The organism is Amycolatopsis coloradensis, assembly GCF_037997115.1.
GTDB classification, from domain to species: domain Bacteria; phylum Actinomycetota; class Actinomycetes; order Mycobacteriales; family Pseudonocardiaceae; genus Amycolatopsis; species Amycolatopsis coloradensis_A.
Window position 1 is genome coordinate 1625004 of the sequence record NZ_CP150484.1, and the last position, 89395, is coordinate 1714398.

Below are 89395 nucleotides of genomic sequence, written 5' to 3' on the forward strand. Positions count from 1 at the left end.
CACCGTCCCAGATGCAGACGGAGCTGCTGGCGTTCCGGGCCGACCTCGTCGCCGCCTATCGGCAAGAGACGGACCAGGCCGAAGCGGAGGAGCTGCGGGAGGAGATCCAAGGAGTCGACGACGAACTTCGGCAACTCGGCATGCGGGGCCGTCTCCCCTCGATCGACCTGCCCATGAAGAAGGCGGTGAAGCGGTCAACGAAGCGGCGACAGGACGCGCCGAATCTGCCTCGGCGCAAGGTCGCGAAGACCACGGTCGGACGTGAGTACGCGGGGCGTTTCCGGCCGTCGATGTTCGTCACACTCACATGCGACACCTACGGCCCGGTCCGCTCCGACGGCGCACCGGTCGACCCGGCGACTTACGACTACCGGCGGGCCGCTCGGGACGCGGTCCACTTCTCCGCACTGGTGGACCGGTGGTGGCAGAACCTCCGGCGCGTGGTCGGCTGGGACGCGCAGTACTTCGCGACCGTCGAACCCCAACGGCGCGCGGCGCCCCATCTGCACGCGGCGATTCGGGGATCGGTCCCGCATGACGTGATCCGCCAGGTCACAGAAGCGACCTATCACCAGGTCTGGTGGCCCAACCATGACCAGGTCGTCTACGTCGACCGGATGCCGGTCTGGGACGGCGACACCAGAGTGTTCGTCGACCCGGACACCCGCGAACCGCTGACCGATTGGAACGACGCGATAGAGGCCGTGGAGCACCCGGCGTACGTGGTCACCTTCGGCCGTCAGGTTCACTCGAAGGGCATCCTCGGCGGCTCCGAAGAGGCTGGGCGGCACATCGGCTATCTGACCAAGTACCTCACCAAGTCCACGGGTGAGGTGGTCGAAGCCGACACGGCGAGACAGAAGGATCACCACGACCGGTTGCACGCTGAGCTGTCGGTGACACCCTGCTCGCCTCGGTGCGCGGTGTGGTTGCTCTACGGCATCAATCCCAGGGGCGCCAACGGGAAAACGACTCCGGGGCATTGCAAGGGGCGGGCTCACCGGCGGACCACGCTCGGCCTGCCGGGGCGTCGAGTGCTGGTGTCGCGCAAGTGGTCGGGCAAGACGCTCGTCGACCACAAGGCGGACCGGAAGGCGTTCGTCCTGCAAGCGCTGGCGGCGGTCGGGATCGAGAAACCGGCACCGGACCCGGCGCGGCTGGTCTGGCGCAAGGTCGATTCGAGCGACGCGAACGTGCCTCCTCGGGACCACCTGGTGATGCACGCGATCTCTGAACGGATCACCTGGAAAGCCGAGTACGACAGGGCGCTACTCGCTGCGCAGAGTCCGCCGGATCTTTCGGCAACTCAGGGTGTGGCTGCTTAGGAACTGGGGGAGGGAACACATGGAAGCCAAGTATCTGACGGTCGAAGAGGCGGCTGCCTACCTGAACACTGGTGTCCGGCTCGTGCGGCGGCTGATCGCGGAACGACGCATCGCCTTCCATAAGGCGGGGGTCCATGTCCGTGTCGCTCTCGGGGATCTGGAGAGCTTCATGCAGGCAGGGCGGGTAGAGCCGATCACGCGCGCATCGGTCCGCCGTGACCTGGGAAGGGCGGCCTGAGATGGCGAACAAGCGTGGGCATCGTGGGTTCGGGACCGTTCGGCAACTTCCGTCCAAGCGGTGGCAGGCTCGCTATCCCGGTCCAGACGGAATCATGCGACCGGCGCCGGACACGTTCGATACGAAGCGGGCCGCCGAACGCTGGCTGTCGTTGACGGAAACGCAGGTCACACAAGGCGAGTGGATCGACCCGGAGCGGGCAAAGCGCAAGCTCGGCGACTACGCGGACCAGTGGATCACCCAACGGCCGGGGTTTCGTCCGCGTACGGTCGAGCTGTACAAATGGTTGCTGCGTAAGCACATTGCGCCGGACCTCGGCGGGGTCGAGCTGGGCAAGCTGTCCACGGCGATCATTCGGCAGTGGCGTGCTGACCGGCTGACGGTTGGTGTTTCGGAGTCTGTGACGGCCAAGTCCTATCGGCTGTTGCGGGCGATCCTGAATACAGCAGTGGAGGAGGACAAGATCCTGCCTCGCAACCCGTGTCGGGTCCGTGGGGCCGATCGCGAGAATCCGGACGAACGACCGGTGATCACCGTGGCCCAAGTGTTCGACCTGGCTAGCCGGATGCCGGAGCGCTTCCGCGCCCTGGTGCTCCTCGCTGCGTTCGGGTCGCTGCGGTGGGGCGAGGTGACCGCATTGCGTCGGTGCGACGTCGCCGAAGATGCAGGCTGGGTTCGGGTGTCGCGCGCGATGGTCGAGGTTCCCGGTCGCGGGCTTGTAGTCGGGCCGCCCAAGTCGAGGGCGGGTGTCCGGACGCTGATCATTCCGGCGGCGGTCCGGCCTGACCTTCTGCGTCACCTGGAGACGTGGGTCAAGCCTGAGCAAGACGCGCTGCTCTTCACCGGTGAGCGAGGTGGGAACGCGGTACGTCGGCCGAATTTCAGTCAGCGGACGAAGTGGGTCGAGGTCGTGGAGAAGATGGGCCTCAAGGGCCTGCACTTCCACGACCTCCGGCACGCGGGGAACATCTGGGCGTCGAAGGCGGGCACGTCGACCAAGGACCTCATGGCGCGGATGGGGCATGACGACATGCGGGCGGCCCTCATCTACCAGCGAGCGACGAGTGAGGCCGACGCGCAGATCGCGGACCGACTGTCCAAGCTCGTCGACCGACACCGCAAGGGCACGACTCCGGACGACGACGAAGATCAGGACGGCCAACCGGTCCCGGTCGGCTAATGGCACGTTAATGGCACGCGAGCACCGGCGGCCAGGCAAAGCGAAAGCCCCAGGTCCTCAGTGGACATCCACTGACCTGGGGCTTTCGCATCTGAGCGGATGACGGGAATCGAACCCGCGTATTCAGCTTGGGAAGCTGATGTTCTACCATTGAACTACATCCGCAGTGCGTGGCAAGCATACATGGTCCGGATCTCCCCTTGCCAAGACCCACCCCATCCTTGACGTCGCCCGCGAAAGTGACAACACTTGTTGTCGAACTCGGAGGTGATCCGGATGGGCGAGCGGCTGCCTGATCCCGAACTGTTCCGTCAAGGCGGGTTCCGGGTCGCGTCGAGGTTGTTCATCGAGGGCGACATCAGGGGCGACGAGCGCCAGGTGGACCGGTTGCGGCGATTCGCGCAGCGGGAGGATCCGGCGGCCGACGTGCTGGTGCCGCTGTTGCGCGAGGGTGCTCAAGGCCAGTTCGAACAGGCGCTGCGGCAAGGCATCGACAGCGTCGAGAGTCCGCCGGAGGCGCTCGAAGCCTTCTTCCGCGACGTCGAGGCGACGCCGTACTGGGTCGATTCGGACCGGTTGGATCGCGGAGCCCGTGCGATCACGCGCGCCGGGTTGCTCGGTCTGTTCCCGCTCGGCGACGTTTCGCTGATGGGCGGCTACCTCGCGTCGCGCGCCACGAAGGCGCTCGTCGGCACCGGCGAGATCGAGTACAAGGCGGCGCGGCGCCTCGTCGAGACGGCGACGTGGTGGATCCACGTGACGACGCCCGGCGCGCTGGTGCCCGGCGGGCGCGGGTACGAGTCCGCGTTGCGGGTGCGGATCGTGCACGCGCACGTCCGCGCGGCCATGAACCGCCGCAAGGACTGGGATTACGCCGCTTGGGACAAGCCGGTCAACCAGGTCCAGACCGCGGGCACGCTCCTGCTCTTCTCGCTCGTCTACGTCTTCGGCACGCAACTACTCGGGCTCCGCTACAGCGCCCGCGAGCGCGCCGACATCCTGCACCTTTGGCGTTACGTCGGCTGGCTGATGGGCGTCGACGAGGAACTCCTGCCCGCCGGCGAGGACGACGCCTGGCGTCTGCTGTGGCTGCTCGCCACCACCGAGTTCATCCCCGACGACGATTCCAAACGGCTCGCCGCGGCGCTCATGAAGTCCCACGCCGCGATCGGCGAGGGCCGGGGCGCGGTCGGCAAGGTCCTTTCGCACGTTTCGGTCGCCGGGCACGGGGCGATCAGCAGGCTCCTGCTGGGCAAGACCAACGCCGACTTCCTGGAGCTGCCCGACGATCCGCTCGCGCAGGCGACCGTGGTCGCGGTGGCGGGCGTCAACTTCGCCGCCGAGACGGTCCGGCGGATGGTGCCGGGCGCGACGGCGCTCCAGGAGCTGATCGGGGCCGCCGGACGGCGCCATTATCTCCGGCAGGTCACCAAGGTGTTCGGGCTCGACCCGACCTACGGCAGGCACATGAAGGCCGCTTGACTACGCTGACCGCGTGCTCCTCAGCGACCGTGACCTCCGTAAAGAGCTCGACGCCGGCCGTCTCGGCGTCGACCCGTTCGACCCGACGATGGTCCAGCCGTCGAGCATCGACGTGCGACTCGACCGCTACTTCCGCGTGTTCGACAACAGCAAGTACACGCATATCGACCCGCAGCTCCAGCAGGACGAGCTGACCTCGCTGGTCGAGAAGGAGGGCGAAGACCCCTTCGTCCTCCACCCCGGCGAGTTCGTCCTCGGCTCCACCTACGAGACCGTCACGCTCGCCGACGACCTCGCCGGCCGTCTGGAGGGCAAGTCCTCCCTCGGCCGCCTCGGGCTGCTCACGCATTCCACCGCGGGCTTCATCGACCCGGGCTTCTCCGGCCACATCACCCTCGAGCTGTCGAACGTGGCGAACCTGCCGATCACGCTCTGGCCGGGGATGAAGATCGGTCAGCTCTGCATCTTCCGCCTGTCCAGCGCGGCGGAGTTCCCGTACGGCTCGAACGAGGCCGGTTCGCGCTACCAGGGGCAGCGGGGGCCGACCCCGAGCCGCGCGTACAAGAACTTCCACCGCGTCGACACCTGGCGCTAAGCCACCGGGGCTTCCCAGTCGATCCGATGCCGCCACATGAAGGCGTTCGGATCCTCCTCCGGCAGGTTCTTGAACGCCCGCGTGAGGAAGAAGTCCCGGATCACCCGTCCGATAGGCCCTGCCGCTTTCGAGTCGCCGTTGCGCTTGCCGCGCTCGACGACGGCTTCGACGCGCTCGCGTCGCAGTCCTTCGTAGACGGCGAGCGCCTTCGGGATCGAGGGCACGTCGCGCAGGCATCGCGCCAGCGTGACGGCGTCCTCGATGGCCATCGCGGCGCCTTGCCCCGCCGCCGGTGAGGTCGCGTGGGCGGCGTCGCCGAGGATGACCATCCGGTCCGTCCGCCAGGCCGGCACGCTCGGGAAGTCGTACGTCGCCCACGGCCGGTAGATCTCCCGCGTCGCGCGCACGATTTCGACGGCCGGGGTGCGGTCCACCGCCAATTGCCGGATCAGGTCCTCTCGCCAGGTGGTCGGCACGGCGAGGTCGGCCGGAGACGGCTCATGCTTCCGGGGCACGTTCGCGAACCACCAGACGCCGCCGTCCGGGTGGACGATGTGGGTGAAGAACAGCCGCTTGCCGAACGTCATGTGCATGACGCCGGGTTCGTCGTCCAGCCGCAGGCCCTCGGCCACCCCGCCGGTGTTCAGCAGCGGCACGTAGCGCGGTGACGGCGCCCGCGGGTCGATGATCGTCCGCACCCGCGAGCGGAGCCCGTCCGCGCCGATCAGCAGGTCGCCCTCGGCCGTCGAGCCGTCCTCGAAGGTCGCGAGTACATCCGAAGCGGTCTCGCGCGCGTCGGCCAGACGCTTGCCGTAGCGGATCTCGATGCCGCGTCTGACGGCTTCGTCGCGAAGCCCGATGTACAGGTCGGAGCGCAGCACGGTTTGGCTCACGGTGCCGTCCTCGAGCTTTCCGCCGAGCGCGAGGTCGGCCAGTTCGCGGCCGTCGCCCAGCCGCATCCTGATCCGTGGTGTGTCGAATCCCAGGCCCTTGACCAGGCCTTTCAATCCCAGTGGGCCCAACGCGTCGAGTCCGTTCACCGCGAGGGTCAGGAACGCGCCGACGCCCTCGGCGTTCCGGCCGTACGCCTCGTGGATCACCGGCTCGTGGCCCGTCTCGTGCAGTGCGATCGCCGTGATCGTGCCCGCGATACCCCCGCCGGCGATCAGTACCTTCGCCATGTTGTTCACCCCATCGAATATCTTAGAAACTAATTCGTTCTGTCGAACTAAAGACTCCGCTAGACTGGTCGACGTGTCAAGCGAGCGGGCGGAACTGATCGAACGAGTCCTCGGTGGAGCGCGAGCGCTGTCGACGGAGACGGTCATGTTCCACACCGCGATCGCCGAGCAGCGCGGTCTTTCCGCCGTCGAAAGCAAGGTGACCGACTACCTCGCCCGCTTCGGGCCCCAGACACCGAAGGCGCTTTCGCGACTCTCAGGGCTCGCGCCGGCCTCGATCACCGCGCTCATCGACAGGCTCGAGAGCAAGCGGATCGTCACCCGGAAACCGCATCCCGAGGACCGGCGAAAGGTCCTCATCGAGATCGACGGGGCGATGATGGCCTCGGTCGCGCCGCTGTGGGATCACCTGGTGAAGTCGGTCCGTGAGGCCTGCGAGAACTACGCGGACGGTGAGCTGGAGACCGTGATCAGGTTCCTCGCCGACGCGACGGCGATCACGCGCGACTCCACAGGCCGTCTCGGCCGCTGACCGTATTACTACTTTCGGGGGTATTGCCGTAACCAGTTCGTGATAGTTTTCGGCCCCGTGTCCCCCAATAGAACACGAAGCCGGTTACTGCTTGTCACGCTCAGTGTCCTGCTGGGCGGGGTGATCGCCAGCGCGAGCTACCTGATGGTGACCGATCGGTTCCAGGGCACCGCGCTGAGCAACCTCTCGTTGAGCGTGCCCGACACCAAGGGCAGGTCCGGTGACGCGCTCGCCAAGCCTCCCGCCTACTTCGGCCAGACGTCCGCTCCGGCCCCTGGCGGCCCCGTGTCCGGCTCGCCTGCCCCGACGTCGTCTTCGGCCGCCCCCACGTCTTCCTCCGCGCCGCCGAGTTCGTCCTCCGCCGCGGCCGAGCCCCCCGCTCAGACCTCCGAGGCTCCCAAGCCCACTCCGAGCAAGGCGCAGGAGACGCCTCGTTCGCAGGACAGCTCGCTCGCCGGGCAGGTCATCGACCTCGTCAACGCCGAGCGCGCCGACGCCGGTTGCTCACCGGTGAGCAACGAGTCGCATCTCGCCGCCGCCGCGCAGGGCCACAGCGACGACATGTCGGCCCGCAACTACTTCTCGCACACGACACCGGAAGGCGTCACGTTCGACCAGCGCATCCGCGCCGCCGGCTACGACAAGCCCGGTGCCGAGAACATCGCCAAGGGCCAGTCGAACGCCGCCAAGGTGATGGACGCCTGGATGAACTCCGAGGGGCACCGCGCGAACATCCTCAACTGCAAGCTGAAGAAGATCGGTGTCGGCGTCAACACCAAGGGCATGTACTGGACGCAGAACTTCGGCTACTGACCCTTGCCCCAGTCGCCGTAGCGGGCGAGCACGGCCGCGCGCAGCTCGGCGTCCGTGCGCGGGACGGGTTCGATGAACACCTCGGTGACGTCGCCGAAGGCCTCCGCCAGTTCGGCCGCCATCCGGACGCAGGCGCGTTCGACCTCCGCGGCGCCGAGTGAATCGTCGAAGTCGACGCGGGCGCAGACGAGCACCTGGTCGGTGCCCATCAGCATGGTCTGCAGGTCGACGACGGCCTCGATCTCGGGTGCGCCCATCAGGTGATCCCGCACCCCGCGCACCAGCCTCGGATCCGCCTGCCTGCCGATCAGCAGGCCGCGGTTGGTGCGCCCCAGCATGTAGGCGACCAGCGCGAGCAGGACACCGATCGCGATCGACGCCGCGCCGTCCCAGACATGCGAGCCGGTGAGCTGGTGCAGCCCGATGCCGGCGAACGCGAGCAGCAGGCCGATCAGCGCGGCCGAGTCCTCGAACAGCACGGTCTTCGGCGCCGGGTCGTCGATCATCCGCAGATAGACCGAGACCTTCTGACCCGACTCGGCGGCGTCGCGCCGCACCTGCCGCACGGCCTGGAACCACGAGACGGATTCGAGGGCGAACGCGATCGCGAGCACGACGTAGCCGACGATCGGGTCGGTCTGCTCGGTCGCTTCGCCGAAGACCGTCGAGAAGCCTTCGTAGAGCGCGAACATCGCGCCTGAGGCGAAGATCGACACCGCCGCGAGCAGCGACCAGAAGTACCGTTCCTTGCCGTAGCCGAACGGGTGAACGCGGTCGGCGGGCCGGTCCGACCGTTTCAGCGCGGTCAACAGGAGGACTTCGGTGATCGTGTCGGCCACCGAGTGCGCGGCTTCCGACAGCATCGCGCCGGAGCCGGTGATGATCCCGGCGATCAGTTTCAGCACGGCGATGGCGAGGTTGACCCCACCCGCCAGCACCACGGTCAGGGTGCTTTCGTCACCGGATTCTTCACTCACCTCGCGTAGCGTAGTGCGAGTGCGGTGATCTCACAGGCGACGCAATCCCTGCAGGACGCGTTCCATCAAGGCGAGTGCCGGATGACCGTCGAATTCAGCTTGCGTTTCATGAACGGTGACCAAACCGAGTTCGGCCATATCACCCAAAAGGACCTTTGCAACGCCGAGCGGAACGCTTAGTGACGCGGCTACTTCGGCGACCGAAGTAGGACGTCGGCAGAGCGATCTCACGGAATGGAATTCGACGCTGAACCCCGGCGCGTTCCACGGCGCGTCGTTCCGGACGGAAATCATCGCTTCGATCGCGAAGTTTCGTTTGGACTGGGTGCGTCCGCCCGTGCGGACGTACGGGCGGACGCGCGTGCGACGACGTTCCTGCCGCGGCGGCCGCCGGGCGGCCGGGATGCTGGGGATGGTCGCTTCCTGTGTCATCCTGGCGAATGCCGCGGACGAAGGGACGCGGGCCGGTGGGCGAACGGTCGGTGATCCCGGCATCGCGAGCCGGTGCTCCTTGATCGAGCGGAGTTCGTGCCGGTTGCCCATCGATTCCTCGCCCCCTTTTTTTGTATCCGCTGCAGCCTATCGCCACGGTGTACCGCCGAACGGGTAACGGGACCGAATGGTCCGTACGCCATAAAACAAGAGGGGGGGGGAGCGCTGGAGTCCTACATCGGGACGGCCTCCCATCGCGGTCTCGCCGGCGCGCAGCTGGCCNTCTCGCATTATGTGCGAGAGAATGTCCCCTCCGGTTGTGACGTTCTACTTGTCTTCCTCCGGAAGCGGGGTTCCGGTGGCCGTTTCGTCGGTGGGCACGTCGGCCTTTCCGTCGAGTTCGGCGTCCGAGACGGCGTCCAAAGAGGGCGCTCCCGCCGGAACCAGTTGCGGCTCCGGCTTCCGCTTGACGGCGGTCAGCAGCAACTGGGCGACGTCGACGACCTCGACCTTCTCGCTCGCCTGTCCGTCGCTCTGGCGCGCCGTGACGCCGTCGGTGAGCATCACGCGGCAGAACGGGCAACCGGTCGCGATCTTCGACGGGGCGGTGCCGAGCGCTTCGTCGACGCGCTCGACGTTGATCCGCTTGCCGATCTTCTCTTCCATCCACATCCGCGCGCCACCGGCACCACAGCACATCGAGCGGTCGCCGTGCCGCGGCATTTCGCGCAGCTGCGCGCCCGAAGCGCCGACGAGCTCACGAGGAGCGTCGTAGACCTTGTTGTGGCGGCCCAGGTAGCACGGGTCGTGGTAGGTGACGTCCTCGGCGACCGGGGCCACCGGGGTCAGATGCTTCTCCCGCACCAGGCGGTTGAGCAGCTGCGTGTGGTGCACGACGTCGAACTGGCCGCCCAGCTCCGGGTACTCGTTCGCGAGGGTGTTGAAGCAGTGGGCACAGGTGACGACCACCTTGCGCGCCTTGCGTTCGCGGCCCTCGAAGACCGAGTTCAGGATCTCGACGTTCTGCTGCGCCAGCATCTGGAACAGGAACTCGTTGCCCGCGCGGCGAGCCGGGTCACCCGTGCAGGACTCCTCGGAGCCGAGCACGGTGTACTTGACGCCGGCGATGTGCAGCAGCTCCGCGACGGCCCGCGTGGTCTTCTTAGCGCGGTCCTCGAACGCGCCGGCGCAGCCGACCCAGAAGAGGTACTCGGTGTCGCCGAGGTCGCCGTCGAACACCGGCACCTCGAAGTCCAGGTCCTCGGTCCAGGCGAGCCGGTCCTTGGCGTTCTGGCCCCACGGGTTGCCCTTGTTCTCCAGGTTCTTGAACATCCCGTTGAGCTCGCTGGGGAACGCGGACTCGATCATCACCTGGTAGCGGCGCATGTCGACGATGTGGTCGACGTGCTCGATGTCCACCGGGCACTGCTCGACACACGCTCCACAGGAAGTGCAGGACCACAGCACCTCGGGATCGATGACGCCACCGTCGTCGCCGATGAGGGCCTTCTGGGACTCCGCGATCGCGAGGACGTCGATACCGGCGTACATGTTGTCGCCGGACAAGCCGACCTCGTCACCGGCCATGTCGCGCTTGCCGCCCGCGAGCAGGTACGGCGCCTTCGCGTAGGCGTGGTCGCGAAGCTGTGTGATGAGCAGCTTCGGCGAAAGCGGCTTGCCGGTGTTCCACGCGGGACACTGCGACTGGCAGCGGCCGCATTCGGTGCAGGTGGAGAAGTCCAGCCAGCCCTTCCAGCTGAAGTCCTCGATCTTGCCGACGCCGAAGGTGTCCTCGTCCGGGTCCGCCTCTTCGAGGTCGAGCACCTTGCCGTTGCTCATCATCGGCTTGAGCGCGCCCAGCGCGACGCCGCCGTCGTCCTCGCGCTTGAAGTAGATGTTGAAGAAGGCGCTGAACCGGTGCCAGGCGATGCCCATGGTCATCGTGCGCGCGATGACGATCAGCCAGATCGTGGCGCTCATCAGCTTGACGAACGCGAACACCGACACCAGGTCCGGGCTGGCGGGCAGCAGCTCACCGATCGGGTGCGAGACGAACGCGGCCCAGATCGGGGTTTCGTGGACGTTCAGCGCGGACTTCGCGGCGCGGACGCCGATGATGCCGATGCCCTCGATGAGCACGACGGCCTCGATGAAGTACGCCCACTTGAAGTTGGAGCCCTGGAAACGGGACTGCCGGTCGGCGCGACGCGGGTGGTTCTTCTGCCGGATCCAGATCAGCACCAGGATGCCGACGATGGTGCCGACCCCGAGCAGCTCCATGAGCAGCTGGAACAGCGACCAGTCGTCGAGGATGGGCCAGCCCCACGTCGGGACGAAGACCTCGCCGTACGCCTCGAACAGGGCGAGCGACCCGATGAGGAAGCCCCACATGACCAGCCAGTGCGCCGGGCCGACGCTCTTGACCTTGTTCATGCGGGTGTGCGCGGCGAATTCCTTGATCAGGGTCTTCATGCGCGGGATGAACGGGCCGTTGCGGGTCGAGTCCGGCTGACCGAGGCGGATCACCCGCACGAAGCGGGCGATGGTCGCGAAGAACATTCCCCAGGCGACGACGCCGAGCAGGACCGCGATCCCGCCGAGCGTCAGCTGTACAGCGCCCATCTTCGGGTGCCTTTCGTCCGAGTGAAGCGTGTGGTGGTTCGGGCAGACTAATGCTTCTTACTGATGGGTAACCCACTGACCGCGCCCAAGTCCCACCGATGTGGTGTACGCCTCTCTTTGTTTTAAGACGATCGTCCAGGTAGTTTTTGTGACATGGGTGCGTACCTTCTCCTCGCTTTGGCCATCGCCGCGGAGGTGTCCGCGACGGTGTCGTTGAAACTTTCCGAAGGCTTCAGCAAGGTGGGCCCGTCGATCGTCGTGGTCGTGGGATACGCCGTCGCGTTCGTCGCGCTCGCCTACGTGCTGAAGGCGGGCGTGCCGGTGAGCATCGCCTACGCGATCTGGGCCGCGGCCGGGGTCGCGCTGGTGGCGGCCGTCGGCATCGTGTTCTTCAAGGAGCCGGTCAACCTGTCCGTGATCGCCGGGCTGGTGCTGGTGATCGGCGGTGTCGTGTTGATCGAGGCAGGAGGCGCACATTAAGTGAAGATCCAGGTCGACGGCCGGAAGGCCAGGGGCGAGAAGCGGCGCGAGGAGATCATCGCGGCCGCGCTGCGGGTGATCGAACGCGACGGCGTCGCCGGCGTCACCCACCGGACGGTCGCCGCCGAGGCGGGCGTGCCGACGGCTTCGACCACCTATCACTTCTCGAGTCTCGACGACCTGCTGATCGCCACCCTCATCTCCTGCGCGAGGGATATGGCGACCGAGGTCTACTGGATGATCGACCGCGCCCGCTCGCGCGGCAGCCGCGGCGCGGAAGAGGTCGCCGGCCTGCTCGCGGAGGCGCTGGGCCCGCGTCGCGGGCGGACGATGGCGGAGTACGAGCTGTACCTGCTGGCCGCGCGCAAACCCGAACTGCGGCCCGCCGCCCGGCGCTGGCTGGACGTGCTCACCTCGATGGTCCGGCACGACGACGAGGTCGCGTTCCGGGTGTTCCTCGCCGGGATCGACGGCCTGCTGATCCAGGGCCTCATCGACGATGAACCGCCGTCCGCGGAGGAGCTGCGGCCGGTGGTGGACTACCTGCTGAAACCTCGTTGACCTGCTGGGTAGCGTTCGGATCATGAGGACTGTCGGCGCATACGAACTGGACGACGACCCGGCACGGATGGACCTCGACGTGGTGTGGAAATGCCTGTCCACCGAGGTCTACTGGGGCAAGTGGCGAGACCGCGAGCTGGTCGAGAAGGTCTTCAGGAACGCGTGGCGGGTCGTCGGCGCGTACGAGACTTCGAGCGGCCGGCTGGTCGGGTTCACGCGGGCGTTCTCGGACACCATCGGCAGCGCGTACCTCGCGGACGTCTTCGTCGTCGACGAGGCGCNGCGGGCGTTCTCGGACACCATCGGCAGCGCGTACCTCGCGGACGTCTTCGTCGTCGACGAGGCGCGCGGCGCGGGGCTCGGCAAGGAACTGGTCCGGGAGATGATCGACAACGGACCGGGTGCGGAGTTCCGGTGGATGCTGCACACCGCCGACGCGCACGGTTTGTACCGGCGGTTCGGCTTCGGCGACCCGCCCGAGGGGCAGTACATGGAGCGGACGCGGGCGAACGGGCAGGTCTAGCGAGAGCGGCCAAAGTCCGTGAAGGCCTCCTTGCCTACCCTGAGAGTAGGGAAGGAGGCCTTCACGGAAAGCCGGTTCAGCCCTTGTTCTCGTGCAGGGCCGTGAGCGACGCCCGGGCGATGGCGTGGCTGAAGAGGTTGAAGCCAAGGAAAGCCGGCGTAGCGTCTTCGCCGACTTCCAGCTTTTCGACGTCGACGGCGTGCACCGTGAAGATGTACCGGTGCGGCCCGTGTCCGGGCGGCGGTGCGGCGCCGAGGAACCGCTTCACGCCACCGTCCCCCTTCAGGGTGACAGCGCCCGCCGGAAGGCCGGAGCCCGTCTCGTCGCCCGCGTTCGCGGCCAGCGCCGTCACCGACGCCGGGATGTCGAAAACCGCCCAGTGCCAGAACCCGCTCGCCGTCGGGGCGTCCGGGTCGTAGCAGGTCACGGCGAAGCTCTTGGTCCCCTCGGGAAAGCCCTCCCACGACAGCTGCGGCGAACGGTCCTCGCCGCCCGCGCCGAAGATCCCGGAAAGCTGGGGCGTCGGCAGGAAGCCGCCTTCCTCGATGTCGGTGCTGCTCAAGGTGAAGGCAGGCAGATCGGGCAGGAAATCGTACGGATCGGGTGCCTGCGGCATGCGTCCTCCTGATCGTCGAACAGATGACGGAGCCAGGTTATGACCCCGAGGACCCCGGCGCGGGATCAGGGACGAATCCGGGGGTTACCCCTATGTCCAACCCGCCGCGCTGCCCTTAGCGTCGAGCTACACGAAAACCTGCTCTGGAGGGACTCAAGACCATGGCGCGCCCACTCCTCGCGATCGGAGGCATCGCGTTGATCGGCGTCGGTGTCCTCACCGGCCTCGGCTGGTGGTGGCCGTCCGACGCGGAGGCCACCTCGGAGGTCACCCAGCCGATTCGCAGCGTGCGGATCGACAATGACGAGGGCGGGGTCAAGATCCGCACCGGCGAGGGGCCGGTCCGGATCCACCAGGAGTTCGAGTACCGCTGGAACAAGCCGGGCGACTCCTTCCGCGTGGAAGGCGACACGCTGGTCCTGGCCGGGTGCGGCACCACCTGCGAGGTCCGCTACGACGTGGTGGTCCCGGCCGGAATCCCGGTCTCGGGCAAGCTGGACTCGGGTGCGCTCGACATCGCCGGAGTGTCCACTGTGGACGTCACGGTCGATTCCGGCGCCGTGTCCGTCGCCGACGTGCCGGGCACCGTCAAGGTCCGGTCCGACGCGGGCCGCGTCGAACTGGCGAATATCGGGCAGGCCGTCACCGTGCGGGCGGCTTCCGGTGCCATCAAGGGGGAACGGCTCGGCGGCAACGTCGATGCCCACACCGACAGCGGCCGCATCGAACTCGAACTGGTCAAGGGCGCCGACGTCGCGGCGCGGACCGCCAGCGGTTCGGTGGAGGTGACCGTTCCGGCAGGCGACTACAACGTCACCGGCACCAGTGACAGCGGCAGCCGCGACATCGACGTGAACCAGTCCGGTTCCGCCCAGCACAAACTCGATCTCAACACCGACAGCGGAAGCGTCAAGGTCAAAGCGGCCTGACGGACTTATCGGGGGAAACACTTTCTCATGGGGAACAAAGAAAAGCGCGTCCTCGGCGCGCTCGCTCTCGGCGCGCTGACCGCCTTCGGGATCGTCGGCTGCACAGGGGAATTCCAGCAGAAACTGAGTGACGGCGCGCCCGTCACCGAGCAGGTCACCGCGATCCGGGTGGACGTCCCGGTCGGCGCGGTGACGCTGCGGGTCGAGGACGGCGCGCCCGTCTCGCTGCGCCGCGAAGTGACTTATAACGGCAAGAATCCCGGCAAGACGTACAGCGTCGAGAACGGCACGCTGGTCCTCGGCGGCTGCCAGCAGTGCGGCGTGGACTACGACGTCGTGGTGCCGCGCGAGCTGGCGATCTCCGGGTCCATCGGCACCGGCAAGATCACCCTCGCCCGCGCCGCCTCGGTCGATCTGAAGGGCGACGTCGGCGACTTCAAGGTGATGAACACGTCCGGGCCGGTCAACCTGCGCACCGGCACCGGGGACATCGAGGTCGGTCTCGCGAAGCCCGGCGCGGTCACCGCGAACGCGGAGGTCGGCAAGGTCGTCGTGTCCGTCCCGGACGGCGCGTACCAGGTCCGCGCGAAGGCGGAGGTCGGCAAGGTCGAGACCGGCGGTGTCCGGCAGGACCAGGGGTCGGCGAACGTCCTGGACCTCCAGGCCGGCACCGGCTCGATCACGGTGAAGCCCGTATGAAGACGCTCGCCGCGATCACCGCGCTGACCCTGCTGCCGCTTTCCGCGCTGCCTGCGTCCGCCGCGTCCGGGATCGACTGGAAGCCGTGCGCGACCGAGTACGCGCCGACGCTGGAATGCGCGAGTCTGCCGGTGAGCGACGGCTTTTCGATCGCGCTGGCGAAACTGCCGGCGGCCGATCCCGCGCGCCGCATCGGCTCGCTGCTGACGAATCCGGGCGGTCCCGGTGGCGCCGGGGTCACCGTGCTCAAGTACGGCGGCCGCGGTTTCGCGCTGGACCAGCCGGAAATGGCCGAAGTGCGGCAGCGGTTCGACGTCATCGGGTTCGACCCGCGCGGCGTCGGCGACAGCAGGCCCGCGATCACCTGCGGGCCGGGGCTGCACGATCCGGCGATCAGCCGCTTTCCGCGGAGCCGCGCGGACTACGACAAGCTTCTCGCGCACAACCGCGCTTCGGGCGGCGAATGTCTGAAGAGGACCGGGCCCGGATTGTCCTCTGTGGACACTTGGCGGGCCGCGGACGACATCGAAGCGATCCGGGTCGCCCTCGGTGAGCCGAAGGTGAACTGGCTCGGCGTCTCCTACGGTTCCGAACTCGGCGCCGTATACGCGGAGAAGTACCCGAAGCGCGTCCGGACGATGGTGCTCGACGGCGCCGTCGACCACTCGCGGCCAACCAGGCAGGCGGTCCTCGAAGAGGCCATCGCGACCGAAAGCGCGCTGAAGGACTTCGCGCGGTGGTGCACGACGTCGGCCGACTGCGCGCTTCGCGGCAAGGACGTCCTCGCCGCTTACGACGCACTGATGCGGACGCCCGGCGGCGTGCCGTCGAAACAGCTCGGGCGGAAGGTGACCGCCGAGGAGATGGCGTCCGGTGTCTACGGCAGCCTCATTCTTCCCGCGTTCTGGCCGGACCTCGCGAAGGCGATCGAGGCCGCGACGGCGGGGAACGCGGACGGACTGCTGCCGTACTCCCAGCTCGACCCGTCCTATGGCGCGTATCGCGCGATCGGCTGTCACGACTTCGGCTCGCCGTTCACCTCCTACGCCGACATGCTGGCGATGCAGGGACTGGTGAAGACCCTCTCGCCGCACGGCTGGCGGTACTCGGAGTTCTGGGACATGGCGAGCGGGTGCGCGGGGTGGCCGGTGCCTTCGGCGTACCTGCCGCGGCCGCAGCGCGTCCAGGGCGCGGCGCCGATCCTCGTGGTCGGCGGCGAACACGATCCGGCGACGCCGCTGGTGTGGGCGAAGGGGCTCGCGCGGAACATCGAGAACTCGACGTTGCTGGTCGACGCCGGGTACGGGCACACGGGGCTGCTCAACTCGGCCTGCGTGCGCACCGAAGAGGTGAAGTACCTGGTGAGTGGTGTCACACCCGCTCCCGGCACGGTCTGCCGGTAGATCCGGGAACAAGACGACCGTGCCGCACGTTGAGCCGGATGCAAGGTTGAGTGAGGGTGACTCAAGTCCGGCTTGACGGAAGCCCCATCATCCCGATACAACTTGCGTTGAGCCCACTCAAGGTGGGCCGAAACGTGCAGGTCACGAACTAGCAGGAGGATCACACCATGGCGCGAGCGGTCGGCATCGACCTCGGCACGACCAACTCGGTCGTCGCTGTCCTTGAGGGCGGCGAGCCGACGGTCATCGCCAACTCGGAAGGTTCCCGCACCACCCCGTCCATCGTCGCCTTCGCCAAGAACGGCGAAGTGCTGACCGGCCAGCCGGCGAAGAACCAGGCCGTGACGAACGTCGACCGGACCATCCGGTCGGTCAAGCGGCACATCGGTACCGACTGGAAGACCGAGATCGACGGCAAGGCCTACACCTCGCAGGAGATCAGCGCCCGCGTGCTGATGAAGCTCAAGCGCGACGCCGAGGCGTACCTGGGCGAGACCATCACCGACGCGGTCATCACCGTCCCCGCCTACTTCGAGGACGCGCAGCGGCAGGCCACCAAGGAGGCCGGGCAGATCGCCGGCCTGAACGTGCTCCGCATCGTCAACGAGCCCACCGCGGCGGCGCTGGCGTACGGCCTCGACAAGGGCGAGAAGGAACAGACCATCCTGGTCTTCGACCTCGGTGGCGGTACGTTCGACGTCTCGCTGCTGGAGATCGGCGAGGGTGTCGTCGAGGTCCGCGCGACCTCCGGTGACAACCACCTCGGCGGTGACGACTGGGACGAGCGCATCGTCACCTGGCTGGTCGACAAGTTCAAGTCGTCCAACGGCATCGACCTCACCAAGGACAAGATGGCGCTCCAGCGCATCCGTGAGGCCGCCGAGAAGGCGAAGATCGAGCTCTCCAGCTCGAACTCGGCCAGCATCAACCTGCCGTACATCACGGTGGACGCGGACAAGAACCCGCTGTTCCTCGACGAGCAGCTCTCCCGCGCCGAGTTCCAGAAGATCACCTCGGACCTGCTCGAGCGCACCCGCAAGCCGTTCAACAACGTCATCCGTGACGCGGGTGTCGCCGTCGGCGACATCGACCACGTCGTGCTCGTGGGTGGTTCCACCCGGATGCCCGCCGTGTCCGAGCTGGTCAAGGAGCTGACCGGCGGCCGCGAGCCGAACAAGGGCGTCAACCCGGACGAGGTCGTCGCCGTCGGCGCGGCGCTGCAGGCCGGTGTGCTCAAGGGTGAGGTCAAGGACGTCCTCCTGCTCGACGTGACCCCGCTTTCGCTGGGCATCGAGACCAAGGGCGGCGTGTTCACCAAGCTCATCGAGCGCAACACCACGATCCCGACCAAGCGTTCGGAGATCTTCTCCACCGCGGACGACAACCAGCCCTCGGTGCAGATCCAGGTGTTCCAGGGTGAGCGCGAGATCGCGGCGCACAACAAGAAGCTCGGCATGTTCGAGCTGACCGGTCTCCCGCCCGCCCCGCGTGGCGTGCCGCAGATCGAGGTCACCTTCGACATCGACGCCAACGGCATCGTGCACGTCCTCGCGAAGGACCTCGGCACGAACAAGGAGCAGTCGATGACGATCACCGGTGGCTCCGCGCTGCCGAAGGACGACATCGAGCGCATGGTCAAGGACGCCGAGGCGCACGCAGAGGAGGACAAGCAGCGCCGCGAGGAGGCGGAGACCCGCAACCAGGCGGAGACGCTGGTCTACCAGACCGAGAAGTTCGTCAAGGACAACGAGGACAAGCTGCCCGACGAGCTCAAGGGCAAGGTGAAGTCCGCGATCGACGAGGCCAACGAGGCGCTCAAGGGCACCGACTCGGCGAAGATCCGCGAGTCCATCGAGAAGCTGAACACGGCTTCGCAGGAGCTGGGCACCGCGCTCTACGCCAACGCCACCCCGGGCGCCGAAGGTGCCGCCGGTGATGGCGCCGCCGGTGCGGCGGGCTCGGGTGCCGGTTCGCAGGCCAAGGCGGACGACGTCGTCGACGCCGAGATCGTCGAAGAGGACGAGAAGGACAAGAAGTGACCGGACGCTACGACGAAACCGAGGGCCGGGGCCCGGACGAACCGGTGGTCGTGCGGGACCGTAGGCGGATCGATCCGCTGACCGGTGAGGTCCGATCGGCCGCCCCGGCGACCGAGCCCAAGGATGGTCCGAAGCACGCCGCTCCGACCGAGGACCCGGTGGCGCCTGCGGCGCAGACCGAGCCGGAGCCCGCGGTCCACGCGGGCCCCGGCCTCGGGGAGTCCATTGTGGACGACTCCGTGTCGGTGGCCACCGGACTGGAGAAGGAGCTGGCGGAACGCACCGCCGACCTCCAGCGTCTCCAGGCCGAGTACGCCAACTACCGGAAGCGCGTGGACCGCGACCGCGAACAGGTCGTCGCCGGCGCGAAGGCGTCGGTCGTCAACGATCTGCTCCCGCTGCTCGACGACCTCGAGCGCGCGGAGCAGCACGGCGATCTGACGGGCGCCTTCAAGGCGGTCGGCGAGAAGCTGGTCGGGAGTCTGCAGCGGTCGGGCCTCGAGCCGTTCGGTGCCGAGGGCGAGCCCTTCGACCCGAGCGTCCACGAGGCGGTCCAGCACAGCACGTCGCCGGACGTCACCGGGCCGACGGTCACCACGGTCATGCGCCGCGGATACCGCTTCGGCGAACGCGTGCTGCGCGCGGCGCTGGTCGGGGTCACCGACCACGAGCCGGGCGCGGCTCCCGCGCCGTCGGCGCAGGACGCCCCGGTGGACCCGCCCGTCGGCGGCGAGCTGCCGCTCGAGGGCGAACTTTTCGATGAGAACGACCGCTGATCGGCGATACGGCGTGAAAGGAGGAGACGTTCGGTGAGTGCACGGGAATGGATCGGTAAGGACTTCTACCGTGAGCTGGGCGTCTCCTCCGACGCCACCGCGGACGAGATCAAGAAGGCCTACCGCAAGCTGGCCAAGGAGAACCACCCCGACGCCAACGCGGGCAACGCGGAGGCCGAGAAGAAGTTCAAGGCGGTCTCCGAGGCGTACGGCGTTCTTTCCGACGCGTCCAAGCGCAAGGAGTACGACGAGGCTCGGCGCCTCTTCGGCTCCGGCGGTCCCGGCGGCTTCGGCTTCCCGGGGGCCGGCGGCGGTGGCGGCGGCGGTTTCGACGTCGGCGACATCTTCGGCCAGGCGGGTCAGCAGCAGGGCGGCTTCGGCGGTCTCGGCGACATCCTCGGCGGGCTCTTCGGCCGCCGAGGCGCGGCTGCCGGTGCCACCGCGAACCGGCCGCAGCGCGGCGCGGACGTGGAGACCGACGTCCGGATCGATTTCGCCGAGGCGGTCAAGGGCGCGACCCTGCCGCTGCGGCTGTCGAGCCCGGCGACCTGTTCCACCTGCGGCGGCAACGGCGCGAAGCCGGGGACTTCCCCGAGGACGTGCGCGACCTGCCAGGGCAGCGGGCTGGTCAGCCGGAGCCAGGGCGCGTTCGCGTTCTCGGAGCCGTGCCGTGACTGCCGTGGCCGCGGCACGATCATCGACGACCCCTGCCCGGAATGCGCGGGCGAGGGCATCAGCACCCGCACCCGCACGCTGACCGTGCGGATCCCGCCGGGCGTCGCCGACGACCAGCGGATCCGGCTGGCAGGCCAGGGTGAACCGGGCCGTGGCGGCGCGCAGCCGGGCGATCTGTACGTCCGCGTGCACGTCGCTCCGCACGCGGTGTTCGGGCGCAAGGACCTCGACCTGACGATCACCGTGCCGGTCTCCTTCACGGAGCTGGCCCTCGGTGGCACGATCACCGTGCCGACGCTTGAGGGCAAGGTCTCGCTGAAGGTGCCGCAGGGCACAGCGAGCGGTCGCGTGCTCCGGGTGCGTGGCAAGGGAATCGCGAAACGCGACGGCTCGCAGGGCGATCTGCTGGTCACCCTGCAGGCGGCCATCCCGGCCAAAGTGGACGACAAGGCTCGTGAAGCGCTGGAGGCCTACGCGGAGGCCATGGCCGATCACGATCCGCGACCGGAGATCACCGAACTTCTCGAAGGCAGGTGAGCACGATGTTCGGCGGGCTGCCGCACGGTGCGGACGAGGACACCCCGGTGTTCGTCATTTCGGTGGCGGCGCAGCTTTCCGGCCTGCACGCGCAGACCCTGCGGTCCTACGACCGCCAGGGTCTCGTGTCGCCGGGCCGGACCTCCGGCGGTGGACGGCGTTACTCGATGCGGGACATCGCGTTGCTGCGCGAAGTGCAGCGACTGTCCCAAGAGGACGGTGTCAACCTCGCGGGCATCAAGCGGATCATCGAGCTGGAGAACCAGGTCGACGCGCTCCGCGCGCGAATCGCCGAACTGACCGAAGAGCTCACGGCGGCGTACGTCGCCGCCGAACAGACGGCCGCGGCCGTGCACGCCTCCTACCGCAAGGATCTCGTTCCCTTGCGGCAGCAGACGGCGCTCGTGGTCTGGAAGCCCAGAAAACGCAATTAGTCCTCTGAATGCTCCGGGTCACCTTTGAGGTACCTGCTGCATGGGGTCCGGAACGCCACCGCGGCAGCACCTTGCCAAGTACATGAAGGCCCCCTTCCTCGCGCCTAGGTGCAGGAAGGGGGCCTTCATGTACTTCTCCGCAAGGCGGAGGTGGCGGAGCCTGAGCCCAGCGCGACGCGGTCGCCTTACCCCGCATTCAGAGGACTGAATGGCGTTATTGGCCGGGCACCAGGGTCCGGATCTGCTGGACCTCGCCGGTGCGCGAGTCCATGATCCGCTGGGCCAGCGCTTTCGCCTCCGGGTTCTTGCCGTCCTTCAGCTCGGTCCTCGCCAGGGCGACCCCGTTGTGCTGGTGCGCGACGAAGATGTCGGCGAAGTCGAGGCCGAACTCCGCACCATCCTTTTTGGACAGTGCTTCGAGGAGGCCCTTGTCGGTGAGTCCGTCGCCACCGTGATGGTGGTGCGCGTGCGGATCCGCCGAACCCGTCTCGGGTTTGCCCCAGGCCTTCAGCCAGTTCCGCATGTCGGTGGTCTCGGTCTGCTGCGTCGCCTCGATGGCGGCCGCGAGATTCGTCAGCTCCTGCTTCTGCCCCTGCTTGGCCTTCACCAGTTTGACGATCTCCACGCCCTGGTTGTTGTGGGCGATCATCATCTGCAGGAACATCACGTCGGCGTCGTTGTACTCCGCGGACGCCCCCGCCGACTGGGGGACCGGGGAGATCGGGGCGCCGGCGTTGGGCGGTGAGCCGTCGCCGGCCCCGCAGCCCGCGAGGGCCACGAGACCGGCGACGAGAACGAGGGCCAGCTTCACTGCCGTGTCCACAGCGCGGGCGTGTTCGGCGGCTCCCAGCCTTGGATCGCCGTATGTGCCATCTGGCACCGGTAAGTGACGCCGCCGTAGGTCACCGTGTTGCCGACCGCGTAGGACGTCCCGGCCGCCCAGGTGCCGCCGGTGGGCGGGTTGGTGGTGCTGGTCGGCGGGTTCGACGTCGTGGGCGGGTTGCTGGTGGTCGGCGGGTTGCTCGTCGTGGGCGGGTTGCCGCCGCCGATCTGCAGGTCGATGCAGCTGTAGAAGGCCATCGGCGTGTCCGCGATGTTCCAGATGGCGAGCACCTTCTGCCGGCCGCTGAAGCCGTTCAGGCTCACCGTGTGCGACGTCGGGTCCTTCGGCGCGGAGTTGTTCCCGCTGATGTCGGCGATCTTGGTGCCACCGATGTAGTACTCGTAGTTCGTGGTCCGGTGGTAGGCGGTGAACTTCCAGTTGAAGGTCACGCTGTTGCCGACCGACGCGGCGGGCCACGGCTTCGATTCGTCGTTGAGCTCGGCGAATCCGGGAACGCCGCCGTTGCAGCTGCGGAGCCCCTTGGGGCCTTCGACGCTCTGCGGTTCGTAGACGATGGCACCGCAGCCGGAAACCTTGCCTTGGGCGCAGTTCGCCTGGCGGCTGGGCGGGGACAGTACGTAGCCATGGGCGCTGGCCACCTGCGGGATGGCCACGATGGCGATCGGGGCGAGGATCGCACCGGCGGCGGCTGCCACGAGCTTGCGTTTGACGGTCATGCCGGCTCCTGGGGGATGGAACGACGGTGTTCCCGTGAGGGGGAGCAATGTGGTCTAGACCATAAATCCGCCGGTGACCGCGGTCAATGATTCACTGACCTACTGCTGCGTCGAGCCCAGAGGGAACAGCCGATCGGCCTAATACGAACGACGCGTCGGCTCAGTCCAGGGTGAAGGGGTCGTACTTGATCCGCTCCAGGTCGGTGCCCGCGGCGAGCAGTTTCGCGATCGTCGCCCGGATCATCGGCGGTGACCCGGCGACGTACACGTCGCGCTCCTTCCAAGCGCCGCGCTGGGTGACCGCCGTGGCCAGCGTGCCGCGGTCGCCGCCGGCGATGGTGCCTTCCTCGGTCACCGGGGTCACCGTCAGCCAAGGGCAGGTGACGGTGAGCCCGCGGAGTTCGTCGAGGGCGTAGAGGTCTTCCGGACGGCGGCCGCCGAAGAACAGGTGCACCGGCGGGTTGTTCGTCCAGCGCGACATGTCGTCGAGCAGGGCGAGCAGCGGCGCGATGCCGGTGCCGCCGCCGATCATCAGCAGCGGGCGGCGTTCCGTGTGGTTCACCGAAAGCGCGCCGAGCGACGGGCCGAGGCGCCAGACGTCGCCGAACCGGGTGTGGTGGACGATCGCGCGCGAGACCCAGCCGCCGCGCACGGCGTGCACGTGGAACTCCATCGTTCCGTCTTGGTGCGGCGCGGTGGCGGGCGAGAAGTATCGCCACATGCGCGGCCGCTGCGGGACTTCGACGCTGACGTAGCCGCCGGCCCGGTACGGGAGCGGCTGGTCGGTGCGCACCTTGACCACGGCGACGTCGCGGGAGGCGAGGCGGTGCTCGATGACGGTCGCCTTCCACCACGCGGGCCCGGTCTGCTTGTTCGCGGCCTCGCGCATGTGCTTCGAAATGACGCCGTACGCGGTGACCCAGGCGTCTTCCAGTTCCGGTGTCCAGTCGTCCTTCAGGAACCTTTTCAACGCGGCGATCAGCGCGACGCCGACGGCGTCGTAATGGCGGCCGACGACGTCGAACTTCCGGTGGTCACGGCCGAGCTGACCGAGGAACGTGGCCAGCTCGTCCGGCCGGTCCACCATCTGGACGACGTAGACGAGTGCGCGCAGCAAACGATTTCGCTGCGTGGCCATGTTGATCGGGAACAACGCCCTGGCATCCGGCGAAACGGAGAAGAGCACGCCGTAGAAGTACTGGGACAGCTCCTCGGCCTTCGTTTCGACGGCGGCGAAACTCTCCCTGATGAGCTTGGCCATCGCGACGGTCTTGTCCGCCGACGGTGTTTCGATCAAGGGTGGAACGGGAATCGGTGAAGATCTCGACGGACTCGGCGGATGCTCGTACTTCACTGTTTCGGCAGTCATGGGTGAACGATTTTCTCCAGTTGGATCGGGCATATTCTCCAGACCCGATGTCATCGTGCTCGTGTTCCCCCGAGGGGTCCCGACTGTATGCCCGAACGTCGCGAAAGCATCCACGAATGGTTGTTTCCCGCTCGAACGGAGCAAACGATATACGCGCCGTCAACACCGTCTGGCACTAAGTAAAGGTGATCAAGAAGACGGGATTTTCCTTGCTCACCAGGGTTTTTCGCCACGGGGGCCGGAAAGCGTGATCCGCCGATCGGGTGGGTTTTTCTCCGTGATTACCGGGTCACGTAACGGTATGCGTCCGGTGACTGATCCCCATTGTGGAATCGCATTCGGACAGCGCCTAGTCGATGGTGAAGGGGTCATACGCGATCTGGTCGAGCGCGCTGCCCGCGACCAGCATCCGGGACACCGTCGCGCGGATCATCGCGGGCGAGCCGGCGACGAGGATCCGGTGCCCCGGCCAGGATCCTTGCTGGGTAACGGCTTCCGCGAGCGTGCCCTGCACGCAGCCGGGGGCCTCTTCACCGTGTTCGACCACCGGCGTCACGGTGAGCCACGGGTTCGTGGCCGCGAGAGCGCGCAACTCGTCGAGGTCGTAAAGGTCCTCACGCGACGGTCCGCCGTAGAACAACTGGACCTTCGGGTTCTCGCCCCACTGCGCGAGGTCGTCCAGGATGGCGCGCAGCGGCGCGATGCCGGTGCCGCCGGCGATCATCAGGACGTCGCGGCCGTCGGTCCGGTCGATGGACAGCCTGCCGAGCGGCGGTCCCAGCCGCCAGACGTCGCCGGGCTGCGTGTGGCTGACGATGGCGCGCGACACCCAGCCGCCGTCGACGGCGCGCACGTGGAACTCGATGCCGCCGTCCTCGCGCGGCGCGTTCGCCGGCGACAGGTAGCGCCAGAGCCGTGGTCGCTGCGGTACTTCGACGCTCATGTACTGACCGGGCTGGTACGGCACCGGGAACTCGGGTTGGACGCGGACCAGGGCGAGATCCCAGGTGAGCCGCCGGTGTTCGAGCACGGTGGCCGACCACGACGCCGGGTTGACGTCGGCCGCGGCTGCCTCCTGCATCGCGCGGGCGACGATGGTGAACGCCTCCGCCCAGGCCCGTTCGACCTCCGGTGTCCAGTCCGGACCGAGGTGGTTCTTCAGCGAGGCGAGCAGCGCCGTGCCGACGGCCTCGTAGTGCCGCGGGATGACGCCGAACTTGCGGTGGTCGCGGCCGAGCTGGGTCAGGAACGGCACGAGGTCGTCGGGCCGGTCGACCATCTGCACGATGTGGACCAGCGCGCGGACCAGCCTGCCGCGCTGGACCTCCATGTTGATCGGGAAGAAGTCGCGGGTCGCCGGCGCGAGGGTGAACAGCATCCCGTAGAAGAACTGGGAGATCTCCGGGATGAAGGGCTCCGACTTCGCCCAGGTGTCCCGGATGAGCCGCACCATCGCGGTGACCGCGGGCGGGGCTTCGCGCGGCGCCGAGGACCGCGGGACCGGGCTGACCGCGTCGGCCGTCACGGGCTGGGAGTCGCTGATCGGGTAGCGCATGCCGGAAGACGGTTCCCCAGGTTCACGAACGAGGGTCCACTGGAGAAGAATTCACGGATCATTCACCTCTCCGGTCGGTGGCTGTCGGGCCGGTCGGCTGGTTCCGGCTCGCTCGCGAGACTAGCTGCCGAGAGGCCTTTTGCCCGCATCGTTGCTCCGGACGGGTGTACTCGAAACCGGTCGGCAGTGGGGGATCTCACGAGGTAAATAGTTGTCTTACGCAAGTGTCGCCGAATAAAGTTGTACCGTACAAGTAGCCAGGAGGCACCGATGAGCTCCGCCGACGACGCCAGGGTCGAACTGATGCGTGAGTTGAAGGCCGCCTCCCAGCTACAGCACGCCTGGACAATGCAGGCCTGGCAGGACGACCCCGGCCTGCACCCGGCGGCCGCGATGCTGCTGTCGGACCTGGCGAAGCACGGCGAGGCGCGCCCTTCGGAATTGGCCAAACGACGCTTTGTGGACCTTTCGGTCATAAGCCGTCAAATTTCCCAGCTGTCCGCGGCGGGGATGGTGGACCGCCGTCCCGCGCCCGAGGACGGCCGCGCGTCGATCATCAGCATCTCCGAGCGCGGGCGTGCGGAACTGGGCCGCAGGCGGGCCGGGTATCTGGAGTTCATGGAGCGCGCGCTCGGTGACTGGGACGACGAAAAGGTCCTCGAGCTGACCACGCGGCTGGCGGAGATGAACGCGGACGTCCGAGCGGCCCTGTCCGCCCGGACATGCGACGTTTGACGGCGGCCGTTCCTACCCGCCGGTCTTGACTGAACGGACCTTTCGCGACGCCGTCACGCCGGTAGCGTCGAAGGTGTGCGAAGCAGGGTCGCGTTGCTGGTCGCGTTGGGTATCGACAACTTCGGCTCGGGACTCTTCCTTCCGCTGGGCCTCGTCTTCGTCATTCGCGTGGTGGGTTTGCCGCTCGCCCAGGCGGGAGGTGCGGTCACGCTCGGTGCGTTGGCCGGTCTGCTCGTTCCCGTGCTCGCCGGCCGCCTCGTCGACCTGATCGGCCCGAGGACGGTGATGATCTGCTCCCACGTTCTCCAGGCCGCCGGAGCAAGCGCTTTCCTGCTGGCCGACGGGTTCGCCGGCGTCGTCGGCGCGTCCGTCATGCTCGCGGCCGGGCAGCAGCTGTTCTACAGCTCGCAGTTCTCGCTCATCGCCGACGTCGCGGGCGAAGGGCCGAAGGACCGGCCGTTCGCCGAAGCCGCGATGGTGCGCTCCGCGGGCTTCGGGCTGGGCGGGCTCGCGGCGGCCGGACTGCTGGTGTGGATCGGGCGTGAGGGTCTGTACGTCGCCGTGATGGTCGATGTCGCGACCTTCGTCATCGCCGCGGCCATCCTGTCGACACTGGTCACGCCCGCCCCGCGGCCTTCGCCGCGCTGCTCGGGGCCCGCGCGGGTCTGGCGGAACCGCCCGTACCTGGCGCTCATCGTGTTCAGCGGGCTGTTCGCGCTCACGATGGACTTCTTCCTCATCGGGATGCCCGTGTACGTGTTCAACGCCTTGCAAGGCCCTCGATGGCTTCCCGGGGCGATCATCGCGCTCCTCACCGTCGTCACCAGTCTGGGTGGAGTCGTCGCGTTGCGGCTCACCAGGAGGATGACCCGGATCGCCGCGATGCGTGCGGGTTCGGCGTTGTTCGCGGTGTGGTGCCTGGCGTGCCTCCTGGTGGTGTTCGTGCCGAAGGTCTTCCAGCCGGTTTACCTGCTCGGTGCGACCCTCGTGCTGGCCGCGGGCGATCTCGCGTTCGGCCCCCGGTCCGGGGCGCTGGCCGAAGCGGCGGCGCCGCCGGAGGCGCGAGGCCGGTATCTGGCGGCCTTCCAGTACGCGTTCACGCTCGCGGCGGTGATCGCTCCGGCCGTCGTGGCGTTGTTCTCCGTGGCAGTCTGGATCCCGTGGGTGCTCGTGGCCGCGTGCGCCTGTACGGCCGTCGTCGGCCTCGGCCGGGTGGGTCCCCGCCTGCCCGTGGAGGCCGTCTCCCCGACCGGAGGCTGAAACTTTTCAGGGTTGAGCGGAACAGACTCAACTTTGCTGACGTTGTACCTGTCGACAAGAACTTCGCAGGACCTAGTACGAGGTGAGGGATGGACGCTTTCAACCCGACCACGAAGACCCAGCAGGCGATCTCGTCGGCGGCGCAGGCGGCCACGATGGCGGGAAACCCGCACGTGGCGGCCGCGCACCTGCTCGGCGCCTTGCTGGCGCAGGGTGAGGGGCTCACCGCGCCGCTGCTGACCGCGGTCGGGGCCGATCCGGCGCAGGTGCACAAGGAGCTGGAGCCGCTGATCGCGGCGCTGCCGTCGGCGACGGGCGCCACCGTGTCGAGCCCGCAGTTCGACACGAACGCCGTCAAAGCGCTGACGCACGCGCAGAAGCTCGCGACCGAACTCGGCGACGAGTACGTCTCGACCGAGCACCTCCTCGTCGGCCTCGCCACCGAAGGCGGGCCGGTGGCCGAGCTGCTCAAGCGGCACGGCGCCACCCCGGACGCGCTGCGCGAGGCGTTCGCCAAGGTGCGCGGCTCCGCGCGGATCACCAGCGCCGATCCGGAAAGCACGTTCAAGGCGCTGGAGAAGTACGGCGTCGACCTGACCGAACGCGCCCGCGCCGGCGAGCTGGACCCGGTGATCGGCCGCGACACCGAGATCCGCCGCGTGGTGCAGGTGCTCTCGCGCCGCACCAAGAACAACCCGGTGCTGATCGGTGAACCCGGCGTCGGCAAGACGGCCATCGTCGAAGGGCTCGCCCAGCGCATCGTCGCCGGTGACGTGCCGGAGTCGCTGCGCGGCAAGCGCGTGGTGGCGCTGGACCTCGGCTCGATGGTCGCGGGTGCCAAGTTCCGCGGTGAGTTCGAGGAGCGGCTGAAGGCCGTGCTCAAGGAGATCACCGACTCCGCGGGCGAGGTCGTCACGTTCATCGACGAGCTGCACACCATCGTCGGCGCCGGCGCGACCGGCGAGGGAGCGATGGACGCGGGCAACATGATCAAGCCGATGCTCGCCCGCGGTGAGCTGCGGATGGTCGGCGCGACCACGCTCGACGAGTACCGGCAGCACATCGAGAAGGACGCCGCGCTGGAACGGCGCTTCCAGCAGGTGCTGGTCGGCGAACCGTCCACTGAGGACACCATCGGCATCCTGCGCGGGCTCAAGGAACGGTACGAGGTGCATCACGGTGTGCGCATCACCGACGCCGCGCTGGTCGCCGCCGCGACCCTGTCCGACCGCTACATCACCGCCCGGTTCCTGCCGGACAAGGCGATCGACCTGGTCGACGAGGCCGCGTCGAAGCTCCGCATGGAGATCGACTCGCGGCCCGTCGAGATCGACGAGGTCGAGCGCGCCGTGCGGCGGATGGAGATCGAGGAGATGGCTCTGTCCAAAGAGGACGACGCCGCCTCCAAGGAACGGCTCGCCGCGCTGCGCTCGGAGCTGGCCGAGAAGCGGGAGACGCTGACCGCGCTGACCGCGCGCTGGCAGAACGAGAAGGGCTCGATCGAACGCGTCCGCGAACTCAAGGAGCAGCTGGAGCAGCTGCGCGGCGAGTCCGAACGCGCCGAACGCGACGGCGACCTCGGCAAGGCCGCCGAGCTCCGCTACGGCCGGATTCCCGCGCTGGAGAAGGAGTTCGAGGCCGCGACCGCGGCCAGTGAGGTCAGCCAGCAGAACGTCATGCTCAAGGAAGAGGTCAGCGCGGACGACGTCGCCGACGTGGTCAGCGCGTGGACCGGCATCCCGGCCGGACGGCTGCTGGAGGGTGAGACGGGCAAGCTGCTCCGGATGGAGGAGGAGCTCGGCAAGCGCGTCATCGGGCAGAAGGAGGCCGTGCAGGTCGTCTCGGACGCGGTGCGCCGCACCAGGGCTGGCGTCGCCGACCCCGACCGGCCGACCGGTTCGTTCCTGTTCCTCGGCCCGACCGGTGTCGGCAAGACCGAGCTGGCGAAGGCCCTCGCCGAGTTCCTGTTCGACGACGAGCGCGCGATGCTGCGGATCGACATGAGCGAGTACGCCGAGAAGCATTCGGTGGCGCGCCTGGTCGGGGCGCCTCCGGGTTACGTCGGCTACGACCAGGGCGGCCAGCTGACCGAGTCGGTGCGCAGGCGGCCGTATTCGGTGGTGCTGCTCGACGAGGTCGAGAAGGCGCATCCGGACGTGTTCGACGTGCTCCTGCAGGTGCTCGACGACGGACGCCTCACCGACGGCCAGGGCCGCACGGTGGACTTCCGCAACACGATCCTGGTGCTGACGTCGAACCTCGGCTCGCAGGCCATCGCCGACCCGTCGCTCGACGAGCGTCAGCGCAACGACGCGGTGATGTCGGTGGTGCAGCGGCAGTTCAAACCGGAGTTCCTGAACCGGTTGGACGACATCGTGGTCTTCCACGCGCTGGGCACCGACGAGCTGACGTCCATTGTGGACATCCAGATCGGGCGGCTCGCCACGCGGCTGTCGCGGCGTCGCCTGACGCTGGAGGTCACCGACGGGGCGCGCGAGTGGCTCGCGCTGAACGGCTTCGACCCGATCTACGGCGCGCGGCCGCTGCGGCGGCTGGTGCAGTCGGCGATCGGCGACAAGCTGGCGAAACAGCTGCTGGCCGGTGAGATCCGGGACGGCGACACGGTGCGGGTGGACATCCCGGCCCAGGAGGCGTCGGAGGCGCTGACGGTCACCCGGGTGGACTGAGTCGGTCGGTCACCCGCCGAATGAGATGAAGGGGGCCTTTCATCGCAGAATTTGCGACGAAAGGCCCCTTCATCGCGTTGGCGACACGGCGATTTGTCGACCTTTCGTCGCGTCTTTCGTGGTCTTTCCCGGGCGCGGCACCGAAAGGGGTGGCGCGACACGGCGCCCGGCGGTCACATCCGGTGAGGGCAGGGGGATACCCTGACCGTCGTGGGTATTCCGGCGTGGATCTGGTTCGTCATCGCCGCCGTCGCCTTGGTGGCGGGGCTGGCGCTGCTCGCGGCCGACCGGGCGAAGGAGGGCTCGCGCAATCGCGAGCGCATGCGCTGGGCCGAGCTGCGCGGCTGGCAGTTCGTCGAAGAGGACGAACGGTTGCCGCGGCAGTGGTCCAACGGTGCGATCGGGTACTTCGGTGCCCAGCTGGCGGTCAACGTCGTCGCCGGGTCCACCTTCACCTCCGACGGTCGGCGTCCCGTCTTCATCTTCGACATCGAGACCGAGGGCCAGATCCCGGCGGTCGTGGTCGCCGTGCGGTGCAACCGCGTGCACGAGGTGCCGCTGGAGATGTGGCTGTCCAGTGTGCCGTTCCAGCGCCAGGACATGCCCGAGATGCTCGGCCCGATCGGTCAGCGCTACGCCTTCGCGGACGACGCTGAGGGAGCGCGCAAGGTGATCACGCAGGATCTCGTCGACGCGGCGGACTCGCTCGGCGGCGACGTCGGCGTGGCGTGGCTGGAGAACGAGTGGGTGCTGGCGAGCGTCGCCCCGAACGCCGGGCCGTCGCGGCTCGAGCGGCTGCTGCGCGACCTCGGCGAGATCGCCGACATCGTGGACCCGTTCGACGAGGAGTACGACAACGCGTCGACCCCTGGCCGTCACTGGCAGGCCGAGGCCGCCGAAGACATCGAGCCCCAGGCCTGATCAGGACGGCTTGAGCTCCAGCGGGAGCGCCCCGGCGATGAAGCCGGTGTGCGCCGGCTGACCGAGCAGGGTCAGGTCGAGTGTCCCGGACTGCGTCAGATGCCCTGCCTGTGCGGGATCTGTGGTCGGCAGGACCCCGCGCACGGACGACGTCGAGGTGCCTCGGACGGACGCGACTTCCCCGATGCCCAGGTCGCCGCTGATCGTGTGCGAACCGGATCCGGTGAGCCCGGCATCGTGCTGCGCCAGATTCACGTTCTGCCCGGTGGTGACCAGCCCGGACGACGGACCGATGGTGCCGCCGAGAGCGTGCTCCTGGCCGTAACCCGCGCCCGAGCCGACGTCGAGCGGCAGGACACCGCTGAACCGGCCGTTGCCGTGCTGCGCCGAGGTCGACCCGACGGCGGCGAGGTCGCCGACGTCGACCGCGTGCCCGGACGACCGCCCGGCCTCCAGCACACCGCCGAGGTCGCCGGAGAAACCACCGTCGAGCCGGAAGGCCCTGTCGAGGGTGCCGCCGGTGTGCTGTTCCGTCTCGTTGATGACGCCGACCCCGGGCAGCGGGCGGACGGCGTGATAGGTCCCCTCGACCACGCGAAGGGCGCGGCTGTCCTCGGAGACGAAGGTGGGGACGCCGGTGCGCGGGTCGAGCGCGACCTCGGTCAGCCGTGCGCCGGTCCGTTCGAGTTCGGTCTCGTTCCCGGCGACCACGCTGCCGTAGCGATCGACCTTCAGCGCTTCCCGCTGGCCCTGCTTGACGGCCTCGGAAGTCTTCGCCGCCGCGAGCGCGCCGACCTTGTCCGGACGGGCCGTGACACCGTCGCGGGTCTCGATGGTCTCGCTCACCGAGCGGCGGACGTCAGCGACGGCCTTCGCGTCGCCGATGTCCTTGCTGAAGACGTTGCGTTCGGTGTTGGTCAGGAAACCGCGAAAGACGGTCGTGTCGCCTTCGCTGGTGAAGCCGACTCCGCGATCGAGGCTGCCTTCGCGCTGGTGATCGAGAGGAAGCGGGATCGACGGGTCGGTCTGGGTGGCGAGCGCGGTGGCCGGGCCGGCGAGCAACAGCGCCAGCGGCGCCGCGCCGACCGCGACTTTGGGCAGGTAGCTCGGCTTGCGCCTGCTGTGCTTCCCCATGGGGCCGGACGATACTTCCCGACTTCCGTCGTTGCACGTCAAATCCCCACGGTGGGTGACCCCCACGCCTGCCCCATCCGAGCGTGTTCCCGGAACCCGACCGAGGAGTAGGTTCCCGATATGACACAGACCGCCCTGATCACCGGCGCCACCGCCGGCATCGGCGCGCAGTTCGCGCGCAGGCTCGCCGCCGAGGGGTATGACCTCGTGCTCGTCGCCCGCGACGTCGACAGGTTGGAGGGCTTCGCCGCGGAACTGGTCGAGGCGCACGGCGCCGACGTCGTGGCCCTGCCCGCCGATCTGTCCGAAGTGGACGGACGTGCGCTGGTCGAGGACCGCCTGGCCGAAGAGCCGGTGGATCTCCTCGTGAACAACGCGGGCTTCGGGCTCAACGGCGATTTCTGGACCATCCCGCCGGACGCGCTGCAGCGTCAGCTGGACGTCAACGTCACCGCCGTCCTGCGGCTGACCCGTGCGGCGCTGCCGGGGATGATCGACCGCGGCGAGGGGGCGATCATCAACGTCAGCTCGGTCGCCGGCTTCTTCAGCGGCCGCGGTTCGACGTACACGGCCAGCAAGAACTGGGTCACTTCGTTCACCGAGGGCATCGCCGCCTCGCTGCCGGAGAACATCCGCATGATGGCGCTCTGCCCCGGGTTCACCACCACGGAGTTCCACGAGCGGGCCGGTCTGGACAAGCCCGGTCCGAAGGCGTTCTGGCTCGGCGTCGAGCAGGTCGTGGACGAGGCCCTGGCGGATCTGCGCCGCGGCAAGGTGATCTCGGTGCCGAGCCTGCAGTACAAGGTGCTCGTCGCGGTCGGCGGGCTGCTTCCCAGGGCGGTGCTGCGGAAGCTCGGCGGCGGTTTCGGCGGCAAGGGCCGAACTTAATCGTCATCGGTGGTTTCGATCGAGCGCACGCCGTCGGTCGCGGCGAGCACGGTGGGCGCGGCGGCGTGATCGGGTCCGGTGAGGTCGAGTGAGACCGTCACCTCACCGTCACGGTCGCCGGTGATCCGCAGTGACGTGATCGACCATCGACGGCTTGTGCACAGCGCCAGCAGGTCGCGCAGGACACCTTGCCCGTCCACGTAACTCACGCGAAGCCTGGTCGTGCCCGTGCCGCCGGGCAGATGCGCGCTCAGCCAGGTGAAACCGAGGACCACCACGAAATGCAGGGCCGTCACCACGACCGCCAGCACCAGCAGACCGGCGCCCGCCGCCATGCCGATGGCCGCGGTCTCCCAGACGGCGGCGGCCGTGGTGAGCCCGTGGATCGCGCCCTGCCTGGTGATGATCAGCCCGGCGCCGAGGAAGCCGACACCGGAGACGATCTGTGCCGCGATCCGGGACGGGTCGAGCACGACCTGCCCGGTCGCGAGGATGTCGCCGAAACCGTACTTACTGACCAAAAGGATCAGTGCGGACGCCGTGCCCACGATGGTCTGGGTCCGCAGTCCGGCGCTCTTGCCCCTGAGCTGCCGTTCCAGCCCGATCGCCGCCGACAGCGCGAACGCCGTCGTCAGCTCACCGATCTGGAGCCAGCCCTGTCCGTTCGAGACCATCACCCCACAGTGCCATCGGCCGGACGACGGTTCGAGCCCGTGCGGGGCGGGTACGCGTGGATCATGAAGTCATCCCTTCTTGTCATCGCGGTAGTGCTGACGCTGGCCGCCTGTTCCACCGAACAGGCGCCCGCCCCGGCGGTACCGGGACCGGTCGAAGCCCAGCCGGTGAAGGCGATTCAAGCGGCGGCAGGCGCTTTGCCCGACGGGCGGGTGTTCGACGTGGAGCCCGCGAACGACGGGTGGGAGATCAAGGTCGCGTCACACGGGCAGGAACACAAGGTGCGCGTGAGCCCGGACGGCGGCCAGGTCCTCGGCGAGCAGCAGACCGCCAAGCCGAGCGACGACCTGGCGAAGGTCGAGCAGGCGGGTGTCGACGCGGTCAAGGCACTCCAGGCCGCGCAGCGACGCCAGCCGGGTGAGCTCGACGAGATGGAGGTCGACTACGCCGCCGACGGCACCCTCGTCTGGGAGGTCGGGCTCCGCGACGGCAAGGGGATCGAGCACGACGTCGACGTCGATGCCAGGACCGGCGCGGTGAGGTAGGGCCCGCCCTACCAAGGAGACGCACGCTCGCCCCAGGGTGCTTCCGACCTGGGATTCCTAGTGTTTTCCCCATGAACACTGGGTGGAACGGTGACGCGGTCCGGCTCGACGGCGTCCGCAAGGAATACGGCAAGGGCGTCGTCGCTCTGGACGGGGTGACGCTGGCGTTCCCGCGTGGCGGTTTCACCGCGGTGATGGGACCTTCGGGCTCGGGTAAGAGCACCTTCCTGCACTGCGCGGCCGGGCTGGACCGGCCGACGTCGGGGTCCGTCGTGCTCGACGGGCAGGAGCTGGCCGGGATGAGCGAGACGAAGCTGACGAAGCTGCGCCGCGACCGGGTCGGCTTCATCTTCCAGGCCTTCAACCTGCTTCCGGCGCTGACCGTCGAGCAGAACGTCACGCTCCCGCAGCAGCTCGCCGGCGCCAAGCCGGACCGCCGTGTGGTCGAAGAGATGCTGGGCCGCGTGGGGCTTTCCGGCCGTCGCAAGCACCTTCCCGGCGAACTGTCCGGCGGGCAGGCGCAGCGCGTCGCGATCGCGCGGGCGCTGGTCACCCGGCCCGCGGTGGTCTTCGCCGACGAGCCGACCGGCGCTCTCGACACCCGCACCGCCGCCGAGGTTCTCGCGCTGCTGCGCGATTCCGTCCGGACGACCGGCCAGACGGTGATCATGGTGACCCACGACCCGATGGCCGCCTCGTACGCGGACCGCGTCATCTTCCTCGCCGACGGCCGGATCGCGGACGAGCTGCACGCGCCGACGGCGGACGTCGTCGCCGAGCGCATGACCCACCTGGGTGCCTGGGGCAACTCGGTCAGGGCGGGTGCGTGATGCTGCGACTCGCCTTCCGGACCCTCCGCCTGCGCAAGGGCGGCTTCGTCGGCACCTTCATCGCCGTCTTCTTCGGCGCGCTGATCGTCGCCTCCTGCGGCGGCCTGATGGAGACGGGGATCCGCGGCAACGCGGAACCGCAACGGCTCGCGGCCGCCCCGATCCTCGTCACCGGCGGCCAGACCTTCGACCTGCCCAAGAAAGACCCGGCCACCCTGGAGCCGGACGACAAGCGCAAGTTCGAGGACGCGCGGCTTCCCGAACGCGTCCGGCTCGACAGCGGACTGGTGTCCCGGCTGCGGTCCGTCCCCGGCGTCTCGGACGTCGTCGGCGAAGTGAGCTTCCCGCTCGCGGCAGGCGGGAAGCCCGCGCTCGGCCACGCTTGGGACTCCGCCGTCCTGACCCCGTACGCGCTGGCCGCGGGTGCCGCGCCCGCGGCTGGCGAGGTGGTCGTCGAATCCACATCGGGAGCGAAGCCCGGTGACGTCGTCGAGGTCGCCGCGCGCGGCAAGACCGAATTGTTCCGCGTGGCCGGAGTGGCCGGAGCGCCGCGTTCGATCACGCAGGCCGCCGTGTTCTTCTCCGGCGCCGACGCCGCCCGGCTCTCCGGGCACCCCGGCAAGGCCGATGTCATCGGCGTCTTCACCGCGCCGGGTGCGGACGTCGAAGCGGTGCAGGCGAAAGTCGCCGAGGTCGCGGCCGGGGCGAACGTCCTGACCGGCATCGACCGCGGTGTCGCGGAATTCCCCGAGGCCGATTCGAGCGGCTCCGACCTGATCGTCATCGCCGCGGTGTCCGGCGGGCTCTCGGTGATGGTCGCGATGTTCGTCGTCGCCGGCACGCTGAGCCTGTCCACCCAGCAGCGTTCGCGGGAACTCGCGTTGCTGCGGGCGATCGGCACGACCCCGCGCCAGCTGCGGCGCATGGTGCTCGGCGAAGCGCTGGCCGTCGGCCTGCTCGCCACCGCGCTCGCCGCGGTACTCGGCCCGTTCCTTGGCGAGTGGCTGTTCGGGCAGCTCGTCGAGAACGGTGTGGTGCCCGCGGTGCTGCGGTTCTACCAGGGTTGGTTGCCCGCCGTCGTCGGCGCGGGGGCCGCGATGCTCGCGGTGTTCATCGCCGCCTTCGCCGCGGGCCGCCGCGCCGGGAAGATCCGGCCGGCCGAGGCGCTCGCCGAAGCCGCGGTCACGCGCCGCTGGCTGACCCCGACACGCGTCATCGTCGCCGCGCTCTGCTTCGGCGGCGGCACCGCGCTGGCCATCGTGACCGTCGCGGTGATGACCGGCCCGATCGCGGCCAGCACCGCCGGACCGGCGGTGATCCTCTGGGCGCTCGGCGTCGCGATGATCACCCCCGGGGTCGCCAAGGTGATGACGACGATCCTGCAGTGGCCGATGCGCCTGCTCGGCGGGATCGACGCCCGGCTCGCCGTGCTCAACACCCGGGCGGGCATCGTCCGGGCGGCGGGCGCGGTCACCCCGATCATGCTCGCCGTCGGGATCGCGACCGCGAACATCTACCTGCAGACCACCCAGCAGGAGCTGGCGAACCAGGCCTTCACCGAAGACGTCCGCGCCGACGCCGTGATCGCCTCCGCGGCGGGCGGGCTGTCCCCGGACCTCGTCCAGCGGATCCAGGCCGTGCCCGGGGTGGCCGGAGCGTCCGAGTACGTCACCAGCAGCGTGTTCCTCGAGAACCCGTACGACTCTTCCGACGAGGGCCGTCCGGCGGTCGGCCTCACCGCTTCCGGCGCGGGCGCGACGACCGATACCAAGGTGGTCCAGGGCGATCTGAAGGCGCTGACCGGCATGACCGTCGCACTCCCCGAGGCCTTCGCGAAGGACTTCGGCCGCGGCGTCGGCGACACGCTGGGACTCAGGCTCGGGGACGGCACCCCGGTCGACGTCGAGGTCGTCGCGGTGACCAGCCAGCGCCCCGGCTTCGAAAGTCTGCTGCTCCCGGCCGGCCTCCTCGCGCCGCACACCACCGCCGGGCTCGCCCCGCAGATGCTGGTCCGCGCCACTCCGGACGTCGATCCGTCGGCGCTCACCGAGCGGCTTCGCGAGGCGACGGCCGGGCTGCCGGTGTCCGTCGGCGACCGGGCGGCGCTCGTCGCGGCGCACGACAAGGACCAGGCCGTCGGCGCGTGGGTGAACTACCTGCTGGTCGGGATGATCATCGCCTACACGGTGATTTCGGTCGCGAACACGCTCGTGATGGCGACCGTCCGGCGGCGCCGCGAGTTCGGTCTCCAGCGGCTCACCGGTTCGACCAGGGCGCAGGTGCTGCGGATGGCCGGGTTCGAAGGCGGGCTCGTCGCGCTGGTCGGGATCGTGCTCGGCACCATCGTCGCGGCGGGTTCGATCGTCCCGTTCTGCCTGGTGGCGGCCGATTCCCTGCTGCCGATGGGCTCCCCGCTGATCTACCTGACCATCATCGGGCTCGCCGCGGCGCTCGCGCTGGCGGCGACCCTGGTCCCGGCCTGGGCGGCGACCCGGGGTCAGGCCGTCGACGCGGCGACGGCAGGCAATGACTAGAGCTACCGTCGAAGGACCCGGCGGGCCGTGTGTAAGACTCTCGGCCGTGGCGTACCCCGGTGTTGATCAAGCGGCGAAACTCGAACTGGCGAGACTGGTCGGCGAACTCGCCGTCGTGCACGGCAAGGTGACCTTGTCCTCGGGCAAGGAGGCCGATTACTACATCGACCTCCGGCGGGCGACGCTGCATCACGCGGCCGCTCCGCTCATCGGGAAGCTGCTTCGCCAGCTCACGCACGACTGGGACTACGTCGCCGCCGGCGGCCTGACCCTCGGTGCGGACCCGGTGGCGCTGGCGATGCTGCACTCCGCGGCGACCGACGGTGTCGTGCTCGACGCGTTCGTCGTCCGGAAGGCCGTCAAGGAACACGGCATGCAGCGCCGGATCGAGGGCGTCGAGGTGCTGGGACAGCGAGTGCTGGCCGTCGAGGACACCTCGACCACCGGCGGCAGCGTGCTCACCGCCGTCGAGGCGCTGCGCGAGGCCGGAGCGAACGTGGTCGGCGTCGCGACCGTCGTCGATCGGGACACCGGAGCGCGCGAGGCCATCGAGAAGGAAGGCCTCGAATACCGTTACATTCTGAACAAGGACGATCTCGGTCTGTCCTGAATAAAGCGTCCCGAACGGGGCGGCCTCGACGGTCAGCCGCTGGACCTCGGCCCGCGTCTCGGCGAGCGCCGANCCGAGCGTGCCCATCAGGACCAGCAGGCCGGCCAGCATGAACGGAGGATGCCCCGTTTTTTCGTGAGCGTTTCTCAATCGGAGAGGGGTAACGTCGCTGGTAGGGGAGTGAAAGGGGGCTTGAGGTGGCGGGTTTCCTGGCGAACGTGACAGTCGCGGTGCACATTTTCGCGCTGGTGTTCATCGGATTCGGTGGTTTCCTCGCGTGGCGGTGGCCGAGGGTGATCTTCGTGCATGTGTTCTTCGCCGCATGGGGTGTCCTCGTCAACGTCTTCCCCTGGCCGTGCCCGCTGACGGCTGCCGAGAACTACTTCCGGCATCAGCAGGGCCTCGGCGACCTTCCCGGCGGCTTCAACGCCTACTACCTCTACGACACCGTGTTCCCGCGCTCGTCGCTGCCGTTCGTCGTCGTGATCGCGATGGCGACGGTGATCATCTCCTACATCGGCGCGTACCAGCGCTGGCGTCACCGCCACCACGACGGGGACGCACCGGCGCACCGCGTCAGCATGGGCTGAGTGACAATCCTCGGGTGAACTCGGAAGAAGCCGGTCCCACCGAATGGGTGGCGAAGGAAGAGGTCGGCGTCGGTCCGTGGGAGGGCGAGTGGCCCTCGGACGAGCGCTACGACCCCGAACTCCTGGCCAACGGCGACCGCCGCAACGTCGTCGACCCGTACCGCTACTGGCGGCGCGAGGCCATCGTGTCCGATGTGGACCGCCGTCGGCACCCGTTCCACGTGGCGATCGAGAACTTCCAGCACGACCACAACATCGGCACCGTGGTCCGGACGGCGAACGCCTTCGCCGCCGCCGCGGTGCACATCGTCGGGCGGCGGCGCTGGAACCGGCGCGGCGCCATGGTGACCGACCGTTACCAGCACCTTCTCCATCACGAGGACGTCGACGGTCTGCTGACCTTCGCCGCGACGGAGGGGCTCGCCGTCGTCGCCGTCGACAACACTCCCGGCTCGCAGCCCGTCGAGACCGCCGAACTGCCGCGCGAGTGTGTCCTGCTGTTCGGCCAGGAAGGGCCGGGTCTTTCGGCCGAGGCGCAGAAGACGGCGGCGCTGGTCGTCTCGATCGCGCAGTTCGGCACGACCCGCTCGATCAACGCCGGCGTCGCCGCCGGGATCGTCATGCACGCCTGGATCCGGCAGCACGCCGACCTCGCTCAGGCCTGGTGACCCGCGGCTAGACGGGGGCTGAAGGACGCTTTCCCCGCATAAGTCGTGGTGAAAGCGTCCTTCACCGCGTGAGATGCAGGGGCCCGGCAAAGTCGCATAACTGCTGGTCGCGATGTGGCATTGGGGACACTGAGCGTCTCCGATGTCACATTGGGGGCACCGAATGAGCCGCCGGCGCACGATTTTTGCCTTGCTCTTCAAGAGAAGACGACTCGCACTCGACCTGGGTCGAAGGCTCCCTTCGTCGCATCAGACGCAGCGAAGGGAGCCTTCAGCCCACACCGGCCCGCCCACGAACACGCCAATCTGCGCGAAACACCTGAATCGGGCACGATCAGCCCGAAAGTGTCCCCTGTGGACAGTCGAGAAGGGGCCAAGGTCACCGTGACGAGTCCCTCGTCGCCCACTTGACCAGCGGGGTAAGCAACTTTGCCGGGGCCCTGGCGTGAGATGCGGGGAAAGGCCCCTTCAGCCCCCGGCTAGACGGGGGCCACCTCCACCGGGATCCCGTTCAGGACGGCGTTCCCGGACGGGACGTCGAGCAGGGTCTCGTCGGCGACCAGATTCGAGTTGACCCCGGCGTGCGCGGCCGCGACCCGCGTGCGCGTGCCGTCGAGGTCGTGACCCCAGCCGTGCGGCATGCTCACCACGCCGGGCCGGACGTCGGCCGTGACCTCCACCGGCGCTTCGAGCTTCCCCGCCCGCGACGTCACCGCCGCGAGCCCGCCGTCGGTCAGCCCGAGCCGGGAGGCGTCGTCCGGGTGCACCTGGACGGTGCACCGGTTCCCGCCGCGCACCAGCGGCGTCAGGTTGTGCATCCACGAGTTGTTCGAGCTCAGGTGTCGCCGTCCGATCAGCAGCAGCCCGCCGTCCGGCGCCTTGTCCAGCTCCGCGCGCAGGCGGGGGACGTCCTTCGTGATCGCGTCCGGCGCCAGCTCGACCTTCCCGCTCGCCGTGGCGAGCGCCTCCGGCAGCCGTGGTTTCAGCGCGCCGAGGTCGATGCCGTGCGGGGCGGCTTCGAGATCGGCCAGGCTCAGCCCGTACGGTCCGCCGCGCAGCATCAGGTCGATCATCCGCGCCGGCCCTGTGCGGCCTTCGGCGAGCGCGAGGTCGACGCCGGTGCGCCGCGCCGTTTCGCCCGCGACCATCGTGTCGAAGGCGGCGACGTCGACGTCCGGGCCCTGGCCGGCGGCGATCCCCGCCAGTCGCAGCAGGGTCACCCATTCCTGCGGCATCTCGGTTTCCAGCGTCCGGGGTGTCCAGTTCGCGACGTTGCGCACGGCGAGCGCGTACAACGCGACGTCGTAGTGCGGCCGCTCCAGCGGTGACGGCCCGGGCAGGATGACGTCGGCGTGCCGCGTGGTCTCGTTGAGGTATACGTCCAGCGAGACCATGAAGTCCAGCTGCCGCAACGCTTCCGTGAGCCGCGCGGAGTTGGGCGTGCTCAGCGCGGGGTTGCCGCTGATGGTCACCAGCGCCCGCACCTGGCCTTCGCCGGGTGTCTCGATCTCGTCCGCGAGCGTGGCCACCGGCAGCTCGCCGAGCACCTCGGGATACCCGCGCACCCGGCTCGTCCAGCGGCCGCTGGTGAACGGCGAGGACCGGCGCGGCCGCCAGAGGGCGGGCAGCGGGAACATCACGCCGCCTTCGCGATCGAGGTTGCCGGTGAGCGTGTTGACGACGTCGACCAGCCAGCTCGCGACGGTGCCGAACGACTGCGTTGTCGTCCCCATCCGGCCGTACACCGCGGCGCGCCCGGCATCCGTGAGTTCGAGCGCGATGCGGCGGATCTCGGTGGCGTCGATCCCGGTCGCGGGCGCGACCGCCTCCGGGGTGAACGGCTCCGCGAGCACGCGAACCTCGTCGACACCGTTGACGTGCTCTCCCGGAGTGACCCGGTTCTCCGCGAACAGGACGTTGACCAGCGCGAAAAGGAACAACGCGTCGGTGCCGGGCCGGATCGCGTGGTGCTCGTCGGCGAGCTGCGCGGTCCTGGTGCGGCGCGGATCGAGGACGACGATCTTGCCGCCGCGCTTCTGGATCGCGCGCAGCCTCCCGCGGGTGTCCGGGGCGGTCATCAGGCTTCCGTTGGACACCAACGGGTTCGCGCCCAGGATGAGGAGGTGTTCGGTGCGGTCGAGGTCGGCGACGGGAATGGTCTGCGGGTCGCCGAAGAGATAGCCGGAGGAGAAGTGCTTCGGCATCTGGTCGACCGTGGTCGCGGTGTAGAAGTTCCTGGTGCCCAAGGCTTTGAAGAACACGCGGCCGTAGAGCACCAGCGCCGCGTTGTGCACCGTCGGGTTGCCGGAGTAGACGGCGACGGCGTTCCTGCCGTGCTCGTCGATGATCGGCCGGAGCCGCCGGTCGATCTCGGCGAACGCCTCGTCCCAGGTGACCTGGACGAACTCGCCGTCGCGTTTCACCAGCGGCGCGGTGAGCCTGTCCGGGTCATGGTGCAGCGCGCCGAGCGAAGCGCCCTTCGGACAGATGTAGCCCTGCGAGAAGACATCCTCGCGGTCCCCCTGCACGCGGGTGACCAGGCTCTTCTCGTCGATCGTCACCTCCAGCCCGCAGGTGGCTTCGCAGAGCGGGCAGGTCACGTGCGCCGTGGTCATGAAGCACCTCGCGGGTTCGGGAGTCCTCCCAACATACTGAGCGGTATGTCAGCGGGCAAGGGATGATGGCTCGATGACTGCTCTCGCCGACCGGGCCGCGATCGCCGAGCGCGCGATCCGCGACCGGCATCTGCGCCGTGTGTGGGGGCTGCCCGGGACCGTGCTCGGCCGGAGCGGCTGGCCGTCGTCGGCGGGGCAGCGCGTCCACTGGCACTGGAACTACTGGTGGCAGGCACACCTGCTGGACACTCTCGTCGATGCCCAGCTGCGGGACCCTTCACCGCATCGGCTGAAACTGATCGACCGGTTCGTGGTGTCCGTGCGGCTGCGCAACTTCGGCAAGTGGATCAACGACTACTACGACGACATCGCCTGGCTCGGTCTCGCGCTGCAACGCGTCGGACATCTCGGGCTGGACGTCCGCGGCGGACTGGAGGCGATCAGCTCACGGCTGCGCGAAGGCTGGACCGACGACGCGGGCGGCGGGATCTGGTGGCGCGTCGGCGACGACTTCAAGAACGCGCCCGCGAACGGCCCGGCCGCGATCTTCCACGCCCGCGAAGGCGCCACGCAGCACGCTCGTGGTCTGACCGACTGGATGACCGAGTGGCTCGTCGACCCGGATTCCGGACTGGTGTGGGACGGCCTGCGGGTCGGCAGCGGGGAACTCGTCAGGCATATTTTCACTTACTGCCAAGGTGTTTACCTCGGCGCCTGCCTCGAACTGTCCGAAGTGGACAGAGTGGAGCGCACGATCCAGGCCGTTGCGGAACATGTCGCGCCGAACGGGGTGATCCGGGGGCAGGAAGGTGGTGACGGCGGCCTGTTCGCCGGGATCCTGGCGCGGTACCTGGCACTCGCGGCACCGCTGCTGCCGAGCGGGATCGCGCGCGAACTGGTCATCCGGTCGGCTGACGCCTGCTGGTCCGGTGCCACCGACACACCGCACGGGCCGCTCTTCAGCGCCGACTGGGCGACTCCGGCGCCTTCGCTGCCCCTGGCCGCTGACGCTCCCGAACGCGACCTGTCCGTCCAGGTGAGCGCGTGGATGCTGCTCGAAGCCGCGGCGACCCTGGAACACCGCATTTAGTCCTCTGAATGCGGTAGCTACCAGACGTCGCCCGCCCGCCAATCGCAGGTGATCTCCCCGTCCAGATCGAGAGTGACCCCCACCGGCAGGACGTGGATCGACCCGTCGTCCTCCTTCGTCGCCTCGATACCCGAAGGTGTCATGGCCGACGAAGTACCGCGCCACAGCAGCCAGCCTCGCGACGCGTAGAACTCCAGCGCCTCGTCGGACGCCGAAAGCGCCCCGAGGTCGTACGCCTTCCTCAGGACCCGCTCCAGCGCGTCCATCATCGCGGCGCCGTGGCCGCGCCGCCGGTGATCCGACCGGATGGCGACCGCCTCGACATAACCCGTGCGGAGGACCCGTCCGTCGTGCACGAGCCGCCGCTGGACCAGGGACGCGTGCCCGATCAGCTCGCCGCTCTCCCACACCAGCGTGTGCATGCCGCCGAGGGCGTTTTCCCAGTCGTGGTCACTGAAATCGCCGTCGAACGCGTCGTCCAGCAGCGCGCGTGCCGCCCTCAGCACGCCTGCTTCGAGGTCGGCGGTGTGCACGGTCCACAGGTCGGTCATTCCGCCATCTTCACCCGGCGGCGGCGTTCTGACCAGCGATTTGTGACTCAGCAGCCGCACGACTGACGGTGTATGAAGCGCGGTGCGAGCCGTACGGATTCGGGTCGTCGCTCAGGGTCGGTGATCCGGGCCAGCAGGAGTTCGACGGCCTTGCGCCCGATCTCCTCGATCGGCTGCGCCATCGTGGTGACCGCCGGGGTCACCTGGCCCGCCCACTCCATGTCGCCGTAGCCGACGATCGCGAGGTCACGCCCGATCCGGATGCCGAGCCGGTGCGCCTCGTACTGGACGCCGATCATCATCGCTTCGCTCGCCACCACGAGCGCGGTCGGCGAAGGCCAGCTGTCGAGCAGTTTCGCCGTCGCGGCGGCGGCTCCGCCCGGGGTCGACTGCCCGCACGCGACCAGCTGCGACGTCCACCGAAGGCCGGAGCGGCCGAGGCCGAGCCGGTAGCCCAGCGCCCGCTCCTCATAGGTGGTCATGTCCTCTTCGCCCGAGATGAAGCCGATCTTGCGGTGCCGCAGCCCGGCGAGGTGCCGCACGAGCGCGCACACGGCCTGGATGTTCTCGGAGCCGACCTGGTCGACGTCGTTGCGGCCGGCCATCCGGTCGACGAGCACGGTCGGCACACCCATCCGGACCAGTCCGTTGATCACCGCTTCGTCGCCTGCCGCCGGGACGAGCAGGACACCGTCGACGCGGTCCGCCCGCAGCGCGCGGATGACCGCGGCCTCTTCGGCGACGCTGTCGCCGGTGTCGGCGAGGGTGATCTCGCAGCCGTGACGGCGTGCGGCGCGGCGGATGGCGCGGACGAGTTCACCCGAATACGGGTTCGCGTGCATCGCCATGGCCACCCCGAACCGGTGGGTGACAGGGGTGTCCTCCCACAGGGGTAACGCCGGGGACAGTGCGGTCATCGCTCCACGCCTTCATTCGAGCTTGAATGACGGTAACGGCTGACGGAGCGTCGCTCGGCGGCGAGACCGGAAAGTCTCCCAACAATCATCAATGTGAGTGAACGAGAGCGCATCCGCAGGACGCGCGATGGCGGAGCGTAGGCGGAATCCGCATCGTCTGGGCCTTGCGTGCCGGATCGTTGATCCGGGCCAGCAGCAGGCGTACCGCCTGTGTGCCTATCTCCTCGATCGGCTGCGCCATCGTGGTCAGCGGCGGATCGACCAGATCGGCCCATTCGACGTCGTCGTAGACCACCACCGGCAGGTCGACGCCGGCCCGCAGCCCGCGGCGCCGCAGCTCGTGCAGCACCCCGACCATCATGGTGTCGTTGGCGACCACCAGCGCCGTCGGCGGCTCCGGCAGCGCGAGCAGCGTGCTCAGCGCGAGCGCCCCGCCCGCCTGCGAGGACTGGCCGCACGCGACCAGCTCCTCCGACCAGGTCAAACCCGAGCGGCCGAGCCCGAGGCGATAGCCGAGGATGCGCTCCTCGCTGGTGCTCAGGCCCGCGGTGCCGCTGATCATGCCGATCCGCTGATGCCCGAGCGACGCCAGATGCGCGGTCAGCGCGGACGTCGATTGGATGTTCTCCGCGCCGACCTGGTCGACGTCGGTGCGGGTGGAGAGCCGGTCGATGAGTACGGTCGGGACGTCGAGCGAGACGAGTTCGCCGATCACCGATCCGTCGCCCGGCGACGGTGTGATCAGCAGTCCGTCGACCCGGCGCGAACGCAGGGTCCGCACGGTCTCACGTTCGGTGTCGACGGTGTCGTGCGTGTCCGCGAGCAGGACCGTGTACCCGGCCAGCGCGGCTTCGCGTTCGATCGCCTGGATCAGGACGGCGAAGTACGGGTTCGCGATGAGGGAGATCGCGACGCCGATCGACCGCGTCCCCCCGGTCACCAGTGAGCGGGCGATGGCGTCGCCGGTGTAGCCGGTCTGCTCGATCGCGCGGAGGACGGCCAGTTTGGTGTCCTCGGCCACCGCCCTCGTCCCGTTGACCACGTGGGACACGGTGGTGATCGAGACTCCCGCCAGTTCGGCGATGTCGCGTTGGGTGGGGCGGGACGAGCGAGACGGCGGCATGACCAATCCTCGGGAAGGCAGCTGGCAAGCGTTTGCGCAAACGCTTGCGAGCGAGCATAACCCTGTCTACCTTCCGGTCCATCACGGACAGCCTTGAATCGGAGGGCATCCCCCATGAGACAGCGACGTCTTGGGAAACAGAGCCTCTTGGCGCTCGCCATGGCCACACTCGCGGTGACCTCGGCCGGGTGCACCGTCGAGCGCCACTGGGGTGGCGGATCGAACGCGGGCGGCGGTGGCAAGGCCAAGGTCGGCCTGGTCACCAAGACCGACACCAACCCCTACTTCGTGGAACTGAGAGCGGCCGCCAAGGCCGCCGCCGAGGCGAACGGCGCGGAGTTCAGCGCGCTCGCCGGCCAGTTCGACGGCGACAACGACGGCCAGGTCAGGGCCATCGAGAACCTCATGCAGCAGGGTGCCAACACCATCCTGATCACGCCGAGTTCCTCGACCGGCGTCCTCGACGCCATCGATCGCGCCCGCAAGGCCGGGGTGCTGGTCATCGCGCTCGACACGGCGACCGAACCGGACACGGCCGTCGACGCCACCTTCGCCACGGACAACTTCGAGGCCGGACGCCAGCAAGGCGCGTACGTCAAGGCCGCGCTGGCGGGCAAGCCGCCGAAGCTGTTCATGGTGGACGGCACCGCCGGGTCCACAGTGGACACCCAGCGGCACACCGGGTTCCTCAAGGGCATCGGGCTGACCGACGCGTCACCGGAGATCAAGGGCAAGACCCCCGCGAACGGCGACCAGAGCCTCGCGCAGCAGGGCGTGGAGAACCTGCTGCAGCGCACCACCGACATCAACGCCGTCTACACGATGAACGAGCCGATGGGCCGCGGCACCTACGCCGCGCTCCAGGCCCGGGGCCTGGTGAACCAGATCGTGATGGGCTCGATCGACGGCGGCTGCGAAGGCGTCAAGAACGTGCGCGACGGCCAGTACGCCGCCACGGTCATGCAGTTCCCCAAGAAGATGGCCGAGCAAGGTGTCCTCGCCGCCGTCGAATACGCCAAGACCGGGAAGAAGCCGAGCGGGTTCGTCGACACCGGTTCCGCGGTGATCACGGACAAGCCGATTCCCGGTGTGGAGAGCCAGGACACCAAGTGGGGCCTCGAGAACTGCTGGGGGACGAAGTGACGACCGCAACCCTGAAAGGCAACGAACGCCCGTCCATCGGCGAGTTCTTCCTGCGCGCGCCCGCCGTCGGGCCCGCGCTGGCCCTGCTCGTCGCGATCGTGGTGTTCTCCCTTTCGACGGACACCTTCCTCGATCTCGACAACCTTTCCCTTGTGGTGCAACAGTCCCTGGTGGTCGGCACGCTCGCCCTCGGGCAGACGCTGATCATCCTGACCGCGGGTATCGACCTGGCCAACGCGGCCGCGATGGTGCTCGCGACGCTGATCATGGCGAAACTCGTGGTCGGCGGCGTCTCAGGGATCTGGGCGCTGCTGCTGGGCATCGTGGCGACGGTGGTGATCGGCATGGTCACGGGCTCGCTGGTCACCCGGATCAAACTGCCGCCGTTCATCGTCACGCTCGGTCTGCTGACCGTGCTCACCGCGGCCGCCAAACTGTTCGCGAGCGGGCAGGCCGTCCCGGTCGCCGACGAACTGCTCAAATGGCTCGGCACCCGCCGGTACCTGTTCGGCGGCATCCCGATCACCTACGGCATGACGCTGGCTTTGCTGATGTACCTGGGACTTTGGTACGCGCTCACGCGGACGCCGTGGGGCAAGCACGTCTACGCGGTCGGCAACGCGCCGGAATCCGCGCGGCTGTCCGGGATCAAGGTCAACCGCACGATCCTTTCGGTGTACATCGTCGCCGGCGTGATCGTCGGGATCGCCGCCTGGCAGGCGCTCGGCCGTGTGCCGAACGCCGACCCGAACGCCTTCCAGCTCGGCAACCTCGACTCCATCACCGCGGTGGTGCTCGGCGGCGCGAGCCTGTTCGGCGGCCGGGGTTCCGTGCTCGGCACGATGATGGGCGCGCTGGTCGTCGCGGTCCTGCGGTCCGGGCTGACCCAGCTCGGCGTGGACGCGCTCTACCAGGACGTCGCCACCGGTGCCCTGCTCATCGGCGCTGTCTGCGTCGACCGTTTCGCGAGGAGGCGGCAGTCATGACGACACCCACGTTGTCCGCGCAGGGCCTGGTCAAACGCTACGGCCGGGTCACCGCCATCGACGGCGCCGACTTCGAACTGTTCCCCGGTGAGGTGCTCGCCGTCGTCGGCGACAACGGCGCCGGGAAGTCGAGCCTGATCAAAGCCCTTTCGGGAGCGGTGATCCCGGACGCCGGAGAGATCAAAGTGGACGGTCAGACCGTCCACTTCAAGTCCCCTTTGGACGCTCGACACTACGGGATCGAGACGGTGTACCAGGATCTCGCCGTCGCGCCCGCGCTCGACATCGCGTCGAACATGTTCCTCGGCCGGGAAAAGCGGCGTAAGGATCTCTTCGGGCAGCTGTTCCGGAAGCTGGACACGGCGGCCATGCGGGCCGACGCGCAGCGGATCCTCGACGAGCTCGGCATCAACATCAAGTCCATCACGCAGCCGGTGGAGACGTTGTCCGGCGGACAGCGCCAGGGTGTCGCGGTCGCGCGGGCGGCGGCGTTCGGCACCAAGGCGGTGATCATGGACGAGCCCACCGCCGCGCTCGGCGTCGCCGAATCCGGCAAGGTGCTCGACCTGATCAACCGCATCCGCGAACGCGGCCTGCCGGTGGTGCTGATCAGCCACAACATGCCGCACGTGTTCGACATCGCCGACCGCATCCACGTGCACCGCCTCGGCAAGCGGGTCGCCGTGGTCTCGCCGAAGACGCACACGATGAACCAGGTCGTCGGCCTGCTCACGGGTGCGCTGAAGATCGGTGAGAACGGCGAGGTCGAAGAGGTCGCGTCGGCCGTTCACACGGGGCTGTAGTGAGAGTGCTGCTGGCGGGCCTGTGCACCGTCGACCAGGTTCAGCGCGTCGCCGAGATCCCGGCGCCGGGCGAGAAGGTGCGTTCGCTGTCGATGGACGTCGCCGCCGGGGGGCCGGCGACGAACGCGGCGGTGACCGTGGCCGCGCTCGGCGCCGGAGCGACGCTGCTGACGGTCGCCGGTGCGCACCCGCTGGCGGTACTCGCCCGAACGGACCTCGAAGCGCACGGCGTCGACCTGGTCGACCTCGACCCCGGACGGCCCGATCCGCCCGCGATCAGCGCCATCGTCGTCCGTGACTCCGACGGGGAACGCACCGTCGTCTCGCGCAACGCCCACTCCTCCACGCATTCAGTCCTCTCGATGCGGTCCTTGCACGCGCAACTACCGCATTCAGAGGACGAAATGCCCGGGTGCGTGCTCCTGGACGGACACCATCCGGAAGCGGCTCTGGAGGTCGCACGCTGGGCGAAGGAGCGCGCGATACCGGTGGTGCTCGACGCCGGGAGCTGGAAGCCGGTCTTTCCCGAACTGCTGCCCCTCGTCGACATCGCCGCGTGCTCGTCGCTGTACCGCGGGGACGACCCGCGCGAGCACGGCGTGCCCGTGGTGATCACGACCGCGGGCCCCGATCCGGTGCGCTGGTCGACGGCGGACGGATCCGGTGCCGTCCCCGTCCCTGTCACCCAGGCGCGTGACACGCTGGGCGCGGGCGACGTCTGGCACGGAGCTTTCGCGTACGCGGTCGCCCGGGACCAGGGGGACGTTCCGGGCTGGATCGCGTTCGCCAACGAGGTGGCCGCCGAACGGGTGCGGCATGAAGGACCGAGGTCGTGGACGGCCGCGGTCGCGAAGATGGGAGAAGGACAGTCATGACCGCCATGCCTCCGGTGTTCGAGGACTTGTTGAGCAGGGCCCAGGCGCTCGCGAAGCCGGGACAGCGCAGTGTGCTCGGCATCGTCGGCGCCCCCGCGTCCGGCAAGACGACACTGGCCTGGGGCCTGGCCAAGGCGCTGGGCACGAGGGCCGCGGTGGTCGGGATGGACGGTTTCCACCTGGCGCAGGTCGAACTGCAGCGGCTCGGGCGGGTGGAGCGCAAGGGCGCCCCGGACACCTTCGACGCCGCCGGGTATGTGCACCTGCTGCGCAGGCTCGCCGAAGGCCGCGAGACGGTCTACGCGCCCGAGTTCCGCCGGGAGATCGAGGAGCCGATCGCCGGCGCCGTCGCGGTCACGCCGGACGTCCCGCTGGTCATCACCGAGGGCAACTACCTGCTCATGCAGGACGACCCGTGGAGTGGCGTGAAGCCGATCCTCGCCGAGTCGTGGTTCCTCGCGCCGGACGAACCCGAGCGCATCGAGCGGCTCGTCTCGCGGCACCGCCGCTACGGCCGTTCGCTGGTCGAAGCGCGTCGCCGCGCGCTCGGCTCCGACCAGCGCAACGCCGATCTGATCGCGTCCACCAGCGGCCGGGCCGACCTGGTCCTCGAGAACCTCCCGCTGGTCAACTTCGCCATATGAGTGGTGTTCTCGTCGTCACCGGCGGCAGCAAGGGGATCGGCGCGGCGGTCTGCGAACTGGCCGCCGCGCGCGGTTACGACGTCGTCGTCAACTACGCGGGTGACCCCGAAGCGGCCGAGGATGTCGCTTCGCGCGTCCGGAAACACGGCGTCCAGGCGATCACCCGGCGCGGTGACGTCGCGTCCGAAGACGACGTGGTGGCCCTGTTCGACGCCGCCGTCGAGCTCGGCCCGCTCGCCGGGCTGGTCGCGAACGCGGCCATCACCGGCAACACACCGGGCCGTTTCGACGAATACGACGTCGATGTCGTCCGTCGTGTCGTCGATGTCAACGTCACGGGAGTCTTCCTGTGCGTCCGCGAGGGCATCCGCCGGATGTCCACCCGGTACGGCGGTGACGGCGGCGCGATCGTGACGCTGTCCTCCACCGCCGCGCGGACCGGTTCGCCGGGGGAATGGGTCCACTACGCGGGCACCAAGGCGGCCGTCGAAACGATGACCTACGGCGTGGCGCAAGAAGTCGCGAAAGAATCCATCCGGGTCAACGCTGTCGCACCGGGCATGATCCACACGGGACTGCACGCCGCGGCGGGAATGCCCGATCGCATGGAGCGGATCGCGCCGACCATTCCGATGGGACGGGCGGGCGAGCCCGGCGAAGTCGCGGAAGCCGTGCTGTGGCTGCTTTNCATCGCGAAATCTGCGATGAAACGCCCCTTCATTGCAAGCCGGACTAGTGCTCGACGAGCTCGTCGAGCGCCTGGTCGTAGCTCAGCCGGACGTCGTGCTCGGCCTGGTCGCCGCCCAGCAGCTCCACCCGGCTGGTCGCGGGCGGGTAACCGCTGGCGATCACCGTGTAGGTCCCGGCGGGCAGGTCACTGACCGTGTAGTTGCCCTCCGCGTCGGTCCTCGCCACGGCGGCGACGCCACCCGAGGAGTCGAGCACGGTGATCCGCGCGTCCGGCACCACCCGGTCACCGTCGGTGCGGGCGACACCGCTCAGCAGGATCGTGCTGACCAGCTCGAAGTCGTGACGCAGCACCCCGGCTCCGGTGGCGGTCAGCGTCGCCGCGACCGGCCGGAACCAGCGGCCGCTGGCGACGAGCGTGTACCGCCCGCCCACAATGCCGGCGAACGAGTAGACGCCGTTCTCGTTCGTGTGCGTCCTGGCCACCTGGTTGCCGTTGTGGTCGATCAGGGTCAGCGCCGCACCCGCGACGTTCGTGGCGTCGTCCCGGCGGACATGCCCGCTGATCTGCGCGGATCCGGCCCGGTATGCCCCGTTCCCGTTGGTCATCGCGTGCTTGCCCACCTCGACGGGCGCGGTCACGACCGTCTTCTCGGACGCCGTTTCGACAGGCGCGTCGTCCTCTTCGAGGAGCGCTTCGCCGCCTTCGAGAGCCGAAGCCGCCGAAGGAGCCGAGCCGCCGAGAAGCGGGATCTCCTTCATGAACATCAGGACCAGCGTCGCCAGCAGCGCGACCGCGCCCGCCACGTAGAACACCGTGGTGATCGACTCGGTGAAGCCGATCAGCACCGGGGTCTTGATGGCCTCGGGCAGGTTCGCGATACCGCTCGTGTTCGTGGTGAGGTCGCCCAGTGCCGCGGCGCCTTCACCGGTCGGCGCGGTGCCGCCGAACGCCTTGGTGATGTTGCCCGGCAGGACGTTGAACAGGATCGTCAGGAACACCGCGACACCCGCGGTACCACCGATCTGCCGGAAGAACGTCGCCGAAGCGGTCGAGACGCCCATGTCGCTGCGCGGGCCCGCGTTCTGCACCGCGATGATCAGCGTCTGCATGCAGGCACCGAGGCCGAGCCCGATGATCGCGGCCGCGACCAGCGGGTGCCACAGCGCGCTGTTGTACTCGACCTGCGCGAAGAAGAACGCGCCTCCCGCGATCAGCAGCGTGCCGACCACCGGGAACACCTTGTAGCGGCCGGTCTTGCTGGTGATCTGGCCCGAGATGATCGAACCGCTCATGATGCCCGCCATCAGCGGGATCATCAGCAGCCCCGACTCGGTCGGCGAGAACTCCTGAACCACCTGCATGTACTGCGGGATCATCATGATCGCGCCGAACATCGCGACACCGACGATGACGCCGCCGATGATCGCGACCGTGAAGGTCGAGTTCTTGAACAGCCGCAGCGGGATCAGCGCCGCGTCCTTCATCAGCTTCTCGATGAAGATGAAGGCGACCACGCCGATGGCGCCGATGACGTAGCAGATGATCGCGTTCTGCGAGCCCCAGCCCCACTTGTTGCCCTGCTCGGCGACGATCAGGAACGGGACGACGGCGACGATGAGCGCGAGCCCGCCCCACCAGTCGATCTTGTGGTCGTGGCGCTGGTGCGGCACGTTGAGCACGCGGGCGACGACGAACAGCGCGACGATCGCGATCGGCACGTTGATCAGGAAGACCCAGCGCCAGCCGTCGATCTGGTAGCCGAAGACGGTGCCGAGCGTGTCGAAGTCGGCGAAGAACCCGCCGAGCACCGGGCCGAGCACGGTGGAGATACCGAACACGGCGAGGAAGTAACCCTGGTAGCGGGCACGTTCCCGCGGCGGAACGATGTCGCCCATGATCGTCATCGCCAGCGACATCAGGCCGCCGGCACCGAGGCCCTGGATCGCGCGGAACGCGGCGAGCTCGTACATCGACGTCGCGAAGGCCGAGGCGACCGAGCCGATCAGGAAGATCGAGATCGCGGCGATGTAGAACGGCTTGCGCCCGTAGATGTCGGACAGCTTGCCGTAGATCGGCGTGACGATCGTCGAGGTGATCAGGTAAGCCGTGGTGATCCAGGCCTGCAGGTCGAACCCGTTGAGGTCGTTCGCGATGCGGACGATCGAGGTGCCCACGATCGTCTGGTCGAGCGCGGCGAGGAACATGCCCGACATCAGGCCGATCAGGATCGTGACGATCTGACGGTGACTGAGCCGGGGACCGTCTTCTTCGACGGCTGGTGGACTTTCTACTGCGGAACTCATTGCTTCAGGCCCCCTTGGCCTTCGACGCCGACGCGGGATCGGCGAACTGTGGAGATGTTTTTTCGAGGTCGTCGTTCAGCCGGTGGAACAGCGAGTTGAGGGTTTTCCGGTCGTCGTCGGACCAGTCGCCGAGCACCTCGGCGAGCCACTGATTCCGCTGCTTGCGGTTCTCCTCGAACACCCGATGCCCTTCGGCGGTCGGTGCGAGCAGGCAGGCGCGGCCGTCTTCGGGGTCGGCCAGGCGCTCGACCAGCCCGTGCTGGACGAGAGAGCTCGACTGCCTGCTGATGGTCGAGATCTCGGAGTGCAGGAACTCGGCGAGTTTGCTGGTCCGCTGGGGTCCGACGTGGATGAGGCAGAAGAGGATCGCGTACGCGGCCCGCTCGATACCGTCCGGTCCCTGCTTGGACACCTGGGACTTCGCCCGGTTGACCAGGCGCACGAGCCGCACGAGCTCATGCCCGAGGGTGTCGGCCAGATCGAGGTCGGCGTTCGACCTGGTGCCGGGTGTCGTGGGTGTCATGGTGGTCTCTCTCGCCGGTTGCTTGGTCACTGCAACTAGTTGCCTAGAGCAAGGATGTTCCTCCCAAGGATGCTTCGCAAGGAGAAAGTGACGTTGTGTGTCGGATGACACTTTAGTTGCCGCATGCAAGCACATTTATTCGTGCATGTTTGTCCGGTTCGCCCTGAACTGCACTTTTGCTTTGATGGAGTCATGACCGACTCCGCGCTCTACGCGATCCTCGCCGCCCGCAACTTCGGCACCCTCGCCACTATCAAGCGGGACGGCAGGCCACAGCTGTCGACCGTCAATTACCTCTACGACGCGGACGCCGGCGCGATCCTGATCTCGATCACCGCACCGCGCGCCAAGACGAAGAACCTTCAGCGCGATCCGCGGGCGACGTTCCACGTGTCGACCGAGAGTGGCGACGGCTACGTCGTCGTCGAGGGGCCGGCGGTGCTCACGCCGACCGCCGCTTCGCGCGACGACGCGACCGTCGACGCGCTGGTGGACCACTACCGGCGGGCCAGGGGTGAGCATCCGGACTGGGACGAGTTCCGTGACGCCATGGTCGCCGACCGGCGCGTTCTGCTCACCATCCCGATCGAGCGCGTCTACGGGCTGCGGATGTAGGCCCCCTGCGTTTCGTCCTCTGAATGCGGTCGTTGCACGCGCAAGGACCGCATTCTGAGGACGAAACGCGTCAGCGCTGGATGCGGGCCTTGATCTCGTCGATCCGGTCGAGCAGGGGGCTCGCGTCGTCCCGGCCGAGCGCCGCCCGCAGGTAGAGGCCGTCGCCCACCAGGATGATCAGTTCGGCGGTCAGCGGGTCGTCGACGTGCTCGCTGATCAGGTCGTGGATCTTCTGGTTGTAGACCTGGGCGACCTCGGCGACCCGCGGTTCGTTGAGCATGATCCGGATCGTCGCCATGGTCGTGCGGTGCAACGGCTTGCGCTGGGTCACGTCGGTGATGGCGGTGCGCAGGTACCAGGAAACGACGCCTTCCGGCGCCTTCTGCGCCTCTTCGAGATCCGCCTCCGACAACGTGGCGAGACGTTCCATCAGGCCGTCCACCAGGGCTTCCTTCGAGCCGAAGTGGTAGAGCAGGCCACCCTTCGAGACGTCCGCGTGCGCGGCGACGGCGTCGAGGGTGACCCCGCCGGGGCCTTGCTCGATGAGGATCTCCTCGTAGGAGTCGAGGATGCGTTCCTTCGCGGTGGGCTTCGCCATATCAGTTGACTATACCGTCTGGACGGTTTACCTTCGGATGAGGCGGTAACTGTACCGTCCAGACGGTTTAGCTCAAGGAGAGTGCGCCATGGCGAGGCGCAAGCAGTGGTGGGCGTTGGCGGTACTGGTGCTTCCGGTGCTGCTGATCAGCGTGGACATGACGGTGCTCGGGTTCGCGCTGCCGTTCCTGTCCGAGGATCTGGCGCCCACCGGTCCGGAGCAGTTGTGGATCGTCGACATCTACTCGTTCATGCTGGCCGGCCTGCTGGTCCTGATGGGCACGCTCGGTGACCGCATCGGCCGTCGCAAGCTGCTGCTCATGGGCGCCGCGGCCTTCGGCGCCGCATCGGTGCTCGCGGCCTTTTCGACCAGCGCGTTCATGCTGATCATCGCCAGGGCGCTGCTCGGCGTGGGTGGCGCGACGCTGATGCCGTCGACGCTGTCGCTGATCCGCAGTATCTTCGTCGACCCGAAACAGCGCCGGATCGCGATCGCCGTGTGGAGTGCCGGGTTCTCCGGCGGGATGGCGGTCGGGCCGGTGCTCGGCGGCTGGCTGCTGGAGCACTTCTGGTGGGGTTCGGTCTTCCTCATCAACGTCCCGGTGATGGTGGTGCTGCTGATCGTCGGACCGTTCGTGCTGCCGGAGGCGCGTGACCCGAAGCCGGGCCGCTTCGACCCGCTGTCGGCGCTGCTGTCGCTGGCCGCGATGCTGCCGGTGGTCTACGGCATCAAGCTGGTCGCCGAACACGGCTTCACCTGGAAGGCCGCGGTCAGCGTCGTGATCGGGCTCGCGCTCGGTGTCGTGTTCGTCCGCAGGCAGAACAGCCTCGACGAGCCGATGCTCGACCTGAAGCTGTTCTCGAACCGGGCCTTCAGCGGCTCCGTCGTGACGAACATGCTCGGCGTGTTCGCCATGGTCGGCCTGCTGTTCCTGGTGCCGCAGTACCTGCAGCTGGTGCTCGGGTTGACCCCGGTCGTCGCCGCGCTGTGGATGCTCCCGGCGACGATCGCCGGTGTCGCCGGAGCGCTCCTCGCGGCGTGGCTCGCGAAGCGGATCCGGGTATCGCTGCTGGTCAGCGGTGGTCTCCTGGTCGCGGCGGTCGGCTTCCTCGCGCTGACCCAGGTGTCGTCCGGCGGCGGGCTCGCGTACGTGGTGGTGTCGTTCACGCTGCTCGGCGGCGGTGTCGCCCTCGCGGAGACGCTGACGAACGACCTGGTCATCTCGGCCGCCCCGGCCGAACGCGCCGGAGCCGCTTCGGCGATCTCCGAGACCGGGTTCGAGCTGGGCGGGGCGCTCGGCACGGCCATCCTCGGCAGCGTCGCGACCGCGGTCTACCGGTCCGGCCTGCCGGAGGGGACGGCCGAATCCGCCCGGGACACGCTTGGCGGCGCCGTCGCGACGGCGCAGCAGCTCGACCCTGCCGCGGGGCAGGCGCTCCTGGAATCGGCTCGCGAAGCCTTCACCCAGGGGGTGCACGTTACCGCGTGGGCGGGGGTGGCCGTGCTCGTCTATACAGGTGTTCAGGCCTTCGTCCTGCTCGATCGGAAAAAAATTTCCGCAGTGCGGATCTAATCGAGCTTACGATGGGGGCATGAGCAACCATGCCCTGGTCACCCGGCTCCGCGAGCGTCTCGGCGACGCCGCGGTGCTCACCGACGCCGACGTCACGGACGCCTACTCGCGCGACATGATGCCGCTGGCCGACAGCGGCAAACCTCTCGCGGTGGTGCTGCCGTCCGATGTGGAGGGTGTGCAGGCCGTGGTCAAGGCCTGTGCGGAGTTCGAGGTGCCCATCGTGCCCCGCGGCGCCGGCAGTGGTCTGTCCGGCGCCGCGAACGCGATCGACGGCTGTGTCGTGCTGGTGCTGACCAAACTCGACCGGATCGTCGAGATCGACGAAGGCAACCGGCTCGCCGTCGTGCAGCCCGGCGTGGTGAACCTCGATTTCCGCAACGCGGTGGAGAAGCACGGCCTGTTCTATCCGCCGGACCCGTCCAGCTACGACTGGTGCACCATCGGCGGGAACCTGTCCACCAACGCCGGCGGACTGTGCTGTGTGAAGTACGGCGTCACCACGGATTCCGTGCTGGGACTGGAAGTCGTGCTCGCCGACGGCTCCGTGCTGAAGACCGGGCGCCGCACGGTGAAGGGGGTCGCGGGCTACGACCTCGCACGGCTCTTCGTCGGGAGTGAGGGCACGCTCGGCGTGATCACGCAGGCGACCGTCGCGCTGAAACCGTTGCCACAGCTGCCCGCCACGCTCGTCGCCGCCTTCAACAGCACGGAGGCCGCGGGCGAGGCGGTCGCGCGAGTCGTGCGTGAGGGACTGGTGCCGTCGCTCATGGAGATCATGGACGCGACGTCCATCAAGGCGGCCGAGGCCTACCTCAAGACCGACCTCGGCACGAGTTCGGACTGCAAGGCCTTGCTGCTCGCGCAATCCGACTCCGGCGGCGAGGTCGCCCGCCGGGAACTCGCGGCGCTGGAACAGATCTGTGTCGACTGCGGCGCGGATCTGGCCTACGCCACCGAAGATCTCGAAGAGGGCAAGATGCTGCTGCAGGCGCGGCGGGTCGTGCTCACCGCGCTGGAGATGTACGGCGTCTGGCTGACCGACGACGTCTGTGTGCCGCGCACGCGCATCGCCGAGCTGATCGCCGGCTGCGAGCGGATCAGCGAAGAGGTCGGGTTGCGGATCGCCGTCGTCGGCCACGCCGGTGACGGCAACATGCACCCGACGATCGTCTACGCGCCCGACTCCGAGGAGGAGTTCGCCCGCGCGCGGACGGCCTTCGACGCGATCCTCGACGTCAGCCTGTCGCTGGGCGGGACGGTCACCGGCGAGCACGGCATCGGCCGGATCAAACGCGAGTGGCTCGCGAAGGAGATCGGCGAGGTCGGCATCCGCGTGCACCGGCAGATCAAGCAGGCACTGGACCCGGGGAACCTCTTCAACCCGGGCTCGATGTTCTCCCTCTGACCCTCGTGAGTGGTTGAGGGGTAAGGGCAAAAGGGTGTCGGCTCACCAACGCGTAGTGAAGGCCTCCTTCCCTACCTTCAGAGTAAGGAAGGAGGCCTTCACTACCGCCTGGGCCGATCTCTCGCGCTCTCCATCTCCGCTGAGGTTGCGAAAGGTGGGGTGAAGGCTCCCTTCGCCGCATCAGATGCGGCGAAGGGAGCCTTCGGCCCTGAGGGCGTGCTCGGGGCTGTCGGTCCCGCCGCCGTCCCGCCCAAGTACATGAAGGCCCCCTTCCTTGCGCTAGACAGANGAGCATTCGGCCAAGTAGCGGTTAGCGTGCGATTCTGACAGGCGATAGCCCTTCCTTGCGCTAGACGCAAGGAAGGGGGCCTTCATGTACTTCGCGTAAGGGGTCAGTCGCGCACGCGCGGGATCTGCTGCGTGATGTCCTCGGCGGTGTCGGCGACGAGGCCGGTCGCGGTGTCCGCGTGCTTCTTCTCGCGGCGGGCCTTGAGGTACTCGATCACGATCGGCACCACCGACACCAGCACGATCAGGATGAAGATCGCGTCGATGTTGTCTCGGATGAACGGGATGTCGCCGAGCAGGTGGCCGAGCGCGGTGATCCCGGCGGCCCACAGGATGCCGCCGATGACGGTGTAGGTGAAGTACTTCTTCGGGTCCATCTTGCCGATCCCGGCGATCCAGGTGATGAACGTCCGCACGAACGGCACGAACCGCGCCAGCACGACCGCCTTCGGCCCGTGTTTCTCCAGGAAGGCGTGGGTCTGGTCGACGTACTTCTTGTTGAAGAACTTCGAATCCGGTTTGCGGAACAGCCAGGGGCCGACCTTCCAGCCGAGTCCGTAGCCGAGCATGTTGCCGAGCAGTGCGGCGACGGTGACCAGAACGCAGACCAGCCACAGCGGGGCTTGGATCTTGTCCCCGGCGATGAGCAGGCCCGCGGTGAACAGGAGGGAGTCACCGGGCAGCACCGGGAAGATGCTGCTCTCGATGAAGATGATCAAGCAGAGAATGGTGATGACCGGGACGGTCAGCCCGTCGAGCAGGTGGATCGGGTCCAGCCACTCCGGCAGGAGGCCCATCGTCGTCACGTTGTTCTGCGCCAGGATCACACCAAAACGGTACAGGGTGACGCTGAGTGCCTTGACCCGGCGGGAGAGGGCGGCTCAGATCAGCGTGAGCAGCCCGATCACCGAGCCGGCGGCGAGCCCCAGCAGGACAGCCAGCAGCAACACCCAGTACGCGGGCAGAGGCGGGCTGCTCGGCGAAGGTGCCGGAGGCGGGGTCGGACGCTCCGCCAGCCTGGCCGTTTCCGCGTCCTCCAGCGCGACGCGCTCCCGTTCGAGCGAGCCGGCGCCGGCACCGGACAGCAGCCCGTACTGCAGCGGCAGCTCGTGTTCTCCAGGAGCCCCGGAGTTACTCTCGGTGTCCGTTTCGGCCTGTTTGTCCGCAGTCGTCTCGGAGACCCGCTCCGCCGAAGGGGCGAAGACGGCTTGAGCGCGCAGGGCGTCGGTTAGGAGCTTCTCCGGGTCCTTGGGCTCGCTCATCCAGGACTCCTTTCGCCGCTACCCGTCGCTGACCGACACGCCGCCTTCGACCGCCCCGCTCAGCGGGGCCGTGGCGCTCAATGTAGCCGCAGCGTCGTCCTTGACCCACTCGCCCTGACGAAGCACCTTGACCGGCCGCAGGTCGCGGTCGAGCACGACGAGGTCGGCCGCGAGCCCGGCGCGCAGCGAGCCGGTCCGGTCGGCGATGCCGAGCAGTTCGGCGGGGCGCCCGGAGGTCGCACGGACGGCGTCGAGCAGGTCGATGCCCGCCCCGCGGACCAGGTTGCGGAAGGCCGCGTCCATGGTCAGCGTGCTGCCCGCCAGCGAACCGTTGCCCGCCAGAGTGGCGACACCGTCACGGACGTCGACCTCGAGGCGGCCGAGGATGTAGCTGCCGTCCGCGGCGTCGGTGGCCGACATGGCGTCGGTGATGAGCACCGTCCGGCCCTTGCCCGCGTGGTGCGCGGCCAGCCGCAGCACGGTCGGGTGCACGTGGACGAGGTCGCAGATCAGCTCGACGGTGATGCGCTCGTCGTCGAGGAGCGCGCCGATCGGGCCGGGTTCGCGGTGGTGGAGAGGCCGCATGGCGTTGAAGAGGTGCGTCGCGACGGAGGCGCCCGCGTCGATCGCGGGGAGGATCTGGTCCTCGACGCCGTCGGTGTGCCCGATGGCGGCGATGACGCCCGATTCGGCCAGTTGCCGGACCGCCTTGATCCCGCCGTGCAGTTCGGGGGCGAGGGTGACCATCCGGATGTCGCCGCGGCCGGCGCCGAGTAGCGCGTTGACCGTCGCCGTGTCCGGCTCGATCAGCGTCGCCGGGTCGTGCGCTCCGCACCGCGCCTTCGAGATGAAGGGTCCTTCAAGGTGAATTCCGGCAAGTTCACCCTCTTGGACCAGCTCACGCAGGGCCGCGATCTGGTCCCTGAGCACCGGGACGGGGTCCGAGACCAGACTGCCGAGCATGGTCGTGGTCCCGTGCCGCCGATGCGCGCGGACCGCGCGGAGCAGCTCCTCGGGGTTCGCGCTGGAGAACGACCCGCCCCCGCCGCCGTGGCAGTGGGTGTCGACGAAGCCGGGCACGACCAGGCACCCGTCGACGTCCACGCGGTCGATGTCCGGGGGTGTCCCGGAACCGATTTGGACGATCTTGCCGCCGGCGATAGCCAGCCAGCCGTCGTCGAGTACACGGTCCGGGGCGACGACCCGGCCGCCCACGATCACGAAATCTCCGGCGCCTCTCACGCCCCCCAGCATATATTGGTCTGGACCAAGCATGGCGGCACAACCCAGCGGTCGAGATGAAGGCCGGGCATCAGTTCGGTGACTGCATCGCTTTCTGCAGTGCCTCCAGCGCCCGGCTGGCGGTTGACTTAACGGTACCTTTCGAGATCCCCGCGGCCTCGGAGATTTCGGCCTCACTCAGCCCACCGTAGTAACGGAGGACCAAAACCTCGCGCTGGCGAGGGGGCAGTTTGGACAAAGCGCTCACCACGGCCTGATGTTCACTCGACAGCATGGCGAGGCTTTCGGCCGAACGCGCGTTGACGGCGTGCGGTGCGACGTACTCGCGGGCGGTCTTGCGGCGACGCAGCACACTGCGTGATCCATTGACCACGGCGGTGCGCAGGTATCCGACGGCCGCGGCGGCGTCACGCAGGCGTCCCCAGTTGCGGTGCAGCCCGGTGAAGGCCTCCTGGACGACGTCCTCGGCGGTCGCGGGTTCGTCCACGAGCAGGATGGCCAGCCGGACGAGCCGCATCCGGTGCTGGCGATAGAGATCCTCAAGGGTCAGCGGTGCCGCAGGCGGCGGTGGCGTGACCGGTCCGTCCATGGTGCGCAAGTGGCCGAGGGTCGCCTCGACACTGCGTTCCGCATTGCCCTCGAGCATGTACCCCTACCTGTTCATTTACCCCTTTGAAGCACAACCTGTGCGTGGCGCTCGATCAGCGTATCGGGTGGGGCGGGAGTCCTGCCTGATCGGATCCTGAGAAGCTGGGGGCGTCTGTTGGAGCGACCTTGGAGATGTCGATGGCCTGGTTCCTGGTGGAGATCACGTACGTGCAGGAGAAGCTGGCGGACGTGCGCCCCCGGCACCGGGAATTCCTTTCCCGCCTCGCCGACCAGGGCGTCGTCGCGCTCGGTGGCCCGCTGGGCGACGGCTCCGGCGGGATCTCGATGTACCAGGCGGCGGACGAGGCTGCGTTGATGGAGATCATCGACCAGGATCCGTACCACCTCGAAGGTGTCGTCGCGGAGCGGACGGTGCGCGAGTTCAAACCGGTGATCGGCGCCTGGATCCCCTGACGGCTCAGAGATCGAGGGTGACCGGCTCGCGTTCGACGCAGACCCGGACGCGGTCGCCGGTCACCGTCGGCAGTTCGCACGTCCCGCAGAACCCCTGACGGCACGAATACGCGATACCGGGCACGGTTTCGCGCAGGACGTCGAGCGTCGTCCGGTCGGCGGGCACGTCCAAAATCCTGCCGCTGCGGGCCAGTTCGACGCGGAACGGCTTGCCGCCGACGATCGGCGGAGTCGAGAACCGTTCGAAGAACACCGGCCCCGAAGCACGCAGTGCCGCGTCCGTGCGGACGCCGACGATCATCGGAACCGGGCCGCAGCAGTAGATCGGCGCGCCTTCCGGGGCGCCTTCGAGAAGTTCGGCGCCCGAAGCGGGAATCCCGTAGTCCGTGTCCGGACGAATCCAGACACGATCCCCGAATTCGGATAACTCCTCCTGGAACGGCATCGAGGCTTCGTCGCGCCCGGTGTAGACCAGCCGCCAGTCCGCGCCCGCCGCGGCGGCTTGCCGCACCATCGGCAGGATCGGCGTGATCCCGATACCGCCCGCGATGAACAGGTACGCCGGGCTCGCGACGAACGGGAACGCGTTGCGCGGGCCGCGCGCCGTGATCCGGGCGCCCTTCTTCAACGCGTGCACCGCCGTCGACCCCTCGCCGAGCAGGCGGACACCGACGCGGTAGGCCGAGCGGTCGTCCGGATCGCCGCACAGGGAGTACTGACGGACCAGCCCCGGCCGTGGCGAAAGGTCGATGTGCGCGCCGGGCCGCCATCGCGGCAGCGGTTCGCCGCGTTCGTGCACCAGCCGCAGGCCGGCGACGCCGTCGGCTTCGGTACGGACCTCGTCGACGACCAGCGGGAGATCACGGTCGACGGCGACCACCGGCGGCCGACGGCGGCCGCTCACCCCGCTGAGCCTGCGGTACAGCGCGACGACACCGGTCAGGGCCGCCATCGCGCGGTCGGTCCGCCCGCTGCCGTCGAGCCGCAGCGGCCGGGTCGGCGGCGTCACTGGGGTTCGTCGGCGGCCAGCGCGGCCGGCGAACTCGCGAGGTACGCGACGGCCTGATCGGTATTGCCCGTTTCCGTCGGGTGGTAGGACTTCCGGAAGTACGGCCGGATCTCGCGCCGCAACTGCTTGCCCGACGGCAGGAGCCCGAGCTTCGCCACGCGCAGATAGGTCCGGAAACTCGTCTTGCCTGGCCGCGTCGGGTCGTTCTTCATGAGGAACCTGGTGCCCCGCAGGAAAACCCAGGCGAGCACCGGCGTCACCACGAGCATGCTGCGCACGCGGCGGGTGTAGCGGCCGTCGAGGTGCATGAACAGATCGAAGGCGACCGAGCGGTGCTCGACCTCTTCGGCACCGTGCCAGCGCAGGAGGTCCAGCATCGTCGGGTCGGCGCCCGCTTTGTCGAGCGCTTCGGCGTCGAGGATCCACTGGCCGAGGAAAGCGGTGTAGTGCTCGATCGCGGCGATTACGGCGAGCCGTTCGATCAGCCATTCCTCGCGCCGCTTGGCGGAAAGCTCGCGGTCGCCGAGGAGACGGCGGAACATCCACTCCATCTGCGCGATGTACGGCCGGACGTGGACGCCCGCCGCTTCGAGGTGTTCGGCGGCGCCGTCGTGCGCCTCGGCGTGCATGGCCTCCTGGCCGATGAAGCCGAGGACGTCCTCCTTGAGGCGCTCGTCGCGGATCAGCGGTACGGCCTGCTTGAACACCTCGACGAACCAGCGTTCGCCCTCCGGCAGCGCCAGATGCAGCACGTTGATCGTATGCGTCGCCTGCGGTTCGCCCGGGATCCAGTGCATCGGCAACGACGCCCAGTCGAACTCGACGTCGCGCGCGTGCAGGACGATCTGCTCGTGGTCCGTCACGACGACCTCCCGCTGAGTTCGTAGTCACTCGGGTCGACTTTGCGGGTTTCGAGCCAGTAGCGCCAGGTGAAGCCCGGCCAGATCGTCCGGTTGACGCCTTTCGCGTCGAGGTACCAGCTCTTGCAGCCGCCCTGGGTCCACACACCCTTGACGAGTTTGTCCTGGATCTCTTGCTGGAACTTCTCCTGCACACCGGCGCGGACGTCGAGCGCGGCGGCGCCACGCGAATCGGCGAGCTGGATCGCGTCGACGACGTACCGCGCCTGGGACTCGATCATGAAGACCACGGAGTTGTGGCCCAGCGCGGTGTTCGGGCCGAGGAGGAAGAACAGGTTCGGGAAGCCGGAAACGGTGATGCCCTTGTGCGTGTGCATCCCCTCGGTGGCCCATTCCTTGGCGAGGTCGCGGCCGTCGATCCCGGTGATGTCCAGGTATTCCAAGGCATCCGTGACCTTGAAACCGGTGCCGTAGATGATCGCGTCGACCTCGTGCTCGACGCCGTTCCCGTCGACGACACTGCGCGCCTTGACCTCGCGCACGCCTTCGGTGTTGACGTCCACATTGGACCGGTTGATCGCCGGGTAGTAGTCGTTGGAGATCAGCACCCGCTTGCAGCCCATGGTGTAGTCCGGGGTGACCTTCTTGCGCAGCTTCGGATCCTTGATGGCCTTGCCGATGTGGCGCTTCGCGATCACCTCGCCCGCCTTCATGATCGCGGGATGGCCGTTGAAGCCGACGGCGCGCACTTCGAGGAACCAGTAGAGCGCGTTGCGGTAGAGCCTTTGCACGCCGGGAATCCGGCGGAACGCGGTCTTGGCCCAGCCCGGCATGGCGTGGTCGGGCTTCGGCATGATCCACGGCGGCGTGCGCTGGAACAGGGTCAGCTCGTCGACCTCGGGGGCGATCTTCGGGACGAACTGGATCGCACTGGCGCCGGTGCCGACCACGGCGACCTTCTTGCCGCGCAGGTCGTACTCGTGGTTCCACTGCGCGGAATGCCAGGTCTGGCCCTTGAACTTCTCGATGCCGGGCAGCTCGGGCACCTGCGGGATGTGCAGGCCGCCGACGCCCGAGATCAGGAACTGGGCCTCGAACTCACCCGACTTCGTGTGCACGTGCCAGCGGCGCTTGGTGTCGTCCCAGGTGGCGCCGGTGAGCTCGACCCCGAAGCGGATCTTGCGCCGCAGCCGGTACTTGTCGGTGACATCCTTCAGGTACTGGAAGATCTCCGGGGCGGGCGAGAACGATCGCGACCAGTCCGGGTTCTGCTCGTACGAGAACGAGTACATGTGGGACTGCACGTCGCAGGCGCAGCCGGGGTACGAGTTGTCGCGCCACGTACCGCCGACTTCGTCCGCCTTCTCCAGGATCACGTAGTCGGAGATCCCGGCTTTTTCGAGCTGGATGGCCTGGCCGAGCCCGGAAAAACCGGTGCCCACGATCACGACCTTGAATCGCTCGGTCATCTGGCAATCCTCCACTTCGAGGCGTTCGTGCCCAGATGACGTTACCTCAAGTAACAGTTACTTGCTAGTACTACCTACCCGTCAGTATGTGCCGCCGAGCTTCGTGTGGTCCCAGCTCACGATCTTCGTCGGTCGGAAAATCAGCCCGATCCGCTTCGGGGCCTGCTTGCCGATGAAGCCCGTGAGCTCGTCCGGAACGGGATCGCCCGGCTTCGCACCCGCGTATCGCTGCATGAGCTGGATACCCATCTGGGTGACCACGGCCGTATCGGTGATGACCTCGACATCGGCTTCTAGCGAGACCCCGCGCAGCTTCTCGTAGCTTTCGCCGTCCTCGATCAGCACGGTGGCGCGCGGGTCGCGCTCCAGGTTCTTCGCCTTCTGGGAGGTGCCGTAGGTCCAGGTCGCCACGCCGGACTCGTGCGGGTAGTACCAGAGTGGCGCCAGATGTGGGCGGCCGTTCGGGCCGATCGTCGCGACGTTGATGACCTTCTGCTCGTCGAGGTAGGCGGCGAGTTCGTCCGGTGACATGCGGATCTGGTCGCGACGGGACATACGTCAGCCCTTTCGTGTGGCGGCCCGGCCTGCCTGACCGGTCACTGAAGATTCGTACGCGCCGCGCTCCTTGATGTCCATGAGCGCGGCGGCGTCGGCCTTCTTGATCCGGCTCTTGGCGCCGATCTCGATGATCGGCGGCAGGAACGCGCGGATCAGCTTCAGGCCGCCGACCCAGCGGGGCACGTGCACGGTGCGGGCACGCTTGTTGACCCCGGCCTGGAGGTGGTCGAGCGCGACGGACAGCGGGTAGGTCTTGCCGAGCAGGCCGGGCATGCCGGCGCGGAGCTTGCCGAAGACCGGGTGCTGGTCGGCGCTCTCGACGAGGTCGGTGCGGATCCAGGTCGGGTGCGCGACGCCGACCTTCACGCCGAGGTGGGCGACTTCGGCGCGGAAGCTGTTGCAGAACGCCTCGACGCCGGCCTTCGCGGCGGCGTAGTTGGCCATGCCCGGGGCGTGCGTGATCGCGGCCAGCGAGGAGATCGCGAGCAGGTAACCCTTGCGGTCGATGACATGCGGAAGGGTGACGCGGAAGGTGCGCCAGACGCCGAGGAGGTCGACCTCGATGACCTTCTCGAAGGCGGCCGGATCCACCGACCGGACGAAACCGGAGGTCGCGATGCCGGCGTTCGCGATGACGATGTCGATCCCGCCGAAGTGTTCGACGACGCCCGTGGTCGCGCGTTCGAGGTCGTCCCAGCTGGTGACGTCGGCTTCCCAGGCGTGGGCGCTGGGGCCGATCTTGTCGGCGACCGCCTGCTGTTCCTTGGCTTCGATGCCGACCAGTGCGACCTTCGCGCCCTGCGCGGCCAGGCGCTCGGCGAGTCCCGCGCCGATGCCCCTCGCGGCGCCGGTGATCAGGACGACCTTGCCGTTCACGCTGTTCTTGGCCACGTTGCCTCCTCGTCCGAGCCCTAAGGCTTTCGGACGGTACCTCAACCTACCCGGAGTAAGCTACCCGCAAGTAAGTCCGCGTTCCGTCCTCTGGATGCGGTAGTTCGTGGTGCCAACTACCGCATCCAGAGGACGAAATGCGGGGGGTGTCAGCGCGAGGCGGAGGTGAGGGCGTCGATCTCGCCGGGGGTAAGCGAGAGGTCGACGGCGGGCAGGAGGTCGTTCAGCTGCTCGACCGAGCGGCCGCTCGCGATGGGCGCGGTGACGGTCGGCCGCGCGAACAGCCAGGCGAGGGAAACGGCGGCGACCGGGACGCCGCGACCTCGTCGAGCGCCGAGAGCACCCGCTCGCCGCGTTCGTCCAAATAGGACGAAGCGCGGGCGGCGCGCGGACTGTCGCCGAGGTCGTCCTTCGACCGGTACTTCCCGGCGAGAAAACCCTTGGCCAGCGAGAAATACGGCAACGTGGTCAGACCTTCGCGCTCGACCGTCGGCGCCAGGTCCCGCTCGTAGTCCCGCGCGACGAGGTTGTAGTGCGGTTGCAGCGCGACGAACTTCGACAGCCCCTCGCGGTCCGAAATGGACAGTGCCTCGCTCAGCCGTTCGGCCGAGTAGTTCGACGCCGCGATGTAACGGACCTTGCCCGCGCGCACGAGCGCGTCGAAGGCGCGCAGCGTCTCCTCGATCGGGGTGTCCGGATCGTCGATGTGCGCGTAGTAGAGGTCGATGTGATCGGTCCGGAGCCGTCGGAGCGAGTCTTCGGCCGCCGCCGCGATGTTCGCCGCCGACAGGCCCTTCCGCTCCTCCCACATCCCGGTCTTGGTCGCGATGACGACGTCGTCGCGGCGGCCGCGCTTGGTCAGCCGGTCGCCGATGATCGTCTCGGAGCCGCCTGCCGAATAGAGGTCGGCCGTGTCGATGAAGTTGCCGCCCGCCGCCGTGTAGGCGTCGAGGACGGCGAAGGACCGCTGCTCGCCCGCGGTCCAGCCGAAGACGTTCCCGCCGAGGTTGATCCCACGGACGTCGAGGTCGGTGTTCCCGAGTTTCGCCATACCCCGAACTTGAGGGAAGACATCGCCCGCTCGCGGTGTTGCCTCGGTACATGGGAATCGAACTCGGCAGGATCGGCATCTGGCAGCACGAAAGCGTGTTCACCCCCGGACTCGCGCGCGAGCTGGAGGAACTCGGATACGGCGCCATCTGGCTCGGCGGATCGCCCGCGGGTGACCTCGCGAAGGCGGAGGAACTCCTCGACGCGACGAAGACGATCAAGGTGGCCACCGGCATCGTCAACATCTGGAAGGACGACGCGGCCACGGTCGCGGAGTCCTACAAGCGCATCGAGGCGAAACACCCGGGCCGCTTCCTGCTCGGTGTCGGCGCCGGGCACCGCGAGCACACCGCGGAGTTCAAGAAGCCGTACACGGCGCTGGTCGAGTACCTCGACGCGCTCGACGCCGCCGGAGTGCCCGTCGAAGGCCGCGCGCTCGCCGCGCTCGGCCCGAAGGTGATCAAACTCGCAGGGGAACGCACGGCGGGCGCTCACCCGTACCTGATGACGCCCGAGCACACGCGCCAGGCGCGGGAAATCCTCGGGGAGGGGCCGCTGCTCGCGCCCGAGCAGAAGGTCGTCCTCGAGACCGATCCGGCGAAGGCTCGCGAGATCGGGCGGGGCACCGTCAAGTTCTACCTCGGCCTCGTCAACTACACGAACTCCCTGCGTAAACTCGGTTTCACCGACGAGGACCTGGCGGGCGAGGGCAGTGACAAGCTGGTCGACGCGCTGGCCGTGCACGGCGACGCCGAGACGGTCGCCCGCGGCGTCACCGCGCATATCGAAGCCGGGGCGGACCACGTCAACATCCAGGTACTGAACCAAGACCCCCTGCCGGTCTACCGGGCGCTCGCCGCGGTCCTCCTCTGACGCGACGGCTGTAGGCACCTCCCGGCCGACCTCGTACGATGCGGCCGAGAGGTGCACCAGCCTGCTTCGAGAAGGAGTAAACGATGCCCATCGCCACCCCCGAGGTCTACGCGGAGATGCTCGACCGGGCGAAGGCGAACGAATTCGCCTACCCGGCCATCAACGTGACCTCGTCGGAGACCCTGAATGCCGCCATCCGCGGGTTCGCCGAGGCGGAGAGCGACGGGATCATCCAGTTCTCCACCGGCGGCGCCGAGTTCGCGTCCGGCCAGAAGGTCAAGGACATGGTGACCGGTTCGGTCGCGCTCGCCGAGTTCGCCCAGGTCGTCGCGGCCAAGTACGACGTGAACGTCGCGCTGCACACCGACCACTGCCCGAAGGACAAGCTCGACGGCTTCGTCCGCCCGCTGATCGAGATCTCGGCCGAGCGGGTCAAGAACGGCCAGCACCCGCTGTTCCAGAGCCACATGTGGGACGGTTCCGCGATCGACCTCGACGAGAACCTCGAGATCGCGCAGGAGCTGCTCGCCAAGGCCGCGGCCGCGAACATCATCCTCGAGGTCGAGATCGGCGTCGTCGGCGGCGAGGAAGACGGAGTCGAAGCCGAGATCAACGAGAAGCTGTACACCGCCGAGGGCGACTTCCTGAAGACGATCGACGCGCTCGGCTCCGGCGAGAACGGCCGCTACCTGCTGGCCGCGACCTTCGGCAACGTGCACGGCGTCTACAAGCCCGGCAACGTGAAGCTGCGCCCGGACGTGCTCAAGGGCGGCCAGGAGGCGGCGGCGAAGAAGCTCGGCCTCGCTGCCGGTTCGAAGCCGTTCGAGCTGGTCTTCCACGGTGGTTCCGGCTCGCTGCCGGAGGAGATCCGCGAGGCGGTGTCGTACGGCGTCGTGAAGATGAACGTCGACACCGACACGCAGTACGCCTTCACCCGGCCCATCGCGGACCACTTCTTCAAGAACTACGACGGCGTCCTGAAGATCGACGGCGAGGTCGGCAACAAGAAGGTCTACGACCCGCGTAGCTACCTGAAGGCCGCCGAAGCCGGCATGGCCGCGCGCGTCGTCGAGGCCGCTCAGTCGCTGGGCTCCGCGGGCAAGAAGCTCTGACCAGTACGCATTTAGTCCTCTAAATGCGGAAGTACGTGAAGGCCCCCTTCGCTGCGCTAGGCGCAATGAAGGCCGGCACACCTTTTTCTTCACACCGATGAACCTGAACCGCTCCGATANCTTCCGATCTGCTGCGCTAGGCGCAATGAAGGGGGCCTTCACGTACTCAGAGCCTCAGGCGGCCGGGAGCGTCGTCTTCTCGCGGCGCTTCTCCAGCAGCGAGTTCATCGCCCGCGTCCCCGGACCGGCGGCGGCCCACAGCACGCCGACCCCGGCCAGGCAGACCGCGGCCGTCCAGTAGGCCACCGGCGGCGCAGACTCCGTCTGCGCGTCACCGAGGATCCACGGCCGGAACTGCGACTGCACCCACAGCATCCCGTAGCCGAACGCCGTCACCAGCAGCGCGCCCGCGCCCGCCGTCAGCAGTGGATGGCCGCGGCCGATGCGGAACGCCAGGTCGACGGCGAGGCCGACGGCGAGCAGGTAGAACGGCACGACCGAGACCGGGAAGCCCATCCCGAGCAGCAGCGGCCACATCACCAGCCGGTAGGCGAGGTAGGCGGCGGCGACCGTCGTCCCGGCCCAGCGGAAGCCGGTGGTGTGCCGCGCCAGCGCGAAGATCAGCGCCATCACGCCGATACCCCACAGCGGGTAGACCCAGTCGTCGATCGGCATCGTGAAGTACTCGACGGCCACCCGGTCGACCGGATGCCCGATCTGGTTGGCGGCGAAGTTCAGCAGCTCGGGCTCGGCCTCGGGCGTGCCGCGCTCCCAGGCGCGCAGGCCGAGGATGCCGTACTCCTGCTGACCGTTCGGGAAGAACGTGTTCTCCAGGAAGAACGCCCACAGTCCGATCAGGACACCGGTGCGCAGACGGCCGGGCTTCGCGTACTTCAGCCAGCCCATGATCACTCCGGCCTGCATGATGCCCGTTCCGATGTAGAGCATCATGTGCGACGGGCTCCACGCGGTCAGGTCGAGACCGTTGACGCGGTGGTTGATGACGTCCAGCGGCGCCGCGATGAGGAACACCACGAGCCCGACCTGCATCAGCCGCAGGGACCGCCGGTCGGCGCCCATCCCGGTGTAGCTGTGGATCGCCACCAGCACCATGATGATCACCGTGCCGACGGTGTTGATCAGGTGCGGCGGGGCGAGGTCGTCGCGCAGCCACATGAAATGCCACGACATGTCCCACGACGAGCCGACCAGCTTGAAGGCGAACGCCGCCAGCCACATCGAGTAGCAGAAGTTCAGCACCCAGTCCGGCGTCGCCTGGCCCGGCGCGCCGCGGTGCCAGTGGAGCTTGAAGAACAGCCTCGTCTTCGCGATCGGGCTGCGGGGGATGACACCCGGCGAAAGGTCCCCGGTCACTTCTGTCGCCTTTGTCATGCGGGCCATCTTCCCTGCTCCAGATCACGGGATGAGCATTTGGGGTCGAAAATCGGGGTTCACCCGTAGGGGTGGCTGATTTGCGGTCGGCGTGCGAAGCAGGGCAAGGTGTGCCGCCATGATGCCGAAACGACTCGTCGCGGCGGTCCTCGTCGCCGCTCTGGTGCTGGCCGGTGGGGGCATTCTCGGGAGCCTGTTCTTCTAGTCACACGAGGTGGGCACAATGGCCCGTATGACGAACCTCCTCGGCCCCCAGCCGACGCATCTCCCCGAGCACACCGCCGCGCAGGCGGCGCTGGACGCCGGGACCGATCCGGCCGCCGTCGCCGCCGAGCACCCCGACTACAGCGAGGCGTGGGCCGCCCTCGCCGAGAAGGCGCTCGAAGCCGGCGAGACCGTCGCCGCGTACGCGTACGCCCGCACCGGCTACCACCGCGGCCTCGACCAGCTTCGCCGCGCGGGCTGGAAGGGACACGGTCCGGTGCCGTGGTCGCACCGCCCGAACCAGGGTTTCCTGCGTTCCCTCGCGGTCCTCGGCAAGGCCGCCGGCAAGATCGGCGAGACCGAGGAGTACGACCGCTGCCGGACCTTCCTCAGCGACTCGGATCCCGCCGCCGCGGAAGCCACCGGCCTCAAGTAGCGCGCTATGAAAGGCCTCTTCCTTGCAAAATTTGCAAGGAAGAGGCCTTTCATAGCACTCGGTGAGCCCTAGAACAGCCCGCAGTTCCCCACGGCCGGCAGCCCCGCGAAGCGTCCTTCAAGCCAAGCGAAAGCCTCCGGGAAAGCCCGAATCGCCCCGCCGACGTGCGTCGGAACCAGCGAAGTCGAGAACTGCACCTTCGCGCCCTTCGCGCACCACGAGCGCGCCATGGTCCGTCCCTGCGCGTAGGGGACGATGTCGTCGAGTGCACTGTGGACGACCAGCGTCGGCGCGCCCGGCTTCCGTGCTCCGATGAGCTGCTCGCCGACTCGCGTCTTGTACGGCTCTTCGCCGAGGTACGCGGTCAGCGGCCTTCCGTCCTTCGTCAGGTCCTTCGACTGCGTGAAGGCGTGTCCGAAGATCGCGTCCCCGGTGCACTCCTGCTTGACCTTCTCGAACGCTTCGGCGCCCTTCGCGTTCAGCAGGGAGGGAATGTTCAGCTCCGGGTACGCCGCGTCCATGCTGACCAGCGTGAATCCGAGGAACCCGAAGGCGTAGTGCCCGTCGATGTTCTTGCCGACCTCGGCCAGATCGGCCGGGACGGCGCCCGCGTACGAGCCCTTCAGCTTGAGTTCGGGCGCGTACGACGGCTGGAGTTCGGCGGCCGACGCCGACGCCCCGCCGCCCTGCGAGTAGCCCGCGGTCGCGACCGGGCCGTTGTCCGGCAGGTTCGCTTCGGGGAGGCGCTGTGCCGCGCGGATCGAGTCGAGGACGGCGTTGCCCTCGGCCACGCGGTTGACGTACGTGTGGACACCCGGGGTGCCGAGGCCCTCGTAGTCGGTGACGACGACGCCGTAGCCGCGAAGCAGCAGCCCGGCGATGAAGGGGCCTTCGTACTCCATGCCCGCAGCGAGGGCTTTCGACGGCGCGCACTGGTCACCGACGCCCTGCGTCCCGGCCGCGTAGCCGATGACCGGTCGTTCGCCCGCGCCGGTCCACGCCTTCTTCGGGGTGAGGACGGTGCCGGTCACGGCGTTGGCCTTGCCGTGGGTGTCGGTGCTGCGGTACATGATCCGCCGCACGTCCGCGTCGGCCTTGATGAGTTTCACGGGATCGACGTAGAAGGTGGACGGCTCGTGCCGGATGATGTCGCCGGGAGCACCCGCGGGCAGCGGCGACGGGGGATCGTAGAAGGACGGGGCGGCCGTGGCCTGCGGTGCCCCGAAGGTCAGCAGGGCCGCGATGGTGGCCGCTGAGACGGCGGCGGAAACACCGCGCCGGGATCCTGGACGCATGCTTGCTCCTCGTTGAGCACAAACATTTTCGACAGATGTGTCGAAAAAGAGAGTCAGTGAGGTGGCGCACAATGTCAAGCCCGGCGCCGCGAGGGAGACCCCGCAAACTCCCGATCGGCGAGCAACGCGCGCGGGTGCTGAGTTCGGCCGCCGGTGTCTTCGCGGTGCACGGCGCGCAGGCCGCGACGATCGAGCAGATCGCCCGGCGCGCGGGGGTGTCCCGCCAGGCCGTCTACGAGCAGTTCGGCGATCGCACGACGTTGTTCACGCAGGTCGTCGCGGATATCGAGGAACGGGCCTTCGAGGCGATCGGCGCACCCGCCCTGGACCTCTCTCAGCCCGAGCTGCGGTCCTGGGCGCGCGCCAACTACGCCAACATGTTCGCCTTCGTCGCGGCGAACCCCGACGCGTTCCCCGTCCTGCGCGAGGCGGAGCGCATGGGCGACCCGGCCCTCACCCGGCTGCGGGAACGGCTCGCCGGCGTCTACACCGAGGCGAGCAGGCAGCGCTGGGCCCGGCACGGCGTCGACTCCGGCCGCGCGGACAAGGCGCTGGTCACGCTGTTCTTCGCGATGACCGAGGCGCTCGTCCAGGCGAGCTGGGACGGTGAGCCGCCCGACGCGGACGCGCTCATCGACCTGCTCACCGAATTCACCGTCGGCGGCGTCGTCCGTCTTCGAACCGAGGCCGCCGACGTGATGGAAAGACTCCGTTAGGCCGCGACGGCCTCCAGAGGCATTCCAGCCACGTCGGCGACCGACGCCAGATCCGGGGACGAGACCACGCGGTTGCGGCCGTTGCGTTTGGCCGCGTAGACCGACGCGTCGGCGGAGGCCATGACCTCGTCGATCGTCCGGCCGTCGAGCGGGTACGTCGCGACGCCGACCGACGCCGTCCGCTGTTCGATGACCACGGGGTTGCCCTCGTTGTCCTGGGTCTTGATGACCATTTCGCTGATCCGCTGCCGGATGCGCTCGGCGACCGCGACGGACTCGTGCTTCGAAGACGAGGTCAGGAGCACGACGAATTCCTCACCGCCGAAGCGGCCGGCGAGGTCCTGCGTCCGCGTTTCGGCCTTGACCAGCGCCGCGACCCCCTTGAGCACGTCGTCGCCCGCGAGGTGGCCGTACGTGTCGTTGATGCTCTTGAAGTGGTCGAGGTCGATCATCAGCGCGCCGAACTGGCCGTTCTCGCGCTCGGCGCGGGCGACCTCGCGGATGGCGCCCTGCTGCCAGGTCGTCGCGTTGAGCAGCTGGGTCTTCTGATCGGTGGTCGCGAGCTCTTCCAGCTGCTTGATCAGCACCGAACGCTGCAGCACGTACAGCGGCAGGAAGATCAGCAGGACGAGCGCGGGCTGGTACGGAAGGGCCGCGATGACCAGGCCGCCGAGGCACACCGTGGAGAGTTCGAGGATGTTGTCGTCCCAGGTGCCGAGGCAGTTGGGGACGGAAGCCTTGCCGGGGGCGGCCAGATAGAGCCCGATCCCCGTGAGAGCGGTGTTGACGACGAAGAAGGCGAGGCCCGCGAAGCAGATCGAAGAGACCGTCACCGAAGGGTCACCCACGAGCTGCACGGCCCCCCAGCCGGCGAACGCGGACATCGTCATGGTTGTGGCGTTCGCCACAGTCCGATGGGGATTCACGTGACGAATACCCGACCAGCTGCGGAAACCGAGGTGAAGATAGATCACCGCGACGAGAAGCGCGGAGAGCTGCGGCGGCAGGATGAACGCGCCGGGGAAGACCCAGACCGACGTCATGCTGACGTGCGGGGTGATGCTCAGACTGCGCCGCTGGTGCTCGATCCGCCGGGTCGCCTCGGCCTGCACGATCGCCAGTGCCGCGAGCAGCAGGCAGGTCATGACCTGCGACGTTTCGACCGCGACGGTCATGGTGAAGATCCCGGTCAGCGCGAGCATCGCCGCGACCGTCAGCCCCGTGAAGGTGATCCAGTTCGTGGGCCGCTTCCAAAGCTCCCACGCCGTTACCGTGAGAGCCGAACGATGTCCAGCGCGTTCCTCCGATGTGATCATCTTTCCCCCTGACTGTTGCGTCATTCTCCGAAACCCCCTACTCACCGACAGCTTCCACTGACTTGCGGGCTGTCGACAAGCTCCCTAGGTGTGTACTTTTCTCTGAGAGACCGAGGGAAAGGTGCCAGCGATGGCCGGTAAGGAGCAGTGACACGGGGCGCCAGCCGTACGGCTGCGCAGGATTGACCACGCGTGGAGCACCTCAATGTTCCGCGCGTGCGTCGTCATGCTCGATCCACTTTTCCGGGGCCGCCCTGAGTGTCTTCCCCCAGGCCATCGCCAGCGGAACGGTCAGCAGCAAGCCGGCAAGACCGAAGAAGCCGACCGTCGACTGCGCGCCGGTCTGGTCGGCTAGGATGCCGCCGATCAGCGGGCTCACACCCATGGTCGTGGTCAGTCCGGTGTTCGACAGGCCCATCACCTGAGCGCGGCTTTCGTCGGGGACCGCGAGGGTCAGCGACGCCGTCGCCTGCATGAGCGCGACCGTGCCCAGCCCGCCGGACACGACGAACAGCGCGATCGACGCCCACGGCCCCGGCTGCAGGAAGCACAGCAGCAGCGGGATCGCCGTCAGCGCGGAAAGCGGCCCGATCAGTTTCGGTCTGACGTGTGCCGGCACCCAGCGCGAGTAGATGAACGCGCCGATCACGCTGCCGATCGGGTCGGCGGCCAGCAGCAGGCCGATGACCTCGGGGCCTCCGCCGGACGAGGCGACGTAAGGCGCCGCGATGCCCTCGTACACCGGCAGCAGGCCCATCAGCCAGGTGAACAGCAGCAGCGAACGCAACCCTGAGCTGGCGAAGACGATCTTCCCGCCCGAACCGATCGAGGCGAAGAACGACTTGCGCTTCTCGCCGGACGCAGCGGCCGGGCGCGACGCCAGTCCGAACCGGACGAACAGCGCCGAGACCACGAAGGTGACCGCGTCCAGCGCGAGGGCGATATGGGGTTCCAGCGCGGTCAGCAGGAGACCGCCGCCGGCGAATCCCGCCAGCTGTGCCGATTGGACGGTCATGCTGCGGATCGCCATGCCGACGACGAACCGGTCGCCTTCGAGGATCTGCGGCAGCAGAGCCAGCTGGGCCGCCTTGAACGGCGGATTCAGCAGCGAGACGGCGCCGACGAGGACACACAGGACCCAGAACGGCAGTACCGGCACCGCGACCAGCGCGATCAGCAGCGCTCGCAGCAGATCGACGGTCACCATCACCGTTCGCCGGGGGAAGCGGTCGGCGAATCCGGTGAGGAAGATGCCGCCGAGCAGCGACGGGGCGTAGGTCAACGCGTAGGTGAGACCGGTCAGGGTCGCGGAACGGGTTTCGGTGAAGACGAGGACGGAGAGGGCGACCCTGGCGAGTTGATCACCGAAGATCGAGAAAAGCTCGGCGAACCAGAGCGAACGGAACTCGGCTACACCGAACACCTCTCGGTAAGTGACCCGTCCGGCCGAAGCCATGCTGCCCCCAATAGGGTCCTTATTACGCGACAAACTCGTGACCGAGAGTAACGCGGTCACGAGCTCGTCACGAAGCGTCATTCGTTCACGTAAGTGTCTCCTGACTGTTGGTGATTGGCTAGGTTCTTTCGCCGGGTTTCTGGAGTTGGAGATCTTTTTCGTGGACGCACGGCCGTTCGCGAAGATGTCCCGGTGACCGGTCCCTCGGCTCGGACCTGCGGCTTTCGGTTGTTTTGGGTCTTTCGCCGGAAAAACCGCGCAGGGGCCGCTTCACCCGGCGCGGGGATACGACGCGCCGTGCGTCCCTCGGGCACCTCTGTGTTCGCACAATGCGCGAAGGTATTTCGACTCCGCTCCGCGACCCTCAGGCCCATCAGCCGGTACCGAAGTCCCCTCCCCCGAATGGATGATCGATCGGCCATTCGGTGCAGTGGCGGCTCAGCCGTCGACCGCGAGCACCTCGCGGGCCGAAGCCGCCTTCGCAGCGTCGCGTTTGGCGACCTCTTCGCACACGATGGGGATGACGTGACGGCCGAAGTCGACCGTGTCGCCGAGCATGTCGTAACCGCGCGCGGAGAGGATGTCGACGCCGAGGTCGTAGTAGTCGAGCAGGGCCTGCGCGACGGTTTCGGGCGTGCCGACCAGCGCGTTGGAGTTCCCGGCGCCGCCGGTCGCGGCCGCGGTGGGGGTCCACAGTGCCCGGTCGAACCGTTCCCCTTCGGCGGCCACGGCGAGGAGCCGCTGCGAGCCGGTGTTCTCCGGGGCGGTGAGCGAATGCCGCCGCGTCAGCTGCCTGCCTCCGCTCGTGTGGGCCTTGATGGCGTCGACCGTGCGATACGCCTTCTCCCAGGCGAGTTCCTCGGTCGGCGCGATGATCGGGCGGAAGGCGACCTGGATCCGCGGGACGTCGGTCCGCCCGGCGGCCTTCGCCGCGGCCTTGACGGACTCGATCTGCTCGGCGGTCTGTGCGAGAGGCTCACCCCAGAGGCAGAAGATGTCCGCCTCCGCCCCGCCCGCCGCGTACGCCGCCGGGGACGACCCGCCGAACGACACATCGGGGCGTGGCTGTTGCACAGGACGGACGTCGAGGACGAAGTCGGCGAAGCGGTAGTGCTCGCCTTCGTGGTCGAAGGGCACTTCGGATATCCAAGCCTTCTTCACGATCTGGATGTACTCGCGTGTGCGTGAGTAGCGCTCGTCCTTGGTGAGGTAGTCGCCTTCGCGCTGCTGTTCGTGGTCGCTGCCGCCGGTGATGAAGTGCACCGTGAGCTTTCCGTCCGAAAGCTGGTCCAGCGTGGCGAACGTCTTCGCCGCGAAGGTCGGGTACGAGACGTTCGGCCGGTGCGCCAACAGGATCTGGAGCTTGTCGAGCTTCGACGCGACGTACGCGGCCGCCTGCGCCGGGTCCGGCCCGCTGGAGCCGTACGCGAACAGCACCCGGTCCCAGCCGAAGTCCTCGTGCGCCCGTGCGAGGCGCAGCGTGTAGTCCTTGTCGAAGACGCCACCCGATCGCGGATGGGTCTCCGAACCGTCGTTGGTGCCTCCGATACCCAGGAATTCGACCGGCATCGCGCGTTCCTCTCGTCCGTGTCCCCCTGCTCGACGAGTACGCGCCGGTTCTTCGCCGTGGCAACGGGTTCCGCTCCGTGAGAACCCGCACGCCGCCCGGAATCCCGGCGTAGCTTCGGCTTCGTGAGTACCGCAGACCTTCCCTACGTGCTCGCGGTGGTCGGCGCCGGTCCACGTGGGGTGGGCGTGCTCGAACGGCTCGGCGCCAACGCCGCCGAACTGCTCGGCGGTCGGCGGCTGGTGGTACATCTCGTCGATCCCTTCCCCGCCGGGGCGGGACGGGTCTGGCGCTATGAACAGTCGCCGTTGCTGCGGATGAACTCCATGCCCGAGGACGTCACGGTGTTCACCGACGAGACCGTGCGGATCGACGGCCCGATCAGGCCGGGCCCGTCACTGATCGAGTGGGCGCGGCTGGTCCGCTCGGGCGGGCTCGACACCCGAATCGACGACAGCCTGCGCGCCGAACTCGAGGCACTGCGAAGCGATCACTTCCCGACGCGGCGGCTGCAGAGCGCGTATCTCGCCTGGTTCCACCGCAAGGTGCGCGCCGAACTCCCGGCCGGGATCGAGGTCGTCGAGCACCGGACCCGCGCGGTGCGGCTCGAAGACGGCGAGCCGCAGTCGCTCTGGCTGGAAGGCCGCGCGGAACCCCTGGAGGTGGACGCGGTCCTGTTCACCGTCGGGCACCTCGACGCCGAACCGGACGAACGGGAAGCCGCGCTCGCGGACTTCGCCGTCCGCCACGACCTCGCCTACTATCCGGCCGGTTACACCGCCGACGTCGACTATTCGGCGATCGGGGCGGGGGAAACCGTGCTGGTGCGTGGATTCGGCCTCGCGTTCGTCGATCTGATGCTGCTGCTGACCGAAGGCCGCGGTGGCCGGTTCGAAGAGCAGGCGTGCGGCGGGTTGAAGTACCACCCCAGCGGCGCCGAGCCCGTGCTGCACGTCGGTTCGCGGCGCGGCGTGCCCTATCACGCGAAGATCGGCTACCGGCTGCGCGGGAAACCCGTGCGGCTGCCCAAGTTCTTCGACGCCTGCGCCATCGGACGGCTTTGCGCCGCACCCGGCCGGATCGACTTCCGCCGCGACGTCTGGCCGCTGATCTCGAAAGAGATCGCGTGGGCCTACTACAGCGAACTGTTCACCGCCCATCCCGAGCGGGTGCGCATGGATTTCGCCGTCTTCGCCGACGCTTTCGCGGACGCCGCACCCGGCGAACTCGACGCGCTGGTGACGCGCGCGGTCCCGGCGCCGGACGACCGGCTGGACCTGGATCGTCTCGACCGGCCCATGGCGGGCAAGGACTTCGGCACCGCGGAGGAGTACGGCAAGGAACTGCGCGAGTACGTCGAAGCCGACTTGAGCCGGCGGGCGGACCCCGAGTACAGCGCGGATCTCGGGGCGTTCACGGCACTGCTGTCCGTGATGGGCCAGCTTCCCGCGCTGGTGCGGACCGGACGGCTCGACGCGGTTTCACAACTGTCCGATTTGGACGGTTGGTTCCTCGGCTTCTTCTCCTGTTTCGCGAGCGGCCCGCCTCCGCGGCGGCTCGAAGAACTGCTCGCCCTTCAGGAGGCAGGCCTCGTTTCCTTCCTGGGCGCCGAAACGCGTGTGTCGGCGGATGAGGAACGCGGGGTCTTCGTCGCTTCCGGCGCGAGCTTCCCCGGCGAGACCGAGGCGCGGACGCTCGTCGAGGCGCGGCTGCCCGAGCCGAGCGTCACCAGGGCATCCGATGTCCTTTTGCGACGGTTGCACGCCGGCGGCGCGCTCGGTGAGGAGACCGTGCTCGACCCGGTGACCGGTGACCGGCTGCTCGCCGGGCGTATCCACACCCGTGTCTCCGACGGCCGGATGCTCGACGGTGCCGGCCGCCCGCATCCCCGTCGGTTCGCGCTCGGGCCGCATACGTCCGCGCGGTCGGCCGGGGCGTTCACCCGGCCGCGGACGAACGCGCTCCCGTTCCGGCAGAACGACATCGTGGCGAGGGAGATCCTGAGGATGATCACCTAGCGCGCGAACTCCTCCAGCTGCCCGACGACCTCCGACGGCGCGGGCATGGTGGCGATCTCGTGACGGGCCCTCGCCGCCACCTCGCGCACGCGGGCGTCGTCGAGGAGGGTCTTGGCCCTCTCCTCGACGGCGTCCGCGGTGACCTGGTCCCCGGTCAGCGCCCGGCCGGCGTTGGCCGCCTCCAGCACCTCGGCATTGACGAACTGGTCCGCGCCCTGCGGCAGCCTTTCCCCGACCCGTGGCTGGGATCACGCGAGATCGCCGTTCCATCACGTGAGTTCCGAAACCCCCTCCGGCGAGTAGTACGCCGAAAGGGGATCGGTGCAGCGGGGGTCAGCCGTTGAACTTTCCCAGACCCGCGAGGGCAGTTCCTTCCGCACGATCGGGATCACGTCGGCGGCGAAGAGCTCCAGTACCTCTCGTGCCTCCCCGGATTCCAGGCCGTCGACCGAGACCGCCTGCACCTCGTGCCCGAACGACACGTGGTAGTCGCCGATCTTGTCGATCACCTGTTCCGGGCTGCCGACCAGCGCGGAGCCCTTGGCGATCTTGTCCTCCAATGTGGTGAACTCCGACTTGTTGTGCTGATACGCGGGTGTCTTCATCAGCGCCTCGAAGTACGGCCGATAACCGTCCAGTGCCTCCTGCGAGGTTTTGGCGACGTAGAGCCCGCCCGCGCCCGAACCCACGAGCGCGTCCGCCGGGTCGTGACCGTACTCGGCCCACCGCCGCCGGTAGTGGTCGATCAGGTCGGCGTACTTCTTCTTGGGATGGAAGCCGTTCGCGGTGAACAGCGGGTCGCCGAACTTCGCGGCCAGCTCGGTCGACTCGGTGCTCGACGCGCTCCCGTGCCAGATCCGCGGCCGTGCGTGGAACGGCCGCGGTTGCGTCGTGACGTCGGTCAGCGGAGCGCGGAACTCGCCCTCCCACGTCACGCCCTCCTCCAGGAACAGCCTGCGCAGCAGGACGAACTTCTCCGCCTGGTACTCCCACTGCCGGTCCTCTTCGAGACCGAACAGCGGGAAATGCCGGGGATCGTTTCCCTTCCCGATCATGAGATCCAGCCGTCCGCGGGAAAGCTGGTCGAGCGTCGCGTAGTCCTCGGCGACGCGGACCGGGTCCAGCACGCTGATCACGGTCAGTGTGGTCAGCAGCCGGACGCGCCGGGTGTGTTCGGCCACCGCGGCCAGGATCACCGGCGGCGCCGACGAGAGAAACGGTTCACCGTGCCGCTCGCCGACGCCGTACGCGTCGAATCAGCGAATCGACCAGCTGGCGGCCGACGTTGAGCGAAGCGTTGGTGCCGACCTGTTGCGGGTCGACGCAGTCCGGGCTCGACGAGATCCCGAGGCGCAGCGTGCCTCCGGGCTTGGGCGGCCCCGCGTCGACACCCGTCGAGCCGCCCGCGGACGAGCAGGCGGTGGCGAAAAGTGCGGTGAGCGCGAGTAAGGAAGTGGCGGCGGGACGGGACACCGGGTGGCCTCCAGCGGGAACGGGGAGGGCGCTTTTGCTTGCGCCTGCCCGATTCACGCTAATCACGCTCTTGAGGCCCGCCCACATGCTGAGCTCGGCTCCCAGCCCGCGAAACGTCCCACCTTTCCGCTTGACAGCCCTGAAGGTCCGTGAAGGCCTCCTTCCCTACCCTGAAGGTAGTGAAGGAGGCCTTCACGGTCAGAGCAGGTTCAGCAGCGGTTGAGCATGTCCGTCAGCGCGGTCTTCTCCGCCGACTTGATGCTCAGCTTGTACTTGTACTTCACCGTGGTCCACATCTTCGCGTAGGTGCACCAGTAGCCGACGGTCGGCGGCTTCCAGGCGTCCGGCGACTTGTCGCCCTTCTCCTGGTTGACGTTGTCGGTGACGGCGATCAGCTGCGGCGCGCTGAGGTCGTTCGCGAACGCCTGCCGCTGCGCGGTGGTCCACGACGACGCCCCGGTGCGCCACGCGGCGGCCAGCGGGACGACGTGGTCGATGTCCACATCGGACGCCGCGCGCCAGGTGGCGCCGTCGTACGGGCTGAACCAGCTGCCGGAGACGGCGGCGCAACTGCTGTCCTGCTGCACGTTCGTGCCGTCCCGCTTCAGCACGACCTCGCGGGTGTTGCAGCTGTTGCCCTGGTCGGACCAGTGCGGGAACTTGTCGCGGCTGTACCCGGTCGACGAACCGTCCGGCTTGACGGTCAGTGCGGCGAGCTGGGTCTTGGCGGTGTCCGCCGACGGGATGCCCGGGGGTGTCGCTTCGGCGACGCCGACCACGCCCGCCGAGACGATCGCCGAGACGGCGAGAACGGTGAAGGAGCGACGAACAGCAAGCGCAGTTGGCATATTGCTGCCTCCGTGTCAGGTTTGGGGACCTGGTCACCTTGCGGTACGGATATGGCCCACGCAACACCATCGGATGACACTCTGCTGGCTATTCGTGAACGGAGGGTGTCACGAGCAGGTCGGACAGGGTGTCCGCCGCCGAAAAATCTTCGGAAAGTCCAGCTGATGGTTCTGAGCCGAACGGGCTAGTCCAGCCCGCGGACCAGCCTGAGGTCCTCGGTGTGCCGGTACCAGGTCCACCGGCTCATGGCGCGGGGATGGGCGACGCCGTCGATGCTCGGCCGGGTCGGGATGCAGCCGAGCTGGAACGCCCGCGCGTAATGCGTCGAAGGCCGTTTGAACAGCGTCCCCTTGGTCACCCGGACCATCAGCCCTGGGCCGCTCGTGTCCGGCTCGACCTCGACCGAGCGCGCGGGCCCGCGCAGGACGGTGTGCTCGTCGCAGTAGGCCACCCCGCGGATCATCCCGATCACCCCGCGCCCGACCAGCACCCCGCCGGTGTCGTCGCGGATCAGCGGCACCGGGTCGACCTCGCCACGCAGGGCGAGCGAGAGGGCGCGCAGCGGCTGCGTCGGCAGGCTCCAGATACGGGCGACGTCGGAGTTCGGCGACGACGGCACGAAGCCGAGCGACACGCCCGAGAGCTGTTCTTTTCGTAACAGCCGCAGCGCGACCGCCGCGAGGTCGGCGTCGGTGCCCGCGACCACGAGATGATCGTGTTCCCCCAGCAAGGGGTCGATATCCGCCTTGCCGGGGCGGCTCGGGACGTGCACCATTTCGACGTCGTCGATCTCCGGGAGTGTGGGCTCGCCCTCCGGACAGACCACCACTATTCCGCGCACCCGAAGGCCCTCCGTTACGCTCATGCACCGGCATTTACCAGCGCCAAACCACAAGTCGCCGAACACCTGGAGTGTCACATGCCGGCCATCGTGCTGATCGGGGCCCAATGGGGGGACGAGGGCAAGGGCAAGGCCACCGACCTGCTCGGCGACCGCGTCCAGTGGATCGTGCGTTACCAAGGCGGTAACAACGCGGGCCACACCGTAGTCCTTCCCGACGGGCAGAACTTCGCCCTCCACCTCATCCCGTCCGGGATCCTCACCCCGGGCGTCACCAACGTCATCGGCAACGGCGTCGTCATCGACCCGGGCGTGCTGCTCGACGAACTCGCCGGGCTGGAAGAACGCGACGTCGACACCAGCAAGCTGCTGATCTCCGCCGACGCGCACTTGATCATGCCGTACCACGTCGCGATCGATAAGGTCACCGAGCGTTACCTCGGCAGCCGCAAGATCGGCACCACCGGCCGCGGCATCGGCCCCTGCTACCAGGACAAGATCGCCCGCGTCGGCGTCCGCGTGCAGGACCTGCTCGACGAGAAGATCTTCCGGCAGAAGGTCGAGTCGGCACTGGAGTTCAAGAACCAGGTGCTGGTCAAGGTCTACAACCGCAAGGCGCTCGACGCGAACCAGGTCGCCGACGAGGTGCTGGCCGCGGGCGAGAAGTTCGCGCACCGCATCGCCGACACGCGCCTGCAGCTCAACCAGGCCCTCGAACGTGGCGAGACCGTGCTGCTCGAAGGCTCGCAGGGCACCCTGCTCGACGTCGACCACGGCACCTACCCGTTCGTGACGTCGTCGAACCCGACCTCCGGCGGCGCGAGCGCGGGTTCGGGCATCGGCCCCGGCAAGATCGACACCGTGCTGGGCATCCTCAAGGCCTACACCACGCGTGTCGGCTCCGGCCCGTTCCCGACCGAGCTGGACGACGAGTCCGGCGAGTACCTGCGCAAACAGGGCGGCGAGTTCGGCGTCACCACCGGCCGCTCGCGGCGCACCGGCTGGTTCGACGCGGTCATCGCGCGCTACGCGGTGCGGGTCAACGGCATCACCGACTACTTCCTCACCAAGCTGGACGTGCTGTCCGGCCTGGAGAAGGTGCCGGTGTGCGTCGGCTACGAGGTCGACGGCTCCCGGACGTACGACATGCCGATGACGCAGACCGACGTGCACCACGCGCTGCCGATCTACGAAGAGCTGCCGGGCTGGTTCGAGGACATTTCGGGCTGCCGCACCTTCGAAGAGCTGCCGGCGAACGCGCGGGCCTACGTCGAGCGGCTCGAAGAGCTGTCGGGCGCGCGGATCTCGGCGATCGGCGTCGGTCCGGGCCGCGAGCAGACGATCGTGCGGCACGAGTTCGTCTGACCCCCTTGCGGCTCAGGCGAGCGAGATCTTCACCGTGAGCCGCGACGTCTCGCCGGCCAGAGTTTCCCCAATGTGGCATCAGGGACGTTCAACGTCTCCAATGCCACATTGGGGACAGGGGCACCGGCCGAGTTCCCGGGCCGAAGCTCCCCCTCGGCTCGCCGAGCCACTTTCGCAACAGCTCCGTTCCATGGCGGCTCAGGCGAGCGAGGTCTTCACCGGCGTCGGGTTCCGGAACAGGTCCAGCACCGGGCAGTGTTCGTCCACCTGCCGCTTCAGGTCCTCGTAGACCTCCGCGCCCGCGGGCCCGCTCAGCTCGACCGAAACGCGCACGTCACCGAAGCCGGGGCGAGTCTCCGAGAACCCGAAGAACCCGTGCAGGTCGATGTCGCCGTCCACGGTCACCTTCACGCCTTCGAGCGGCACACCGAGCTTCGCCGCCCAGAACTGATAGGTGATCACCTGGCACGAGCCCAGCGCGGCGAGCGCGTATTCGACCGGGTTCGCCGCGGTGTCGGTGCCGCCGAGCGCGGCGGGCTCGTCGACGGCGAACGAGTGGTCGCGCACCCGCACGTCGACCCGCGTCGCGGTTCCGGGGGTCAGCGCGTTGGCGACGCTGAACGAGACGGCGGCGTTGCGCGGGTCGGCGTCGACGGCGGTCTTGGTTCCTTCGATGACATCGGTCAGCGACATCGGGTCTCTCCAAAATCGAGGTGTCGGACGCCGCCCAGGGTGGGCCAAGACCGGGATCCGCGCGCGTGATCCCACCTGGTGAACGGCGAAATATCCGTTAGGCAGCATGGTTAGCGTTGACCATGACCATCGGAGTGGCACTCCCGTCCGGGGACACCACGGACGCCGTCAACATCGTCGACGAACTCATCACGCAGACCCGGCAGGCCGCCGACGCGGGCCTGACGTCCGTCTGGTTCTCGCAGCAGATGGAGCACGACGCGATCACCGTCGCCGCCCTCGCGGGGCGCGCGGTCCCGGGAATCACCGTCGGGACCGGCGTCGTCCCGATCTACCCGCGACATCCGTTGCTGATCACCGGTCTCGCGCAGACGGCACAGGCCGCCACCGGCGGCCGATTCGTCCTCGGCCTCGGAACCGGCGCGAAGAACTGGCTCGAACCGGCGTACGGCATCGAGTACCCGTCGCCGATCAAGCACCTTCGCGAGTACCTCACGATCCTTCGGCAAGTGCTCGACGGCGGCGAAGTCGATTTCCACGGCGAGACGGTCCGGGCGCACGCCAAGGGCTTCGCGGCTTCGCTGTCTGTCGCGGGGTCTTCGGGCATCCCGGTGATCATCGCGGCGATGGGACGGCAGGCGCTGCGAGTCACCGGCGAACTCGCCGACGGCACGATCCCCTTCCTCGCCGGGCCGAAAGCCCTTTCCGGGCTCATCGTCCCGGAGATCACCAAGGCCGCCGCCGGCCGACCGGCGCCGCGGATCATCGCGATGGTCCCGGTCGTCGTGACCGACGATCCCGGCGCCGTCCGCGCCCAGGTCGACCGGCAATACGCCTTCTTCCGCGACATCCCTTCCTATCGCGCGATCTTCGACGCCCAGGGCGTGGATTCCGCCGGTGAGCTGGTGATCGCCGGGGACGAGGAGACCGTCGCGGCCGAGATCCGGCGGTACTTCGACGCCGGGGCGACCGAGGTCGTCGCGACGCAGAGCGGCATCCGGAACGCGGAAGAGCGGCTTCGCACCTGGAGCGTCCTCGGAGACCTCGTCCAGCGCTGACTCACATCCGGAGGCCCAGTGGCCTTGCTCACAGCGTTCGTATTGTGCATACTCGTGCGCATAGCGAACACAGCTGGAGGTCCCCAATGTCCCCTGCCGCGGCCCGTTCGTGGGTGGTCCCACTCGCCTGGACGGCGGTACTGCTCGACGGATTCGACCTGGTCGTCCTGGGCACGGTGCTGCCCGCGCTGCTCCGCGACCACGTCTGGGGCCTGACACCCGGCACGGCGTCGGTGATCTCGACGTTCGGCCTGATCGGCATGATGATCGGCGCGATGGCGATCGGCACGATCACCGACCTCATCGGCCGTCGCAAGGCGCTGATCATCGCGGTCGCGGCCTTCTCGGCGTTCACCGCGCTCTGCGCGATCTCGCCGTCGGCGTTCGTCTTCGGTCTGCTGCGTTTCCTCGCCGGGCTGGGTCTCGGCGGCTGTCTGCCGACGGCGATCGCACTGGTCACCGAGTACGCCCGCAAGGGGAAGGGGGGCAGCGCGACCACCACGGTGATGACCGGCTACCACGTCGGCGCGGTGCTCACGGCCCTGCTCGGCATCTGGCTGATCCAGCCGCTCGGCTGGCGCGCGATGTTCGTGGCCGGCGCGCTGCCCGCCCTCGTGCTGGTACCGCTGATGATCAAGTACCTGCCGGAATCCGAGTCGTTCGAGCGGGCGCGGGAGACGCAGGAGAAGTCGGCGACACAGGTTGTCGGCGGGCTGTTCCGCGGTGGGTTCCTGCGCGCCACCATCGCGTTCTGGGTGACGTCGTTCATGGGGCTGCTGCTGGTCTACGGGCTCAACACCTGGCTGCCGGAGATCATGCGCCAGGCCGGGTATCCGCTGGGCGCGGCGCTCGGGCTGCTGCTCACGCTGAACCTCGGCGGCGTCGTCGGCCTGCTCGTCGCGGGCCGGGTGGCGGACAAGGCCGGCGTGCGGCCGACGGTGATCTTCTGGTTCCTCGGGGCGGCGGTGTTCCTGGCCCTGCTGAGCGTGAAGCTGCCCGCTGTCGGCCTGTACGTGGCCGTGTTCCTCACCGGCGGTTTCGTGTTCAGCGCGCAGGTGCTCGTGTACGCCTACATCGGCAAGACGTACCCGGACGTCATGCGTGCCACCGGGATCGGCTGGGCGGCCGGTGTCGGCCGCGTCGGCGCGATCTGCGGCCCGATCCTCGGCGGCGCGCTGCTGACTGCCGGAATCGCTTACCCGTGGGGTTTCTACGCCTTCGCCGGAGTCGGGGCGCTGGGAGCGGCCGCGGTGACCGTAGTCCGCGCCGGCCGCTCCCGGGAGGAGACCGCTACCCCAGTTCCTTGAGTTCCTTTTCCACCGCGGCGAGTTCTTCCTCGGAGCCCTGCACCTTCGGGCCTGTGAACCACTTGCGCGCCGAGGCGAACCACCACACCGCCGCACCACCGAGTACGACAAGGAAGGCGATAGGCGTGTAGTTGAAACTGTCGATGGTGATCGGTGATCCCTGCGGAAGCATGAACAGCACGAAGATGAAGCACACCCAGACGGTCGCGACGGTCCCGACGAGCTTCCCCCAGCGGCCGAGGTTCCACGGTCCGGGTTCGAAGTCGTCGCCCTTGCGCACCCGCAGGAACACCGGGATCACATAGGCCACGTAAAGGCCGACGACGGCGATCGAGGTCACCGCCGCGTAGGCGGTCGCGCTCCACAGGTACGGCAGGGCGAGCAGGAGCGCGCCGCCCGCGGCCAGCCACACCGCGTTGGTCGGAGTCTGGGTGCGCTTGTTGATGCGGTGCCAGAACTTGGAACCCGGGATCGCGCCGTCGCGAGCGAAGGCGTAGATCATCCGCGAGTTCGCGGTCACCGACGCCATTCCGCAGAACAGCTGTGCGCCGATGCAGATCAGCAACAGGAACTTGCCGGTTGTCGCGCCGGTCGCGTCGATGAAGATCTGCGCGGGCGGCACCCCGGTTTCGGAGCCGACGGCGCCCTCGTAGTTTTGGATGGCGAAGGTGAGGCCGATCAGCAGGATCCAGCCGGCGACCAGGGAGACGAGGATCGAGTTGATGATCCCGCGAGGTCCGGCCTTCGCCGCGTTCTTGGTCTCCTCGGTCATATGGGCCGAGGCGTCGTATCCGGTGAGTGTGTACTGCGCGAGCAGGAGGCCCAGTAAGAAGACGTAGACAGGCGACGCCCAGCCGGTGTTGTTCACGAACTCGCCGAAGACGAACGACGCGTCCTGGTGTTTCTCGGGAACGATGATCAGCACCCCGACGATCACCAGCACACCCGCGAGATGCCACCACACGCTGATGCTGTTCAGCAGCGCGACGATCTTGACGCCGAAGGTGTTCAACAGTCCGTGGATCACGAGGATGATCGCCAGCAGCAGGATCGTGTGGCCCGGCGTCGCCTCGAAGCCGAACTGCAGGTCGAGAAAGGCGTTGAGGAACAGCGCCGCGCCGAAGTCGATCCCCGCGGTGACGGCGATCTGCCCGATGAGGTTGAACCAGCCGGTGAACCATGACCACGCCGCGCCGTTGCGCGGGGCGAGCTTCGCCGCCCAGTAGTAGAGGCCGCCCGCGGTCGGGTAGCTGGAGCAGACCTCGGCCATGCCCAGCCCGACCAGGATGACGAAGAGGCCGACCAGCGGCCAGCCCCAGATCATCGCGGCGGGCCCGCCGGTCTTCATGCCGAATCCGTAGAGGGTCAGGCAGCCGGAGAGGATCGAGATGATCGTGAAGGAGACGGCGAAGTTGGAGAAGGCCGACATCGTGCGCCGGAGCTCCTGCGCGTAGCCGAGTTGGTGGAGCCGGGCACTGTCTTCGTCGGCGGGTTCTGCGGCCTGCTTGTCAGAGACATCCATCGGGCACCCACTTAAAAGGTATGCGGACAGACCATTGAGATCCGCCGAAATTAGGCCCGTCGACCTGCGCATGTCAAGGTCCCGTCAAGAAACCCGTCCTCAGCTGTCAGGAAAGGGTCGTTCAGGACGGATTTCGTCCTGAA

At 68.3% G+C, this 89395-nt stretch carries 85 protein-coding genes, 1 tRNA gene and 2 pseudogenes (1 of these 88 running past the window's edge); 47 read left to right on the forward strand and 41 right to left on the reverse strand.

Features of this window, described 5'->3' with window-relative positions; all coding sequences use genetic code 11:
* The 3 genes in view from LCL61_RS07420 to LCL61_RS07430 are tightly spaced (at most 19 nt apart) and all read left to right on the forward strand, a layout consistent with a single transcriptional unit that may run on beyond the window.
* Positions 1-1325 carry the 3' portion of a replication initiator gene (locus LCL61_RS07420; protein WP_340686158.1) on the forward strand. The gene continues 298 nt to the left of window position 1, outside the view, so only the last 1325 of its 1623 coding nucleotides appear in the window; its start codon lies beyond the left edge, outside the window; its stop codon occupies positions 1323-1325.
* Positions 1326-1344: 19 nt separating this feature from the next.
* Positions 1345-1563 carry a helix-turn-helix domain-containing protein gene (locus LCL61_RS07425; RefSeq protein ID WP_340686159.1) on the forward strand — a complete coding sequence of 73 codons (219 nt, stop codon included), beginning with the start codon at positions 1345-1347 and terminating at the stop codon, positions 1561-1563.
* Positions 1541-2743, forward strand: coding sequence for a tyrosine-type recombinase/integrase (locus tag LCL61_RS07430; protein WP_340686160.1), 1203 nt, complete (start codon positions 1541-1543; stop codon positions 2741-2743). The genes LCL61_RS07425 and LCL61_RS07430 overlap by 23 nt, the downstream gene beginning before the upstream one ends.
* Before the next feature lie 94 nt (positions 2744-2837).
* On the opposite strand, the gene LCL61_RS07435 is transcribed toward LCL61_RS07430, so the two are convergent.
* Positions 2838-2908: transfer RNA gene (locus LCL61_RS07435), tRNA-Gly, on the reverse strand.
* A 111-nt stretch (positions 2909-3019) separates the two neighbouring features.
* Here LCL61_RS07435 and LCL61_RS07440 point away from each other — a divergent pair.
* Entirely contained in the window at positions 3020-4225 is a 1206-nt protein-coding gene (locus LCL61_RS07440) for an oxygenase MpaB family protein (protein WP_340686161.1), read from the forward strand.
* A gap of 13 nt (positions 4226-4238) precedes the next feature.
* Positions 4239-4820: a dCTP deaminase gene (gene dcd / locus LCL61_RS07445; protein WP_125679521.1), complete on the forward strand. Its 582-nt coding sequence runs from the start codon at positions 4239-4241 to the stop codon at positions 4818-4820.
* Here the strand turns inward: dcd and LCL61_RS07450 are convergent.
* Entirely contained in the window at positions 4817-6001 is a 1185-nt protein-coding gene (locus LCL61_RS07450) for an FAD-dependent oxidoreductase (RefSeq protein ID WP_340686162.1), read from the reverse strand. The genes dcd and LCL61_RS07450 overlap by 4 nt on opposite strands.
* Before the next feature lie 73 nt (positions 6002-6074).
* Here LCL61_RS07450 and LCL61_RS07455 point away from each other — a divergent pair, with 73 nt between their 5' ends.
* Both LCL61_RS07455 and LCL61_RS07460 read left to right on the forward strand, forming a co-directional pair.
* Positions 6075-6533 carry a MarR family winged helix-turn-helix transcriptional regulator gene (locus tag LCL61_RS07455; protein WP_340686163.1) on the forward strand — a complete coding sequence of 153 codons (459 nt, stop codon included), beginning with the start codon at positions 6075-6077 and terminating at the stop codon, positions 6531-6533.
* Between the two features lie 120 nt (positions 6534-6653).
* Positions 6654-7346 carry a CAP domain-containing protein gene (locus LCL61_RS07460; RefSeq protein WP_340688518.1) on the forward strand — a complete coding sequence of 231 codons (693 nt, stop codon included), beginning with the start codon at positions 6654-6656 and terminating at the stop codon, positions 7344-7346.
* On the opposite strand, the gene LCL61_RS07465 is transcribed toward LCL61_RS07460, so the two are convergent.
* The 3 genes from LCL61_RS07465 to LCL61_RS07475 all read right to left on the reverse strand — a co-directional run bounded on the left by LCL61_RS07465 (position 7340) and on the right by LCL61_RS07475 (position 11377).
* Complete coding sequence (locus tag LCL61_RS07465) at positions 7340-8323, reverse strand: cation diffusion facilitator family transporter (RefSeq protein WP_340686164.1); 984 nt, start codon at positions 8321-8323, stop codon at positions 7340-7342. The two genes, LCL61_RS07460 and LCL61_RS07465, sit on opposite strands and share 7 nt — an antisense overlap.
* 30 nt (positions 8324-8353) lie before the next feature.
* Complete coding sequence (locus LCL61_RS07470) at positions 8354-8866, reverse strand: DUF742 domain-containing protein (RefSeq protein ID WP_425341984.1); 513 nt, start codon at positions 8864-8866, stop codon at positions 8354-8356.
* A 216-nt stretch (positions 8867-9082) separates the two neighbouring features.
* Complete coding sequence (locus tag LCL61_RS07475) at positions 9083-11377, reverse strand: (Fe-S)-binding protein (RefSeq protein WP_340686166.1); 2295 nt, start codon at positions 11375-11377, stop codon at positions 9083-9085.
* 153 nt (positions 11378-11530) lie between these two features.
* Here LCL61_RS07475 and LCL61_RS07480 point away from each other — a divergent pair, with 153 nt between their 5' ends.
* Genes LCL61_RS07480 through LCL61_RS07490 form a run of 3 tightly spaced genes read left to right on the forward strand, consistent with a single transcriptional unit; the run spans position 11531 to position 12941 of the window.
* Positions 11531-11857, forward strand: coding sequence for a DMT family transporter (locus LCL61_RS07480; RefSeq protein WP_125679527.1), 327 nt, complete (start codon positions 11531-11533; stop codon positions 11855-11857).
* Positions 11858-12418 carry a TetR/AcrR family transcriptional regulator gene (locus LCL61_RS07485; protein WP_016338154.1) on the forward strand — a complete coding sequence of 187 codons (561 nt, stop codon included), beginning with the start codon at positions 11858-11860 and terminating at the stop codon, positions 12416-12418.
* Positions 12419-12440: 22 nt separating this feature from the next.
* Positions 12441-12941, forward strand: a complete 501-nt coding sequence (locus tag LCL61_RS07490; RefSeq protein ID WP_340686167.1) for a GNAT family N-acetyltransferase — start codon at positions 12441-12443, stop codon at positions 12939-12941.
* A 76-nt stretch (positions 12942-13017) separates the two neighbouring features.
* Here LCL61_RS07490 and LCL61_RS07495 read toward each other — a convergent pair whose 3' ends face one another.
* Positions 13018-13557, reverse strand: coding sequence for a YbhB/YbcL family Raf kinase inhibitor-like protein (locus tag LCL61_RS07495; protein WP_340686168.1), 540 nt, complete (start codon positions 13555-13557; stop codon positions 13018-13020).
* A gap of 161 nt (positions 13558-13718) precedes the next feature.
* Here LCL61_RS07495 and LCL61_RS07500 point away from each other — a divergent pair, with 161 nt between their 5' ends.
* From LCL61_RS07500 to LCL61_RS07530, 7 genes are all read left to right on the forward strand, one after another.
* Positions 13719-14486: a DUF4097 family beta strand repeat-containing protein gene (locus LCL61_RS07500; protein ID WP_340686169.1), complete on the forward strand. Its 768-nt coding sequence runs from the start codon at positions 13719-13721 to the stop codon at positions 14484-14486.
* Between the two features lie 27 nt (positions 14487-14513).
* Positions 14514-15185 (forward strand): DUF4097 family beta strand repeat-containing protein, encoded by a 672-nt coding sequence (locus tag LCL61_RS07505; protein ID WP_340686170.1) that lies wholly within the window; start codon positions 14514-14516, stop codon positions 15183-15185.
* Positions 15182-16588: an alpha/beta hydrolase gene (locus tag LCL61_RS07510; RefSeq protein WP_340686171.1), complete on the forward strand. Its 1407-nt coding sequence runs from the start codon at positions 15182-15184 to the stop codon at positions 16586-16588. Before LCL61_RS07505 ends, LCL61_RS07510 begins: the two co-directional genes overlap by 4 nt.
* 167 nt (positions 16589-16755) lie before the next feature.
* On the forward strand, positions 16756-18627 hold the full coding sequence (dnaK, locus tag LCL61_RS07515; RefSeq protein ID WP_340686172.1) for a molecular chaperone DnaK: 1872 nt from the start codon (positions 16756-16758) through the stop codon (positions 18625-18627).
* Entirely contained in the window at positions 18624-19403 is a 780-nt protein-coding gene (gene grpE / locus LCL61_RS07520) for a nucleotide exchange factor GrpE (RefSeq protein WP_340686173.1), read from the forward strand. The genes dnaK and grpE overlap by 4 nt, the downstream gene beginning before the upstream one ends.
* Positions 19404-19436: 33 nt before the next feature.
* Positions 19437-20615 carry a molecular chaperone DnaJ gene (gene dnaJ / locus LCL61_RS07525; RefSeq protein ID WP_340686174.1) on the forward strand — a complete coding sequence of 393 codons (1179 nt, stop codon included), beginning with the start codon at positions 19437-19439 and terminating at the stop codon, positions 20613-20615.
* 5 nt (positions 20616-20620) lie between these two features.
* Positions 20621-21049, forward strand: coding sequence for a heat shock protein transcriptional repressor HspR (locus LCL61_RS07530; protein ID WP_340688519.1), 429 nt, complete (start codon positions 20621-20623; stop codon positions 21047-21049).
* A gap of 214 nt (positions 21050-21263) precedes the next feature.
* Here LCL61_RS07530 and LCL61_RS07535 read toward each other — a convergent pair whose 3' ends face one another.
* The 4 genes from LCL61_RS07535 to LCL61_RS07550 all read right to left on the reverse strand — a co-directional run bounded on the left by LCL61_RS07535 (position 21264) and on the right by LCL61_RS07550 (position 25533).
* The gene (locus tag LCL61_RS07535) at positions 21264-21872 is read right to left on the reverse strand and encodes a DUF305 domain-containing protein (RefSeq protein WP_340686175.1); all 609 of its coding nucleotides are present in this window, start codon (positions 21870-21872) and stop codon (positions 21264-21266) included.
* Positions 21857-22609: a lytic polysaccharide monooxygenase gene (locus LCL61_RS07540; protein ID WP_340686176.1), complete on the reverse strand. Its 753-nt coding sequence runs from the start codon at positions 22607-22609 to the stop codon at positions 21857-21859. Before LCL61_RS07540 ends, LCL61_RS07535 begins: the two co-directional genes overlap by 16 nt.
* A gap of 160 nt (positions 22610-22769) precedes the next feature.
* Positions 22770-23870 (reverse strand): globin domain-containing protein, encoded by a 1101-nt coding sequence (locus LCL61_RS07545; RefSeq protein WP_340688520.1) that lies wholly within the window; start codon positions 23868-23870, stop codon positions 22770-22772.
* Between the two features lie 457 nt (positions 23871-24327).
* A complete protein-coding gene (locus tag LCL61_RS07550) occupies positions 24328-25533 on the reverse strand; it encodes a globin domain-containing protein (protein WP_340686177.1) in 1206 nt (401 codons plus the stop codon).
* 270 nt (positions 25534-25803) lie between these two features.
* Between LCL61_RS07550 and LCL61_RS07555 the strand changes: the two genes are divergently transcribed.
* The 4 genes from LCL61_RS07555 to LCL61_RS07570 all read left to right on the forward strand — a co-directional run bounded on the left by LCL61_RS07555 (position 25804) and on the right by LCL61_RS07570 (position 31136).
* Entirely contained in the window at positions 25804-26268 is a 465-nt protein-coding gene (locus tag LCL61_RS07555) for a MarR family winged helix-turn-helix transcriptional regulator (protein WP_340686178.1), read from the forward strand.
* A gap of 75 nt (positions 26269-26343) precedes the next feature.
* On the forward strand, positions 26344-27528 hold the full coding sequence (locus LCL61_RS07560; RefSeq protein WP_340686179.1) for an MFS transporter: 1185 nt from the start codon (positions 26344-26346) through the stop codon (positions 27526-27528).
* An 89-nt stretch (positions 27529-27617) separates the two neighbouring features.
* A complete protein-coding gene (clpB, locus tag LCL61_RS07565) occupies positions 27618-30215 on the forward strand; it encodes an ATP-dependent chaperone ClpB (protein WP_340686180.1) in 2598 nt (865 codons plus the stop codon).
* 210 nt (positions 30216-30425) lie between these two features.
* Positions 30426-31136, forward strand: a complete 711-nt coding sequence (locus LCL61_RS07570; RefSeq protein WP_340686181.1) for a hypothetical protein — start codon at positions 30426-30428, stop codon at positions 31134-31136.
* On the opposite strand, the gene LCL61_RS07575 is transcribed toward LCL61_RS07570, so the two are convergent.
* Entirely contained in the window at positions 31137-32270 is a 1134-nt protein-coding gene (locus tag LCL61_RS07575; protein WP_340686182.1) for a hypothetical protein, read from the reverse strand.
* Between the two features lie 120 nt (positions 32271-32390).
* Here LCL61_RS07575 and LCL61_RS07580 point away from each other — a divergent pair, with 120 nt between their 5' ends.
* Positions 32391-33158, forward strand: a complete 768-nt coding sequence (locus LCL61_RS07580; protein WP_340686183.1) for an SDR family oxidoreductase — start codon at positions 32391-32393, stop codon at positions 33156-33158.
* Here LCL61_RS07580 and LCL61_RS07585 read toward each other — a convergent pair.
* On the reverse strand, positions 33155-33835 hold the full coding sequence (locus tag LCL61_RS07585; RefSeq protein WP_425341985.1) for an MgtC/SapB family protein: 681 nt from the start codon (positions 33833-33835) through the stop codon (positions 33155-33157). The two genes, LCL61_RS07580 and LCL61_RS07585, sit on opposite strands and share 4 nt — an antisense overlap.
* Before the next feature lie 60 nt (positions 33836-33895).
* Here LCL61_RS07585 and LCL61_RS07590 point away from each other — a divergent pair, with 60 nt between their 5' ends.
* The 6 genes from LCL61_RS07590 to LCL61_RS07615 all read left to right on the forward strand — a co-directional run bounded on the left by LCL61_RS07590 (position 33896) and on the right by LCL61_RS07615 (position 39610).
* Entirely contained in the window at positions 33896-34378 is a 483-nt protein-coding gene (locus tag LCL61_RS07590; RefSeq protein WP_340686185.1) for a PepSY domain-containing protein, read from the forward strand.
* 71 nt (positions 34379-34449) lie between these two features.
* A complete protein-coding gene (locus LCL61_RS07595; RefSeq protein WP_340686186.1) occupies positions 34450-35208 on the forward strand; it encodes an ABC transporter ATP-binding protein in 759 nt (252 codons plus the stop codon).
* Positions 35208-37742 carry an FtsX-like permease family protein gene (locus tag LCL61_RS07600; protein ID WP_340686187.1) on the forward strand — a complete coding sequence of 845 codons (2535 nt, stop codon included), beginning with the start codon at positions 35208-35210 and terminating at the stop codon, positions 37740-37742. Before LCL61_RS07595 ends, LCL61_RS07600 begins: the two co-directional genes overlap by 1 nt.
* 46 nt (positions 37743-37788) lie before the next feature.
* The gene (gene pyrE / locus LCL61_RS07605) at positions 37789-38352 is read left to right on the forward strand and encodes an orotate phosphoribosyltransferase (protein WP_016338130.1); all 564 of its coding nucleotides are present in this window, start codon (positions 37789-37791) and stop codon (positions 38350-38352) included.
* A 197-nt stretch (positions 38353-38549) separates the two neighbouring features.
* On the forward strand, positions 38550-38942 hold the full coding sequence (locus tag LCL61_RS07610; RefSeq protein ID WP_340686188.1) for a DUF2784 domain-containing protein: 393 nt from the start codon (positions 38550-38552) through the stop codon (positions 38940-38942).
* Positions 38943-38956: 14 nt separating this feature from the next.
* Positions 38957-39610 (forward strand): TrmH family RNA methyltransferase, encoded by a 654-nt coding sequence (locus LCL61_RS07615; protein WP_340686189.1) that lies wholly within the window; start codon positions 38957-38959, stop codon positions 39608-39610.
* A gap of 479 nt (positions 39611-40089) precedes the next feature.
* Here LCL61_RS07615 and LCL61_RS07620 read toward each other — a convergent pair whose 3' ends face one another.
* Positions 40090-42225: a molybdopterin-dependent oxidoreductase gene (locus tag LCL61_RS07620; RefSeq protein WP_340686190.1), complete on the reverse strand. Its 2136-nt coding sequence runs from the start codon at positions 42223-42225 to the stop codon at positions 40090-40092.
* 73 nt (positions 42226-42298) lie between these two features.
* Here LCL61_RS07620 and LCL61_RS07625 point away from each other — a divergent pair, with 73 nt between their 5' ends.
* The gene (locus LCL61_RS07625) at positions 42299-43315 is read left to right on the forward strand and encodes a glycoside hydrolase family 76 protein (protein WP_340686191.1); all 1017 of its coding nucleotides are present in this window, start codon (positions 42299-42301) and stop codon (positions 43313-43315) included.
* 17 nt (positions 43316-43332) lie between these two features.
* On the opposite strand, the gene LCL61_RS07630 is transcribed toward LCL61_RS07625, so the two are convergent.
* The 3 genes from LCL61_RS07630 to LCL61_RS07640 form a co-directional block, all read right to left on the reverse strand.
* Positions 43333-43866: a GNAT family N-acetyltransferase gene (locus LCL61_RS07630; protein ID WP_340686192.1), complete on the reverse strand. Its 534-nt coding sequence runs from the start codon at positions 43864-43866 to the stop codon at positions 43333-43335.
* A 47-nt stretch (positions 43867-43913) separates the two neighbouring features.
* A complete protein-coding gene (locus tag LCL61_RS07635) occupies positions 43914-44783 on the reverse strand; it encodes a LacI family DNA-binding transcriptional regulator (RefSeq protein ID WP_034312391.1) in 870 nt (289 codons plus the stop codon).
* A gap of 88 nt (positions 44784-44871) precedes the next feature.
* Positions 44872-45906 carry a LacI family DNA-binding transcriptional regulator gene (locus tag LCL61_RS07640; protein ID WP_126736104.1) on the reverse strand — a complete coding sequence of 345 codons (1035 nt, stop codon included), beginning with the start codon at positions 45904-45906 and terminating at the stop codon, positions 44872-44874.
* 159 nt (positions 45907-46065) lie between these two features.
* Here LCL61_RS07640 and LCL61_RS07645 point away from each other — a divergent pair, with 159 nt between their 5' ends.
* The 6 genes and pseudogenes from LCL61_RS07645 to LCL61_RS07670 all read left to right on the forward strand — a co-directional run.
* A complete protein-coding gene (locus LCL61_RS07645) occupies positions 46066-47049 on the forward strand; it encodes a substrate-binding domain-containing protein (RefSeq protein ID WP_425341986.1) in 984 nt (327 codons plus the stop codon).
* The gene (locus LCL61_RS07650) at positions 47046-48035 is read left to right on the forward strand and encodes an ABC transporter permease (RefSeq protein ID WP_034312398.1); all 990 of its coding nucleotides are present in this window, start codon (positions 47046-47048) and stop codon (positions 48033-48035) included. Before LCL61_RS07645 ends, LCL61_RS07650 begins: the two co-directional genes overlap by 4 nt.
* A complete protein-coding gene (locus LCL61_RS07655; RefSeq protein WP_340686194.1) occupies positions 48032-48838 on the forward strand; it encodes an ATP-binding cassette domain-containing protein in 807 nt (268 codons plus the stop codon). Before LCL61_RS07650 ends, LCL61_RS07655 begins: the two co-directional genes overlap by 4 nt.
* 5 nt (positions 48839-48843) lie before the next feature.
* A complete protein-coding gene (locus tag LCL61_RS07660; protein WP_340688521.1) occupies positions 48844-49713 on the forward strand; it encodes a PfkB family carbohydrate kinase in 870 nt (289 codons plus the stop codon).
* Positions 49710-50357, forward strand: coding sequence for a nucleoside/nucleotide kinase family protein (locus tag LCL61_RS07665; RefSeq protein ID WP_340686195.1), 648 nt, complete (start codon positions 49710-49712; stop codon positions 50355-50357). The genes LCL61_RS07660 and LCL61_RS07665 overlap by 4 nt, the downstream gene beginning before the upstream one ends.
* Positions 50354-51058 (forward strand): annotated as a pseudogene (locus LCL61_RS07670) (SDR family oxidoreductase); the annotation flags it as partial. The gene LCL61_RS07665 and the pseudogene LCL61_RS07670, both read left to right, overlap by 4 nt.
* Positions 51059-51089: 31 nt before the next feature.
* Here the strand turns inward: LCL61_RS07670 and LCL61_RS07675 are convergent.
* The gene (locus tag LCL61_RS07675; RefSeq protein ID WP_340686196.1) at positions 51090-53351 is read right to left on the reverse strand and encodes an MFS transporter; all 2262 of its coding nucleotides are present in this window, start codon (positions 53349-53351) and stop codon (positions 51090-51092) included.
* 4 nt (positions 53352-53355) lie between these two features.
* Positions 53356-53874: a MarR family transcriptional regulator gene (locus tag LCL61_RS07680; RefSeq protein ID WP_340686197.1), complete on the reverse strand. Its 519-nt coding sequence runs from the start codon at positions 53872-53874 to the stop codon at positions 53356-53358.
* A gap of 192 nt (positions 53875-54066) precedes the next feature.
* Between LCL61_RS07680 and LCL61_RS07685 the strand changes: the two genes are divergently transcribed.
* A complete protein-coding gene (locus tag LCL61_RS07685) occupies positions 54067-54489 on the forward strand; it encodes a PPOX class F420-dependent oxidoreductase (RefSeq protein WP_340686198.1) in 423 nt (140 codons plus the stop codon).
* Positions 54490-54559: 70 nt separating this feature from the next.
* On the opposite strand, the gene LCL61_RS07690 is transcribed toward LCL61_RS07685, so the two are convergent.
* The gene (locus LCL61_RS07690) at positions 54560-55087 is read right to left on the reverse strand and encodes a TetR/AcrR family transcriptional regulator (protein WP_340686199.1); all 528 of its coding nucleotides are present in this window, start codon (positions 55085-55087) and stop codon (positions 54560-54562) included.
* Positions 55088-55175: 88 nt separating this feature from the next.
* On the opposite strand from LCL61_RS07690, the gene LCL61_RS07695 reads away from it, so the two are divergent.
* Both LCL61_RS07695 and LCL61_RS07700 read left to right on the forward strand, forming a co-directional pair.
* Positions 55176-56660: an MFS transporter gene (locus tag LCL61_RS07695; RefSeq protein WP_340686200.1), complete on the forward strand. Its 1485-nt coding sequence runs from the start codon at positions 55176-55178 to the stop codon at positions 56658-56660.
* Between the two features lie 19 nt (positions 56661-56679).
* Positions 56680-58068, forward strand: coding sequence for an FAD-binding oxidoreductase (locus LCL61_RS07700; protein WP_340686201.1), 1389 nt, complete (start codon positions 56680-56682; stop codon positions 58066-58068).
* 392 nt (positions 58069-58460) lie between these two features.
* Here the strand turns inward: LCL61_RS07700 and LCL61_RS07705 are convergent, their stop codons facing one another.
* The 4 genes from LCL61_RS07705 to LCL61_RS07720 all read right to left on the reverse strand — a co-directional run bounded on the left by LCL61_RS07705 (position 58461) and on the right by LCL61_RS07720 (position 61506).
* Positions 58461-59183 (reverse strand): DedA family protein, encoded by a 723-nt coding sequence (locus tag LCL61_RS07705; RefSeq protein WP_340686202.1) that lies wholly within the window; start codon positions 59181-59183, stop codon positions 58461-58463.
* Between the two features lie 54 nt (positions 59184-59237).
* Complete coding sequence (locus tag LCL61_RS07710; RefSeq protein ID WP_340686203.1) at positions 59238-59618, reverse strand: hypothetical protein; 381 nt, start codon at positions 59616-59618, stop codon at positions 59238-59240.
* A gap of 18 nt (positions 59619-59636) precedes the next feature.
* Positions 59637-60839, reverse strand: coding sequence for an N-acetylglucosamine-6-phosphate deacetylase (gene nagA, locus LCL61_RS07715; RefSeq protein WP_340688522.1), 1203 nt, complete (start codon positions 60837-60839; stop codon positions 59637-59639).
* A gap of 91 nt (positions 60840-60930) precedes the next feature.
* Positions 60931-61506 (reverse strand): SigE family RNA polymerase sigma factor, encoded by a 576-nt coding sequence (locus tag LCL61_RS07720; protein ID WP_007032484.1) that lies wholly within the window; start codon positions 61504-61506, stop codon positions 60931-60933.
* Between the two features lie 140 nt (positions 61507-61646).
* On the opposite strand from LCL61_RS07720, the gene LCL61_RS07725 reads away from it, so the two are divergent.
* The gene (locus LCL61_RS07725; RefSeq protein WP_340686204.1) at positions 61647-61922 is read left to right on the forward strand and encodes a YciI family protein; all 276 of its coding nucleotides are present in this window, start codon (positions 61647-61649) and stop codon (positions 61920-61922) included.
* A 4-nt stretch (positions 61923-61926) separates the two neighbouring features.
* On the opposite strand, the gene LCL61_RS07730 is transcribed toward LCL61_RS07725, so the two are convergent.
* The 6 genes and pseudogenes from LCL61_RS07730 to LCL61_RS07755 all read right to left on the reverse strand — a co-directional run bounded on the left by LCL61_RS07730 (position 61927) and on the right by LCL61_RS07755 (position 67760).
* Positions 61927-62931 (reverse strand): PDR/VanB family oxidoreductase, encoded by a 1005-nt coding sequence (locus tag LCL61_RS07730; protein WP_340686205.1) that lies wholly within the window; start codon positions 62929-62931, stop codon positions 61927-61929.
* Positions 62928-63794: a metal-dependent hydrolase gene (locus tag LCL61_RS07735; protein WP_340686206.1), complete on the reverse strand. Its 867-nt coding sequence runs from the start codon at positions 63792-63794 to the stop codon at positions 62928-62930. Before LCL61_RS07735 ends, LCL61_RS07730 begins: the two co-directional genes overlap by 4 nt.
* A complete protein-coding gene (locus tag LCL61_RS07740) occupies positions 63791-65260 on the reverse strand; it encodes an NAD(P)/FAD-dependent oxidoreductase (RefSeq protein ID WP_340686207.1) in 1470 nt (489 codons plus the stop codon). The genes LCL61_RS07735 and LCL61_RS07740 overlap by 4 nt, the downstream gene beginning before the upstream one ends.
* Before the next feature lie 81 nt (positions 65261-65341).
* Positions 65342-65815, reverse strand: coding sequence for a pyridoxamine 5'-phosphate oxidase family protein (locus tag LCL61_RS07745; protein ID WP_340686208.1), 474 nt, complete (start codon positions 65813-65815; stop codon positions 65342-65344).
* A gap of 3 nt (positions 65816-65818) precedes the next feature.
* Complete coding sequence (locus LCL61_RS07750; RefSeq protein WP_340686209.1) at positions 65819-66709, reverse strand: SDR family oxidoreductase; 891 nt, start codon at positions 66707-66709, stop codon at positions 65819-65821.
* Between the two features lie 149 nt (positions 66710-66858).
* Positions 66859-67760 (reverse strand): annotated as a pseudogene (locus LCL61_RS07755) (aldo/keto reductase).
* A 50-nt stretch (positions 67761-67810) separates the two neighbouring features.
* Between LCL61_RS07755 and LCL61_RS07760 the strand changes: the two are divergent.
* Together LCL61_RS07760 and fbaA are read left to right on the forward strand one after the other, a co-directional pair.
* Positions 67811-68632: an LLM class F420-dependent oxidoreductase gene (locus tag LCL61_RS07760; protein ID WP_340686210.1), complete on the forward strand. Its 822-nt coding sequence runs from the start codon at positions 67811-67813 to the stop codon at positions 68630-68632.
* 83 nt (positions 68633-68715) lie between these two features.
* The gene (gene fbaA, locus LCL61_RS07765) at positions 68716-69744 is read left to right on the forward strand and encodes a class II fructose-bisphosphate aldolase (protein WP_034312446.1); all 1029 of its coding nucleotides are present in this window, start codon (positions 68716-68718) and stop codon (positions 69742-69744) included.
* Positions 69745-69918: 174 nt separating this feature from the next.
* On the opposite strand, the gene LCL61_RS07770 is transcribed toward fbaA, so the two are convergent.
* Complete coding sequence (locus tag LCL61_RS07770; protein ID WP_340686211.1) at positions 69919-71136, reverse strand: hypothetical protein; 1218 nt, start codon at positions 71134-71136, stop codon at positions 69919-69921.
* 232 nt (positions 71137-71368) lie between these two features.
* Between LCL61_RS07770 and LCL61_RS07775 the strand changes: the two genes are divergently transcribed.
* Positions 71369-71776, forward strand: coding sequence for a DUF3151 domain-containing protein (locus tag LCL61_RS07775; protein WP_007032496.1), 408 nt, complete (start codon positions 71369-71371; stop codon positions 71774-71776).
* Between the two features lie 68 nt (positions 71777-71844).
* On the opposite strand, the gene LCL61_RS07780 is transcribed toward LCL61_RS07775, so the two are convergent.
* On the reverse strand, positions 71845-73071 hold the full coding sequence (locus LCL61_RS07780) for a lipase family protein (protein ID WP_340686212.1): 1227 nt from the start codon (positions 73069-73071) through the stop codon (positions 71845-71847).
* A 134-nt stretch (positions 73072-73205) separates the two neighbouring features.
* Here LCL61_RS07780 and LCL61_RS07785 point away from each other — a divergent pair, with 134 nt between their 5' ends.
* Complete coding sequence (locus LCL61_RS07785) at positions 73206-73787, forward strand: TetR/AcrR family transcriptional regulator (RefSeq protein ID WP_340688523.1); 582 nt, start codon at positions 73206-73208, stop codon at positions 73785-73787.
* Here the strand turns inward: LCL61_RS07785 and LCL61_RS07790 are convergent.
* The 3 genes from LCL61_RS07790 to LCL61_RS07800 all read right to left on the reverse strand — a co-directional run bounded on the left by LCL61_RS07790 (position 73784) and on the right by LCL61_RS07800 (position 78128).
* Positions 73784-75103, reverse strand: coding sequence for a GGDEF domain-containing protein (locus tag LCL61_RS07790; protein ID WP_340686213.1), 1320 nt, complete (start codon positions 75101-75103; stop codon positions 73784-73786). The genes LCL61_RS07785 and LCL61_RS07790 overlap by 4 nt on opposite strands.
* Positions 75104-75305: 202 nt before the next feature.
* Positions 75306-76559 (reverse strand): MFS transporter, encoded by a 1254-nt coding sequence (locus LCL61_RS07795; RefSeq protein ID WP_340686214.1) that lies wholly within the window; start codon positions 76557-76559, stop codon positions 75306-75308.
* A 438-nt stretch (positions 76560-76997) separates the two neighbouring features.
* Positions 76998-78128 carry an LLM class flavin-dependent oxidoreductase gene (locus LCL61_RS07800; RefSeq protein ID WP_340686215.1) on the reverse strand — a complete coding sequence of 377 codons (1131 nt, stop codon included), beginning with the start codon at positions 78126-78128 and terminating at the stop codon, positions 76998-77000.
* 123 nt (positions 78129-78251) lie between these two features.
* On the opposite strand from LCL61_RS07800, the gene LCL61_RS07805 reads away from it, so the two are divergent.
* Positions 78252-80144 (forward strand): FAD/NAD(P)-binding protein, encoded by a 1893-nt coding sequence (locus LCL61_RS07805; RefSeq protein ID WP_340686216.1) that lies wholly within the window; start codon positions 78252-78254, stop codon positions 80142-80144.
* On the opposite strand, the gene LCL61_RS07810 is transcribed toward LCL61_RS07805, so the two are convergent.
* The 5 genes from LCL61_RS07810 to LCL61_RS07830 form a co-directional block, all read right to left on the reverse strand.
* Entirely contained in the window at positions 80141-80332 is a 192-nt protein-coding gene (locus LCL61_RS07810; protein ID WP_340686217.1) for a nucleotide disphospho-sugar-binding domain-containing protein, read from the reverse strand. The genes LCL61_RS07805 and LCL61_RS07810 overlap by 4 nt on opposite strands.
* 81 nt (positions 80333-80413) lie before the next feature.
* The gene (locus tag LCL61_RS07815; protein ID WP_340686218.1) at positions 80414-81340 is read right to left on the reverse strand and encodes an LLM class flavin-dependent oxidoreductase; all 927 of its coding nucleotides are present in this window, start codon (positions 81338-81340) and stop codon (positions 80414-80416) included.
* Positions 81341-81365: 25 nt separating this feature from the next.
* Positions 81366-81617 carry a hypothetical protein gene (locus tag LCL61_RS07820; protein WP_425341987.1) on the reverse strand — a complete coding sequence of 84 codons (252 nt, stop codon included), beginning with the start codon at positions 81615-81617 and terminating at the stop codon, positions 81366-81368.
* Positions 81618-81826: 209 nt separating this feature from the next.
* The gene (locus LCL61_RS07825; protein ID WP_340686219.1) at positions 81827-82465 is read right to left on the reverse strand and encodes a GmrSD restriction endonuclease domain-containing protein; all 639 of its coding nucleotides are present in this window, start codon (positions 82463-82465) and stop codon (positions 81827-81829) included.
* A gap of 185 nt (positions 82466-82650) precedes the next feature.
* On the reverse strand, positions 82651-83331 hold the full coding sequence (locus LCL61_RS07830) for a hypothetical protein (RefSeq protein ID WP_340686220.1): 681 nt from the start codon (positions 83329-83331) through the stop codon (positions 82651-82653).
* 54 nt (positions 83332-83385) lie between these two features.
* Between LCL61_RS07830 and LCL61_RS07835 the strand changes: the two genes are divergently transcribed.
* Complete coding sequence (locus tag LCL61_RS07835; RefSeq protein WP_340686221.1) at positions 83386-84672, forward strand: adenylosuccinate synthase; 1287 nt, start codon at positions 83386-83388, stop codon at positions 84670-84672.
* Positions 84673-84870: 198 nt separating this feature from the next.
* On the opposite strand, the gene LCL61_RS07840 is transcribed toward LCL61_RS07835, so the two are convergent.
* Entirely contained in the window at positions 84871-85365 is a 495-nt protein-coding gene (locus LCL61_RS07840; RefSeq protein ID WP_340686222.1) for an OsmC family protein, read from the reverse strand.
* Between the two features lie 122 nt (positions 85366-85487).
* On the opposite strand from LCL61_RS07840, the gene LCL61_RS07845 reads away from it, so the two are divergent.
* Both LCL61_RS07845 and LCL61_RS07850 read left to right on the forward strand, forming a co-directional pair.
* Complete coding sequence (locus tag LCL61_RS07845) at positions 85488-86423, forward strand: LLM class F420-dependent oxidoreductase (protein WP_340686223.1); 936 nt, start codon at positions 85488-85490, stop codon at positions 86421-86423.
* Between the two features lie 86 nt (positions 86424-86509).
* Positions 86510-87730, forward strand: coding sequence for an aromatic acid/H+ symport family MFS transporter (locus tag LCL61_RS07850; RefSeq protein WP_340686224.1), 1221 nt, complete (start codon positions 86510-86512; stop codon positions 87728-87730).
* On the opposite strand, the gene LCL61_RS07855 is transcribed toward LCL61_RS07850, so the two are convergent.
* Complete coding sequence (locus LCL61_RS07855) at positions 87714-89252, reverse strand: amino acid permease (RefSeq protein WP_340686225.1); 1539 nt, start codon at positions 89250-89252, stop codon at positions 87714-87716. The two genes, LCL61_RS07850 and LCL61_RS07855, sit on opposite strands and share 17 nt — an antisense overlap.
* Positions 89253-89395: the final 143 nt, after the last annotated feature.

What these genes read in the sequence shown, in the direction of transcription:
- LCL61_RS07425 (WP_340686159.1), top strand. Translation starts at nt 1,345, where the DNA reads ATGGAAGCCAAGTATCTGACGGTCGAAGAGGCGGCTGCCTACCTGAAC.
- LCL61_RS07440 (WP_340686161.1), top strand. Translation starts at nt 3,020, where the DNA reads ATGGGCGAGCGGCTGCCTGATCCCGAACTGTTCCGTCAAGGCGGGTTC.
- LCL61_RS07450 (WP_340686162.1), bottom strand. Translation starts at nt 6,001, where the DNA reads ATGGCGAAGGTACTGATCGCCGGCGGGGGTATCGCGGGCACGATCACG.
- LCL61_RS07470 (WP_425341984.1), bottom strand. Translation starts at nt 8,866, where the DNA reads ATGGGCAACCGGCACGAACTCCGCTCGATCAAGGAGCACCGGCTCGCG.
- LCL61_RS07475 (WP_340686166.1), bottom strand. Translation starts at nt 11,377, where the DNA reads ATGGGCGCTGTACAGCTGACGCTCGGCGGGATCGCGGTCCTGCTCGGC.
- LCL61_RS07480 (WP_125679527.1), top strand. Translation starts at nt 11,531, where the DNA reads ATGGGTGCGTACCTTCTCCTCGCTTTGGCCATCGCCGCGGAGGTGTCC.
- LCL61_RS07495 (WP_340686168.1), bottom strand. Translation starts at nt 13,557, where the DNA reads ATGCCGCAGGCACCCGATCCGTACGATTTCCTGCCCGATCTGCCTGCC.
- LCL61_RS07500 (WP_340686169.1), top strand. Translation starts at nt 13,719, where the DNA reads ATGGCGCGCCCACTCCTCGCGATCGGAGGCATCGCGTTGATCGGCGTC.
- LCL61_RS07505 (WP_340686170.1), top strand. Translation starts at nt 14,514, where the DNA reads ATGGGGAACAAAGAAAAGCGCGTCCTCGGCGCGCTCGCTCTCGGCGCG.
- LCL61_RS07510 (WP_340686171.1), top strand. Translation starts at nt 15,182, where the DNA reads ATGAAGACGCTCGCCGCGATCACCGCGCTGACCCTGCTGCCGCTTTCC.
- dnaK (WP_340686172.1), top strand. Translation starts at nt 16,756, where the DNA reads ATGGCGCGAGCGGTCGGCATCGACCTCGGCACGACCAACTCGGTCGTC.
- LCL61_RS07530 (WP_340688519.1), top strand. Translation starts at nt 20,621, where the DNA reads ATGTTCGGCGGGCTGCCGCACGGTGCGGACGAGGACACCCCGGTGTTC.
- LCL61_RS07540 (WP_340686176.1), bottom strand. Translation starts at nt 22,609, where the DNA reads ATGACCGTCAAACGCAAGCTCGTGGCAGCCGCCGCCGGTGCGATCCTC.
- LCL61_RS07545 (WP_340688520.1), bottom strand. Translation starts at nt 23,870, where the DNA reads ATGGCCAAGCTCATCAGGGAGAGTTTCGCCGCCGTCGAAACGAAGGCC.
- LCL61_RS07550 (WP_340686177.1), bottom strand. Translation starts at nt 25,533, where the DNA reads ATGCGCTACCCGATCAGCGACTCCCAGCCCGTGACGGCCGACGCGGTC.
- LCL61_RS07555 (WP_340686178.1), top strand. Translation starts at nt 25,804, where the DNA reads ATGAGCTCCGCCGACGACGCCAGGGTCGAACTGATGCGTGAGTTGAAG.
- clpB (WP_340686180.1), top strand. Translation starts at nt 27,618, where the DNA reads ATGGACGCTTTCAACCCGACCACGAAGACCCAGCAGGCGATCTCGTCG.
- LCL61_RS07575 (WP_340686182.1), bottom strand. Translation starts at nt 32,270, where the DNA reads ATGGGGAAGCACAGCAGGCGCAAGCCGAGCTACCTGCCCAAAGTCGCG.
- LCL61_RS07580 (WP_340686183.1), top strand. Translation starts at nt 32,391, where the DNA reads ATGACACAGACCGCCCTGATCACCGGCGCCACCGCCGGCATCGGCGCG.
- LCL61_RS07590 (WP_340686185.1), top strand. Translation starts at nt 33,896, where the DNA reads ATGAAGTCATCCCTTCTTGTCATCGCGGTAGTGCTGACGCTGGCCGCC.
- LCL61_RS07595 (WP_340686186.1), top strand. Translation starts at nt 34,450, where the DNA reads ATGAACACTGGGTGGAACGGTGACGCGGTCCGGCTCGACGGCGTCCGC.
- LCL61_RS07600 (WP_340686187.1), top strand. Translation starts at nt 35,208, where the DNA reads ATGCTGCGACTCGCCTTCCGGACCCTCCGCCTGCGCAAGGGCGGCTTC.
- LCL61_RS07620 (WP_340686190.1), bottom strand. Translation starts at nt 42,225, where the DNA reads ATGACCACGGCGCACGTGACCTGCCCGCTCTGCGAAGCCACCTGCGGG.
- LCL61_RS07625 (WP_340686191.1), top strand. Translation starts at nt 42,299, where the DNA reads ATGACTGCTCTCGCCGACCGGGCCGCGATCGCCGAGCGCGCGATCCGC.
- LCL61_RS07630 (WP_340686192.1), bottom strand. Translation starts at nt 43,866, where the DNA reads ATGACCGACCTGTGGACCGTGCACACCGCCGACCTCGAAGCAGGCGTG.
- LCL61_RS07635 (WP_034312391.1), bottom strand. Translation starts at nt 44,783, where the DNA reads ATGACCGCACTGTCCCCGGCGTTACCCCTGTGGGAGGACACCCCTGTC.
- LCL61_RS07640 (WP_126736104.1), bottom strand. Translation starts at nt 45,906, where the DNA reads ATGCCGCCGTCTCGCTCGTCCCGCCCCACCCAACGCGACATCGCCGAA.
- LCL61_RS07645 (WP_425341986.1), top strand. Translation starts at nt 46,066, where the DNA reads ATGGCCACACTCGCGGTGACCTCGGCCGGGTGCACCGTCGAGCGCCAC.
- LCL61_RS07655 (WP_340686194.1), top strand. Translation starts at nt 48,032, where the DNA reads ATGACGACACCCACGTTGTCCGCGCAGGGCCTGGTCAAACGCTACGGC.
- LCL61_RS07665 (WP_340686195.1), top strand. Translation starts at nt 49,710, where the DNA reads ATGACCGCCATGCCTCCGGTGTTCGAGGACTTGTTGAGCAGGGCCCAG.
- LCL61_RS07675 (WP_340686196.1), bottom strand. Translation starts at nt 53,351, where the DNA reads ATGAGTTCCGCAGTAGAAAGTCCACCAGCCGTCGAAGAAGACGGTCCC.
- LCL61_RS07680 (WP_340686197.1), bottom strand. Translation starts at nt 53,874, where the DNA reads ATGACACCCACGACACCCGGCACCAGGTCGAACGCCGACCTCGATCTG.
- LCL61_RS07685 (WP_340686198.1), top strand. Translation starts at nt 54,067, where the DNA reads ATGACCGACTCCGCGCTCTACGCGATCCTCGCCGCCCGCAACTTCGGC.
- LCL61_RS07690 (WP_340686199.1), bottom strand. Translation starts at nt 55,087, where the DNA reads ATGGCGAAGCCCACCGCGAAGGAACGCATCCTCGACTCCTACGAGGAG.
- LCL61_RS07695 (WP_340686200.1), top strand. Translation starts at nt 55,176, where the DNA reads ATGGCGAGGCGCAAGCAGTGGTGGGCGTTGGCGGTACTGGTGCTTCCG.
- LCL61_RS07700 (WP_340686201.1), top strand. Translation starts at nt 56,680, where the DNA reads ATGAGCAACCATGCCCTGGTCACCCGGCTCCGCGAGCGTCTCGGCGAC.
- LCL61_RS07710 (WP_340686203.1), bottom strand. Translation starts at nt 59,618, where the DNA reads ATGAGCGAGCCCAAGGACCCGGAGAAGCTCCTAACCGACGCCCTGCGC.
- LCL61_RS07720 (WP_007032484.1), bottom strand. Translation starts at nt 61,506, where the DNA reads ATGCTCGAGGGCAATGCGGAACGCAGTGTCGAGGCGACCCTCGGCCAC.
- LCL61_RS07725 (WP_340686204.1), top strand. Translation starts at nt 61,647, where the DNA reads ATGGCCTGGTTCCTGGTGGAGATCACGTACGTGCAGGAGAAGCTGGCG.
- LCL61_RS07740 (WP_340686207.1), bottom strand. Translation starts at nt 65,260, where the DNA reads ATGACCGAGCGATTCAAGGTCGTGATCGTGGGCACCGGTTTTTCCGGG.
- LCL61_RS07745 (WP_340686208.1), bottom strand. Translation starts at nt 65,815, where the DNA reads ATGTCCCGTCGCGACCAGATCCGCATGTCACCGGACGAACTCGCCGCC.
- LCL61_RS07760 (WP_340686210.1), top strand. Translation starts at nt 67,811, where the DNA reads ATGGGAATCGAACTCGGCAGGATCGGCATCTGGCAGCACGAAAGCGTG.
- fbaA (WP_034312446.1), top strand. Translation starts at nt 68,716, where the DNA reads ATGCCCATCGCCACCCCCGAGGTCTACGCGGAGATGCTCGACCGGGCG.
- LCL61_RS07770 (WP_340686211.1), bottom strand. Translation starts at nt 71,136, where the DNA reads ATGACAAAGGCGACAGAAGTGACCGGGGACCTTTCGCCGGGTGTCATC.
- LCL61_RS07775 (WP_007032496.1), top strand. Translation starts at nt 71,369, where the DNA reads ATGACGAACCTCCTCGGCCCCCAGCCGACGCATCTCCCCGAGCACACC.
- LCL61_RS07780 (WP_340686212.1), bottom strand. Translation starts at nt 73,071, where the DNA reads ATGCGTCCAGGATCCCGGCGCGGTGTTTCCGCCGCCGTCTCAGCGGCC.
- LCL61_RS07790 (WP_340686213.1), bottom strand. Translation starts at nt 75,103, where the DNA reads ATGATCACATCGGAGGAACGCGCTGGACATCGTTCGGCTCTCACGGTA.
- LCL61_RS07795 (WP_340686214.1), bottom strand. Translation starts at nt 76,559, where the DNA reads ATGGCTTCGGCCGGACGGGTCACTTACCGAGAGGTGTTCGGTGTAGCC.
- LCL61_RS07800 (WP_340686215.1), bottom strand. Translation starts at nt 78,128, where the DNA reads ATGCCGGTCGAATTCCTGGGTATCGGAGGCACCAACGACGGTTCGGAG.
- LCL61_RS07825 (WP_340686219.1), bottom strand. Translation starts at nt 82,465, where the DNA reads ATGCCAACTGCGCTTGCTGTTCGTCGCTCCTTCACCGTTCTCGCCGTC.
- LCL61_RS07830 (WP_340686220.1), bottom strand. Translation starts at nt 83,331, where the DNA reads ATGAGCGTAACGGAGGGCCTTCGGGTGCGCGGAATAGTGGTGGTCTGT.
- LCL61_RS07835 (WP_340686221.1), top strand. Translation starts at nt 83,386, where the DNA reads ATGCCGGCCATCGTGCTGATCGGGGCCCAATGGGGGGACGAGGGCAAG.
- LCL61_RS07840 (WP_340686222.1), bottom strand. Translation starts at nt 85,365, where the DNA reads ATGTCGCTGACCGATGTCATCGAAGGAACCAAGACCGCCGTCGACGCC.
- LCL61_RS07845 (WP_340686223.1), top strand. Translation starts at nt 85,488, where the DNA reads ATGACCATCGGAGTGGCACTCCCGTCCGGGGACACCACGGACGCCGTC.
- LCL61_RS07850 (WP_340686224.1), top strand. Translation starts at nt 86,510, where the DNA reads ATGTCCCCTGCCGCGGCCCGTTCGTGGGTGGTCCCACTCGCCTGGACG.
- LCL61_RS07855 (WP_340686225.1), bottom strand. Translation starts at nt 89,252, where the DNA reads ATGGATGTCTCTGACAAGCAGGCCGCAGAACCCGCCGACGAAGACAGT.